Raw genomic sequence first — 115,343 nt, 5'->3', positions numbered from 1 at the left:
CTGGTGAGCTTGTTAGTTGTGGATTTGTATCGCTGAGAATCCAAAAAAGTACAGGTGCAGCATGGTGGCAAACAGGTGTTGGTTGAGTGGCATTACATGAGTCGAACCAGGCTCGATTTATTGTTTTTTTGACGATGATAAAAATCTCAGTCGTAACTGATTGATATTTAGCTGTTCAAAAAATTGACGCGCTCAGATAGAGTTCAGTGTCTGTAAGCAAACGGTCATCTGGCAATGGGTATGGTGACTTTCTTACGCGGGGTGATTAATCGGATGTGAATCCAAGGGATATCGATAGGCGAGTGGATTTTGGTATGTGGCAGATTGATGTTGGTCTAGTGTGATTGCTCTATTTAAGTTGGTTGTATGACCTCGTATGACTGAAATGGCTGACTTCATGTCACTGTGCTTGAAGTCATGTGGAAAGATGATGGATTGATCTGACCCTGAAAATGAGCCGTACAGGCTTCTGATATGGATGGATACTATGAATTATATTGCGCTTTCGTTGTTGACCGTATTGTTGGTTCCGGGACCGACGAATTCATTGTTGTTGCAAGCTGGTATCAGTAGAGGGTTCAACACGCGTTCGATGCGCTTCGTCGCAGCCGAGTGGTTGGCATACGTTATTCAGATGACGATGTGGGGGGTATTCATTGACTTGCTGATGACCGATCACTCGTGGGTGGTGATCGCTACCAAGATTTTTGCCGTGTGTTTTCTGTTTTATATTTCCTTGAAACTTTGGTTCTCGGTCAAAGAGCATGCGCCTGGTGCAACGACGGGTATTACCGTTCCGGATTTGTTTGTGGCAACGCTGACAAATCCCAAGGGGTTGTTTTTTGTTTCCTTCGTTGCGCCGGCGGGCACATTCCTGTCGCTGGAGAATTGGCTGTCATTCATTCTGCTATTTACAGCCATTATTTTTCCGGTAGGGCTTGTGTGGATCGCAGCTGGCGCTTTTTGTGGTCGAAAATTTCACGCGATTGTATCTGGACGATTTTTAAATCGAGCCATTTCTCTGGTGATTGGGTTGTTCGCCTGTGGCATGCTTTTCAATATCGCATCCCAGGTGAATTTCGTCTGATTGTGTTCTGATGGCGTCGAATGCGGGCGGTGCCAGGGCTGTGCAGTAAGTAGGCTTTAACGCAAAGCGTTATTTAGATGAGGTTCAACTGCGCCGCTTTGAACATGGCTTGCTTGACATTGGTGCACTCCATTTTTTCAGTCATTTGCTTGGCATGAAATTTCACTGTTCGTTCGGTGATATTCATGATCAAACCGATCTCCTTATAGTTTTTGCCAAGCGCAAGCCAACGCAGGAATTCAATTTCCCTGGGCGATAGCTTGAGTGTGCTCTCGACAACGGTCTCAGCCGGGCGGTGCTGGTTGGCGATGAAGCTGAGCGTTTGAATAATGAATATGTTTTCCCTGACTATGGTTGGGAAATCGGGATCATTTTCTTCCGAAGACAGGTGAACGGAGCCGAACGATCTGCCGGGCTCATGAATCGGAACAGTGAACCCTTGCTTGATGCCATAGGACGCGGATTGATCAAATATTTCCGGATTATTGTCGATTTCTTGTGGGATTTCATCCCAGAAAAAAGGCATGGCGGTAATGGCTGTGTTGGCCATCACAGGGTCTGATTTGTGCAGTGAGTTCTTGCGGTAGGTGTCCACCCATTCGGCGGGATAGTTGCTGTGGATGGAGACTTTTGAATTGTCGAAGGGCATGGGCTCCAAGTGAACATAAGCAAATTTTTCAAGCCCTAGTTTCGAGAATATCCAGCCGAGTATCTCGGTGTACTCTTCGTGGCTTTTTCCTGGAATATTATTCTCCACCTCTTGAATTAAATTGAGCAGTTGGCTTGAAATGGGCTTGAGCATAGTAGGCGCGCTCGAAAAATATTAATGTGAATACCTGTAGGTAGCAAAGGCTTCACCTTGATATTCGCCAAGCGGAGGAGGGAAGTTTTATAGCGTTGCCATCAACATCCGCACGCTGCTTTGTGACCGCTATCGGGGCTGTGAAAGGGGCTGGAGTATCGGGCGGGGTTTTCCTGTTCATCGGGGTTCGCTTCAGGGCGCGATGATTACCCCTCATGCCGCCGTGTAATGCCTGCTCTCTCAATTGAGATGATGTCATTTTGCGTCCTTGCCGGTGTAACCTCAGCCCTTTGCCCCTGAGGTTGTAGTTAATTACGACTACTGAAACGATTAACTGGAGGACAGTATAGACAGCTTTTTCGCAACAGCGAGAAACATTAAAAAACCTTTATTTTTCACCGTACATAGCCCTTTTCAGGAAGGCTGCCGTTCGACTCTCCTGGCATTTCGTCACCGTTTCCGGAGCCCCGCAAACCACCACGTTTCCGCCCTGGGTGCCAGCCCCCGGACCGATATCGATGACCCAGTCACTCTGCGCCACCACTCGCATGTCATGTTCCACCACAACCACCGTATGACCTTCCTCCACCAGGCGATTCAACTGCACCAGCAAGCGATCCACGTCCTGGGGATGCAGCCCATTGGTCGGCTCATCCAACACATACAAGGTTGCGCCCCGGGCCTTGCGCTGCAGTTCTGTCGCCAGCTTGATCCGCTGGGCTTCGCCGCCGGACAGCTCCGTGGCCGGTTGCCCCAGGCGCAGGTAGCCCAGTCCGATATCTTGCAGCACTTGCAACGAACGCCTGGCCGCTGCTTGTTCGGCAAACACCTCGAGTGCCTGGTTCACGGTCAGCTGCAACACCTGGGAAATGTCCAGGCCCTGCCAGCGAACTTCCAGGGTCTGTGGGTTGTAGCGGGCGCCGTGGCAGGTGGGGCAGGGGGCGTACACGCTGGGCATGAACAACAACTCCACGCTGACGAAGCCTTCACCTTCGCAGGTTTCGCAACGCCCCTTGGCGACGTTGAAGGAAAACCGCCCGGCATCGAATCCCAGTGCCTGCGCCTGTTCTGTGGCGGCAAACAGTTTGCGCACGTGGTCGAACAAGCCGGTGTAAGTGGCGAGGTTGGAGCGCGGGGTACGGCCAATGGGTTTCTGGTCCACCTGGACCAACCGCTTGACCGCATCGAGCCCGGCAACAACGCGCCCGGCACTGGTTTGCACGGGTTCGTCTTCCAGGCTTTGCTCGTCGGGTTCGGTGTTGGGGCTGGCCTGGCCCAGGTGCGCGCCGACCAGATCCAGCAGGGCCTGGCTGACGAGGCTGGATTTGCCTGAGCCAGAGATGCCGGTGACGGCGGTGAAGCAGCCCAACGGGAAGGCCGCGTTCAGGTTGTCGAGGTTGTTGCGGGTGATGCCTTCCAGGCGCAGCCAATCCTTGGGTGCTCGTGGACTGCGTATCGCAGTGTTTCCTTCGCCAAAAAGATAGGCACGGGTGCGTGATTCCGGCACCTGGCCAAGGCCTGCCGGCGGACCGCTGTAGAGGACTTTGCCGCCTTGTTCACCTGCGTCCGGGCCCACGTCGATGAGCCAGTCGGCGCGGCGCATGGTATCGAGGTCATGTTCGACCACAAACACAGAGTTGCCCGCTGCCTTGAGGCGTTGCAGGGCGCCAAACAATGCTTCGCTGTCGGCCGGGTGAAGGCCGGCGGAGGGTTCGTCCAGCACATAGATCACGCCGAACAACTGGGAATTGAGCTGGGTCGCCAGGCGCAGGCGTTGCAATTCGCCGGACGAAAGCGTCGGCGTGCTGCGTTCCAGGGCGAGGTAGCCGAGGCCCAGGTCGATCAGCGTGACGATCCGCTCCAGCAACTCGGCGGCGATGCGTTGGGCAGCCAGCCGTTTCTCCAGGGAGAGGTTGGGTGTGTGGCGGGCGTCGGGCCCGCCCGCATGGGGATTGTCGCCCCTGGCGGCGCGCTGCTCACGGGCCTCGCGGGTTTGCCGATGACTGAGGACCTCTCCCGTTTCTTCGGCCTGTGCAAGGTAGTCGGGCGCCAGGACCTGCTTGAGCACCTCGGCCAGTTCGAGCAGCGGCAGGTGCGACAGCTCGGCGATGTCCAGGCCGGCAAAGGTCACGGTCAGCGCCTGGCGCTTGAGGCGTTTGCCCTCGCACACCGGGCACGGGCTGGCGCGCATGTATTGCGCCACGCGTTTGCGCATCTGGGCACTTTGGGAGTGCATGAAGGTGTGCAGCAGGTAGCGTCGGGCGCCGCTGAACGTGCCTTGGTAACTGGGTTCGAGCTTGCGCTTGAGGGCGGTGCGGGTCTGGGCCGGCGTCAGTCCGGCGTAGACGGGAACGGTGGGAGTTTCTTCGGTGAAGAGAATCCAGTCCCTTTGCTTTTTCGGCAGGTCGCGCCACGGGATGTCGACGTCATACCCCAGGGTCACCAGGATGTCCCGCAAGTTCTGGCCTTGCCAAGCCATGGGCCAGGCAGCCACGGCGCGTTCGCGGATGGTCAGCGATGGGTCTGGCACCATGGAGGCTTCGGTCACTTCATAGACCCGGCCCAGGCCGTGGCATTCCTGGCAGGCGCCCTGGGGCGTGTTGGGCGAGAAGTCCTCGGCGTAGAGCATGGGTTGGTCGGCCGGGTAGCTGCCGGCGCGGGAGTAAAGCATGCGAATCAGGCTCGACAAGGTGGTGACGCTGCCCACGGATGAACGTGCGCTGGGGGTACCGCGTTGTTGCTGCAAGGCGACTGCCGGCGGCAGGCCCTCGATGCTGTCCACGTCCGGTACGCCCACCTGGTCGATCAGGCGCCGCGCATAAGGCGCGACGGATTCGAAGTAGCGACGCTGGGCTTCGGCATAGAGCGTGGAGAAGGCCAGCGACGACTTGCCGGAACCCGATACGCCAGTGAATACCACCAGGGCATCGCGAGGGATGTCCACGTCGACATTCTTGAGGTTGTGTTCGCGGGCGCCACGCACTCGGACGAAACCGGTGGCGTGCGGCAATGAAGAGACGGTGGCGGGGCCGGAGCTTGCGGGCATGGAGCGTTCCTTGTGGGCGTCTGCTTAACGCGTTGGGGCTTTCAGGTGAAGCGGCGTCACGCAGAGAATGGAAGCTGGGTCACAGCGTTGACAATTATGCGACCGGGTTCGTCCATTCTCGTGCGATAAAAATTTACTCCGGACAAAAGAGATGAGAAAAGCTTCGCAGTTTTCCCCCGGATACGGACCTCCCCATGCCTCGTTCAAAACTGCTCTCTAGATTGTTTGTCGCTCTGCTGGCCGGCGCGGCGCTGTGGTACATGTGGATGATCACCAGTGCCAAGCTGGAGTGGGGTGGCGATAGCCCCGATCAGCAGCAATTGGGCGCCGTGAAGGATACCCGCTTGCGGGCGATGACCCAGTATTGCACGGGCGTGACGGTGACACCGCAGGGGACTTGGCTGGTGGGACGCCTGGAGGAAGAGGCCCAGACGCTTGAACCGTCCGCTGATGTCGTGGACCTGGATGCGGTGGTCTATGGCAATCCTGCTGAGGCTGAAGAGCCGCAGGAGCCCGGGACCTTTGCCCGATTGTTCTCTCGTGCCGAAAAGGAAACTTCCTTCATTTCCCGTCTGGATGCCCAAGGGCAATTTCAGCTCGTGGCCCATGTCAGCGGAGCCGCTTGTCTTGTGACCAGCCCCGACGGGACCAGTGTATTCCTGCTCACGGGCCTGCGTCGGCCTGAAACGGCGAATACCCATGAGCCCGATCAAACCGTGATCCTTCGCAGTGATGATCAAGGCCGACGCTGGACTTGGTTGACCAAGGGTTGGTTTCCCGAGGCCGATTCGTTGGCCTGGAACCTGGTTCCCTATTTCCACGGCTCGAATGAAGTCTGGGCCGTGGGCACACCGGACGTGGCGGATGAAGACAGCGATGAGGAAAAACCGACAGCCGTTTCCACCGGCGTCTTTTACTCGGCCGATCGCGGTGCGAACAGCTCGCCGATAATGGCGCCCGAGTCGCTGCTGGTGTCCGCCGAATATGCCCGCGGCAAACGTCCTGACATCACTGATTGGGGCACGAACGCAGGCGAACAGGGGGAAACCCAGACCCATGTCCTGCAGCTCGATGCACAGACGGCCTTTATCTGGGTGTCCCAACGCTTCTGGGGTGGCCATCCCGATGGCGTCAGCCACAGTATCGCGGTCAATGTCACGACACGGGCCCGGTTGCAGGCCAAGGCAGGGCAGTGGCAGGTGGTGGATAGGCAGCGTGACGACAACCTGTTCGTGAGCAAGCTGCTACGAAACGATGCCGGGCGGGTGATTGGACTGATTGACCAGGGGGAGCGCGGGCAAGATGTGGTCGCCGAACTGGATACCGCCGCGTTGACCTGGACGCCGTTGAGCGACCTGCCCAGTGTGTTCGCGCCATTGGCGTCGGATAGCCAGGTGCGTGGCAGCAATTTCTGGATGGGGCAAAACACCCTGCTGATCAACACCACCAGCAATCACCATCCACCGCGCTGGCTCTATTGGTGGTCGGACGCGAACATCTCCGCTGATGCGGTGTTTTATTCCAAGGATTGGGGCCGCTCCTGGCAGCGCCTCGCCATCGGCGGTTACCTGGGCGTCCTCGGTTTTCAACCGGCGCAGGACCGGGTGTTCTGGGCCAATGGCAATTGGTACGACAATCATGACGGTCGCATCTATTCCCATGGGTTGCGCTGAGCACAGATAGCCCGGGACACACTGCTGAACTGCTTGTGTGGCGAGGGAGCTTGTCCCCTCGCCACACAAGATGTCTTCATCTGGCTGCTCACGGATTCAGGGTTAAGTCTTCCAAGTTGATTTCAATCAAGGGGCCAAGCCAGGGACAGCCCCCACAATGACCGCCAAGATCCTGTCTTCAAGCCCTGGCGCTCATGACCCGTCCCTCTGTGATGTTGTACTCATCCCGCTCCTGGCTCCCCGGGCTGTTCGTTCTCCTGCTGATGTTCGCCGGAATCGCCCAGGCCAAGGACTACGGTGACATCCCGCAACAGCGCATCCATCACGTCCTGAACCAGACCGACTCGATCTCCGAGCCCGAAGGCTCCTTCAAGGTTCGCAAACTGTCCGCTGCCGGCAAGGTCGTGGGCTATGTGTTCCAGAGCCTGGATGTGGTGGACATTCCCGCTTATTCCGGCAAACCGATCAATGTCCAGGTCATTCTCGATCCCGCTGGCGTGATCCTCGACGCCTATGTGCTGGAACACCACGAACCGATCCTGCTGATCGGCATCGCCGAAGAAAAACTCCACGCGTTCAGTGCGCGCTACAGCGGCATCAAGGTCAACCAGCGGGTGGTGGTGGGCCATTCCAGCGACCCGAATGCGGTGACTGTCGATGCGATCGCCGGCGCGACCGTGACGGCGATGGTGGTCAACGAAGTGATCATGCGCGCCGCCCACGATGTTGCGGTGTCCCTGGGCCTGGTCAAGAGTGACGCAGGCTTGGCCGTGGCGCCGGCGCGCGTGCGCGCGGATATCTACGAGCCCGCCGACTGGAAGACCCTGACCGGCAACGGCGCTGTCCGTCGCCTGCACCTGACCCGTGGCCAGGTCGATGCGTCCTTCAAGGGCACCGAAGCCGAGCAGGTCGAAACCGCCAGCGGCGACCAAGTCAACGACACCTTCATCGACCTCTACACCACCCACCTCAACCCGCCCACCATTGGCCGCAACCTGCTGGGCGAGGCGCAATACCGCACGCTGATGGCCGAGCTCAAGCCGGGCGAACAGGCCATCGCGGTGATGGGCAGCGGGCGTTATTCCTTCAAGGGCTCGGGATACGTGCGTGGCGGTATTTTCGACCGGGTGCAGCTGCGCCAATCGGGCGACACCATCAGCTTTCGCGACCTGGATTTCCAGCGCCTCGATGATGTGGCCCTCGACGACATGCCGGACTTCGATGAAATGGCGATTTTCATCATCCGCGCCTCCCACCGTTTCGACCCCGGCTCGCCCTGGAACCTGGAGCTGCTGGTGCGCCGCCAGACAGGCCCGGTCAGCGGTACCTTCAGCAGCTTCGAGTTGGCCTATCAACTGCCCGAACCGTACCTGGAACGGCCATTGCCCACCGCCGAGCAACTGGCAGCCGCCGAGGAGGCCAGCCGGCCGATGTGGCTGACGCTCTGGTACCAGAAAAGTGTCGAAATCAGCGTGCTTGGCACAGCCTTGCTGGTGCTGACGGCCATCCTGTTTTTCCAGGACTCACTGGCCCGGCGGCCCAAGCTGCTGCACTGGGTTCGCCGCGGTTACCTGCTCTTCACCGTGGTGTTCCTGGGGGGCTATGGGCTGGCGCAACTGTCGGTGGTCAATGTACTGACCTTCGTCCACGCACTGTTCGAAGGCTTTCGCTGGGAGCTGTTCCTCACCGATCCGCTGATCTTCATTCTCTGGGTGTTCACCGCCGGCAGCATCCTGTTGTGGGGACGTGGGGTGTTCTGCGGCTGGCTGTGTCCGTTCGGCGCGTTGCAGGAGTTGATCAACGAACTGGCGCGCAAGCTCAAGGTGCCGCAATACGAGCTGCCGTTCGCCGTTCACGAGCGACTGTGGGCGATCAAATACATCATTTTACTGGCGCTGTTCGGTGTCTCGCTGGAGTCGATGGCCACCGCCGAACGGCTGGCTGAAGTGGAGCCGTTCAAGACCGCTATCACCCTCAAGTTCGACCGCCAGTGGTGGTTCGTCGCGTACGCGGTGGGCCTGCTGCTGATCAACCTGTTTACCCGCAAAGTCTATTGCCGCTACGTCTGCCCGCTGGGCGCGGCCCTGGCGATGCCGACCCGGTTGCGGCTGTTCGACTGGCTCAAGCGCCGCAAGGAGTGTGGCAACCCTTGCCAACTGTGCGCCAAGGAATGCGAGATCCAGGCGATTCATCCCGATGGCCGGATCAATGCCAACGAATGCCATTACTGCCTCGACTGCCAGATGACCTGGCACAACGAAAACAAATGCCCGCCGCTGATCAACAAGCGCAAGAAGCGCGGCAAGGCGACCGTGACCGATGCGCAACTGATTCCCGTGGTGCAGGTAAACCCGGCGCCTTGAGGCACCCCAATGGCCTGTCCCTTGACCGTTTCATTCTTCATGGAGCACACAGCATGAGCGACAAAAAAGACCAAACCCCTGACGCGGTAGAAGAACCCCGGGGTGTTAGCCGGCGCAGTTTTCTCGGCACCGGAGCGGTAACGGGGGCGGTGCTGGCCGGCGCGACGGCGCTGGGGGCCGGAACGTTCACCCGTGAGTCCTGGGCTGCGGCGGCCAAGGAGGCCAAGTCCAAGATTCACGTTGGTCCTGGTGAACTCGATGAGTATTACGGTTTCTGGAGTGGCGGCCATCAGGGCGAGGTGCGGGTGTTGGGCATACCGTCGATGCGCGAGCTGATGCGCATCCCGGTGTTCAACGTCGATTCGGCCACCGGTTGGGGCCTGACCAACGAAAGCAAGCGCATCCTGGGGGACAGCGCCAAGTACCAGAATGGCGACTGCCACCACCCGCACATCTCCATGACCGACGGCAAATACGACGGCAAATACCTGTTCATCAACGACAAGGCCAACTCCCGGGTTGCGCGCATTCGCCTGGACATCATGAAGTGCGACAAGATCCTCACGGTGCCCAACGTGCAAGCCATCCATGGCCTGCGCCTGCAAAAGGTGCCGTACACCAAGTATGTGTTTGCCAATGGCGAGTTCGTGATCCCGCACCCTAACGACGGCCATACTTTCGACCTGCAAGACAAGAACAGCTTCACGATGTTCAACGCCATCGATGCCGAGAAGATGGAAATGGCCTTCCAGGTGATCGTCGACGGCAACCTGGACAACACCGACGCCGACTACACCGGCAAGTATGCCGCGAGCACCTGCTACAACTCCGAGAAGGCCTACGACCTGGGCGGCATGATGCGCAACGAGCGCGACTGGGTGGTGGTGTACAACATCCCGCGCATCGAAGCGGCGATCAAGGCCGGCAAATTCATCACCCTGGACGGCTCCAAGGTGCCGGTCGTCGATGGTCGTAAAACCGATGGCAAAGATTCAGAATTTACCCGCTACATCCCGGTACCGAAGAACCCCCATGGGCTCAATACCTCGTCCGACGGCAAATACTTCATCGCCAACGGCAAGCTGTCGCCTACCGTCTCGATGATCGCCATCGACCGCCTGGATGATCTGTTCGCCGACCGTTTCAAGGACCCGCGCGAAGTGATCGTCGCCGAACCGGAACTGGGCCTGGGACCGTTGCACACCACCTTCGACGGCCGCGGCAATGCCTACACCACCTTGTTCATCGACAGCCAGGTGGTGAAGTGGAACATGGACGAGGCCATCCGCGCCTACAAGGGCGAGAAGGTCAATTACATCAAGCAGAAACTCGACGTTCAGTACCAGCCCGGCCACAACCATGCGTCCCTCACCGAAACCAGCGAGGCCGACGGCAAATGGTTGGTGGTGCTGTGCAAATTCTCCAAGGACCGCTTCCTGCCCACCGGCCCGCTGCACCCGGAGAACGATCAGTTGATCGACATTTCCGGTGAAGAAATGAAGCTGGTGCACGACGGCCCGGCTTTCGCGGAACCCCATGACTGCATTCTCGCGCGGCGCGACCAGATCAAGACCCAGAAAATCTGGAACCGCAACGATCCGTTCTTTGCCGGCACCGTGGAATTGGCGAAGAAGGACGGCATCAACCTGGAAACCGACAACAAGGTCATCCGCGACGGCAACAAGGTCCGGGTGTACATGACCTCGATGGCGCCGGCCTATGGCCTGACGGAGTTCACCGTCAAGCAAGGTAACGAGGTGACGGTGACGATCACCAACATCGACCAGATCGAGGACGTCAGCCATGGCTTTGTCATGACCAACCACGGTGTGAGCATGGAGATCAGCCCGCAACAAACCTCATCCATCACCTTCACCGCCGATAAGGCTGGCTTGCATTGGTACTACTGCAGCTGGTTCTGCCACGCCCTGCACATGGAAATGGTCGGGCGCATGTTGGTTGAAAAGGCCTGAGTCGGCTCAACAAGGAGACAGGTGCGATGACCGGGAAAAAGCCGCAACACGCCCGCCAACCGGTCATTGCGCTGATGCTTTGTCTGTTACCGGGCGGCGCGTTCGGCGCGCCGCAGCCGATCACCGATTTACCTCTACAGGCCGAAGGCGACCAGCAATGGCGCCTGCCTGCGGGCCAGTACCGGGGCTCGTTCAGCATCGACCAACCCATGACCCTTACCTGTGCGCCGGATGCGGTATTCCAGGGGCAGGGCGAGGGCAATGGATTGATCATTCGCGCCCCGAACGTCCAGGTCCAGGGCTGTACCTTCCTGGACTGGGGCCACGACCTCACGGCCATGAATGCCGCCGTGTTCATCCAGCCTGGGGCAAAAGGCGCCGTGGTGCGCGGGAGCCGGATGCAGGGCCAAGGCTTCGGTATCTGGGTCGATGGCACGCGGGACGTCAACCTGATCGACAACCGCATCCAGGGCGACCCCAGCCTGCGCTCCCAGGACCGGGGCAACGGCATCCATCTCTATGCCGTGCACGGTGCCCGGGTCATCGGCAATCAGGTGCGCGAAACCCGCGATGGCATTTACATCGATACCTCCAGCGGCAACCTGCTCCAGGGCAATGTCCTGGAAGATTTGCGTTACGGCGTGCATTACATGTTCGCCAACGATAACCGCCTGCTGGACAACGTCACCCGGCGTACCCGAACCGGTTATGCCTTGATGCAAAGCCGCCAGCTGACGGTCATCGGCAATCGCTCCGAACAGGACCAGAACTACGGGTTCCTGATGAACTACATCACCTATTCCACCCTGCGTGACAACTTCGTCAGCGACGTGCGCGACGGGTCCACCGGCGACACCATGATCACCGGCGCCGAGGGCAAGGCCCTGTTCATTTACAACTCGTTGTTCAACCGTATCGAAGGCAATCATTTCGAGCGCAGCGCCGTGGGCATCCATCTGACGGCCGGCTCGGAGGACAACCGCATCGCCGGCAACGCCTTCGTCCACAACCAGCGCCAGGTCAAATACGTGGCCACGCGGTTGCAGGAGTGGTCGGCGGACGGGCGCGGCAATTACTGGAGCGACTACCTGGGTTGGGATCGCAACGGCGACGGCCTGGGCGATGTGGCCTATGAACCCAACGACAACGTGGATCGCCTGCTGTGGCTGTATCCCCAGGTGCGGCTGTTGATGAACAGTCCGGGAATCGAACTGCTGCGCTGGGTACAGCGGGCTTTCCCGGTGATGAAATCCCCCGGGGTGATGGACAGTCATCCGCTGATGGAAACCCCTGTCCAGCCCCCGCCACGCAACAGTGCCGAGGAGGACGCGTCTTGAACGTCGTCGAGATCGAAGGGGTCAGCCAGCGCTATGGTGATGTCGCCGTGCTGCGCGGGCTGGACTTGAACCTGGCCCAGGGCGAGGTGCTCGGGCTGTTCGGGCACAACGGCGCGGGCAAGACCACCACCATGAAGTTGATCCTAGGTTTGCTGCGGGCCAGCGAGGGCGAGGTTCGTGTCTTCGGTCGCGCGCCCAGCGACCCGAGCGTGCTGCAGATGCTCGGTTACCTGCCCGAGAACGTCATGTTCTACCCGCAATTGAGTGGGGTGGAAACCTTGCGCCATTTTGCCCGGCTCAAAGGCGCTGCCCCGGAGCAAGTGGCGCGTTTGCTGGAAGAGGTCGGGCTGGCCGGTGCCGCGACACGGCGCGTGAAAACGTATTCCAAGGGCATGCGCCAGCGTCTCGGCCTGGCCCAGGCGCTGCTCGGCCAACCGCGCCTGTTATTGCTGGACGAACCGACCGTGGGCCTGGACCCCATCGCCACCCAGGACCTCTATCAACTGCTCGACCGCCTGCGTTGGCAGGGCACCAGCATCATCCTCTGCTCCCACGTCTTGCCTGGCGTGGAAGCCCACATCAACCGCGCCGCGATTCTCACCCAGGGGCGTCTGTTGGCCTTGGGCAGCCTGGCCCGGCTGCGGGAGGACGCCGGGCTGCCGACGCTGATCCGTGCCTCGGGCCTGTCGCGGGCCGACTGGCTTCGCCAGCATTGGCGCAGTGAAGGGCACGCCACCCAAGGGTGGGGCGCCGAAGGGGTGCAAGTGTCCGCGCCGGACGGCAGCAAACTTAAATTGCTACGTCAGTTACTGGCCCAGGATGACCCGTCGGATGTCGAGATCAAGCCGCCGTCGCTGGAGGATCTGTACCGGCATTACATGCTCCGTGCCGCAGCCGAGGAGGCCAGCCTATGAACCCGGTCTGGAACATGGCCCGCAAGGAATTCAGCGATGGCCTGCGCAATCGCTGGTTGTTGGCGATCAGCCTGCTATTCGCGGTGCTGGCGATCGGTATCGCCTGGCTCGGCGCGGCGGCGTCCGGTCAACTGGGGTTTACCTCGGTGCCCGCCACGGTGGCGAGCCTGTCCAGCCTGGCGACGTTCCTGATGCCGCTGATTGCCTTGCTGCTGGCCTACGACGCGATTGTCGGTGAGGACGAGAACGGCACCTTGCTGCTGTTGCTGACCTACCCGTTGGGGCGCGGTCAATTGCTGCTGGGCAAGTTTGTCGGCCATGGCCTGATCTTGGCCCTGGCCACTTTCATCGGTTTTGGCTGCGCCATGCTGGCCATTGCCCTATTGGTGGACGACGTCCAGTTGAGCCTGCTGCTCTGGGCCTTCGGTCGGTTCATGCTGTCCAGCACATTGCTGGGCTGGGTTTTCCTCGGGCTGGCCTATGTGCTGAGCAGCCTGTCGGCAGAGAAATCCACCGCCGCCGGATTGGCGCTGGGGGTGTGGTTTTTCTTCGTGCTGGTGTTCGACCTGGCGTTGCTGGCGCTGCTGGTGCTGAGCGAGGGGCGGTTCAGCCCGGAGCTGCTGCCATGGCTGCTGCTGTTCAACCCTACCGACGTCTATCGGCTGATCAACCTGTCCGGGTTCGATGCGGCGTCCAGCGGTGCCGCGGTGCTGACCCTGGGCAGCGACCTGCCGGTGTCGGGGCCTTGGCTCTGGTTGTGCCTGGGCCTGTGGATGGCGGCTCCGCTGTGGCTGGCCTACCGGTTGTTCAATCGCCGGTGTCCATGATTTCTAAACTTGAACAAGGGAGCATGCAACGATGAACAAGGTGTCCTTCAAGGCAGGCCGTCTCTTGGCCGGGATATTGGTGTGTCTGGCGCTGGCAGCTTGCGACAAGGCCGAGCCACCTGCGGCCAGCGAGGCGGCGCTGGCGTTCCATCCCAGTGACGAGTGCCATGTGTGCGGCATGGTCATCACTGACTTTCCCGGGCCCAAGGGCGCGGCAGTCGGGGTAGGGGGTGTGAAGAAGTTCTGCTCGCCGGCGGAGATGCTGGGCTGGTGGCTGCAGCCGGAAAACCATCGGGCCGACGTCAAGCTGTATGTCCATGACATGGGCCGCAGCCATTGGGATACGCCGGATGACGCTCACCTGATCGACGCCCGCACCGCCTACTTCGTCATCGGCAGCGGGCTCAAAGGCGCCATGGGCGTGGTACTGGCCTCGTTCTCCGATCCCCAGGCGGCACACAAACTCGCCAGCGATAGCGGCGGTCGGGTGCTGCGCCTGGAAGACATCGACCAGAAACTGCTGGGGCAGGCGAGCGCGATGGCGCCGATGAGTCACTGATATCGGGCAATGTTGCTTGTATGCCGAACCGCCTTTGTGGCGAGGGAGCTTGCTCCCTCGCCACATTGCGCATCAACCTCATCCCATGGAAGCGTCCACCCACTACCCAAGTAGCATTCGTCGAGCCGGCGCGGCTTCGTACACTCAGGGCTCCTATCACGCACCCGCCGGAGGCGACGATGCAGCAGGCCCAGAGCGAAGGTGTGGTGAGTGCCATGTCCCAGGCGAGCGACGTCCAGCAGGTGGCCCAGGCGCTGGCGCGGCAGTTGTTGCACCCGCACCTGGGGTTCGTGCTGTTTTTCTGTTCCGCCGAATACGACTTGCCGGCCCTGGGCCAGGCGCTGTCCCAGAGCTTCGGCGGGATTCGCCTGGTGGGCTGCACCAGCGCCGGGGAAATCACCCCCCAGGGCTACGGCCGCAACTGTGTGACGGCGGTGGGTTTTGATCATCGGCACTTTTCCATTGCCGCCGAGCTGATCGGGGAAATGGAACACTTCAGTCTGATCGACGCCCAGCAAATGGTCGAGCGCCTGGCCAGCGGTTGTCGCAGCAACGCCTTGGCGCCGATCAAGGGCCATAGTTTCGCCTTGACCCTGCTCGATGGCCTGTCCAGCCGCGAGGAAATGGTGCTGGCGGCCTTGAGCGCCGCCCTGGGGGACATCCCGCATTTCGGCGGTTCGGCCGGCGATGACAACTACCTGACCCACACCCACGTCTACTTCGAAGGCCAATTCCACAGTGGCGCGGCCGTGGTGGTGCTGATCAACACCTGGCTGGAGTTCGAAGTCTTCACCACCCATCACATCCTGCCTCGACAAGAGAAGCTGGTGGTGACCGGTGCGGACAGCGCCTCGCGACGGGTCTATGAGCTCAACGCCGAACCCGCTGCCGAGGAATATGCCCGGCACATCGGCGTGCCGGTGAGTGCGCTCGACTACCGGGTCTTCGCCGCTCATCCCCTGGCGGTGCGCATCAATGACCAGTACTACGTACGGGCGATCCAGCAGGTGCACCCCGACTTGAGCCTGAGTTTCTACTGTGCGGTGGAGAACGGCATTGTCCTCACCGCGATGACTCCCGGCCCCTTGCTGCACAACCTGCAAACGCTGTTCGACGGTTTGCAGGCGCGCCTCGGCGACTTGCTGCTGACCATCGGCTGCGATTGCTTCCTCCGGCGGCTGGAGTTGGAAGATCGTGGCGGCCTGGAGCAGATTGGCCAGTTCCTGCGGGAACAACGGGTGATGGGGTTCAACACCTATGGAGAACAGTTCAATGGCATGCACATCAACCAGACGTTCACCGGAGTTGCCATTGCCCGACATCGCGTCCCCGGCCATCGCTGACCTACAGGCTCAGCTCGCCAGCCTGCAGCACGAGAACCGCAAGTTGCGGCGCATCAACGAGGCGCTGATCGAGCGGGTGGAGTCCGGCGTCACCCGGGGCAACGACCCCTATGCGGCATTCCAACACTCGGTGGTGCTGGCCGAGCAGGTGCGTGAGCGCACCGATGCCCTGAATCAGGCCATGGCCGAACTCAAGGCCGGCAATCACTTGCTGGGCGAGGCGCGGCTGCGGGCGGAAACCGCCCATCGGCACTTGATCGACGCCATCGAAAGCATCTCCGACGCGTTTGTGCTGTTCGACGAGCAGCAACGCATCGTCCTCTTCAACAGCCGCTTCAAGGCCTTCTGGGCGAACAGCCGGGTACGGATCATCGCCGGCATGCGTCTGTCCGAGGTCAAGCGCTTGATGACCGCCAACGGCTTGTTCAGCGAAGAACCCCGGGGCCAAGCCGACGAGCACGTGTTGTATCGCTTGCAGAACGGGCGTTGGTTGCAAGTCAGCGAGCGGCCGACCCAGGAAGGCGGGCGGGTGATCCTGTTTACCGATATCACCGACGTCAAGCTCAGCGAAACCGTGCGCCGCGAGCAGGCCATCGCGCAGAAATCCCATCTGTTGCAGCGGGCGGTGGACAACCTGTCCCAGGGCGTGGCGATGGTCAATGCCCAAGGCGTGCTGGAGCTGTGGAACCGGCGCTTCCTCGAACTCAGTGGCCTGGCGCCGGTGGCGGCCCATCGGTCGTTCAACGAAGTGATTGCCGACAGTGAGTTGCAACTGCTGACCCCGGCCAGCCGCGACAGCAACGGCCGGCTGATCCACGAATGCGAGCAGCGCCTGTCCGATGGCCGGGTGCTGGAGATTCGCACGCATCCGTTGCCCACTGGTGGCTACGTCAACACCTTCACCGACATCACCGAGCGCTACCAGCATGCCGAGGCACTGAGCGAAAGCGAGCGCTGGATCCGGCTGATCACCGACCATGTGCCGGCGCTGATCGCCTACCTCAACGCCGACCTGGTCTACGAGTTCACCAACAAGGTCTACGAGCAATGGTATTGCTGGCCCCGTGGCGTGATGCTCGGCCAGAGCCTGCGCGAAGCCCATAGCGAGCAGCATTACCAGCGCCTGGAAGCCTATGTGGCCCGGGCGCTGGCGGGTGAGAGCGTGACGTTCGAATTCGCCGAGACCAACATCAACAACCAGGAGCGCTACATGCTGCGCTCCTACGTGCCGAACCGCTTGGCCAATGGCGAAGTGGTCGGGATTTTCGTGCTGATCCGCGACATCACTGAACGCCGTCGCACCGCCGAAGCCTTGCACCAGGCTTACCAGAACCTGGAACAGCGGGTCCAGGAACGCACCGCCGAACTGACCACGCTCAATGACCAGTTGCTGCGCGAGATCGACGAGCGCAGCCGGGTGGAATTGCGCCTGCGGGAGGCCAAGCGCGAGGCCGAGCAGGCCAACCTGTCCAAGACCAAATTCCTCGCGGCGGTCAGCCATGACCTGCTGCAACCGCTCAACGCTGCCCGGTTGTTCACCAGCGCCTTGCTTGAGCGCCGCGAGCCGGTCGCCAACGCGCAACTGGTGCGCAACGTCAGCAATTCGCTGGAGGACGTGGAGAACCTGTTGGGCACCTTGGTGGACATCTCCAAGCTGGACGCTGGGGTGATCAAGGCCGATGTCGCGCCGTTCGGCCTCAGTGAGTTGCTGGACAACCTGGCCGCCGAATACGCCCAGATCGCCCGCAGCGAAGGGTTGGAACTGCACTTTGTCGGCTGTTCGGTGCTGGTGCGCAGCGACATGCAACTGCTCGCGCGGATCCTGCGTAATCTGCTGAGCAATGCCATTCGCTACACCCCCAGCGGGCGGGTGGTACTGGGCTGCCGCCGACATCGCCAGCGCGTGTCGATCCAGGTCTGGGACAGCGGCATCGGCATCGCCGAGAACCGCCTGGAGGAAATATTCCAGGAGTTCAAGCGCGGCGATGTGCAGCGCCCGAACCAGGACCGTGGGTTGGGCCTGGGCCTGGCGATTGTCGAGAAAATCGCCGGGATCCTCGGACACCGGATCCAGGTGCGCTCCTGGCCGGGCAAGGGCTCGATGTTCGCCATCGACGTGCCGCTGAGCGCCACCGCGCCCAAACCGGCGCCGTGCCTGGACATGAGCGAGCCAATGCTAGAACGACTGCGCGGGGCACGGGTCTGGGTGCTGGATAACGATGCGGCGATCTGCGCCGGCATGCGCACCTTGCTGGAAGGCTGGGGGTGTCGGGTGGTGACCGCGCTGTCGGAACAGGACCTGGCCCGCCAGGTGGACAACTACCACGCCGAGGCGGACCTGCTGATCGCCGACTATCACCTGGACCACGATCAGAACGGTGTCGATGCCGTGGCCCGGATCAACGCCCGCCGGGCCTCACCGATCCCGGCGATGATGATCACCGCCAACTACAGCAACGAACTCAAGCAGCAGATCCGAGAGCGTGGGCACACCCTGATGCACAAGCCGGTGCGGCCGATGAAGCTCAAGATTGCGATGAGTCATCTGCTGAATCCCCCCCGATCTTGAGCCAAACACTGTTGTGGCGAGGGAGCTTGCTCCCGCTGGGTTGCGAAGCAGCCCCAAAAGCCCGGCACCTCAGTGTGTCAGACTCATTGAGTCAGCCTGATCGGGGCTGCTGTGCAGCCCAGCGGGAGCAAGCTCCCTCGCCACAGGATTGTCATGCCCTGATGATCAACGCCGCAGATAAGCCCCGAAATCAATATCCCCGGCACTGAGGATCGCCTGCACCCGGTTGTGCACATTGAGCTTGCGCAGGATCGCCGAGACGTGGGCCTTGACCGTAGTTTCGGCGATATCCAGGGTGTAGGCGATCTGCTTGTTCGACTCGCCCTTGGTCATGCGTTCGAGCACCAGCAGTTGCTTGCGGGTCAAGGCCTGGAGCAGTTCCGGCGGGAAGGCCGGGTTTTCGTTCAGGCGCCGGCCCACCGGGCTCTTTTGCGTGCGGATGATGTCCGGCGGCAGGTACACGTTGCCGTTGAGGATCTGCTCGATGGCATCGGTCATCTGCGAGCGTGGCGAGGATTTGGTGATGAAGCCCACCGCGCCATAGGTAATGGCCTGCAACACCACTTGCTTGTCCTGCTCGGCGGAGACGATGACCACGGGAATGGTCGGTGCCTCGTTGCGCAGGTTGATCAGGCCATTGAGCCCGTGCATGCCGGGCATGTTCAGGTCCAGTAGGATCAGGTCCAGGTCGTCGTGCTCGGCGGTCAATGCCAGGGCACTGTCCAGGTCGGCGGTTTCCATGACCTCGCTGCCAGGAAAACCGTCGCTGATGACGTTGTGGATGGCTTCGCGAAACAGTGGGTGATCGTCGGCTATCAGGATTTTATACATGGCCATTCACCTCGTTATTGTCGTGTGGGGCAGGGCAGTTGCGCGCATTTCTTTGCAAAATCAGGGAAAGGGTTCGGGGCGGGCTGCCTGCAGGGGCAGGTTGGCCGCCTCCCAGGCATCGAGGCCATCGCGATACCAGTACACTTGCTTATAGCCCATGGCAGCGGCGCGTTTTACCGCGTTCCAACTCAACCAGCAATCGGCGCGGCAATAAAAGACCAGCGGTAGATCCAGCCGCCCACCGGTGGCCGTGCGCAGGTGATGATTGAAGTAGTCCTGCCAGGTCGGGTCGAGATCGCCATCACCGGTATTGGCCAGCCACAAGCTGCCGGGGAGGTTGGCGTGGGGCTCGTTGTCGATGAAACGCCCTTGGACCCACGGACGACGATAAACGTCGATCAGCAGCGGGGGCGAGGCTTGGCCGAGCAGGCGTTGCAGGGCCTGGGTGTCGAGGGTCTGGGCGCCGTCGACGGTGGCGGGCGTCGGGCTGCGGTATTGTGCGATGCGGTAGCCCTGCGCTGAAAACAGCGTGGTCTCGGCCTGCGCGACATTCAGCGCCAGGCCCAGCAAGAGGATCGCCAGCAAACGGGGCATAGGGTTTATCCTTTTTGTTATGCGCCCATTACATGCCAGGGTCGAGGTCTTGTGAATGCGACCATAGACAGGAAAACCGGTACTAAAGTAGTAATTTTGGATGCCTGCAAGGGTGAGGACAACAGTTAACCCTGTGGGAGCCGAACTTGCTCGCGATGGCTGCGGCACAGTCAGCATCGTGGCAAGCTGATCCACCGTCATCGCGAGCAAGCTCAGCTCCCACAAAAGCTTTCTTCCAAGAGGATCGTTATCGGCAAGATCAATTGGCCTTGCGCAACGCCGCATGCTGCGGATTGAAGGTCCACACCGCCAAGAACGTGAACACCAGGGTCAAGCCCAGGCACACCGCCATCGCCAGGAGGTTGAACTGCTCATACAAGGCAAACCGCACCAATTCCACGCCATGGGTGAACGGGCTCACTGCGCAGAGCCAGTACAGCCAGGGGCTGGCTTCCTGCATTTTCCACAGTGGGTACAGCGCCGAGGACAGGAAGAACATCGGGAAGATCACGAAATTCATCACCCCGGCAAAGTTCTCCAGTTGCCGGATGGCGTTGGACAGCAACAAGCCCAGGGCGCTGAGCATCAGGGCCACCAGTAGCAAGGCTGGCAAGGCCAGCAGCAGGCCCATGGTCGGTGGCTGGATGCCGTACAGCCAGGCGATGGCGAGAAAGGCATAGACCTGTAACAGCGAGATCAGCGAGGTCGCCAGCAACTTGCTCGCCAGCAGGAAAGCCCGGGGCAGGGGGCTGGTGAGCAGGACGCGCATGCTGCCCATTTCCCGGTCGTAGACCATCGACAGCGAGCCCTGCATGCCGTTGAACAACAGGATCATGCAGGCCAGCCCCGGTACGATGTACACCTCGTAGGGAATGTAGGTGTCATAGGGCGCGATGATGGCGATGCCCAGTGCCGCACGAAAGCCGGCGGCGAACACCAGCAGCCACAGCAGTGGCCGGACCAGGGCGCTGAGCAGCCGGGTGCGTTGCAGCACGAAGCGCAGCCATTCGCGCACCACGATGCCGCTGAAACAGTGCCAGTAGGCGTTCATGGCCGGACTCCCGAGGCGGTCAAATGGCTGAAGGCCGAGCCGAGGGTGCCACCGTGTTCCAGGCTCACCGCGTCGGCCTGGCCGCTGGCGACCAGGCGGCCCTGGTGCACGATCAACAGGTCGTCGCTGGGTTGCACTTCGTCCAGCAGGTGAGTGGTCCAGAGCACGCTGATGCCCTGTTCGCTGCACAGTTGCCGAACGTGCAGGCCGAGGGCAAGGCGGCTGGCCGGATCGAGACCGACGCTGGGTTCGTCCAGCAATAACAGGCGCGGCTCATGGAGCAGGGCGCGGGCGATTTCCACCCGGCGTCGATGGCCGCCATTGAGGTCGCGCACCCGCTCGTGGCGGCGCTCGGTCAGGTGCTGGCGGGTCAGTTCGGCATCGATGCGGGCGCTGCCTTGGCGCCGCGAAAAACCATGCAGTGCCAGGTGATAGCGCAGGTTCTGTTCGATGCTCAGGTCCAGGTCCAGGGTGCTTTGTTGGAACACCACGCCCAACTGGCGCAAGGCCGGTCGTGGCGACTTGTGCAAGGAGTGGCCGCCGACGCGGATATCGCCCCGTTGCAGGTCGTACAGGCGCGTGAGCAGGGCGATCAGCGTCGACTTGCCGGCGCCGTTGGGCCCCAGCAGCGCGGCGAAACGGCCGGCGGACAGGCTGAAATTCATCTGCTTGAGGGCTTCGCGCGCGCCATAGGCAAAGCTCAGGTCGCTGACTTCCAGGGCGTTCATGGCGTGACCACCACGCCCCAAGGGTAGCGCCCGACCTTCACCGACTTCAGGACTTTGCGGCTCGCTACATCGATCACCGAGACATCGCCGCTGACGCCGTTAGTCGCCAGCAGTTGCTTCTGGTCCGGGGTGAACGCCAGTTGCCAGACGCGCCGGCCCACCAGCAGGTAATCCAGCACTTCGAAGGTCTTGGCGTCGATCACCGCCACATGGTTGGCCGGGCCCAGGGCGACGAACGCCAGCTTGCCGTCGGCGCTGAGCTTGATGCCCACCGGCTGCACCTTGTCTGGGTGCACGCCCTTGATCTGGAACGTCAGGGTCTTGAGCACCTGGCGCGTGGCGACGTCGAGCACGGTCAACGTGCCGCCGATCTCCGCCGAGGCCCAGAGCTGCGATCCGTCGCGATTGAACTCGACGAAACGTGGCCGTTGGTCCACCAGGGTGTTGTCGGCCAGGGTCTGGGTGCTGGTGTCGATCCAGTGCAGCATGTTCGTGGTTTCACTGGTGTTGACCGCCCACTTGCCGTCGGGGCTGACGGCCATGCCTTCGGGCTCGACACCCACACCGATCTGGCCCAGCACTTCGGAGGTCTGGGTGTCGATCACTGTGACCAGGGCATCGTCTTCGTTGGAGACGTACAGCCAGCGGTCGTTGGGGTGCAGGGCGAACTGCTCCGGGTCCTTGCCGGAGGGTAGCTCCTTGATGATCTTGCGGGTGGCGACGTCCATCACCTGGACCCGGTCCGAGTCGCTGGCGCAGATGTAGAGCAGGCGATTGTCATGGGACAGCAGCAGCCCCCGGGGGCGCTGGCCCACGGGCAAGGTCTCGATGACTTCCAGGCTCTGCATGTCGATCAGGCTCAGGCTGTTGTCTTTTTCGTTGGAGACCCAGGCGATGCTGGCAGCGGCGGGACCGGCAGCCAGCAGAACAGCACCCAGGGCAAGGACTTGGCAGAGCAGGGCCGGTTTGAACAGCGGGCGGCGCATGGCGATTTTCCTTATTGTTGTTATCGATCAAGGGTAACGGCAGCTCACTTCGGGCCGGTCATAGCCCAGGCTGTCCATTTCATTGGAGGGGTGCAGAAAACCGTCCTGGGGCGAGGTGCTGACCAGCGCCCGGGGCTGGACCAGGGGAATCGGTTGGCGTAGTTGGCCATTCCACGGCCGGTAGCTGAGCTTGCGTCCCTTGAAACCGTCCAGGGGCAACTGGTCGCTGAGGGCCAGTTGGCGGATGGCGAACGGGTCGGTCTGACGCAGTTTGCTCACCGCGCTGGCGATGCTGCGCACGGCGATCCAGGCCGCGAAGTCGCGGTCGTTCATCCAGCGTCCGGCCAGGGCTTCGAAGCGTTTTTGCAACTGCGCCGCGCCGTAGGTTTCCACGGTCTTGTGCCAGCCGGTGGGCGTCAGCCCTTGGGTGCCGGCCACCGGGCGTGGGTACCAGGTCTGGTAGGGCAGGTATTCGCCGAAGTCGCCGCGCTCGTCGGCCACCAGCACCACGTCGTACTCGGCGGTCTGGGTGAACAGCGGCATGTCGGCCTGGGCGCTGCGGCGCTGGTCGTTGTCGAACTGCCAGGTCTTTTCGGCGACGATCTTCATGCCGAAGCGTTTCATGGCCCGGCGCAATGCGGCGGCATAGGCCTGGTCCTCGGGCGTCTGGCCGACGATCAGCAGGGCCCGCTGCCATTTGCGCACCACGCTGAACTGCACCAGGGCATCGGCGAGCGTGGCGCGGTCGGGCAGGCTGTGCAGCACGTTGCCCAGGCAATCGGTGGTGCGCAGGCTGTCGTCGGGGCTGCCGGCGTTGAACAGCAGGCTGTCGGGCAGGGCGGCGCTGAGATCGCGCAGGCTGGCGGCCGGTGCATTGACCACGAACAGCCGCAGGCCCTGGTCGTGTTGAGCGTGGGCGGCCTGGAGCAGGGCTTCGGGACTGTCGACGCTGGCACTTTCCAGGCGATAGTCGTGCTGGAGAAAACGCCCGGTGCTGTTGCTGTCGACGATGGCCAGCTCAGCGCCGCGCAACCCGGCATCGGCCGGTTCGGCAATGACGTTGGACAGCAGCGGGCCCGGGTCGGGGCGATAACCCAAGTAGCCGATGCGCACTTGCAGCGGCGTGGCATCGCCCGCGTGAGCGGTCGTCGCTGCCAGCAGAAAAACCAGGGCGTAACTGACGAGCCGGCGCATGACGTTCTCCATTGCGGGTAGCGCCAGCATAGGAAGGCTATGGCCCTGGGGAAATATGCAGAAAGTACCGCCGGGGCAGTACCAAGGTAGTAACTCGCCTTGGAAGCCGGGGTTTTAGGATGCAAGGCATCGTCATTGCCCAGGAAGGGACAGACCATGCGGATTCTCAAGACCCTGCTGCTGACGTTGCTGCTGATCCTGAGCTTGATCGGGGTGGATCGTCCCAAAGCCTGGAACTCTCCAACCCCTCCTGTGGGAGCGAGCTTGCTCGCGATAGCGGTGGTTCAGTCGGCCTCGGTACTGGCTGTGCCGCCGTCATCGCGAGCAAGCTCGCTCCCACAGGGTGGGGGTATCGATTCAGGGGTGGAGCACTAGCCATGTCGGCCCTCTGGCGCATCAACCTCTGGGTGTCAGCCTTCTTCGCCCTGGTCACCCTGGCCTGTGCCGTCCTGCTGTTGCACCAGGCCATGGCCGATGTGAAGCGAGAATTGCAATCGGCCGAGTCGGTGGTGCATTACCTGCGGGAAACCGCCGAGCGCGACCCGGCCAGTCTCCAGCCGCGGTTGACCGGCAGCCTGCGTCATGTGCGGGTCCGTTGGCTGGCCCCTGGGGAACGGTTCCCCGCGGATGAAGACGGGATGAAAGCCTGGCTCGGCCGCCAGCTACTGGACGATGGCCCTGCGGCCCAGGTGGTGGAGTTGCCTGACGGTCGGCGGGCCTGGATCGCCGTCGATCCGCGGGACGAGATCGACGAGATTCTCGATTCGTTGGTGCAACTGTTGTACGTCTGCGCCTTGGCGCTGTCGCTCAGCCTGTTGGTGATTCGCTGGGCGGTACGCCGGGGCATGCGTTTGCTCGATGAATTGCTGCAGGCACTGCGTCAGGTGTCTGCCGGGAACCTGCAGGTGCGCCTGGGCACTGAAGGTGTGCCGGAAGCGCAGCAACTGGCGGGGCATTTCAATCGCATGACCGCCGCTCTGGCAGAGGCCCAAGCCGATAACGCCCGGCTCACCCAGGCCTTGCTGGCCGTGCAGGAGCAGGAGCGCACCCGGCTGGCCCAGACCCTGCACGACGATCTGGGCCAATACGTGGCCGGCATTCGTGCCCGCGCCTGCCTGTTGCGCCTGGTGATGGATCAGCCGTCGGCGCTGGAGCAGACCGTCAGCCAGCTCGAAGACCATTGCGAGCATTTGCAACAGGGTTTCCGGGCGCTGGTGCATGACTTGTACCCGGTGGTGTTGCAGCACCTGCCGTTATGCGAGGCCATCGGGCTATTGGCCGGACAATGGCAGGCCAGCCAGGGCATCGCCTGTCAGCTGCGGATCGACGAAGCCTTGCCACCCATGTCCGGATCGGACAAAACCCACCTGTATCGCTTGTTGCAGGAAGCACTCACCAACGTTGCCCGGCATGCCGGTGCCACGCAGGTAAGGATTCGCCTGCAACATCGCGCCGGGCGCCTGCGCTTGCTGGTGCGCGACAACGGCCGCGGTGCGACGCAACCACCGCGCGCCGGTGTGGGCTTGCACTCGATGTCCGAACGGGCGCGCAGCCTGGGTGGGGAGTTGCGCATCATCAGCCAGCCTGGCGCCGGTTGGGCGCTGGCCTTGAATATTGCCCTGGAGGCGTGATGAACATTTTGTTGGTGGATGACCATGCGGTGGTTCGGCAGGGCTACGCCAGCCTGTTGCGGGTGCTGATGCCGGACCTGCAGGTCCGCGAAGCGGCCACTGGTGAAGAGGCGCTGAGCCAGGTGCAGGAGCAGGTGCCGCACCTGGTGATCATGGACTTTGGCCTGCCCGGTATCAGTGGTCTGGAAACCACCCGCCGGCTGCGTCAGCGCCTGCCGCAATTGCGGGTGTTGTTCTTCAGCATGCACGACGAATTGCCACTGGTGCGCCAGGCATTGGACGCCGGCGCCGCGGGCTATCTGACCAAGAATTCGGCGCCCCAGGTGTTGGTGGAAGCGGTACGCCGAGTGCTGGCCGGCCATGCCTACATCGAACAGTCCCTGGCCACGCAACTGGCCTGCGCCAGCTCCCGGCAGGATGTCGACCCACGCCTGCAATGCATGACCCAGCGGGAGTTGGAGATATTCGTCATGCTCGCCAAGGGCACACCGACGCGCACCATTGCCGAACAGCTGTGCATCAGTGCCAAGACCGTGTCCAACCACCTGACGTTGCTCAAGAGCAAGTTGCAGGTCAGCTCCCATGCCGAGCTGGTGCACTTGGGGATTGATATGGGGGTGGTGCGGGTGGCGGGGTGAATCCCAGGTTCATTGTGGCGAGGGAGCTTGCTCCCGCTGGGGCGTGCGGTAGGAGCTGTCGAGATCTTTCCCTAGCCACTTGAGTCCAAGCGAAAGATCGCAGGCTTCGCCAGCGCCTACAGAGCCCAGCGGGAGCAAGCTCCCTCGCCACAGGGGGTTGTGGAAATCCTTACTCATCCCAGGAAGTCGGGCAGCCGGTGCAGCCTTCCATATTCGCATCCTGGAAATTTCCATAGTGCTGGCGAGAACCGCTCAGGTTGGCCTGTTCCAGGTTGCTTTCGCCGAGCTTGGCTTCCTGCAGGTTGGCATCGCGCAGGTCGGCGCCCTTGAGGTCGGCCTTGCTCAGCCAGGCCATTTCCAGGTCAGCGGCCTGCAGGTTGGCACCCTGCAGCCGCGCGCCGGACAAGCGGGCGAACTGAAGGTAGGCGGCGGTCAGGTCGGCACGTTGGAACTGCGCGCCCTGGGCGAACAGCCCCCAGCCCTGGATCGCCTTGAGCGTGGCGCCGCTGAAGTCCGCCAGGCGCAGGTTGCTTTGTTGCAGGCTGGCGCGGGTCAGGTTGGCGCCCTGCAACTGGGCTTTCTCAAGGTTGGCCAGGTCCAGCCGCGCGTGCCGCAGGTCGGCGTCGCGCAGGTCGGCACCGCTGAGGTTCATTTTGCGCAGGTCCTGGTTCGCCAGTTTTGCGCCACGCAGGTTGGCGCCGGGGCATTGGCTGGCTTCGGCGATGACGCAGCCGTTGAGGGTGAGCGGGGTGTCGAGGTCGTCGGCGTTGGCAAAGGCACCAACGAACAGAAGCAGCAATGACAAGCATCTCATGACATGAACTCGGGTAATTGTGGGAGCGAGCTGGCTCGCGATAGCGCAATATCAGTCAACATGAATGCCGGCTGAACCACCGCCATCGCGAGCGAGCTCGCTCCCACAGGGGTTGTGGTGTGTGTCAGGACCCAGGTGGGATCGGGCTATTTCTGCGCCGTCGCCTTGTCCCAACTCGGAATCTTGAACACCCAGAACGACCCACCCTGGGCCACGGGCTTGGTCAGTTCGGCCATGTCGCCGCCCCACAACGGTACGGCGCCGCCGTAGCCGACGGTCACGCCGATGTACTGCTCGCCATCCTGTTCCCAGGTGATGGGCGGGGAGACGATGCCGCTGCCGGTCTGGAACTTCCACAGCTCCTTACCGGTTTTCGCATCAAAGGCCTTGAAGAATCCGTCGCCAGTGCCGGTGAACACCAGGTTGCCCTTGGTCGCCAGCACGCCGGCCCACAGCGGCAGCGCTTCCTTGTGCTCCCACACCACCTTGCCAGTGGTGGGGTTCATCGCCCGCAGGCTGCCGACGTGATCGTCATACATTCGCTTGATACGGAAGCCCATGCCGAGGTAGGCCGAGCCTTTCTTGTAGTTCACTTCCTCGGTCCAGTACTCCTCTTTCCACTGGTTGCCGGGAACGTAGAACAGGCCGGTGTCCTGGCTGTAGGCCATGGGGTTCCAGTTCTTGCCGCCGAGGAACGGAGGCGAGACTTCCACCGGCTTGCCCTTGGTTTCGCCGGGCAATGGCTTGGCCGGGCGCTGGCCGGGATTCTCCACCGGGCGGCCGGTCTTCAGGTCGATGTGGCTGGCCCAGGTGATGTTATCGACGAAGGGGAAGGCGTTCTGCAGCTTTCCGTTGTTGCGGTCCACCACGTAGAAGAAGCCGTTGCGGTCGGCGTGGGCGGTGGCCTTGACCACCTTGCCGTCCTTGTCCTTGTAGTCGAACAGCACCAGCTCGTTGTTGCCGGAGAAGTCCCAGGCGTCGTTGGGCGTGTGTTGGTAGAACCACTTCACCTCGCCCGTGCTGGGGTCGACACCGACCTGGCCCGAGGTGTAGAGGCTGTCGTAGTCGTGTGGGTTGCCGTCCTTGGCCGTGCGCGCCCAGGTATTCCAAGGGCCGGGGTTGCCTGCGCCGACGATGATGGTGTTGGTCTCGGCGTCGAAACTGGCGCTCTGCCAAGGTGCGCCTCCGCCATGACTCCAAGCTTCGACCTTACCGGTTTCAGTGGTCTTGTCGTCGGGCCAGGAGGGCGCCTTGACGTCGCCGGTCGGGGTGCTGTCCTTGCCGTTGAGGCGGCCCATATGGCCTTCGACGAACGGGCGCATCCAGACTTCTTCACCGGTTTCCGGGTCGCGGGCGAACAACTGCCCGACCACGCCGAACTCGTCGCCGGAGCTGCCGTGGATCAGCAGCACCTTGCCGCTGGTCTTGTCCTTGATCAGCACCGGTGCGCCGGTCATGGTGTAGCCGCCGGCGTGGTCGCCGAACTTCTTGTTCCACACCACCTTGCCGGTGTTTTTATCCAGGGCGACCACGCGCGCGTCCAGGGTGCCGAAGTAGATCTTGTCGCCATAGATCGCCGCGCCGCGGTTGACCACGTCGCAGCACGGGCGAATGTTGTCCGGCAGTCGGTGGTTGTAGGTCCACAGGCGCTTGCCGGTCCTGGCGTCGAGGGCGAATACCCGCGAGTAGGAACCGGTGACGTAGACCACGCCGTCGCTGACGATGGCCTGGGATTCCTGGCCGCGCTGCTTCTCGTCACCGAACGAGTAGGACCAGGCCGGGGTGAGCTTGAAGACGTTCTTGTCGTTGACCTGGGCCAGCGGGCTCCAGCGTTGGGCGTTGGTGCCCATGCCGTACTGCAGCACGTCCTGGGTGGTCAGGTGGTCGTTGGCAATGTCTTCCCAACTGACCCCTGGCGCTGCGGCGCTGGCCAAGGGGCTCAGCGACAGACTGCCGGCCAGCAGCAAGGCAACAGTCAGGGCGGAGAGGGCGGGTAGCGTTTTTATTCTCATGGTGGCAGTTCCCAGTGAAGGTTTTGGCCTGACTAGGTTGGGTCGCGCCGGTGCCTGGCCGATACGGAAAAAATCCCGCCCTTGCCGGGAAGACTTCCCGAACCGCCTGTCTTTGCGACTTGCGTCGGATGGCCTGCTACCAAGGGACTAGACCCCGACCACCAAAGCAGCATTCGGCTGGCGCCCCAGCGTTCCTAAGATGACGGCACGGCTTCTTCACAGAGGTCTTGCGTGCAATCCAGAGGGCATAACAATGACAACAAAACGCAACGCCATCATCGCTACCGCATTACTGATGGGGCTGACCGGCGCAGGCTCCGCGTGGGCCCATGGCAACGTAGTGCCCCAGGCAGTGGAAACCAAGGGGCTGACCCCGATCAAGGACAGCAACTTGCCGTTGGACGCCGATGGTTGGGCCGCCCAGAACCCCTATCGCAGTTCCCCCGAACGTGACAAAGCCATAGAAATCGGCGCCTCGGCCTACAACCAGAACTGCGCGGCCTGCCATGGCTTGGAGGCCAAGTCCGGCGGGATCGCCCCGGACCTGCGCATGTTGGACGCCGCCGAAGCCGGAGACGAATGGTTCGTCGAGCGCGTGCGCCATGGCGCGGTGCGCGACGGTCGGGTCTACATGCCGAAGATGGCGGATTACCTGAGCCAGGAAGCCTTGTGGGCGGTGCGCACTTATCTTGACAGCGTGCACGTCGAGGAGTGATCGCCATGCGCTGGTTCGCCTGGGTAATCTGCTGCGTGTTGCTGGGTGCCCAGGCGGTTCAGGCCCAGGTGCGCAGCTACGATCAGATGATCGCCGCGGGGGAACTGAAGGTGGCGGTCTACAAGGACTTCGCCCCCTACAGCTTCGAAGACCAGGGCCAGCCCAGGGGCGTCGACGTCGAACTGGCCCAGGCCTTGGCCAAGGCACTGGGTGTGCGCCTGCGACTGATCTGGGCGCCGCCCGGCGAGAAGCTCGATGACGATCTGCGTGATTACATCTGGCGCAGTAGCCCGCTGCATGACCGGCAACTGGCCGACTTGATGATGCGTGTGCCGTACGATCACGACTACGTGCAAAAGCGCAACGACATCGGCGAGCTGGAAAACGCCCAGGTGGTGATGTTCGGGCCTTATCAGCAGGAGTGCTGGCAGGTGGCGTATGACCGTCGCCGGCTGGATTCGGTGGGCAGCGTCGCGGTGTTTCAGCAACACCCTATCGGGGTGGAAGTCGACAGCGTGCCGTCGTTCTACCTGACCTCGGTGTTCAACGGCATGCTCAGCGCCAAGACCCGCCATTACCCCAGCGTCGCCAAAGCCTTCGGGGCCATGCAGGCCGGGGAGGTCGACGCCGTCATGGCCATGCGCGGGGAAATCGACTGGCAAGTGCATGAAGCGGCCGATTCGCAACTGGCACTGGCGGAAAATGCCTATCCGAACATGGGCAAGCAACGCTGGGAAATCGGCATGGCGGTGCATGAAAGCAACCGTCAGTTGGCCTATGCGGTGGAAGAGGCGCTGGAAGGTTTGATCCGCGATGGCAGCGTCAAGGCTGTCTACGCCCATTACGGCCTGCGTTACGAAGTGCCCGAGATGTACCAATAGGAGCGCAGGGATGAACTGGCGAGCGTATGGCCTGCTGTTGTGGTGCCTGCCGTGGCTGGCGATGGCGGTCGAGCCAGGAAAGGATCCGGTGCCGTCGGTGATGTGGGCTTTTTATCACAAGCAATTGTTGGGGGAGGCGCCGTTCGTGTTCGACGAGCGGGTACGGCTGCTGGCGCCACCCTTTGCCGAAGACGCGCGCCAGGTGCCGCTGGAAATCGATGCCCGGGCCTTCGCCGGCGACGTCGTACGGGTGCTGGCCTGGGCCGAGCTGAATCCGTTGCCGAAAATCGTCGACTTCCAACCGGGGGAGCGGGTGCTGCCCTGGTTGTCGATCCGTATTCGCATCGAACAAGCCACGCCGTTGCGGGCCGCCGTGCAGACCCGCGATGGGCTCTGGCACGTCGGTTCGACCCTGATCGACGCGGCGGGTGGTGGTTGTACCGCGCCCAGCGTGGTGCGCACCCAGCCGGGGTGGGAGGAGCATCTGGGCGAGGTGCTGGGTGGTCGCTATCCGCGAGGGGATTCGAGTCGCTTGCGCCTGCAAATTGTCCACCCCATGGACAACGGCCTGGTGAGCGGCATCCCGGAGTTCTTCATCAACCAGGCGCAACTGTTGGACGCCGACGGCAAGCTGCTGGCGCGCCTGGAGCTGTTCCCGGCGGTCAGCGAAAACCCCAACCTGGGCTTCGATATCCAAGGCCCGGGACAGACCCGCCTGGTGCTGCGCGACAACAGCGGCAACGCGTTCGAGGCGGCCATTCCCTGACCAGAAGGAACGTGCGATGCGCTGGCTGTTACTGATCTGTCTTGGCCTGTGCCTGCCGGCATGGTCCGCCACCGATTATTCACTCAAGCCCCGGCAGATCGCCGAAGGCACCTGGCTGCTGGAAGGCAGCACCGAGAACTTTGCCAAGACCAACGGCGGCAACATCGTCAATACCGGCTTCATCGTCACCGATGCCGGCGTGGTGGTGATCGACACCGGGCCGTCGAAGCGTTACGGCGAGGCGCTGCGCCAGGCCATTGCGGCGACCACCGATAAGCCGGTCATCCAGGTCTTGCTGACCCATCATCACCCCGACCACGTATTGGGCAACCAGGCGTTCAGCGACGTGCCCATCGGTGCCTTGGCCGGGACCACGGACTTGCTGCGGCAGCAGGGCGATGCCATGGCGGAAAACATGTACCGCCTGGTGGGCGACTGGATGCGCGGCACCGAGGTGGTGCTGCCCAGCCAAGTGTTGGCGCCCGGTGTGCTCAAGGTGGGCAATCACGCGTTGCGATTGCTGCAACTGGCCGGGCATACCGGGGCCGACCTGGCAATCCTCGACGAAACCACCGGCGTATTGTTCGCCGGCGACCTGGTGTTCTACGAACGGGCCCTGACCACCCCCAACAGCCCAGGGCTGGAGGTCTGGCTCAAAGACCTGGATACCCTGCAGGCCTTGCCCTGGAAACAGATCGTGCCCGGCCATGGCCCAGTCACGACCGACGCCCGGCCTTTTTTGCAGATGCGCGACTACCTGGGCTGGCTCGACCAACTGATGCGCGACGGCGCGGCCCGGGGCGACGACATGGCCGAGATGATCCGCAGCCCCATCCCCGAGCGCTTCGCCGGGATCAGCCTGAGTCGGTATGAGTTGATTCGTAGCGTCAGCCATCTCTATTCGCGCTATGAGCGAGCGGGGATGAAGCGGGTGGATGCCCAGTCGCAATAGCCTTGGTGGTATGAGGTCCCTCGCCACGGGTGTGTGCAAGACCCACATGTACCAAGGAACTAGAAAACTCAACACAGCGGGCAATTGTTGGCAGCGGCCCCGAGGCCAAGAATCTGTGGCAGACCGGGAAAATTTCCCGGGTATAACAATAACCGCAGAGGTAGCCGTCATGAGTCATCCCGCACGTCGCCAACCCTTCGCCGTGAGCCTGCTGTTCAGTGCCATGCTGCTGTCCGGTTCGGCCCTTGCAGCCGTGACCGATCAGGAAATTCTCCAGGATCCGAAGAACCCCGAGCAGATTGTGACCAATGGCCTGGGCGTCCAGGGCCAGCGCTACAGCCCGCTCGACACGCTCAACGACAGCAACGTCAAGGATCTGCGTCCGGTCTGGGCGTTCTCCTTCGGCGGTGAAAAGCAGCGCGGCCAGCAGGCTCAGCCGATGATCAAGGACGGGGTGATGTACCTCACCGGTTCCTATTCGCGGGTGTTTGCCGTGGATGCGCGCACCGGCAAGAAGCTGTGGCAATACGATGCGCGCCTGCCCGATGACATCCGCCCTTGCTGCGATGTGATCAACCGCGGCGTGGCCTTGTATGGGGACCTGGTGTTCTTCGGCACCCTCGACGCCAAGCTGGTGGCATTGAACAAGGACACCGGCAAAGTGGTGTGGAGCAAGAAGGTCGCCGACCACAAGGAAGGCTATTCCATCAGTGCCGCTCCGCTGATCGTCAACGGCAAGCTGATCACTGGCGTGGCCGGTGGCGAGTTCGGTGTGGTGGGCCAGATCAGCGCCTACGACCCGAAGAACGGCGAACTGCTGTGGACCCGCCCGACCGTGGAAGGCCACATGGGTTACGTCTACAAGGACGGCAAGGCGGTCGAGAATGGCATTTCCGGCGGCGAGGCGGGCAAGACCTGGCCGGGCGATCTGTGGAAAACCGGCGGTGCGGCGCCTTGGCTGGGTGGCTACTACGACCCGGAAACCAACCTGTTGCTGTTCGGCACCGGTAACCCGGCGCCCTGGAACTCCCACCTGCGTCCTGGCGACAACCTCTATTCCTCCTCGCGTCTGGCCCTGAACCCGGACGACGGCACCATCAAATGGCACTTCCAGAGCACGCCTCACGACGGCTGGGACTATGACGGCGTCAACGAACTGATCTCGTTCAACTACAAGGAAGGCGGCAAGGACATCAAGGCCGCGGCCACCGCCGACCGTAACGGCTTCTTCTACGTGCTCGACCGCACTAACGGCAAATTCATCCGTGGCTTCCCGTTTGTCGACAAGATCACCTGGGCCACCGGCCTGGACAAGGACGGCCGGCCGATCTACAACGAGGCCAGCCGTCCGGGTGCGCCGGGCAGCGAAGCCAAGGGCAGTTCGGTGTTCGTGGCGCCGGCCTTCCTCGGTGCGAAAAACTGGATGCCCATGGCCTACAACCAGGACACTGGCCTGTTCTATGTGCCGTCCAACGAATGGGGCATGGACATCTGGAACGAAGGCATCGCCTACAAGAAAGGCGCGGCGTTCCTCGGGGCCGGCTTCACCATCAAGCCGCTGAACGAGGATTACATCGGTGTGCTGCGGGCCATCGATCCGAAGACCGGCAAGGAAGTCTGGCGGCACAAGAACTATGCGCCACTGTGGGGCGGGGTCCTGACCACCAAGGGCAATCTGGTGTTCACCGGCACGCCTGAAGGGTTCCTGCAGGCGTTCAATGCCAAGACCGGGGAAAAGGTCTGGGAATTCCAGACCGGCTCCGGCGTGCTTGGTTCGCCCATCACCTGGGAAATGGACGGCGAGCAATATGTCTCCGTGGTGTCCGGTTGGGGCGGCGCGGTGCCGCTGTGGGGTGGCGAGGTGGCCAAGCGCGTGAAGGACTTCAACCAGGGCGGCATGCTCTGGACCTTCAAGTTGCCGAAAGCGCTTGTCGCCAAGCGCTGAGCCAACCTTGGCAATGTAGAACCTGTGGGAGCGAGCTTGCTCGCGATTGCGGTCGATCAGCCACCCTCCATGCTGGAGGTGCCGACCGCATCGCGAGCAAGCTCGCTCCCACAAAAAAGCTCCGGCTCATCCTCGGATCGCAGCAAAACCTACGACCAAATAACGAGAGTCCCCCCTGCCAACGACGCATTCGTCCGGCCGGCGGGGCTCTCTACCATCGGCCTATCGCTTGTCCCGTGACAGGCATCGACCAGGCAGAGGCCCCATCATGATCTACGCACAACCCGGAACCCCAGGCGCCGTCGTTTCCTTCAAGCCGCGCTATGGCAATTTCATCGGCGGCGAATTCGTCGCGCCGGTCAACGGCGAGTACTTCACCAACACGTCCCCGGTCAACGGCGAAGTCATTGCCGAATTCCCTCGCTCCAGCGCCGCCGATATCGACAAGGCCCTGGATGCCGCCCATGCCGCCGCCGACGCCTGGGGCAAGACCTCGGTGCAGGACCGCTCCCTGGTGCTGTTGAAAATCGCCGACCGCATCGAGCAGTACCTGGAAGTCCTCGCCGTTGCAGAAACCTGGGACAACGGCAAGGCTGTACGCGAAACCCTCAATGCCGACGTGCCGCTGTCGGCCGACCATTTCCGTTATTTCGCTGGCTGCATTCGCGCCCAAGAGGGCGGGGCCGCCGAGATCAACGAACTGACCACGGCCTATCATTTCCACGAGCCGCTGGGCGTGGTCGGGCAGATCATCCCGTGGAACTTCCCGCTGCTGATGGCCGCCTGGAAACTCGCCCCGGCCCTGGCCGCCGGTAACTGCATCGTGCTCAAGCCGGCGGAGCAGACGCCGCTGTCGATCACTGTGTTCATCGAACTGATCGCCGACCTGCTGCCACCTGGCGTGCTGAATATTGTCCATGGTTTTGGCCGCGAAGCCGGCGAAGCCCTGGCCACCAGCAAGCGCATCGCCAAGATCGCCTTCACCGGTTCCACCCCGGTGGGCTCGCACATCATGAAATGCGCCGCCGAGAACATCATCCCGTCCACCGTGGAGTTGGGCGGCAAGTCGCCGAATATTTTCTTCGAAGACATCATGCAGGCCGAGCCGGCCTTCATCGAAAAGGCCGCCGAAGGCCTGGTACTGGCGTTCTTCAACCAGGGCGAAGTCTGCACCTGCCCGTCCCGGGCGCTCGTGCAGGAGTCGATCTATGCGCCGTTCATGGCCGAGGTGATGAAGAAAATCGCCAAGATCAAGCGTGGCAACCCACTGGATACCGAGACCATGGTCGGTGCCCAGGCTTCGCAGCAGCAATACGACAAGATCCTTTCCTACCTGGAAATCGCCCGGGAAGAGGGGGCCGAGTTGCTGACCGGTGGTGCGGCCGAGCACCTGGAAGGTGACTTGTCGAGCGGCTATTACATCCAGCCGACCCTGCTCAAGGGCCACAACAAAATGCGTGTGTTCCAGGAAGAGATCTTCGGCCCGGTGGTGGGTGTGACCACCTTCAAGGACGAAGCCGAAGCCCTGGCGATCGCCAACGACACCGAGTTCGGCCTCGGCGCCGGCCTGTGGACCCGCGACATCAACCGCGCCTACCGCATGGGCCGGGCGATCAAGGCCGGTCGCGTGTGGACCAACTGCTACCACCTGTACCCGGCCCATGCCGCGTTCGGCGGCTACAAGAAGTCCGGCGTGGGGCGTGAAACCCACAAGATGATGCTCGACCATTACCAGCAGACCAAGAACCTGCTGGTGAGCTACGACATCAATCCGTTGGGGTTCTTCTAACCCGATAACACAGCTACACCCTGTGGGAGCGAGCTTGCTGTGGGAGCAAGGCTTGCCCGCGATACAGACGACTCGGTCAAGCGGTCAAGCCGAGGCGACTAATCGCGAGCAAGCTTTGCTCCCACAATGGGTTTTGCGGCTCTCCTGAAATTGCTACCAACGCACCCCATCCACCGCTTCGAAAGTAGCATTCGAGCCCCGGGCGTGGCGTGCATTAATGACCTTGCCGGAATGGCCCGGTACAAGAAGAGGAAAGACCCATGTGGACTAAACCCGCGTACACCGACCTGCGTATCGGCTTTGAAGTGACGATGTACTTCGCCAACCGATGAGTGCTGGCCCGGCCTGGAACATTCAGGCCGGGCTACCCATTGGTCTGATTGCATTCACAGCGGGATGCTTTAGGCTCAAGGTATCCCCTGACAATAACAACAGGCTTACCAATGAGCCACGTAACTGAAAAGATGAGCCTCAGCCCGCTGCGCAAGTTCGTTTCTCCTGAAATCATGTTCGGTGCCGGTTGTCGGCACAATGTTGGCAACTACGCCAAGACCTTCGGGGCACGCAAAGTGCTGATCGTCACCGATCCCGGGGTCATCGCCGCCGGATGGGTGGCAGACGTCGAAGCCAGTCTCCAGGCCCAAGGTATCGATTACTGCATCTACAGCGCGGTCTCGCCCAATCCACGGGTCGAGGAAGTGATGCTCGGGGCCGACCTGTACCGGGAAAACCATTGCGATGTCATCGTCGCGGTGGGCGGTGGTAGCCCGATGGATTGCGGCAAAGGCATCGGCATTGTCGTTGCCCACGGCCGCAGTATCCTCGAGTTCGAAGGCGTCGATACCCTGAACGTGCCCAGCCCGCCGCTGATCCTGATACCCACCACGGCGGGGACGTCGGCTGACGTGTCGCAATTCGTGATCATCTCCAACCAGCAAGAACGCATGAAGTTCTCCATCGTCAGCAAGGCGGCGGTGCCGGACGTGTCGCTGATCGACCCGGAAACCACCCTGAGCATGGACCCGTTCCTGTCCGCCTGTACCGGCATCGATGCGCTGGTGCATGCCATCGAGGCGTTCGTGTCCACCGGTCACGGCCCGTTGACCGACCCCCATGCCCTGGAAGCCATGCGCCTGATCAATGGCAACCTGGTGCAGATGATCGCCAACCCGGCGGACATCGCCCTGCGGGAAAAAATCATGCTGGGCAGTATGCAGGCCGGGCTGGCGTTCTCCAACGCGATCCTCGGGGCCGTGCACGCGATGTCCCACAGCCTGGGCGGGTTCCTCGATTTGCCCCATGGCCTGTGCAACGCGGTATTGGTGGAGCACGTGGTGGCGTTCAACTACAACTCGGCACCGGAGCGTTTCAAGGTGATTGCCGAGACCCTGGGCATCGATTGCCGGGGGCTCAATCACCGGGAGATCCGCACCCGGTTGGTGGAGCACCTGATTGCCCTCAAGCACACCATCGGTTTCCACGAGACCCTGGGCCTGCACGGCGTGAGCACCTCGGATATTCCGTTCCTGTCGCAACATGCGATGCACGACCCGTGCATCCTCACCAATCCTCGGGAGTCGAGCCAGCGGGATGTCGAGGTCGTCTATGGCGAAGCCCTCTGACGAGCTGCAAAAAGCCTTGGAGGGGCTGCTGGGGCTGGGCAATCACTCGACGCGCAAGAGTCATTATCCGGAACTGACGGCGCGCCTTGATGAGCTGGAACAGGCCCGGCGACACCTGCAACAGCTCAACGACCAACTGGAGCAGCGGGTGGCCGAGCGCACCGATGCGCTGTTGGAAGCCAACCACAACCTGCAGCAGCAGATTGCCCAACGCGAACGGGTAGAACAGCAATTGCGCGATGCCCGGGACGTCGCCCAGGCCGCCAACCGCAGCAAGGACAAATACCTGGCCGCCGCCAGCCATGATCTGTTGCAGCCACTCAACGCGGCTCGCTTGCTGATCTCTACGTTACGTGAACGCGAACTGCCTGCCGCCGAGCACGTGCTGGTCGAACGCACCCACCAGGCGCTCGAAGGCGCCGAAGACTTGCTCACCGACCTGCTGGACATTTCCCGGCTGGATCAGGCCGCCGTCAAGCCCGACCTGGCGCCGTATCGGCTGGATGAGTTGCTGGGGCCGCTGGTGTCGGAGTTTCAATCGGTGGCGGGTGCCGCCGGGTTGGAGCTGCGAGTTCGGTTTGGCGACGAAGCGGTGTTGACCGACCTGCGATTGATCAGCCGTATCCTGCGCAACCTGCTGAGCAACGCCTGCCGCTACACCGATCAAGGCGGCATTCTCCTGGCGGCCCGGCGCCGGGGAGGGCGCTTGAGCCTGGAAGTCTGGGACACGGGGCGGGGGATCGCCGCCGATTGCCTGGAGTCGATTTTCCTCGAATTCAACCAACTGGACGTCGGCCGGGCGGCGGATCGCAAAGGCGTGGGCCTGGGGTTGGCGATTGTCGAACGCATCGCCCATATCCTCGGCTACCGGGTTCAGGTGCGTTCGCGGCCGGGACGGGGCTCGGTATTCAGTATCGAGGTGCCGCTGTCCAGTGAAAAACCGCTGCCCGTGTCGCTGGCCCCGGTACAGGCGGTCGCCGGCAACCCGCTGCCGGGGCGGCGCTTGTTGGTGATCGACAATGAGCTGAGCATCCTGCAAAGCATGGCCGCGCTGTTGGGACAGTGGGGCTGCGAGGTGTTGACCGCCACCGACGAGGCGGGTGCCCTTGACGTGCTGCAGGGGCGTGCGCCGGAGCTGATCCTGGCGGATTTTCACCTGGATCATGGGGTCGTGGGCTGTGAGGTGGTCAAGCACCTGCGTGAGCATTTCCACCAGGCGATCCCGGCGGTGATCATCACCGCCGACCGCAGCGACCAGTGCCGCCGCGCCTTGCGCAAGCTGGATGCACCGCTGCTCAACAAACCGGTCAAGCCTGGCAAGTTGCGGGCGGTGTTGAGTCAGATGCTCGGGTAGCGCAAAACTCGGGTATTCCCCGAAATCGCATCAACCCTGTGGGAGGTCATGGAAATCGCATCCGCTGCCAGTTCTCGTGGGAGCGAGCCTGCCCGGGAAAGCGATTTTATGTTATGTTATCCGATTTCGTTTGGCAGGAATTCTCATTCCTGCCTTACAGGGACCAACAACCTTCCATCCGAGTAATGCCATGAGCCAATCCCCAAGCATGACGAGCCCGTCCGGCGTCATCGCGCCTGCACTTGCAGCCAGTACCGCCAAAAACCATGTGCGCATGCTCGCCATCGATGCCCTGCGGGGTTTCGTCATGCTGCTGATGCTGGTGGATCACGTTCGCGAGACGTTTCTGTTGCACCGTCAGGTCACCGATCCCATCGATGCGCTGAGCGTGACCCCGGATCTGTATTTCACTCGTCTGCTCAGTACGCTCTGTGCCCCGGTCTTTATCTTCCTCACCGGTTTGTCGGCCTGGCTCTACAGCCAGAAACACAGCGCCGGCCAGACCTCGTTGTTCCTGCTCAAGCGCGGCCTGTTCCTGGTGTTTCTGGAGCTCACCTTCGTGTGTTTCGCCTGGAACGCCGAATTCCCGCCCAAGACCTTGTGGTTGCAAGTGATCTGGTGCATCGGCATCTGCATGATCGTCCTGGCCGCGTTGCTGCACTTCAAGCGCCGCTGGCTGATCGTCCTTGGGGTGGTCATCGTCGCCGGGCACAACCTGCTGGACGGTGTGGTGCTGGGGCCCGATTCTCCGTTTTTCGTGCCGTGGTCGATTCTTCACCAGCGGGCGTTCATCGATATCACCGAGTTCACCCGCGCTCGCACCACGTATCCGGTGCTGCCGTGGATCGGCGTGATCCTGCTGGGATGGGCCATCGGGCCGTGGTTCGGCAAGGACGTCGAGCCCGCCGTGCGTTTGCGCCGGCTGTTCACGATGGGCTTGGGCTTGCTGCTGGCCTTCGTGTTCATCCGGTACCTGAATGTGTACGGCGACAAGCCCTGGGTCCAGACCGGCGACGCGCTGCGCACCTTCATGAGCTTCATGAGCGCGACGAAGTACCCGCCGTCGTTGATGTTCCTGATGCCGACCCTGGGAATAGGGCTGATGTTGCTGGCACTCTTTGAAAAAGCCCAGGAGCGGGGAGCCATTGCGCTGTTGGCGGTCTACGGCGGCGCACCGATGTTCTTTTATCTGCTGCACCTATACGTGCTCAAGGCGCTGTACCTGATTGCAGTTGCCGTCTGGGGTACCAACCAGGGGACCTATTTCGGGTTCGATGATTTGCCTATGGTGTGGTTATGGAGTGTGCTGCTGGGTGTGGCGCTGTTTTTCCCGACACGTTGGTTTGCCGGGTTCAAACAGCGTCGTCGTGATATCGCGATCCTCAAGTACTTCTGACCGGAAGGGCCCTGACCCCACGGAAGGCGCCGATCAGGGCCAGTAAAATGCCGTCATTTGGTCGACGTTTTTGCCAAGAATGTAAAAATGCGCTTCGGTCTGTTTATTTCCTTATGTAAACTCCCCCCGCTGCGACAATCGGGCACGGCCACGCCAGGCCCGATGAGCACCGTTTACAGCGTCCCTCACCCAGCTGAAGCCAAGACCTACAAGAAGTCAGCGCCGGAGAGACATAAACGAGAGGCCGACGAATCTGCTCGGCCCTGTAGGTCCATCCTCCAGTCCGTCTCGATCCCATCCCCCTGGCTTTGCTGGCTGTGGATGTGGTCTATCCTTGATCAGGACCGGTGGACGGAATGGCGTTCATCCTAGGGATACACACATGTTGAAGAAAACTCACACGGCGCTACTGGGCCTGGCGATGGCGATGGGTCTTGCGACCACGCACGCCGCCGAGCCAAAAAAAGTGGATGTCTTGCTCATCGGTGGTGGCATCATGAGCTCGACACTCGGCGTCTGGCTCAATGAGCTGGAGCCGGGCTGGACCATGGAAATGGTCGAGCGCCTGGACGGTGTTGCCGAAGAGAGCTCCAACGGCTGGAACAATGCCGGTACCGGTCACTCTGCGCTGGCTGAACTGAACTACACGCCGGAAGACAAGAACGGCAAGGTCGATATCTCCAAGGCCATCGAAATCAACGAAGCCTTCCAGATCTCCCGCCAGTTCTGGTCCTGGCAGGTCAAGAACGGTGTGCTGAAGAATCCGCGCTCGTTCATCAACTCCACGCCGCACATGAGCTTTTTGTGGGGCGACGAGAACATCGCGTTCCTGAAGAAGCGCTACGAAGCCCTCCAGGCCAGCCCGTTGTTCGCCGGCATGCAGTATTCCGAAGATCGCGAGCAGATCAGCAAGTGGGTTCCGCTGATGATGCAAGGGCGTGACCCGAGCCAGAAAGTCGCGGCCACCTGGAGTCCCCTGGGTACTGACGTGAACTTCGGCGAAATCACTCGTCAATTCGCGGCTTACCTGCAAACCAAGCCGAACTTCTCCCTCAAGCTGTCCAGCGAAGTGGAAGACATCACCCGCAACGAAGACGGCACCTGGCGCGTTTCGTACAAAAACCTGAAAGACGGTACCGAAACCGAGACCGACGCCAAGTTCGTGTTCATCGGCGCCGGTGGCGGTGCGTTGCACCTGCTGCAGAAGTCCGACATCCCGGAAGCGCGTGAATACGCAGGTTTCCCGGTGGGTGGTTCGTTCCTGGTCACCGAAAACCCGACCGTCGCCCAACTGCACCTGGCGAAGGCGTATGGCAAGGCCTCGGTGGGCGCACCGCCGATGTCGGTTCCACACCTGGACACCCGTGTGCTCGATGGCAAGCGCGTGATCCTGTTTGGCCCGTTCGCAACGTTCTCCACCAAGTTCCTGAAGAACGGTTCGTACTTCGACCTGCTGACTAGCACCACCACCCACAACATGTGGCCGATGACCAAGGTCGGTATCGAACAGTACCCACTGGTCGAATACCTGGCCGGCCAGCTGATGCTGTCGGATGAAGATCGCTTCAACGCCTTGAAAGAGTACTTCCCGGAGGCCAAGCAAGAAGATTGGCGCCTGTGGCAGGCCGGCCAGCGCGTGCAAATCATCAAGCGTGACGAAGAGAAGGGCGGCGTCCTGAAACTCGGCACCGAAGTGGTTGCCTCCCAGGACGGCAGCATCGCCGGCCTGCTGGGTGCTTCGCCTGGCGCCTCGACCGCTGCACCGATCATGCTGACCGTGCTTGAGAAGGTCTTCAAGGACAAGGTCGCCAGCCCGGCCTGGCAGGAAAAACTGCACCAGATCGTGCCGAGCTACGGCACCAAGCTCAACGATAGCCCTGAGCGCGTAGCCCAGGAATGGGCATACACCAGCGAGGTCCTGCAACTGGACCCGCCACCGGCCATCGGCAAGCCAAGCGCCCCTGCGGCACCGGCCAAGCCGGCGGAAGCCCGCGAAGCCAACCCAGCGGCTGACATGGCGCTGTAAGCCGGACACTGTCTGGTGAGGTACAAAAACGCCGCTCATTGAGCGGCGTTTTTTTTGATTCGGTTAACCCTGTGGGAGCGAGCTTGCTCGCGATGGCGGTACACCCACCAACATCAATGCCCCATCTGCGAAAGGTCAGCCCCGTCCTCTGCGCAAACCTGTCGAAACCGCAGATCAAAATCCTCCGCCAACTGCGCCAGGGTAATCGCCCCCAAACGCTTGAGCAGCAACGCCTGGGCCTCATCGAACGCATCCGTCAACGCCGCATTCACCGCTTGTTCCACCAGGCATTGTGGATGATCGGTGGACAGGCCGATGGCGAAGATCGACGTGCTGCCCAAGGCCTGGTGGATATCCAGCAACGTCATCTCCGACAGCGGCTTGCTCAAGGTCCAGCCGCCGCGATGGCCTTTTTCCGACGTGACATAGCCCTTTTCCTTGAGCAAGGCCATGGTCCGACGCACCACCACCGGGTTGGTGCCGAGCATCTGCGCAATGGTATCGGAGGTGGCGGATTGCTGGTGGCGGTCCATGTGGATCAGCACATGGAGCATGCGGGACAGGCGGGTGTCGGTTCTCATGATCGTTGTGGAACTCCGTGGCAGAGGCGGGTGTGAGTATCGCCTGTAATTACAAAAGTTACGAGATCGTTGACAGTGGCTTTTCAAGGAACTTACGATGTGTCGTGATATTGCCGCACCCGTCGAAACCTTTCTTGGAGAATGATCATGCGCTATGACGTCATCATCGCAGGCGGTAGCTACGCCGGTATGTCCGCAGCCCTGCAACTGGCCCGTGCCCGCCGCAAGGTATTGGTGATCGATGCCGGCCAGCGTCGCAATCGCTTCGCAGCCAGCTCCCATGGCTTTCTCGGTCAGGATGGCCGGGCTCCCGGGGACATCGCCGAGGAGGCGCGCCGCCAACTGATGGCCTATCCGACCGTTGAATGGGTATCGGGCACGGTGATCAATGCCAGCAAGGTGGCGGACGGCTTTACCCTGGCAACGAGCGACGGGCAGTGCTTCGATGCCCGCCGGCTGCTGTTGGCCACCGGTGTGATCGATGAGCTGCCCGACGTGGAAGGGTTGGCGCAGCGCTGGGGCAAGAGCGTGTTTCATTGTCCGTATTGCCATGGCTATGAGCTGGAGCAAGGGCCGATCGGCGTGCTGGCGACCTCGGAAATGTCCTTGCACCATGCGCTGATGCTTCCGGACTGGGGCCCGACCACGTTCTTCACACGCGGCGTGTTCGAGCCCGACCCTGAGCAGCGTGCCAGCCTGGAGCGACGCGCAGTCACGATGGTGCCCGAGCACGTCGAGCGCATCGAAGGCGACCGGGCCGACGTGGTGTTGGCCAATGGTCGAGTGGTGAGTATCGATGGCCTGTTTGTCCTGCCTCGCACCCGCGTCGCCAGTCCGTTGGCCGAGTCCCTGGGTTGTGAATTCGAGGACGGGCCGATGGGGGCCTTCATCCAGAGCGACATGACCCGGGAAACCAGCGTGCCAGGGGTGTTCGTCTGTGGCGACGCGGCCATGCCCTTCGGCTCGGTGGCGCTGTCGGTGGGGGACGGGGTGAGGGCGGGTTCAGGCGTGCATCGATCATTGATCTTCGGGGGGCATTGAATCGCGAGCAGGCTCGTTCCCCTATTGAGGCACTGAGCCCTGTGGGAACGAGCTTGCTCGCGATGGCGCCGGTGCTACTGGGTGCCAAACATTGCCGTCCAATAGATCCCGGCATCGCTTTTCGGATCGGTCGCATACCCGGCGCCCAATTCGCGGAACTGCGGGTTCATCAGGTTGGCGCAGTGCCCCGGGCTGGCCAGCCAGCCGTCCACGACCTTGAGCGCGGTGTCTTGTCCGGCGGCGATGTTCTCGCCGATCAATTGGCCCAGATAGCCGGCCAGTTCGGCGCGGTCGCCCGGCGTGCGGTTGTCGCGGTCCTTGTGATCGAAGAAATTGTTGTTGGCCATGGCCCGGGTATGAGTGACGGCGGCCAGGGCCAAGGTGGCGTTCCAGGCCAGCGGCGTGGTGGCGGCGAAGGCTTCGGTGCCGCAGCGACGTGGTTGGGCGCGGGCGCTGTTGATCAGCTTCAGCAGTTTCTGGCCTTCGGCCTGCCAATCACCCAGGCGTGCCGACAACAACGGGCGCGCCAGCACGATGCGCCATTCGCGATCCAGGCGGCTGACGCCGATGTCGACGAACTGCGGGTCGAGCACCACCTGGCAGAAGCTTTCCTGCACCGCTTTCATGGCCGATTGCGCATCGCGCGGCCCGGACAGGCTGATGGCTTGCACGTTGACCATGGGATAGGCCGCCCGCGCCAGCGCCTGTTGCAGGTCGCCGATGCCATTGGCCGACAGGATCAGCCGAGAGTCCATGGCCAGCGGCGGCAACTCCAGCGAGGCCTGGCCGGCACAGCTTTGGGATTGGCTGCGGTAAAGGTTGATGGACTCGACCAGTTGCGTCTCTTCGGTGGCCGTGGCGCTGGTGGCGAATACCAGGCCCAGCGACAGCACGACAAGACCCATGACGGATGAAATGGCACGCATGTAAATCTCCCTTGAGCGGACGGCGCCTATGATGCGCAATTTTTGCCCCGCTGGGGCAACGGTATTCACGCTCTCTTGAAATCCCTTGGAACGGCACCGTTGGGTACCGTTCGGGACAATCCTCAAGTAGTGGGATCAATTTTCAAGCGAATAAGTCCATTTCCGTCGTTTCAAGGCCATAAAAACCCGGATTATTAGCTCATCCAGTTACCTCCATCGACGTTATACGTCTGCGCCACCACGTATTCGCTCTCCGCCGAGGCCAGGAAAATCGCCATTCCGGTGAGGTCCTGCGCGGTGCCCATCCGGCCATAGGGCACCTGCTGCCCGACCTGGCGCTTCTTTTCCCCCAGCGGCAGGTTTTCGTGGCGGGCGAACAGCGCGTCCACGCTATCCCAATGCTCGCCATCCACCACGCCGGGGGCGATGGCGTTGACGTTGATCCGATGCTTGATCAGATCCAGCCCGGCGGACTGGGTCAGGCTGATCACCGCCGCCTTGGTGGCGCAATAGACCGCCACCAGGGCCTCGCCACGCCGGCCGGCCTGGCTGGCCATGTTGATGATCCGCCCGCCATGGCCCTGGCGGATCATCTGCCGTGCCGCCGCCTGCAGCGTGAACAGCGTGCCGGCGACGTTGATGGAAAACAGCCGCTCGTAGCTCTGGCGGGTGATGTCCACGATGGGCGCGAGGTCGAACAGCGCGGCGTTGTTGATCAGGATATCCAGCTTGCCCGCCCGGGCCACCACGGTCGCGATGGCCTGGTCGATGGAGGCTTGGTCGGTTACGTCCATTTTGACCGCGTAGGCGCTGTCGCCCAGTTCGGCGGCGGTGGCCTGGGCGCGCTCAAGGTCGATATCGGCAATCGCTACCGTGGCGCCTTCTTCGATGTAGGCCTGGGCAAACGCCCTGCCGATACCCCGGGCGGCGCCGGTCACCAGGGCACTTTTTCCTTCCAGTCGTTTCATGGGGCTTGGTCCTTGCTGCAATGGCATCAGAGGGTAATCAGCGTCGCACTCACCAAATGGCGATGGCAGGCCGATTACAGCAGTACCGTTGAAAACCGACAAACCCGCGCAGGATGGTGAGGTGGTACTTTTTTAACTTGTGCCGGTGCCGCCAGCCTAGGTTAAAAAAGTATCGGTGGGCGGGCGGGCCGAGGCTGGCGAAGCGTTGCGCACTCGGCGTAAGGTGCCCGCTATAACGATAAAAGAGGCGCGACATGCCTGATCACCGAACGCCCCTGTTCGAGCAGCGACCGGCCGAACTGGAAGTCATCCTGCCCGAGCCCGAACACAGTTTTCGCTGGTACGAGCATGACTACCCGTACCCGCTGGCGCGCTGGAACCATCATCCTGAATTTGAAATCCACTTGATCCGCCAGGGCAGCGGCAAACTGTTGGTGGGCGATTACATTGGCCCGTTTGGCCCAGGCCATGTGGCGATGATCGGTCCGGATTTGCCCCACGACTGGATGGGCGACCTGGCGCCGGAGGAGCACTTGGCCGGGCGCGACGTGGTGTTGCAATTCGACGGCGCCACGCTGCTGGCCTTGCGTCGCACCTTGCCTGAACTGGGGGACCTGCAAGGGCTGTTCGAACGCGCTCGCCGTGGCCTGGCCTTCGGTGGCAATACGGCACAGCAGGCCGCGCACCTGCTGGAAGCCATCGGCCCGGCCCAGGGACTGGCGCGATTGACGCTGTTCCTGGAGCTGCTCCACACCCTCAACCAAGCTCCCGGCGACGAGGCCCTGAGCCTGGCGAGCCCTTGCTATGCGCCGACTTTGGATGCGCGCAGTTCCGAGCGCATCCATAAAGCCTTCGAGTACCTGCAAGCCGAACTCACCGGCGACCTGCGCCTGTCGGTGATCGCCCGCCAATTGGACATGAGCGAGCCGGGCTTCTCGCGGTTCTTCAAGCGCATCACCGGGCACGGTTTCATCGATTTGATGCGCAAGCTGCGGGTCCAGCGCGCCTGCCGTTTGTTGTTGCAGAGTGAGATGCCGGTGACCGACATCTGTTTTGAAGTGGGCTATAACAACCTGTCCAACTTCAACCGGCATTTCCGCATCGAGATGAACCAGACCCCCAGCGAGTATCGACGGGGCGCTTTTGCCCTGCTTGACGGAGCCGCCACCCGGTAACCCATGTGGGAGCCGAGCTTGCTCGCGATGACGTCAACACAGCCAATATCAATGCCAACTGACCCACCGCCATCGCGAGCAAGCTCAGCTCCCACAGGGGGATTGGCGGTGGACGCGGGGCAAGAAACACCACCGATTCATTGTGGGAGCGAGCTTGCTCGCGATGACGACGGCACATTCAACTTCAATGCAGCCGACCCACCGCCATCGCGAGCAAGCTCAGATCCCACAGGGGGATTGGCGGTGGACGCGGGGCAAGAAACACCACCGATTCATTGTGGGAGCCGAGCTTGCTCGCGATGACGTCAATATAGCCAATATCAATGCCAACTGACCCACCGCCATCGCGAGCAAGCTCGCTCCCACAGGTAATGTTGTTTATTTAAGGCCAGCGACACACCCGTGGCGAGGGAGCTTGCTCCCGCTGGGTCGCGAAGCGGCCCCAAGACCTGCCTTTGCAGCATCTCCCCGGTTTGGTGTTCAGCCCGGGACACCTTTTTGATGCTTCTTCAAGCGATACGCGAACTGCGCCCGGCTCAGCCCCAGCGAGCGTGCGGCCGCCGCGAGGTTGCCGCTGCTCAGTTGCAGGGCTTCGTTGATCAGACGTGATTCCAGGCCGTCAATGGAGAAGTCCGCGTCCAGTTGGCTGAGGGACTGGAGCAGCGCCGGTTTTTCCGCGGCATCGTTGGCGGCCAGGCCCATCGGCGAGAGGCCGCCGAGGTGGTCCACCGAGTAGGCGTCCACCGGCAGTTGCTCATTGCGAAACAGGTGGACCAGGTCAATGGCCTGGCCTTCTTCGCTGGCGATCAGGCCACGTTCGATGAGGTTCTGCAATTCCCGCACGTTGCCCGGAAAGTCATAGCGCAACAGTACCTTCAAGGCGCGCATGGTCAGGCCCATCGGCGTGCGGCCGTATTCCTGGCAAAAACGCGTGAGAAAGGCGTTGATCAGCAGCGGTATGTCATCGCGGCGCTCGCGCAAGGGCGGCAGGGCGATGGGGTAGACGTTGAGCCGGTAGAACAGGTCTTCACGGAACGCGCCGTCCGCCACGGCCTTGCGCAGGTCGATGTTGGTGGCCGCCACGACGCGCACGTCGACCTTGATGCCGTGGCCGCCGCCGACCCGTTCGATTTCCCGCTCCTGCAAGGCACGCAGCAACTTGCTTTGCCCGGCCAGGCTCAGGCAGGTGATCTCATCCAGGAACAACGTGCCAGCGTGGGCGCGCTCGAAACGGCCGGGACGTGAATGGGTGGCGCCGGTGTAGGCTCCGCGCTCGACGCCGAACAGTTCAGCCTCGATCAGATTGTCGGGGATGGCCGCGCAGTTGAGAGCAATGAACGGTCCATCACGGCGACGGCTCAGTTGGTGCAACTGGCGGGCGAACATCTCCTTGCCCACACCGGATTCGCCGCTGACCAGCACGGTGGCCGGGGTCAAGGCCACCCGTTGCAAGGCCTGGGTCGCGGCGTTGAAAGCGGCGCTGGCACCGATCAGTGGCTGCTCGCTGTCCGGCAACGGGACGGTTCCGGCCACGCTGTCGGACTGAGTGTCGGCGCGGGCGACGACGCTCGGCGGCGAGGCGTTGAGGTAATTCAGGTCCTGCTCGATGTCACCCCATTGTTCAGCGGTCTTGCCGACGACTCGGCAGCGTTCGTGGCCCATGCCCCGGCATTCCACTTCGCGAAACACCACCAGTTGCCCGAACAGCCCGCTGACGAAACCGATGGCGTAGCCCAGTTCGGTCCAGCACACCGGATCCTGCCCGGTGCCATAGGCGGCGACATGCTCGTCGGCCTCGCAGGAGTGATGCCAGAGAAATTCCCCCTCATAGAATCCCGAGTCGGCGTCGAACTTGAAATGCAGCGGCTCGACCTTGGTCATGCCTTCGAGGGTGTGCAGATGCGTGCCGGCGCGAAACACCGCCGCGGCATCGGCGTGGGGCCAGCGTTCACGAATCAGCCGGGCGTCGCGGGCGCCGGAGGAATAACCGGTGCGGGTGAGCATGCCTCGGGCCTGCTCCAGCCCCTGGCGTTCGATGATTTCCCGGCGCAACGCACCGAAGGAGGAACTGTGCAGCAGCAACATGCGCTGGTCGTTGAGCCAGATACGGCCATCGTCGGGGGAGAAAAACAGGCAGGCGGTGAGTTCTGCCGGCGTGGGCGAACTGCTGTCGCTCAACTCGTTGCTATCACCCCGTGGATGGAAATGCTCGGTGGCGATCCGATGATCCGGCAACTGGCAGTGGGGATTATTCATTGTTATGCCCCTGATGACGGGGTGATCGAAATGATCACCTGGCGAGATAGTTATTAAGCATAACTTTATCAAATGAACAAGTGGCAGATGGCCAACGGCCAGATCGACGGCGGCGCCCTGTGCGTCATGCCTGGCGAAGAACCTTGAGCCAGAGCCTTGCGCCAGGTTTATCAAGATCCGCGGGCAAAACCGGCACAGCGCTTGCTCAAGCACTTGCACGGCGTTTGCGTCGATACCTTCCAGGTGCGGCAAACGATGACAACAACAAAGAGCCGGGAGTGTTAAATGTCTGCACCCAAAAGCCACCTGCTGTCCCAGGTGATCGAATCGGAATGCGTCTTCAACGGTGACTGGGTGCCTGCCTCGGGCCCGCTGCAATCGATCATCGAGCCGGCCACCGGTGAACGGCTGATGCGCTGTGCCATGGCCGACACCGCCGACATTGCCAAGGCCAGTCGCGAGGCTGCCCTGGCGCAGCCGGCGTGGGCGGCGCTGGGCCCGCGGCAACGGGCGGCGATCTTCCGCAAGGCCGCCGACGTGGCCGAGCAGTCCTTCGACGAGCTGGCGCTGTACGTGGCCCGGGAGACCGGTGCCGCGCTGTTCAAGGGCCAGCACGAAATGCGTGAAGCCATCGTGCTGTTGCATCAGGCCGCCGGTCTGCTGTCCCAGGCCCATGGGGTGGTCCTGCCCAGCGAGGCGGGGCGCCTGTCCTATGCGCGGCGCCAGCCCCATGGCGTGGTCGGGGTGATTTCGCCCTTCAACTTTCCCCTGGTGCTGTCCATGCGCTCCGTCGCGCCGGCCTTGGCGGCGGGCAACGCGGTGGTGCTCAAGCCGGATCCACAGACCCCGGTGAGTGGTGGTTTCCTCATCGCCCGGTTGTTCGAAGTGGCAGGCCTGCCCAAGGGCTTGCTGCAAGTGCTGCCCGGCGCGGCGGATGCCGGGGAAGCGCTGTGCCGCGACCCTAATGTGCGCATGATCGCCTTCACCGGTTCCACCGGCGCCGGCCGCAAGGTCGCTGAAGTGGCCGGGCGCAACCTGAAGAAGGTCGCCCTGGAGCTGGGCGGCAAGAACCCACTGATCATTCTCGAAGACGCCGACCTCGACCTCGCGGCCCGGAACGCGGCCTGGGGCGCCTGGCTGCACCAAGGGCAGATTTGCATGGCCACCGGATTGATTCTCGCCCATGAATCCATCGCCGCCGAGCTGACCCGCAAACTGGTGGAAAAGGCCCAGGCCATGACCCTCGGCAACGCGGCTCGGGAAGAAGCCGCCATGGGGCCACTGATCAATCAGCGGCAGCTGCAACGGGTGCACGACATCGTCAGCGACACCGTGCTCGCCGGGGCCCGACTGGAGGCCGGCGGCGATCACGATCGGCTGTTCTACCAGGCCACGGTGCTCAGCGGTGTGAAGCCGGGCATGCGCGCTTTCGACGAGGAGGTCTTCGGGCCGGTGGCAACGGTGGTCAGCTTCGCCACCGATGACGAAGCCATCGAATTGGCCAATCGCACCGAATACGGTTTGGCGGCGGCGATCATTTCTCCGTCCGTGGGCCGGGCCATGGCCATCGGTGAGCGGTTGCAGTGCGGCATGTTGCACATCAATGATCAGACCGTCGCCGATGAATGCGTCAACCCGTTCGGCGGGCGCGGCGCCTCGGGCAATGGCGGCAGCGTCGGCGGCCCGGCGGACTGGGACGAATACACCCAATGGCAGTGGGTGACGGTCAAGGATACGGCGCCGATCTACCCGTTCTGAGAGGCCGGTCTTTACCGGGCCCGATGAGCTGAGGGCCCTGCGGGTACACAAAAATAATAAGAGGACTCAACATGAAACTCGACAACAAGATTGTGCTGGTAACCGGTGTCTCGTCGGGTATCGGTGCTGCCACAGCGAGCCTGCTGCGTGCTCACGGCGCCCAGGTGATTGGCGTGGACCTCAAGGCGCCGCACATGACCCTGGACGGTTTTGTACAGGGCGACTTGAGCAGCGCCGAGAACATCGAACGCTTGCTGCCACAACTGCCCGCACGGCTCGACAGCCTGTGCAACATCGCCGGCGTGCCGGGCACTGCCAACCCGCGACTGCTGGCGCGGGTCAACTACCTTGGGCTGCGCCACTTGAGCCGTGCGCTGCTGCCGCGCATTAACGCTGGCGGCAGCATCGTCAATATCGCCTCGATCCTCGGTGCCGAGTGGCCGTTACGCCTGGAACAGCACAAGGCGCTGGCGCGCATCGACGACTTTGCCGACGCACAAGCCTGGCTGGCCGACCACCCGGTGCCGGACCAGACCTGCTACCAGTACTTCAAGGAAGCCTTGATCGTCTGGAACTACCTGCAGGCCCAACCCTGGTTCCTCGAGCATTCGGTGCGCATGAACAGCGTCGCGCCAGGCCCGGTTTTCACGCCCATCCTCGACGACTTCGTGAGCATGCTCGGCGAGGCCCGGACCCAGGCCGATGCCCATCGCATGAAACGTCCCGCTTATGCCGATGAGGTGGCGGCGGTGATCGCTTTCCTGTGTGCCGACGAGTCGCGCTGGATCAACGGCGTCAACCTGCCGGTCGATGGTGGATTGGCCTCCACCTACATCTGAATGTGCACCCGCGCAAAGCGGCGTGAGCCGCGACCTGAGCGTGTTGGCTGGCAAAGCCATGCCCAAAAATAACAATAATGAGAAGCGTCCATGGATAACTTCAAAGATAGCTTTCGTTTCAAACACTGCGCCTTGTTCCTGGCGTTGTGCAGCACCGGCGTGATGGTCGATCGGGTCGAGGCCATGCAAATGGACCTGGGTGATTCCGATTGGAAGCTGCGCTGGGACAACACCATCAAGTACAGCCAGGCTTGGCGCCTGCAGGGGCAGGACAGCCGCCTGACCAACGCCTCGACCGCCAACGGTCTGTACCCTTCGATCCAGAGCCAGGGCGATAAGAATTTCAGTCGCGGCCTGGTCTCCAATCGCCTGGACCTGTTCTCCGAAATGGACCTCAGCCGGAAGAATTACGGGCTGCGCGTGAGCGGCGCGGCCTGGTACGACGACATCTACAACAAGGACACCGACAGCAGCGAGCAGCCCCACTTCCTCAGCGAAACCCGCAAGCTCCACGGCCGTGACGCGGAAATTCTCGACGCCTTTGTGTTTCTGCGCGGCGACCTTGGCGAAGACTCCCAGGGCGTGGTGCGCGTAGGCCGGCACAGCCTCATCTACGGTGAAAGCCTGTTCTACGGCGGCAACGGCATCGCCAATGCTCAGGGACCGAGCGATGTGGTCAAGTTGCTCAGCGTGCCGGGGACCCAGTTCAAGGAGATCCTGCGTCCGGTCAATCAGATTTCCGGGCAGTTGCAGATCAATCCGCAGTTGTCGGTGGGGGCTTACTATCAGTTCGAGTGGGAGCGCTCCAACGTCCCCGGTGCCGGCAGCTACCTGAGTGATGTCGATGCCATTGGCTACGGTAGTGGTCCGTTGCGCGAAGTGTTTGGCAACGACACCGTCAATGCCGGTGACTTGAAGCCGCGCAATTCGGGGCAGGGCGGTATGCAGATCCGCTACAAGCCTGATGGGACCGAACTGGAGCTGGGTTTCTACGCCGCGCAGTACCACGACAAAGCCCCGAGTGGCCTGTACGCCTACCTCGACGGCGCTGCCTCGGCGGCCACTGGCTTGCCGATCCTGGGCTCCTATCGCCAGGTCTACGCCGAAGACATCAAGACCGCCGGCGTCAGTTTCTCCACTGCCCACGGGCCGTTCAACTTCGCCGGTGAAACCTCCGTGCGCTGGAACGCACCGCTGGTCAGCAATCTGCAAGTGGTCGCGCCAGGCCTGGACGTCGATGGCGGTGACAATGAGCTGTTTGCCCGAGGCAAGACCGCCCACGCCAACCTGTCGGCGATTTACCTGTTGTCGCCCACCTCATTCTGGGACGGCGGTTCCGCGCTGGCCGAACTGGCCTGGAACCGTACCTTGAGCGTCACCAAGAACGCGGCGGCCCTGGATTCCAATACCACCCGCGATGCCACGGCGTTGCGGGTACTGCTGGAGCCGGCGTACTTCCAGGTGATCGACGGCATCGACCTGACCGTGCCGATTGGCATGGGCGTGGTACTCGATGGGCGCTCCTCGGCCGTCAGCAAGGCAGGTTTTGGCAACACCCACTCCGGTGACTGGAGTGTTGGGCTCAAGGCGACCTACTTGCAGCGTTGGGACGTCGGCCTGAACTACGTGAACTTCTTCGGCGCGCCGAAAGCCGGGCTGCGCGAGGACGGCAATTTCAGTTACGGACAGTCGCTGGCCGACCGCGACTTCGTCTCGCTCTACGTGAAAACCTCATTCTAATAAGGTGGATTCGCCATGCAGAACAACACATTGCTCAACACCTGCCTCCTGACACTGGCCTTGGCCGGCGTGAGCCTGGCCCAGGCGGCGGTGTCGCCTGAACAGGTGGCACGCTTGAAGTCTGAACTCACGCCCCTCGGCGCCGAGCGCGCCGGTAACGCCGATGGCAGTATCCCGGTCTGGGACGGTGGCTACACCAAGGTCGTGGCCGGCTACAAACCGGGCGATAAACGTTCCGATCCGTTTGCCGGCGACAAGCCGCTGTACTCGATCAAGGCTTCCAACATGGAGCAGTACGCCGGCCAACTGGCGGAAGGCACCAAGCTTCTGTTGAAGAAATACCCCGACTACCGGCTGGATGTGTACCCCACTCATCGCTCGGCGGCGGCGCCGCAATGGGTGTATGACAACACCGCCAAGAATGCCGGCCGCGCCACGCTGGATGTCGAGACCGAGAAAGTCAGCGGTGCCTTCGGCGGTATTCCGTTCCCGATCCCGGACAACGGCGCGCAAGTGTTGTGGAACTATCGCTTGTCCTGGCAGGGGGCCGAGACCATCAGTGCCCCGTTCGATACGTGGCTGATGACCGCCGGTGGCAAGAAAGTCCAGGCCACCCGTGCCCTGTTCACTTACCAATTTCCCTACTATTCCGAGAACGGCAGCCCGGAACACTTCGCTGGCAAGTACCAGGTCGGCAAGTTGCTGACCGAGCTGCCATCCTCCAAGGCCGGTGAAGGCCTGATGACTCATTGGGACCTGGACCCGGGCAACCGTGCGGCCTGGCAGTACCTGGTGGGCCAGCGCCGAGTGCGTCGGGCGCCGAACATCGCCTATGACACGCCGGACTTCGTCACCTCTGGTGTCGGTCTGTTCGACGAAGCGTTCATGCTGTTCGGCCCCACCGACCGCTACGACCTGAAGCTGACGGGCAAGAAAGAACTGATCGTTCCCTACAACAATAATCGCGCCGGCCTGGTCAAGAGCGACGAGTTGGTCAAACCGAACTTCCTCAACCCTGACCTGGTGCGCTGGGAGAAGCATCGGGTCTGGGTGGTCGAGGCCACGCTCAAATCCGGTAAGCGTCATGTGGTGCCGCGTCGGACCTATTACATTGACGAGGATTCCTGGCAGATCCTGTTGGTCGACGGCTATGACGCCCAGGGCAAACTGGGACGGCAGATGTATTCGCTGACGCTGTTGGCACCGGACATGCCGGTCCTCACCTCACAGGTCATGTGGGGCAGCTACAACCTCGATACCGGTGCCTATTTCCTCAACTCGTCGAGCAACGACCTGACGGTCCAGTACCAGAAGATCGCCACGCCTTCGGCGTCCTTCTACACCCCGGATGCCATGGCGAACGAAAACATGCGTTGAACCCTGGAGCACCGCGGCGAGTGAGAGGCTCGTCGCGGATGCTGGCGATTTTCGAAGTGGGATAAGACATGAACGTTGAACAATGCTTTGCGAGTTTTGCCCGGCGCTGGGGAGCCTGTGTCCTGGCGTCGTGCCTGTTGGCCAATAGCGCCATCGCGGCACCGGCCACGACGTTCGCCGCGCTCCAGCAATCGGCGTTACCGACGGCCAAGGCACCGCGTGCGGTGTTGCTTGGCTTGACCCGGGCCGGGGAGCGTCTGGTGGCGGTCGGTGAGCGCGGCATTGTGTTGCTCTCGGACGATTCCGGAACGACCTGGCGCCAGGCCCGCGTGCCGGTCAGTGTCAGCCTGACGGCGGTGCAATTCGTCGATGCCGAGCAGGGTTGGGCGGTGGGCCACCTGGGGGTGGTGTTGCACAGCGAGGACGGCGGGGAAACCTGGCACAAACAACTCGACGGGCAAATGGCCGCCGCGCTGGCGGTCCGCGCCGCGCAGCGGGACGCCGGGCAACCCGACGGCGCCGACCACCTGCGCAAGGCGCAGCTTTTACTGAGCGATGGACCGGACAAGCCATTTCTCGACCTGTACTTCAGTGATCGGCTGCACGGCTACATTGTCGGCGCCTACAACCAGATCTATCGCACCGAGGACGGTGGCAAGAGCTGGCAACCGTGGATGCAGCACGTGGACAACCCACAGGGCCTGAATCTGTATGGCATCCGCGCCTTGGGCCAGGACTTGCTGATCGTGGGGGAACGGGGCCTGTTGTTACGCTCCCGCGATGCGGGGCAATCCTTCCAGGCCTTGAAATCACCTTATGAAGGCAGCTTCTTCGGTCTGCTCGGCACCCGTGGCGGCGCCTGGGTGACCTATGGTTTGCGCGGCAACGCCTGGTGGTCCGATGACCGTGGCGACAGTTGGCGGCGTCTCGACACCGGCATCGAATCGACACTGGCGAGCGCCGTCGAACTGCGCGACGGCAGCCTGCTGATGGCCAGCCAGAACGGTGAGCTTCTGTTCAGCCATGACCAGGGCCGCAGCTTCGACAAACGCCAGAGCCGCGCTGGCGGGACGATTGCCGCCGTGCAACAGACTGTTGAGGGCAGCCTGGCAAGCGTCGGCTTGAGCGGCGTGGCCGCTGATCAGGATCCACGGATATCCGGCAAACCTTGAAATTTCACGGTGTAGCACTATCGGGCCACGGCCTGTGCAGCAGGAGTCAGACTTGAAAGACGATAAAACTCAAACCGTGATCGGCCGCCTGGCAGACTTCGACCAGGCTTCAGGCAATGTCGCCGAGCGGGCGATCTTCAACCATCGACCGCTGGTGATCCTGCTGTGTCTGCTGGTGACCTTGGTGCTTGGTTGGCAAGCCACGCGCATCGGCATCAACGCCAGTTATGAGAAGACCATTCCCACCGGGCATCCCTACGTCGCCAATTTCCTCGAGAATCGCAGTGAGTTGAGCGGCCTGGGCAACTCGTTGCGCATCGCCGTGGAGGTCAAGCAGGGGAGCATTTTCACCAAGGATTACCTCGACACCCTGGTCAAGCTCAACGACGAGCTCTACCTACTGCCGGGGGTTGACCGACCCTACATGAAATCGTTATGGACCCCGACCACGCGCTGGACCGCCGTGACCGAAGAAGGGCTCGACGGCGGCACGGTGATCCCCGACGACTACGACGGTTCCGCGGCCAGCCTCGAGCAGGTGCGCACCAACGTTGCCCGCTCCGGTGAAGTCGGTCAGTTGGTGGCGGGCAACTTCATGTCCAGCGTGATTTTCGTGCCCTTGCTGGAAATCAATCCGCAGACCGGCAAGGCCTTGGACTACGGTGATTTTTCCCGGCAACTCGAAGCCTTGCGCGACAAGTACCAGACCGATGACCTGCGGATTCACATCACCGGTTTCACCAAGATCGTCGGTGACCTCATCGAGGGGCTGACCCAGGTACTGCTGTTCTTCGTGGTGGCGGTATTGGTGACCGTGGTGGTGCTCTACGGTTACACCCGCTGCGTGCGCAGTACCCTGGTGGTGGTCACCTGTTCGCTGGTGGCGGTGCTGTGGCAGTTGGGGCTGCTCGCCATCCTCGGTTACGAACTGGACCCTTATTCGGCGCTGGTACCGTTTCTGGTGTTCGCCATCGGCATGAGCCATGGCGCGCAAAAGATGAACGGCATCATGCAGGACGTCGGTCGTGGCACCCACCGGGTGGTGGCTGCACGGTATACCTTCCGCCGCTTGTTCGCCGCGGGCATGACCGCATTGCTTTGCGATGCGGTGGGGTTCGCCGTGCTGCTGCTGATCAATATCCGCGTCATCCAGGACTTGGCGGTCACCGCCAGCCTCGGCGTGGCGGTGCTGATCTTCACCAACCTGATCCTGCTGCCGATCCTGCTCAGCTACATCGGTGTCAGCCCGGCGGCGGCACAACGCAGCCTGCGTGCGGAAACCGCCGAGTTGCAGGCCCGCACCAAGCATCCCTTGTGGCGTTTTCTCGATCTGTTCACCCAACGGCGCTGGGCTATCGGTGCCATGCTCGGTGGGCTGTTGCTGGCCGCGTTCGGTTTTGCCGTGAGCCTGCATCTGAAGATCGGCGATCTGGATCCCGGCGCTCCGGAGTTGCGGTCTGATTCGCGCTACAACCGCGATGCATTGTTCATGACGCGCAACTATGCGGCCAGTTCGGACATCTTCGTGGTGATGATCAAGACCCCGGAAGACCAATGCACCCGCTACGCCAGCCTGTCGGCGGTGGACGCGCTGGCCTGGCGCCTGGAGCAACTGCCGGGGGTGGAGTCGACCACTTCCATGGCGGCGCTGAGCAAGATGGCCACGGTCGGTTACAACGAAGGCAACTTCAAATGGTTCGAGCTGATCCCCAATGATGGTGCGTTGGGCGCGGTCCAAACCCGCGCGCCGCGGGAGCTGTTCAATCAGGGTTGCTCGATGTTGTCGCTGTACGTCTATCTGGCCGACCACAAGGCCGATACCCTGAACCGGGTGGTGGAGGCCAGTGAGCAGTTCATCGCCGAACACCAGGTTCCGGGAGTCAAGTTCATGCTGGCCGCCGGCAGCGCCGGGATCGAGGCCGCGACGAACATCGTGGTGAAGAAATCCATGCGTGAAATGCTGTTCTGGGTGTATGGCGCGGTCAGCCTGTTGTGCCTGGTGACCTTCCGCAGCTGGCGCGCCACCCTCTGTGCGGTGCTGCCGCTGATGCTCACCTCGATTCTTTGCGAGGCGCTGATGGTCGCACTGGGCATGGGGGTAAAAGTCGCGACCCTGCCGGTGATTGCCCTCGGGGTGGGCATCGGCATCGACTACGCCCTGTATGTCTTGAGCGTGATCCTGGCGCGCATGCGTGCCGGCGATACCTTGGCCCAGGCCTATTATCAATCGCTGTTGTTCACCGGCAAGGTGGTCTTGCTGACGGGCATGACGCTGGCGGTGGCAGTCTCGACCTGGGCCTTTTCGCCGATCAAGTTCCAGGCTGACATGGGGATTCTGCTGGCCTTCATGTTCCTGGTGAACATGCTTGGGGCCTTGATCTTGTTGCCCGCCCTGGCCTGGTGGCTGCTGCCGCAGAAGGTCTTCGTAAAAAAGCCTGAGTCGAGTCGGCAGGCGGGGTGGGTGAGGGGCTGAGGGCGCTCTGGGATGGGGGCGCATATCCGTTACCTGATAACGGATATGCGCAGTTACTCAGGAATGCTCCACAACCGGATTCGTAGCCCTCAATCGTGGACCCGCCGAATGGCGAATCACACTAAGAACAGCCAACGTCGCAACCACTAAGCCAGGAGAAGTCGCCAGCAATACAGCAGTGGTCCCACCCCCGGCCGCCAGGATCTGCCCGGCGGCCAGAGGTCCGGCCACCGAGCCCAGGCGCCCGATGGCCACCGCAGCACCAACCCCCGTCGCACGCACGGCCGTAGGGTAGGAGGGCGGTGCCAAGGCATAGAGAACCAATTGCGCGGCCATGACAAACAACCCGGCGGCGAACCCGGCAATGGCCATGGGCACGATACCAACGGACAACCCGACCCCGGCCAGGGCGCTCAGCAGCCCGGCATAGACGAACAGCACCACCTTGATGCCATTGCAACGGTCCAGTAACAGGCCGCCCAGCAACGAGCCAAGGGCGCCACCGATGTTGAACAGCATCTGCACCAGGCCCGCCTGGGGTTTGCTGAAGCCCTGTTCCAGCAGCAACGATGGCAGCCAGTTGAGCAACATGTACATCACCGTCAGGGTGAAGAAATAGCTCAACCACAGGGCCAAGGTGGTGCGGCCGCGACCTTCACCGAACAACGCCTGGGCGGTGGAGCCGCGTGATGAGCCGTCATCCTGCACCTGGCGAAAGGCGCTGGATTCGGGAAGCCACAGGAGCATCAGCGGCACCACCAGCAACGGCGCCAACCCACCGATGAAAAACGTCATCTGCCAGTGTTCGCCAAACAGCATGGCGACCACGGCGGCCAATGCGCCGCCCAACGGCACCCCCGCATACATCACGCTGATGGCCGTGCCCCGGCGCTGCTCACCCACGGCTTCGGCACACAGGGCAATGAGGTTGGGCAGGGCGGCGCCCAGGCCCAGGCCGGTCATGAAGCGCACCAGCAACAGGCTGGAGAAGTGTTCGACATAAGCGGTGCTGAGGGAAAACACGCCGAAGAGCAAGACAGCGGCGATGAGGATTTTCTTGCGACCGATGCGATCAGCAATCCAACCACCGAAGAAGGCTCCCGGTAGCAACCCGATGATCCCGGCGCTGAACACCCAGCCCATCATTTTCGGGTCAAGGGCAAACGTCTGCCGTAGCCCTGCGGCGGCGGTACCGGCTGACTGCAGGTCGAAACCCTCGATCAACGCAACGATGAAACACAAGGCAATGGTCAGCGTCGCACGACGCGCCGGACGGTCCATGGCAAATCCTCTTATTGTTTTTGTGAGGGGACACCGCTCGAAGGAAAACCAGCGGATACGTTTAAGATTAACAAAGCTAACTAAAAAATGAAGGGTGCCGGAAGGGCGTCCATAAGTGGCCAGTTCAGTATGAAAATCAGTGGTTTGGAAAGCATTCCCGGATGAATTGGTAAATTAGTTAGTTATATTAATGTTCGATTATCGGACATTGGCGATTGACGAAGCGCCCGTGCCGTTTCCATTCTTTGTCCGCACGGCCCCCGTCGCCAAGCTCGGGCCGATCAAAACAACAACAATAAATGGACACCGAATATGCCAAACCTTGCTCGGGACACGCTGACGGCGCGCCCTGTTTCATCCCTCGTCCCTCTGCTGGCCTGTCTCGGGCTGAGCCTCGGTTCTCCCGTATCGTGGGCGGAAGGCTTCATCGACGACAGCCACGGTACGCTGACCCTGCGTAACTACTACATGGACCGCGACTACAAGGACGATGGCGCCAAGACCGCAGCGCGGGAATGGGCTCAGGGTGTGTTCATGAACATGGAGTCGGGGTTCACCCCGGGCACGGTCGGGTTCGGCCTGGATGTCAGGGGGTTGCTGGGCATCAAGCTTGATTCGTCGCCGGATCGCAGCGGCACTGAACTGTTGCCGGTGTCCAGCAGCGACAAGCGCGCGGCGGATGAGTATTCGCGCCTGGGCGTGACCGGCAAGCTGCGTTTCGCTCAAACCACGGTGAAGACCGGCGATGTATCGATCTTCCTGCCGTTTGCCTTTGCCAGCCCGTCGCGGCTGCTGCCGCAGACCTTTCGCGGGACGACGCTCAGCTCCAAGGATTTCGACGGCCTGACGTTGAACACCGGTTATATCGATCGCATCGCCCGCCGCGATTCCACCGATTACCAGCCGATGAGCATCGCCTCGCCCAACCGTCGATTCAACGGCGCGGCGACCTCTTCCCATATGGCGTATGTGGGCGGTGACTACCAGGTCAACAAAGACCTAAGCCTGCGGGCCTACCACGCCGAAGTGGCGGATCTGTACCAGCAGAACACCCTGGCGTTGTTGCATAACCTGCCCCTGGGCGATGGCGTCCTGACCACCGACCTGCGCAGCTTTTTCAGTGACGACGACGGTGCGGCCAAAGCCGGAAAGGTGGATAACCGCAATGTCTCGGCGCTGGTCGGCTATCGCCTGGGCGGGCATCGCGTGAGCCTGGGCTACATGCACGCCAGTGGCGATACGGCCACGCCTTATGTGTCCGGCACCGAGTTGATGGGCTTGAGTGAAATGACCATGAGCTCGGACTTCCTCAATGCCAAGGAACGCACATGGCAGGCGATCCATGACTACGATTTCGCCGCCGTGGGCGTGCCGGGCCTGAGGACTCGACTGCGTTATGTGCGTGGCGATCACATCGAGCTGGCGGCCCTCAATGCCGAGGATCGCAAGGAGCGCGAGTTCCAGATGGAGTTGGGGTACGTGATCCAGGGCGGCCCACTGAAGAACGTCGGGTTTCTGGCGCGCAAATCGATCTATCGCAACAACTTCCCGGGTACGGCGGCGTTTCGCGACGAGAACCAGACCCGGTTCCTGGTGACGTACAGCGTGCCGATCTGGTGAGTTTCGAGTCGGTTGGCCAGCGCTTGTGGGAGCAAGCCTTGCTCCCACATAGCGGTGCCGCAGGGACCCGCGCCAGGCTTGCTACTGGTAAACCTTCTTCAACAACCGCAGCAACTCCTCGCGCTCAGCCCCTGAGAGGGCAGCAGTGGAGTCAAGGTCGCTCTGGGCGGCGATTTGCTTGAGCTCCTTGAGCAGGGTTTCGCCGGTCTTGCTCAGGAAGATCCCATAGGAGCGTTTGTCCGGCTTGCAGCGCACGCGCACCGCCAGGGCCCGGCTTTCCAGCTTATTGAGCAGCGGCACCACTTGCGGCGGTTCGATCGCCAGGGCCTTGGCCAGGTCGGCCTGCATCAGGCCGGGATTCTGGTCGATGATTGCCAGGGCCGAGAACTGGGCGGGCCGCAGATCGTGGACGGCGAGCCGGCCAATCAGGTTCTGGAACAATTTCAGTTGGGCGCGGCGCAGGGCGTAACCGATCAGGTCGTCCAACGCGGAGTCCAGCGGCACCTGTGCGTCGGTACCGGCGACCAGGGGCTCGGCGGGTTCGGCAAGCTTGGAAGACTTGGCCATCGAAGTGAGTGTCCTCAAGGTAAGTGGTTAACAAGGCTATCCAGTTTGCCGGGGTTGCGGCGCCCTGGCTACGGGCTTTTGCAGATTCGAATTTTTTAACCTTCCATCCAGCCTCTGAAAATACAGATAAACCGATTAATAGTTAATTGACATAACTAAATTTCCGGTTTAGTTTTTGATCATCTTCAGCCAAGAACAAGAGAGCACGCATCATGAGCAATTACGAAGGTCGCTGGAAAACCGTCAAGGTCGATATCGAGGAGGGCATCGCCTGGGTCACCCTCAATCGCCCGGAAAAACGCAACGCCATGAGCCCGACCCTCAACCGCGAGATGATCGACGTGCTCGAGACCCTGGAGCAGGATCCGGCCGCAGGGGTATTGGTGCTGACCGGGGCCGGTGACGCCTGGACCGCTGGCATGGACCTCAAGGAATACTTCCGTGAAGTGGATGCCGGTCCGGAAATCCTCCAGGAAAAAATCCGTCGCGAAGCGTCGCAATGGCAGTGGAAATTACTGCGCATGTACGCCAAGCCGACCATCGCCATGGTCAATGGCTGGTGTTTCGGTGGCGGTTTCAGCCCGCTGGTGGCGTGCGACCTGGCGATCTGCGCCGACGAAGCGACTTTCGGTCTCTCGGAAATCAACTGGGGCATCCCGCCGGGCAACCTCGTCAGCAAGGCCATGGCCGACACCGTGGGCCATCGCCAATCGCTGTACTACATCATGACCGGCAAGACCTTCGGTGGGCAGAAAGCCGCCGAAATGGGGCTGGTCAATGAGAGCGTGCCCTTGGCGCAGTTGCGTGAAGTCACCGTGGAACTGGCCCGCAATCTGTTGGAAAAGAACCCGGTGGTACTGCGCGCGGCCAAGCATGGCTTCAAGCGTTGCCGCGAACTGACCTGGGAGCAGAACGAAGATTACCTGTACGCCAAGCTCGACCAGTCGCGCCTGCTCGACACCGAGGGTGGCCGCGAGCAGGGGATGAAGCAATTCCTTGACGACAAGAGCATCAAGCCGGGCCTGCAGACCTACAAGCGCTGAGACAACCGCGCGGCGGGCGCCATCGTGCGCCCGCGGGCTGTTCGTCCAAAGCCCTCGGCGCTACTGTGAACGTGTTCCCGATAAAGACAATAAAGAGGAATCACCATGCTGGACGTGCCCCTGTTGATTGGCGGCCAGTCGTGCCCGGCCCGCGACGGCCGGACCTTCGAGCGCTGCAACCCGGTGACCGGTGAAGTGGTGTCTCGCGTGGCCGCCGCCACCCTGGAAGATGCCGATGCCGCCGTGGCCGCCGCCCAAGTGGCGTTTCCCGCCTGGGCTGCGCTGGCACCCAATGAACGCCGCACGCGTCTGCTGCGGGCTGCCGAGCAGTTGCAGGCCCGCAGTGGCGAGTTTATCGCCGCGGCCGGCGAGACTGGCGCCATGGCCAACTGGTACGGTTTCAACGTGCACCTGGCGGCGAACATGCTGCGCGAAGCGGCGTCCATGACCACCCAGATCAATGGCGAAATCATTCCTTCCGACGTGCCAGGCAGTTTCGCCATGGCCCTGCGTCAGCCCTGTGGCGTGGTGTTGGGCATCGCGCCCTGGAACGCCCCGGTGATTCTCGCCACCCGCGCCATCGCCATGCCCCTGGCCTGCGGTAACACCGTGGTGCTCAAGGCTTCCGAGATAAGCCCGGCGGTGCACCGGCTGATCGGCCAGGTGTTGCAGGACGCCGGGCTGGGTGACGGTGTGGTCAACGTGATCTGTAACGCACCGGCGGATGCGCCGGCCATTGTCGAACGGTTGATCGCCAACCCGGCGGTGCGCCGGGTCAATTTCACCGGTTCGACCCACGTCGGCCGCATCGTCGGCGAACTCTCGGCGCGCCATCTCAAACCAGCGTTGCTGGAGCTGGGCGGCAAGGCGCCGCTGCTGGTGCTGGATGACGCCGACCTGGACGCCGCCGTGCAAGCGGCGGCCTTCGGGGCCTACTTCAATCAGGGCCAGATCTGCATGTCCACCGAGCGATTGATCGTCGATGCCCGCGTGGCGGATGAGTTCATCGCCAAACTGACCGCCAAGATCGCCACCTTGCGTGCCGGTGATCCGGCGGCTGGCGATTCGGTGCTGGGCTCGTTGGTCGATGCCAGTGCCGGCCAGCGCATCAAGGGACTGATCGACGATGCCTTGGCCAAAGGCGCAACGCTGGTCACCGGCGGCCAGTTGGACGGCAGCATCCTGCAGCCGACCTTGCTCGACGGTGTCACTGCGCAGATGCGCCTGTACCGCGAAGAGTCCTTCGGGCCAGTGGCGGTGCTGTTGCGCGGTGAGGGCGATGAAGCGCTGTTGCGCCTGGCCAACGATTCCGAGTTCGGCCTGTCGGCTGCCATCTTCAGCCGCGATACCACCCGCGCGTTGGCCTTGGCCCAGCGGGTCGAGTCGGGCATTTGCCACATCAACGGGCCGACCGTGCACGACGAGGCGCAGATGCCCTTCGGCGGGGTCAAGTCCAGTGGTTATGGCAGCTTCGGCGGCAAGGCGTCCATCGAGCATTTCACCCAGTTGCGTTGGGTGACCTTGCAGAACGGTCCCCGGCATTACCCGATCTGAAACCCATCGCGTCACGGGCGGTCGAGCCTCGAAAGCCGCCGCCCGGATGCAGGCCAGAATAACAATGACAAGGCCGCAGCCCCGCGCTGCCACGCTCCGCTCGCATCGCGACCCGAGCGTGCCTTGGTGGAGGAAATGTACGTGAGTTCCGAGTCCAGATCGTCCTCCCGACCCGAGGCCGGGCGTTATCGCCAGGTGTCGATTGGTCATCCTGCCGTCGAAGTCCGGGAAGAGCGCGGCATTTTGCACATGCGCTCCCTGGAACCCCTGGCCCCGTTGCCGGCGCGTTTGCTCGAGCGCCTGGTGCACTGGGCCGAGGTGCGCCCGCAGCAGACGTTTATCGCGGCCCGTGAAGCGGGCGGTGACTGGCGTCGGGTCAGCTATGCGCAGATGCTCGACAGTGTCCGGGCCATCGCCCAAAGCCTGCTCAGTTACGGTTTGTCAGCGGAAAAACCCTTGGCGCTGCTCTCCGGCAACGACATCGAACACCTGCAAATGGCCCTCGGCGCGATGTACGCCGGCATTCCCTATTGCCCGGTGTCGCCGGCTTATTCATTGCTGTCCCAGGATTTCGCCAAGCTGCGCCATGTCTGCGATCTGTTGCAGCCGGGGTTAGTGTTTGTCAGCGAAGCCGCCCCGTTCGAACGAGCGATCAATACCGTATTGCCGGCGAACGTTCCCTTGGTCACGGTGCGTGGCGAGATGGCGGGCCGCTCCAGGACAAGCTTCGCCAGCCTGTTGGCCCAACCCGGCGGCGCGGAGGCCGAGCAGGCGTTCGCCGCCACCGGCCCGGACAGCATCGCCAAGTTCCTGTTCACCTCGGGCTCCACCAAGCTGCCCAAGGCCGTGATCACCACCCAGCGTATGTTGTGCGCCAATCAGCAGATGCTGCTGCAAACCTTTCCGGTGTTCGGTGAGGCGCCGCCGGTGCTGGTGGACTGGCTGCCGTGGAACCACACGTTCGGCGGCAGCCACAACGTCGGCATCGTGCTGTACAACGGCGGCACGTTCTACCTGGACGACGGCAAACCCACCGCCCAGGGCTTCGCCGAGACCCTGCGCAACCTCAAGGAAATTTCGCCCACTGCCTACCTGACCGTGCCCAAGGGTTGGGAAGAATTGGTCAGTGCCTTGGAACAGGACGGTGAATTGCGCGAGCGTTTCTTCAAGCGCATCAGCCTGTTCTTCTTTGCCGCGGCGGGCTTGTCCCAAAGTACCTGGGACCGGCTGGACAAGGTTGCCGAGCAGCATTGCGGAGAACGTATCCGCATGATGGCGGGCCTGGGCATGACCGAAGCGTCGCCGTCCTGCACCTTCACCACCGGGCCCTTGTCCATGGCCGGCTACATCGGTCTTCCGGCGCCGGGCTGCGAGGTCCGGTTGGTGCCGGTGGATGGCAAGTTCGAAGGGCGTTTTCGCGGGCCGCACATCATGCCTGGCTACTGGCGTTCGCCGCAGCAGACTGCCGAAGTGTTCGACGAGGACGGTTTCTATTGCTCGGGGGATGCGATCAAACTGGCCGATGCCAGCAATCCGCAACTGGGGCTGATGTTCGACGGGCGGATCGCCGAGGACTTCAAATTGTCTTCCGGTGTCTTCGTCAGCGTCGGGCCGTTGCGTAACCGGGCGGTGCTGGAAGGCACACCCTACGTCCAGGACCTGGTGATCACCGCCCCGGATCGCGAGTGCCTGGGTGCGTTGGTGTTTCCACGACTTGCTGAGTGCCGGCGCCTGTCAGGCCTGGGCGCGAACGCCAGCGACGCCCAGGTCCTCGCCAGCCCGCCGGTACGCCAATGGTTCGCCGACTGGCTGCAACGCCTGAACCGCGAAGCCAGCGGCAACGCCAGTCGCGTGGAGTGGATAGCCTTGCTCGATGAACCGGCGTCCATCGACCGTGGTGAAATCACCGACAAGGGTTCGATCAACCAACGGGCGGTGTTGCAGTGGCGGGCGGGGAAGGTGGAGGCGTTGTACCGCGGGGAGGATACGTCGATCCTGCGGGCGGGATCCGCCGCTTAAGGCAATCACAAGTCCCTGTGGGAGCGAGCTCGCTCGCGATGGCGGTGGTTCAGCAGCAGAGATGTTGCCTTATACACCGTCATCGCGAGCAGGTTCGCTCCCACATCAGGTCCGGGGGCTGGTTGCTATTGTTTAACGCCGTCCCAGCAGCAAACCCACCACCAGCCCGAACCCCGCGGAAATCGCCACGGTCTGCCAGGGGTGGCCGCCAATATAGACCTCAGTGGCATCGACCATGGGACGGGTACGCTCCCGGGCGCTGGTGACCGAGTCGAGCGCCTGTTGCAGTTTCTGGGCTATCTGGCCTCGCAGGTCTTCGGCCTCTTCGCCCACCAGCGAGGCACTGCTTTTGAGCAGCTTTTCCGATTCTTCAATCAGCGCCGTCAATTCGCTGAAGGCTTGATCCTTGATTTGCTCTCCGTTCGCTTGCACGGTGCCTTTACGGGCCATGGAAGTACTCCTTGTGTGGATGATGGCATTGAACAATGGAGTGCCGCGCCGGTTAAAAAGTTGCAGCGCTCGGCCTTGGCAGGGCAATCCATCGCAAATCGTGGTTAAGACGTTTCCCAGCAAGGTGTAAGATGGCGCCTATTTACGCAACAGGTAATTCCCATGAGCTTCAATCTGGCTGACAAGCCCCTGGCCGAGCGCGCCGCGCTGGAAGACGAAAAATCCCGACTCTTTGAACTGTGGCAAAACAACCTGGGCAAGGCCAAGGGCGATGCCGCCCGCCTGTTCGGCGAGCGCTCCAAGCGCAAGGGCAAGTGGGCCGAGTGGGTGCGTGCCGAACTGGACGGCATGTCGCCGCCGGAATACGCCAACATGGTGCGCAGTGAAGTCAATCGACTGATGGCCGCCAACAAGTAAACCTCAAGTAAACGTCGCGCTAATGGCCTCGCGCACCTTGAGCATTGCCGGATCCATTTGCGTGTGGGTCCGCCAGCCCAGTTCGATGGGGTAGCGGGGCAAGGCCAGGGGGCAGGGCAGCAAGGCCAGGCCGCTGAGGTCGGCGATGGCCCGGGCGGCATGGGCCGGAATCGTCGCTACGGCCTGGCTGCCCTTGAGCAGGAATGGCAGTGCTGCAAAGTGGGTGGTCGAGGCACAGACTCGCCGACTCAGGCCAAGCCCGGCCAATCCTTCGTCGGTGATGCCGATGAAGCCCCCCGAAGACACCAGCAGATGCTCGCGGGCCACGAACGCCTCCAGGCTGAGGGATTGTTGGCCGTGCGTCAGGCTCGCCGCGTCCAACAGGCAGGCGTAATCGCCTTCACCCAGTACCTGGCGGCTGAGCAACCGCTGCGCGAAGCCACCCGCCGTGATCGCCAGGTCGAGATCGCGCTCCATCAAGGCCCGGCCGACGATCTGGCTGTGGGTCTGACGGAAAATCAAGCGCAGGCCCGGCGCACGTCGGGCCACTTCGTCGATCAGGCGCCGCCCATGGGCAATCTCGAAATCATCCGACAGGCCGACGATGACCGAGCGGCCGTCATAGTGGCTGGCATCAGGGTCGACCATCGCCAGGCTCTGGCGACATTTGTCCAGGGCTTCGCTGATCACCGGTTTCAGCTGGTTGGCCCGCAGCGTCGGCGCCAGACCCCGGCCCGTGCGCACGAATAATTGATCGTCATACAACCCGCGGAGCCTGCGCAATGCGGCGCTGATGGCCGACTGGGTCACGCCCAGGCGCACGGCGGCGCGGCTGGCGCTGGATTCGTCATGCAGGGCTTCGAAAGTCTTGAGCAGATTGAGGTCGATGTCGGCGATATTCATGAGGCTCATATCATTTAGCAGCATTCAGGGCTTTATTCATGATCGGCCGCTCCTTGAGAATCAGCAACACCTGATGACCAAGGAGTTGAAAACCATGCCCAAATCCATTGTGGCTGCCCTGCAGATCGGTTCGTTGCCTGGTGGCAAGGGCGAGACCCTGGCGCAGATCCTTTCCTACGAAGACGCCATTCGCCAGGCCGGCGCACGCCTGGTGGTGATGCCTGAAGCGTTGCTCGGTGGCTATCCCAAGGGTGAGGGGTTCGGGACGCAACTGGGTTACCGGCTGCCGGAGGGGCGTGAAGCGTTCGCCCGCTATTTTGCCAATGCCATTGATGTGCCCGGCGTGGAAACCGAAGCGCTGGCCGGGCTGTCGGCGCGTACGGGGGCGAGCCTGGTGCTGGGCGTCATCGAGCGTGTCGGCAGCACCCTCTACTGCACTGCGCTGTATTTCGAGCCCGATGCGGGCCTGGTGGCCCGGCACCGCAAGTTGATGCCCACCGGTACCGAACGGCTGATCTGGGGCAAAGGCGATGGTTCGACCTTGCCGGTGATCGACAGCCAGGTTGGCCGGGTCGGCGCGGCGGTGTGCTGGGAAAACATGATGCCGCTGTTGCGCACTGCGATGTACGCCAAGGGGGTGGAGGTCTGGTGTGCGCCCACGGTGGATGAGCGGGAGATGTGGCAGGTGACCATGCGGCATATCGCCCACGAAGGGCGTTGTTTTGTGGTCAGTGCCTGTCAGGTCCAGGCCTCGCCGCAGGCGCTGGGTATCGACGTCGCGCACTGGCCGGCCGAGCGGCCGCTGATTGCCGGTGGCAGCGTGATTGTCGGGCCCATGGGCGATGTGCTCGCCGGGCCACTGAAAGACACTGCCGGGCTACTGACCGCCGAAATCGACACCGATGACCTGGTGCGGGCGCGCTACGACTATGACGTGGTCGGGCACTACGCCAGGCCGGACGTGTTCGAACTGGTGGTGGACGAGCGCGCCAAGCCTGGCGTGCGCTTCACGGCGTGATTCACCACGTCGCCGCGGAGCCCGGCAATTCGAGGGTCCCGCGGTCGACGAAGCGCATGGTGCCGAACACGCCGCCGGCGAGTTTGCCCTTGAGCACGTAGGGCAGGTTGTCCAGGCTTTGGGTCTGGCTCAGGCCCAGGGTCTGGCGCAGCACGGAAAACGCCGAAATGCTCACCGGGACGCTCAGGATCGCTTCGGAAAAGCGCGGGATCGAGCCGGTCTGGTCACTGACCCCTGTCGCCAGCGTACGGCCATTGACCTCCAGGTCCAGCGCCACGCCGTTGTAGTCGATGGCGGTTTCGTTGGGGTTCTGCACCCGCAGTTTCACGGCGAAGCGTACCTCCAGGCCCTGGTTGGGCAACGGTTCGATACCGACCACATTGATGTTCAGCGGGTCACGGTTCGGGAAGAGGGCGCAGGCGCTGAGGCTGAGCAGGATCAGGAATACGGAAAGGCCGAGGATTCTGCGCATGGATTGACTCTCAAAGAATGAAAAAACCGGAAGCGATTGAGCACGATACCCCACAGGTGCCCCACGGCAACCAACGAACCCTTGGATAGGGCGATTTTGTGGCGAGGGAGCTTGCTCCCGCTCGGTTGCACAGCAACCGCAGAAGCTTGGGGCCGCTACGCAGCCCAGCGGGAGCAAGCTCCCTCGCCACAAAAGCCCATGCCACAGCGATTGGATAGTAAGGGGGCTCCTGACAGTTTCTGACACCAGCCTCTGCTAATCTGCGTCATCTTTTTCTTTGCGGACAGTCCATCGTGTCGCGTACCACTCGGCTGCTCACTTTGCTGCAAGTCTTGCGGGGCAAGCGTTGCCCGGTCACCGCTGCGACGTTGGCGGGTGAATTGAATGTATCCGAGCGCACCTTGTACCGCGACATTGCCGAACTCACGGCCCTCGGTGCGCCGATCCAGGGCGAGGCGGGCATTGGCTATGTATTGCGCAGCGGCCTGTTCCTGCCGCCACTGATGTTCACCGCCGATGAAATCGAAGCCATTGTGCTGGGCTTGCGCTACGTGGATCAGCGCGCCGACGAGGTGCTGGGCAAGGCGGCCGCCGACGCCCTGGCGAAGGTCGCCGCAGTGCTGGCCCCGGATGTGCGGGATGCGTTGCGCAACCCTACGGTACTGCCTGGCCCGCCGGGTTATGGCTATCCGCAGAACACCGTGGAGCTGAATGTCTACCGCCAGGCCATCCGTGCCCAGGCCAAGCTGCACATCGACTACGCCGACGTGAACAAGACCCCGAGCCAACGCCTGATCTGGCCGCTGGCCCTGGGCTTTTTCAACGAGGCGCGGGTGGTGGTGGCCTGGTGCGAATTGCGCGGCGCCTATCGGACCTTTCGCACCGACCGGATTGCCTCGGCCACCGAGCAGGGCGAGCGGTATCCGGGCCGGCGCAGCGATTTGTTACGGGATTGGTTTGCGTTGATGAAGTTGGACGAAACCGGGCGTTTCACTCCTGACAAAAACTGACACAACGCTGTTCTAGCATGGTGCCAGATCGATAAAACAAGGAGCCGTACCATGTCCAATCCCGTCTCTTCCCTGGCCCCGGCCATCGCCGGCTACATCGCGGCTGCCAATGCCCGTGACAGTTCGGCGGTGACGCGTTTCTTCGCCGAGGATGCCAACGTGTTCGATGAAGGCCAACACCGCGCTGGCACCCAGGCCATCGCCCAATGGATGGAAGACACCGCCCAGCGATTCCAGCCGCGGGTGGAAGTCCTCAATGTGCAGCAACGCACTGGCAAGGTGCTGGTGCAGAACCTGATCTCCGGAACATTCCCCGGCAGCCCGCTGGAGTTGCGTTATACCTTTCGGCTCGATGAGCAGGGCAAGATCAGTCGGTTGGATATCTCAATCTAAGTTCTGCAGTCGAGCTGTTTTGGCCCCGCTCGATTCGTAGGAGCTGCCGAAGGCTGCGATCTTTTGATCTTTCGCTTTCTTTCGCTTGAGATTCAAGTGTCTGGGGAAAGATCGCAGCCTCGTTGCACTCGACAGCTCCTACAACGCGCCCCGGCGGGAGCAAGCTCCCTCGCTGTCATGGCATACTCCCCACCTTCGTTTTCCGGACCCGGGCCGTATGACTTTCGACTCCCCCCTGACTGCCTGGCAGCATGCCATCGAACACCACGGCTTCGTCCAGGACGAGGCCCAGGAATTGGCCATCATGGCGCTGGAGCAATGCCACCAGGCGTTGCACGAAGGGCGCAAGTCGATCAAGGGCGTTTATCTCTGGGGCCCGGTGGGGCGTGGCAAGACCTGGCTGATGGACCGTTTTTATGAAAGCCTCAAGGTGCCGGCCCGCCGTCAGCACTTCCATCATTTCATGGCGTGGGTGCACCAGCGTTCGTTCCAGCTCACCGGCACGCCGGATCCTTTGCAAGCCCTGGCCCGGGAGTTGAGCGCAGAAGTACGGGTGCTGTGTTTCGACGAGCTGTTCGTCAACGACATTGGTGACGCGATCATCCTCGGGCGCTTGTTCCAGGTGATGTTCGAGCTGGGCATGGTGATGGTGAGCACCTCCAACCTGCCACCGGAAGAACTCTATGCCAACGGCCACAACCGTGAGCGTTTCCTGCCGACCATCACCGCGATCAAGCAGCACATGCAGATCGTGCCGGTGAACGGCTGGCAAGACCATCGCCAGCACCCAGGCCAATTGCAGCAGCGTTATTGGCTGCGCGATCCCGGGCAGCCCGATCCGCTGGGCGATGTCTTCAACCTGTTGACCGCTGGGCAGGTGTCGAGCCGCACGCCGATTGATGTGGGCCATCGCCTGCTTGAACCGGTCCAGGCCAGCGATACGGTGCTTTGGAGCCGTTACGCCGACCTGTGCGAACAACCGTTCTCGGCGCTGGATTTCATGGCGTTGTGCGACCGCTTCAGCGTCATCCTGCTCAGCGATGTGCCCTGCCTGAGCGCCGAACAGCGCGAGGGGCGCATTGCCCGTGGCACCGAGGACGGCGTTGAGCGGGTGGTGGCCGGTGACCGTGAGTTGCCGCAGTTGTCGGTCCACGACGACGGCGTGCGACGGTTCATCGCCCTGGTCGATGAATGCTACGACCGCAAGGTTCCGTTGTGCCTTTCGGCTGCGGTGCCGATGGATGAGTTGTACACCGAGGGCTATCTGCAATTCCCGTTTCGCCGTACGCTCAGTCGCCTCCAGGAAATGCAAATGCAACGTTTTGGTCAGCCAGCCTGACCTGTATCCCGCCGACGGCGTCGAGCCGCCGGTACTACCGAAGTGAGATGGAAGGTCATGGAAGAAGCCAAGGACATCCTTGTTCTGCAAGCCAGCTACACCAACCCGATCCACGCCGAAGCGATCTGTCATGTGCTCAACGGCTATGCGCAGGACCCGATGGGCGGAGGGCATCCGTTGCCGGCCGAGGTGCTGCTGCACCTGCCCGAGGAACTGGCCAAGCGGCCTCATGCCTTCAGCGTGCTGGCTTTCGTCAACGGCGAGCCGGCGGGGCTGGTCAATTGTTTCGAAGGTTTTTCAACCTTTGCCTGCCGGCCGTTGGTGAACATCCACGACGTGGCGGTCATGCCGGAGTTTCGCGGCCTCGGGTTGAGCCAGAAGATGCTGCAGAAGGTCGAGGATATTTCCCGCCAGCGCGGTTGCTGCAAGATTACCCTGGAAGTGCTCCAGGAAAATGCCGTGGCACAGGGCAGCTACGCCAAGTTCGGCTTTGCCCCCGGCATGTTCGACCCAGCCCACGGCCCTATGCAGTTCTGGATCAAGCCCCTGTAAAAGCGGGCATCCGCTCGGTTTTAGTTATTTCTGCACGACTTCGGCCAGTGGCGCCTTGGGCTGCATCAGGCTGAAGTCGATCAGGGCCTTGCGTGGAGTTTGATACGGGTTGCCGATCAGCAACGGACGGGCCTTGAAGTCGTCGCTGACCAGGCTCTTGCTGCGGTCCAGTTCGTCAAAACTCAAGCCGGCCAGGTCCGCCCAGGTGTGGATCAGGTGTGAACTGCTGTAGGGCCGTGACAGGTCGCCGGCAAAGTTCCAGTCATGGTTTTCGCGCCACTTGGGCGAAGCCCAGGCCATGAAAGGAATGGTGTACATCGGTGCGGTCGGTTTGCCTTCGTTACGGCCCAACGTACCGTGACCCGGCGAGTCGAACACGTCTTCGCCGTGGTCCGAGAGGTACAGCAGGAAGCCGTTGGGATCGGTCTTGGCGTAATCCTTGATCAGGCTGGACACGACAAAGTCGTTGTACAGCACTGCGTTATCGTAGCTGTTGTAGGTCGGGACCTGATCATCACGCAGGCCCGCTGGTACGCCCTGGCGGTCAGTGAATTTGTTGAACGTCGGCGGATACCGGTACTGATAGCTCATGTGGGTGCCGAGCAGGTGCACCACGATCAGCTTGCGCGGGGCGCTGTCGCCCAGGGCCTTGTTGAACGGCTCGATCACATCGCCGTCGTATTGCGCGGCATTCTGGTTGCGGTTGTTGTTCAGGTATACCTGTTCGTCGGCCTGTTGGGAGAAGGTCGTGAGCATGGTGTTGCGCTTGGTCATGGTCTGCTGGTTGGTGATCCAGAAGGTCTTGTAGCCGGCCTGCTTCATCATGCTGACCAACGATGGCGTACTCAGGTACAGGTCTGGATTCTCCTCGTCGGCGAACGTCAGCACCTGTTGCAGCGCTTCGATGGTGTAGGGGCGCGGGGTGATGACATTGTCGAACACCGAAAGCTGGTCCTTGAGCTTGTCCAGCTCCGGCGTGGTTTCCCGCGGGTAACCGTACAGGCTCATGCGCTGGCGGTTGGTGGATTCGCCGATCACCAGCACCAGGGTGGCCGGCTGTTCTGCGGTGGCATCCTTGAGATTGCTCAGAGGCGCAATCTTGCTGGCGCTGTGGAGCATGCCTTGCATGTTTTCCAGCTGTTCACCGTAGCGACGATAGGCCACCAGCATCTGCCACGGCACGGCCGGCTCGATGCGATCTTCGAACTTCTCCAGGCCACCGGCGAAACTGCCGGTGCGCAGGGTCTGCTTGACCAGCGGGTAACCGACCACCGCGAGCACGATGACCGCGGCTGCCGCCAAGGCTTGTCCCCGGGGCAGATACACCGGACGCAGGCGGGTCCAGAGCCAATAGCCAACAGCGGTGTGGGCCAGGAACGCCGCCACCATCCACCAGGCAAAATATTGGGTCAGGTACTCGCCGGCTTCAGACACGTTCGATTCGAACATGATGAAAATGACGCTCTGGGAAAATTCCTGCTGATAAATGAAGAAGTAGCCCAGGCTGGCCATGGAGCAAGCCCACAACACCACGCCGATCAATGCCGCGAACAAGCGTGTACGGGCGGGGAAGAGCAGCAGGGGTGCCAGCCACACCGCACTCATCACGAACGCTTGGCGAAAGCCGGTGAAACCGGAGGTGTCGCTCAGCAGGATGAGCAGTTGGGTGATACCCGAGAAATACCAGAAGAACAGAAACAGCCAGCCGAGTCCGGCCCAGTCGAAACCTTTCGCAGTCGTTTTGCTGCGTTTGAACAAGCTCATCAAGCGCTCCAGCCTTATATCGACGAAGCTGCCGGCACCGGATTGGTGACCGCAGGCCTGCGCCGAGCAACCCTAAAGGCGGGGAGTATTACGAGGCGGTTGTGAAAACTTTGTGAGTTTTTCGGATACAAAATGCACGTGAGGTGCGAATGCACCTGTGGCAAGGGGATTTGTCTCTAGGGGCGGGACCTGTGGGAGCAAGGCTTGCCCGCGATAGCCGCGCCGCGGTCGAACAGCTGAACGCGTTATCGTTCATCGCGGGCAAGCCTTGCTCCCACAGATAGAATTCTCGCCTCAAGTGGGCACGGCAGGACTTGCATGGAAGTGACACTGTTTGACCAGCGTCACTTCTTCGACTGTGCCTCTGGAGCGGTTACCGAGCCAAGGACTGGCTCTGGTGGGACAGCTGTGCGTGTTGCAGCTGCATGCGCAACTGCGTCACTTCATCGAGCAGTAGATCGCGTTCTTCCTTGAGTAGGCGCAATTCATCGCGACGAATGGTCACATAAAGGGTTTGGGGAGGACGTGTGGTAACGACAGGGCCCATTGCTCACCTCGCAAATGGCGTACATCAACTATAGAGATGTCGCCATGATTTGGTCGACACCTCTACTATCGGCGCCGATTCTGATTTCTTTTGCTTGTGATTGGAACTTTTTTATTTTTCATGGTCGTTGTGTCTTCGGCCGGATCTTGAACGTTATCCCTTGTGGTCGCTCGAATTACCCGGAAACTATGCAGCAATGCTCTGGACTAACCTCCATTAGTCGATAGTGTTAAATCTTTGACACACCTTTATTTGTAGTAGGGAGCATCAGCACATGCAACTCGGGATCATTGGACTGGGCCGCATGGGCGGCAATATTGCGCGGCGCCTGATGCTCAATGGGCACGCCACCGTCGTCTATGACCGCAATGCCGCTTTTGTCGAAAACCTGCGCCAGGAAGGCGCCACGGGCGTCGCAGACCTGCCGGCGCTGGTCGCCGGCCTGGAAAAGCCACGGGCGGTCTGGGTCATGCTGCCGGCCGGAGCACCCACCGAAGACACCATCAACGTCCTCAGCGAACTGCTCGAGCCGGGCGACGTGATCATTGATGGCGGTAACACGTATTACAAGGACGACATCCGTCGCGCCCAGGCCCTGTCGGAAAAAGGCCTGAGCTACATCGATGTCGGCACCTCCGGTGGTGTTTGGGGCCTGGAGCGCGGTTACTGCATGATGATTGGCGGCGAGGCCGAGGTGGTGAAGCGCCTGGACCCGCTGTTCGACAGCCTGGCGCCGGGCATGGGCGATATCCCGCGCACCCGTGACCGCAAATCCGACGATGACCGTGCCGAGCGTGGCTACATTCACGCGGGCCCGGCGGGTTCGGGGCACTTCGTGAAGATGATCCACAACGGCATTGAATACGGCATGATGCAGGCCTTCGCCGAGGGCTTCGACATCCTCAAGACCAAATCCAGCGAAAGCCTGCCACCGGAGCAGCGTTTCGACCTGAACGTGGCCGATATCGCCGAAGTCTGGCGTCGCGGCAGCGTGGTGTCGTCCTGGTTGCTGGACTTGACCGCCGACGCGTTGGCCAGCGATCCGAAACTGGACGGCTTTTCCGGTGAAGTCGCCGACAGTGGGGAAGGGCGCTGGACCATCGAGGCCGCCATCGAGCAAGCAGTGCCGGTTCCGGTCCTGTCCAGCTCGCTGTTCGCCCGTTTCCGCTCGCGCCAGCAAAGTACCTACGGCGACAAAATGCTCTCGGCCATGCGCTTCGGCTTTGGCGGCCACGTGGAGACGCCGAAGAAATGACCTCGATCGCCAGCAAATCCAAGGCAGAACCCGCGCCGCCGACCACGTTGTTCCTGTTCGGCGCCCATGGCGATCTGGTCAAGCGCCTGCTCATGCCGGCGCTTTACCACCTCAGTCGCGACGGTCTGCTGGACGATGGGCTGCGCATCGTCGGGGTTGACCACAACGCCATCAGCGATGTGGATTTTGCCAAGAAACTCGAAGATTTCATCCGTAACGAAGCGGCGAGCAAGGGCGGTGATGCCGACCGCGCGCTCGACCCGGCGCTGTGGGCCAAGCTGGCCCAGGGCATCAGCTACGTCCAGGGTGACTTCCTCGATGACGACACCTACCAGGCGCTGGCGGCGAAAATCGCCGCCAGCGGCACCGGCAACGCGGTCTTCTACCTGGCGACCGCGCCGCGCTTTTTCAGTGAAGTGGTCGCCCGCCTCGGTGCGGCCGGGCTGCTTCAGGAGCAGGAGGGGGCTTTCCGGCGCGTGGTGATCGAAAAACCGTTCGGTTCCGACCTGCAAACCGCCGAAGCGCTGAACGCCTGCCTGCTCAAGGTCATGAGCGAGAAACAGATCTATCGCATCGACCATTACCTGGGCAAGGAGACGGTGCAGAACATTCTGGTCAGCCGTTTTTCCAACAGCCTGTTCGAGGCGTTCTGGAACAACCACTACATCGACCACGTACAAATCACCGCCGCCGAAACCGTCGGCGTGGAAACCCGTGGCAGTTTTTATGAACACACCGGCGCCCTGCGGGACATGGTGCCCAACCATCTGTTCCAACTGCTGGCGATGGTGGCCATGGAGCCGCCAGCGGCGTTTGGGGCCGACGCCGTACGTGGGGAAAAGGCCAAGGTCGTCGGGGCGATCCGGCCCTGGTCGGTGGAACAGGCCCGCGCCAACTCGATCCGCGGCCAGTACACCGCCGGTGAAGTCGCTGGCAAGGCGGTGACCGGTTATCGCCAGGAAGCCAACGTCGCCGCCGACAGCAACACCGAGACGTACGTGGCCCTCAAGGTCATGATCGATAACTGGCGTTGGGTGGGCGTGCCGTTCTACCTGCGCACCGGCAAGCGCATGAGCGTGCGGGACACGGAGATCGTCATCTGCTTCAAGCCGGCGCCTTACGCGCAGTTTCGCGACACTGAAGTCGACGAACTGCAACCCACGTACCTGAGAATCCAGATTCAGCCCAATGAAGGCATGTGGTTCGACCTGCTGGCCAAGCGGCCGGGGCCGGCGCTGGACATGGCCAATATCGAATTGGGCTTTGCCTATAAGGACTTCTTCGAAATGCAGCCGTCCACGGGTTACGAAACCCTGATCTACGATTGCCTGACCGGTGACCAGACCCTGTTCCAGCGCGCCGACAACATCGAAAACGGCTGGCGTGCCGTGCAGCCGTTCCTCGATGCCTGGCAGCAGGACGCAACGGTCCAGCCCTACAAGGCCGGTGAAGATGGCCCGGCGGCCGCCGACGACTTGCTGACCCGCGACAATCGCGTCTGGCATGGCCTGGGATGAGTGATCTGGTGAAGCGCCCCATCCGGTTTTTACTCAGCGACATGGACGGCACACTGCTGCTGCCTGATCACAGTCTCAACCAGCGCACCATCGCCGCGGTTCGCGCATTGCGTGAGGCCGGTGTGCTGTTCAGCCTCGCCACCGGGCGGCCGCCGCGGGCCATGCTGCAGCAGATCGAGGCCCTGGGCGTCGACCTGCCCACGGCGGCGTTCAATGGCGGCACGCTGGTTCATCCCGACGGCAGTTTCCTCGCTGTCCATTACCTGCCGCCGGAGGCTGCACTGGCCACACTGGCGCTGTACGCCGATCAACCGGGCATCGAAGTCTGGGTATTCGCCGATGGCGACTGGCTGGTGCGCGACGCCCACGGGCCGATGGTGCCGGTGGAGACGCGGGGCCTGGGCTACCCGCCGGTCGAAGTCGAGAGTTTCGAACCCTACCTGGAGCGGATCGACAAAATCGTCGCCACCAGCGCCAACACCGACCTGCTGGTGGAGCTGGAGGCTCGGCTGCATCCGCTGCTCAAGGGCCAGGCCCAGGTGTCGCGTTCGCAACCGATCTACCTGGATGTGACGGCGATGAAGGCGAACAAAGGGGAAGCGCTGTCGACCCTGGCCGCCTTCCTCGACGTGCCGCTGGAGCAGACCGCGGCCATGGGCGACGGTGGCAACGACCCGGCGATGTTTCACCGGGCGGGATTGTCGATTGCCATGGGCCAGGCGGAGGAGGCGATCAGGCGCCAGGCGGATGTGGTGACCGCCGCCGTGACCGAAGACGGCGCAGCCCTGGCGATCGAGCGGTACATCCTGCCGCGATAGACCGCCCAAGTCTCTGTGGGAGCGAGCTTGCTCGCGATAGCGGTCTGTCATTCAACATGAATGCTGGCTGAAACCTCATCGCGAGCAAGCTCGCTCCCACAAGGGTTACAGCCAGTAGGTCACCGCATACCAGCCCAAACCGCCCATCACCACTGTGTAGGGCAGGGCCATCCAGACCATCCGGCCATAAGACAGGCGAATCAGCGGTGCAATCGCCGAGGTCAGCAGGAACAGGAAGGCAGCCTGGCCGTTCGGTGTCGCGACGCTCGGCAGGTTGGTGCCGGTGTTGATGGCCACCGCCAGGGTCTCGAACTGTTCGCGGCTGATGTGGCCGGAGATGAAGGCCTGCTTGACCTCGGTGATGTAGATGGTCGCCACGAACACGTTGTCGCTGATGGCCGAGAGCAGGCCGTTGGCAATGAACAGCATGCCGGGCTGCTGGTCGGCGGGCAGGGCCAGGACCCACTGGATCAGCGGCGTGAACAACTGCTGGTCGTGAATGACCGCCACCACTGCAAAGAACACCACCAGCAGCGACGTGAACGGCATGGCGTCCTTGAACGCATTGCCCAGCCGATGCTCGTCGGTGATGCCGGTGAAGGCGGTAATCAAGACGATGACCATCAAGCCGATCAGGCCGACTTCGGCAATGTGCAAGGCCAGGCAGACGATCAGGATAAGCGCGGCAAGACCCTGGACGATCAGGGCTGCGCGCTGGCGTGCGGTGCGTTCGCGATTGTCCTGCTCAGCGTAATCGGCCAGCACGGCACGGACATTGTCCGGCAGCAGCGTGCCATAACCGAACCAGCGCAGCTTTTCCAGCGCCACGCAGGTCAGCAGCCCGGCAACCAGCACTGGCAGCGACACTGGAGCGACTTTCACGAAGAAATCAGCGAAATGCCAGCCCATCTCATGGCCGATCAGCAGGTTCTGCGGTTCGCCCACCAGGGTGCAGACGCCGCCCAGCGCCGTGCCGACGGCACCATGCATGAGCAGGCTGCGCAGAAATGCCCGGAACTGTTCCAGGTCGCCATGGTGCAGCGACGGCAAGTCGTGGTCTTCATCAACGCTGCTGTCCTGGCGCGGATCGTTGCCCGATGCCACGCGGTGGTACACCGAATAAAAGCCCACTGCAGCGCTGATGATCACCGCCGTGACGGTCAAGGCATCGAGGAACGCCGACAGAAATGCCGAGAGAAAGCAGAACATCAAGGCCAACAGCGCCTTGGAGCGCACACCCAGGAGCAGGCGCGAGAACAGGAACAGCAGCAGGTCCTTCATGAAGTAGATTCCGGCCACCATGAACATCAGCAGCAGGATGACCGGGAAGTTGTGCAGCAGTTCGTCGTAGAGCGCCTTGGGGGTGGTCATGCCCAACAGCAGGGCTTCGACCAGTAGCAGCCCGCCGGGCATCAGCGGGTAGCATTTGAGGGCCATGGCCAGGGTGAAGATGAACTCCACGACCAGCATCCAGCCGGCGACCACCGGGCCGAGGGTCCACAACACCACGGCATTGAGAATCAGAAAGGTGATGATGCACGCCTTGTACCAGCGCGGGGAATGCCCAAGAAAGTTGTGCGCGAAAGCTTGAGCCATCGAACCGGACATTGGCTGCTCCTTTTAATTAGAAGCGCGCAACTTGCCGTAACAAATGGGGAATATCAAGCGTAGGCATGAATACCGTTCGCCCACGACGACCTGACTCAGGCCCAATACCGCGCAACCACCGCCCGATAATGCCCCTGGAGCGAGTAGCCGCCCACCAGGATTCTGCCATCAGCCTGCAGCGCCAGGGCGGTGGCGGTGTCCAGGCTGTAGCCGAGTCGCGTGCGAACCCAGCCTTTGCCTTCACCGAAATCCGGATCGAGGCTGGCACCCGGCAAATGCCGGGCGAGCACGAAGTCGGCTTCGATACCGCCGATGGTCGCGCCGGCGGTCACCAGCTTGCCGTCCGGTTGAAGCTGGGCCGCAGTCCACTGGCTGGCGTTGCGCCCGATCGCCATGAGCTGGCACTGGCCCTGGTTGCAATGACGGTCCGGCGTGCCGTCCAGGCGCACTTTCAGGGACAGGCTATGCATCGGATCGCGGCTGCTGCCGAAGGCTTGTAGATCGCCGTTCGCATCCTGAACGATCTGGCTGACCATCACGCTATGACCCTGCGCCAGGATGGACAGGAAGCCCTCTTCGCCGAAGCTGTCATCGAGCTTGCCGCTGCTGTCATAACGGGCGATCAAACCATGCTGGGGCAAGTCGATGGCGCCGCCGACGACAATATGGCCGTCAGCCTGGAGCATCAGGCAGCCGAGCCAGGTATTTTTCAACGCGCGTCGGACCATCACGAAACCGCGACCGTTGAACGAGGTATCCAGGGCCCCGTCCGGCAGGAGGCGGATCAGTACGCCGACATGGTCGGACAATTGGTAGTGATGGTTGGCGAGCAAGAGGATCCGGCCATCGGCCTGCACTTGCATGTCGCAGGCCTCGAGCCCCGGCACACCGGGCGGCAGCCAGGGATCGCGCAGGCCTTGGGAGAGGTGGCCGCAGAGCCGGATGATGTGTCGGCCAGCATCGCCGAAGTTCTGGACGGCTTGGCCCTGTTGATCGAACAGCGCCAGTGCGGGAAGGGTGTGCTCGTTGTTTTCGTAGTGCAGGCCGGACAGCAGGATATGCCCGTCGGGTAGCTCGATCACTTTGCCCGCCGTCGCTTCGAAGCCCTGTTCGAACGCGCCGATCACGCAGCCGTGGCAGCCGAAACCCGGATCGGTCGAACCGTCATGGTTGAGTCGCGCCAGCCCGAACCGGCTGCCATGGGCGGTCTCGATCCTGGCCGCGACCAGGATTCGGTCGGCACGGTCGAGGGTCAGTCCGGTGATCAGGCTCGAGGTGCTGCCTTCGAAATGAACCCAGGCTTTGCCGTTGGCGGCAAAGCCTGGGTCAAGTTTCCCGGCGTGGGTCACGGCCGGGGGGAGTTCAAACGCGAACTGATCGAGCATGCCTGCCTCTCCTTGCGTGTCGACCGGCCCGAACGGGCGATGACTGCATGAGGGCAACATTCAATCCCTGAATGTGACAATGCACAACTGTCAGGTACTGCAGTTACACGGGCGATGCGTGCCATAACAATGGCTTTGCAACCCAATGCCAAGCCTGCAATCGATAACAGGCTCTAGCGGCGTTTATTCAGGCATCGACCAGGATTGCAAGGTGTAGCCTTCCTGGCTCAACTCGGCACGGGCCTGTTTCAACAGATCGGCCAGTTGGACCGGGTCGGTATAGGCGCTGCTTGGAATCTGAGTGCGGCCAATATGGGTATTGGTGCGGTCGATGACGGTCAGGCTAAGTTCGCCGTTACCGTCTTGTGGAGCCCAGGCCACGCATTGGAAAGGACGGAATGCGCGGTCGGCAATCAAAAGAGCTTCGTTGATACGGAGCGGGGCGTTCATGGCATTTTCTCTTAAGTGTGCCCAAACAAATGATGTGCCGTCGGTTGGGCGTACCGTGCGGCTGGTTACTTGTACTGATGTCCCGAACCCGTAGGCGGGTCACACATTATTTAAATAAATTTCGATTTTCTTTCAGACCAGGCTTTTGCTCTTTTGTTTGAAAGCTTCCTGAAAGAAAACCGCCCGCAACAACTAACGAAACGCTCGCTTATAACCACTTTAACGTGTTCTCGATAATCAATTGATACAAGGGCGCGTCAACTTCTTGCTACTGTTACATGCAGGTTTGCCAAACGACTGTTTCTAATCATATTTCTTTATTTTGGCGCCAAGGATCAGTCATGATCGAAGCCAGTACGTCACGTCGTCTGCTCGTGGTTGATCCCTGCGACGATTGTCATCGCTTGTTGCCAGGTCTGCGCGCCATTGGTTGGGACGTGGACAGTTGCGCCCTCGAACACGCCGGCGATCGAACCTGTGACGTCGGCCTGTTGCGTTTGCAGCCTTTTCACCTGGAGCGTCCGGAAGCGGTCAAGGAGTTGATCAGCCGTAGCGGCACCGAATGGATCGCCGTGCTCAGCCAGGAAGTGTTGCGCCTGCAAAACGTCGGTGATTTTGTCTGCGAATGGTTTTTTGACTTCCATACCTTGCCGTTCGACGTGTCCAGGGTCCAAGTTACACTGGGCCGGGCGTTTGGCATGGCGCGCTTGCGGGGGCAGGGCTCGATTCACATCGATCGGCCCGAACATGAACTGCTGGGTGACAGCAAGCCGATCCGCGAACTGCGCAAGTTATTGAGCAAGTTGGCGCCTGCCGAGTCGCCGGTGTTGATTCGCGGCGAAAGCGGCACTGGCAAGGAATTGGTGGCGCGCACCCTGCATTGCCAGTCTCATCGGCGCAACAAGCCGTTCATCGCCATCAACTGCGGCGCCATTCCGGAACACCTGATCCAATCCGAACTGTTCGGGCATGAAAAGGGCGCGTTTACCGGCGCTCACCAACGCAAGATCGGACGGATCGAGGCGGCCCACGGGGGCACGCTGTTTCTCGATGAAATTGGCGACCTGCCGTTGGAATTGCAGGCCAACCTGTTGCGTTTCCTGCAGGAAAAACACATTGAACGGGTCGGTGGCAGCCAGCCGATTGCGGTCGATGTGCGGGTCTTGGCGGCCACCCATGTGGACCTTGAGGCGGCCATTGAGCAGAAGCGTTTTCGCGAAGATCTCTACTACCGCCTGAACGTGCTGCAAGTGGCGATGGCGCCCTTGCGCGAACGCCATGGCGACCTGGCGATGCTCGCCAGCCACTTTTCCCATTTCTACAGCCAGGAAACCGGCCGCCGCCCCCGCAGCTTCAGCGAGGATGCATTGGTGGCGATGGGCATGCACGACTGGCCCGGGAATGTGCGGGAGCTGGCCAACCGCGTCCGTCGCGGGCTGGTGCTGGCCGAAGGGCGGCAAATCGAAGCCCGGGACCTCGGCCTGGCCAGCCACCAGGGCGTCGCGGCGCCGATGGGCACGCTGGAGGACTACAAGACCCGCGCCGAGCGCCAGGCCCTGAGCGATGTGCTCAACCGGCACAGCGACAACCTGAGCGTGGCTGCCCGGGTGCTGGGCGTATCCCGGCCGACGTTCTATCGTCTGCTGCACAAGCACCAGATTCGCTAGAACAGCCTACACACAACCCATTGTGGGAGCGGGCTTGCTCGCGAAGGCGGTGTGTCAGGTTGATCCATGTCACTGACAGACCGCCTTCGCGAGCAAGCCCGCTCCCACAGTAGTTGTGCAGTGCCCTCGGGATAGGTGTCCATCACATATCCCTGAGGGCATCAGAAGTAATACGGGAATTTCAGGCTAAAGGTGAAGTCCGGCGCATCGTCGGTCAGCCCGATGGACAGGTTGGGCACGATGGTCAGGTTGTCGGATGCGGCGACAGTCATGCCAATGTTGAAGTAACCGGCGTTGGCGTCGCTGGAGGTCACCGACTCCCAGTCGCCACCGTCTTGTTTGAGCTTGCTTTTCTTTTGGATCAGGTCAGAGACCGAGAATGACATGCTCATCTTCTCGTTCAAGGCGAAGGCAATGCCCGCACCGAGCTGGAAGCTGTCGCCGATCCGCACTTTGCCCGGTACCTTCTGGTTGACGGTGGAACTGATGTCGTCGAACGATTCTTCGAAGTTATGGGTGTAGGACAGGGTACCGAACAGGACCGCCGGGTCGAAGGTCTTGACCAGCGAGAGCCCTGGCGTGATCGACCACACGCCATTGCCGGTGGGCAGGTCGTCAGGTACGAACAGGTTGGTGTTGGCCTGGGATTGGCGCAGCTTGATGCCAAACGGGTCCTTGCCGGTGGGCGCCTTGACTCGCAGGGTGACCACCGCGTCCGGAGAGTTGATCGACTCATCCATGAACTTGTAGGCGATGCCGAAGTTGACGTCGCCGATGGTCGGGTCGCGGGTCACGGTTTCTTCGCTGGTGACTCCGGCCGCGCCGTTGTTCGCGCCGCCTGACTGATACGTGGATTCGCGGTAGATCACCGGCACGTTGAGGTCGAACTGCCAGCGATTATCGAAGTTATAGCGGCCGGTAAGGTCCAGCGTCCAGGTGTCGGCCTTGATCCGGTCGAGGTTGATGTTGCCCAGGAAAATCGAATCCAGGGCCAGGAAGCCGTTGAGGATCAGTTGCCGCGTGTCGTAGCGCGAATAGGTCACGCCGGTCTCGAAACTGAACTTGCCGCCGCCGAAGAAGCCGCTGGCCTCGTCATAGAGATTGGAGACGCTCTGGGCCGGCTGGGAGTCATCGGCCAGGGATTGCCCATAGCCGCTGCCGCCGGCCGTTGTCGCGCCACCGCCGGCCACGGTCTGGTTGCCTTTCATGTCGGCCGGGGATTTGGCCAGGCGCTTGGGTGGTGGCGCGGCGGGTTGATCTTCCACCTGGCGAACCCGCTGTTCGAGCACCGCCAGGGCTTTCTGCTGGACCTCGTATCGCTGCTTGAGCTCAAGAAGTTCCTGTTTCAGGGCCTCGATGTCGGCGTCCGGGGCCGCCTGCAACACGGCCGCCGGGAACAACGTGCTTAAACACATCACAGCGCGCAACGATACGGATCGATACATGAAATATGCCGTCCCTATTTGCCCAATGGTCGGAAAACAGCGTAGTTCAATAACCGAGGTTACGGAGGCCGCGCAGTTGGGTCAGGTTGCAGTCCAATGCCCCGGCACTGGGGCCGTTGTTGTTCAGCACCACGTTGAGCTGCGTCATGTTGTTGACCAGGTTGCTATTGCCCAGCAGGCGAGTGTTTTGCAACAAGCCACCCTGGGCCACCTGTTGCAGGGTGCCGCCCTGGTTGTGGCTGGCCTGGATCGCCATTTGCACGCCGTTGCCGGTGGCGGTGACCGCGACGCTGCCGGCGGCGTTGCTGCCGCTGATGGTCTGGCCCTTGGTCAGCAGTTGGCCCTGGGAAGGCACGAGCGCCGGCGCCTGGTTGCTCTCTTTCACATTGATGTTGACGTTGTTGTAGGCCGTGTTGCCGTCGCCGGCGGCACGCACGCTCTGGGTCACGCCCTGGCTCGTGCCAAGGCCGACGCCACCGGTAATGTTGCCGCTGCCCTGTTCCGGGGCGCTGCCATTGCCGGTCTGCTTGATGGTGGAGACATAAAACTCGGGTTTGACGGTGGCGGCCTGGATCTGCATGGTGCTGGTGGCGCCGATCAAGTCGCCGCTGGCGTTGCGCCAGGTACTGCTCATGACGATGCCGAAGCTGATGACTCGGCCGGGCATGACATAACGACCGCGCAGCTCGGCAAGCTCCTGGTCCTTGACTTCGATGGGTTTGAAGCCGGCATGGGCATAGCCCGAGGCAGTCGCGAGCAGGCAGGCCAGCGACAGCCAGTGTGACGTTTTCATGTGCTGCTCCCGGAGCGTCCTGCTCCTTTTTGTACTTATTGTTGGCAGTGGTCGGCGATTAGAAAAAGTCGCTCTGTATGAAGCCGAAGTCCATCAGTTCCGCATCCCTGACCGGGTTGAAACCATCCAGCTTGTTACGGGCTGTCAGGGGTTGAGGAGGGCTGCGTAGTGCGTTGGTCTTGTCGTAGCCCGGGCCGACGATCGCAAAGACGATGCCGTTCCAGCCTTTGACGAACTCATCGTGGGTGTAACGCTTGTGCCCCAGCACCGGGTCGCCGATGTAGACCCATTGCTTGTCGGCCCGCTGCAACACCACGAAGTGCTTGTAGCCGCGTATTTCCATCAGGACTACCACCGGAATCGTCACCGCTTCGAGTTTCTCTGGCGGTATGCGATAGCCTCGGGCACGCATGCCGATGGTCTCCACGTAGCGCTTCATGTCCAGCATGGAAAACCCCTGGGTACGAACCAGGTTCTGGTCGGCATTGACCAGCATGCCTTTGATGACGTGCTCTTCATCGACGTCAAGCCAATAGGCCTGGCGCAGCACCGTGGCCAGCGCGGCGGCGCCGCAACTGAAATCGGTTTTCTGCTCGACGATGTCGCTGAATTTACGCTCGCGTACGCTTTGCACCGGTTTGTAGACCAGCATGCCGCCAGGCAGGGCGGCGACCGGCATCTGCGCCGCTTCAGCCATACACGTCAGGCAGAGCAGCAGGGAAACGGCAGTGACACGCATGATCAATACGCCTAGTGGACGTCCAGGAAAAAGCCCCCTGTGGGGGCGAGCCTGTGGGACCAAAGCTTGCTTGCGATAGCGGTTTTAAAGCCAGCAGAGGGGCCGTACGTGACGACCTCGATCGCGAGCAAGCTGTGCTCCCACAGAGCTACTACCCCCACAGTGGTACTTTTTTTACATGCAAGCCTTGCAGCCAGCCGCGATGGACAGCGAGTTGCTTTGCTGGTTGCCCACGCCTGCCGACACGTTGGCGCCGCCGTTGCCGGAGAAGCCGTTCATGGAGTTGGTCATGGTGGCGTTGTTGATCACAGGGTTTTTCCAACCGTCGCGGGTCAGCACCTGCTGGGTGTTGCTGCCGGCCAGTTCGAAAGTCCCCACGGCGGAGAACTTGAACTTGTCGTCATCATGACCGCCGCCGTAGCCGCCTTTGTTGCCCCAGCCGCCATGATCGTTGTCTTCGGCGGTACCGGTACCTTTGGCCTTGAACGTGCCTGAGGCGCTGTAGGTGCTGGTGAGGGTGTCGGTCTTGTAGGTCCGCACGCCTTTGTTGTCGACCACAAGGCCGGTGGAGGACTGGTCAGCCGAGGCTGAGGCCTGTGCGACACGGCCCCCGGATACGGCAATGGCCAGGTTGTTTTTCTGCTGGTTGAAGTTCCCGGCGGTCACGTTGATACCGATGTTGCCGGAGCCGTTGTTGCCCGCATTGGTGAGCGAGGCGTTGTTTTGCGTGGAGTTGTTCTTGACGTAGTTATTGTTATTGACCTGCGTGGCGCTGGAGGCGGCGACAGCCGAGCCGAAGATGAAGCTTTCGTCGGCGGTGGCCAGGGCGGCGGCGTTGTCCTGCTGGTTGCCGTCGCCGCCGGCAATGTTGGCGCCCATGTTGCCGTTGCTGCCATTGAGCGAGTCTTTGGCTTCGGCGGTGTTTTTGGTGGCCTGGTTGGTCACCACGTTGCCGTCGCTGTTCTGCTCATCCAGCACCGCGGCCCCAGCCCCGGCACTGATGGAGAGCAACTGGTCCAGCGTCGGCCCTTGCTGATGTCCGTTGCCGTGACCATTGCCATGGCCATTATGGTTACCGTTTCCTCCAGCCTGTGCAGCCATTGCCATGACAGCGGCGAGAGCGAAAACCAATGGTTTGAGTGCCATTGTAGGTTTCATGGTGTTTCTCCTTGCGTGTCGTTGGTTAAGTGTCGGTACTTTCTTATGTAGCCCCCGGGTCAATCAGCGACCCGGATGCTCAGGGTGTTAGCCATTCGGTTCCCCACCCCGGCGCTCTGGTTCACCTGGATTACCCCTCGGCTGCCGGTGAAGGCCTGGTCGCTGGTAACGACCTGGCGACTGCCGGTTGGGGCGCCAGTTGCTCCTGAGTTCGGTAACAACGCCACGTTCTGTTGGGACAGGGCGCTGTCGTCCATGCTCTGCGGATGAGCACTGATGCCCACCCGCATGACATTGGCCATCTGATTGTTGGCCCCGGCGGACTGGTTGACGCCCAGCACGCCGTTGCCGTTGCTGAAGGAGTGGCCACCGATGCGGGCAGTGGCGTTCATGGAAGGGTTGGCCTGGGTGTCGACACGTTGCCGCACGTGGGTGCTTGCCTGGGCGTGGCCGCCAATGGCGATGGCCCGGGTATTGGTTTGCTGGATCTGGTCGCCGGCCGCCTGGTTGACGTTGAAGTTGCCGGTGTAATGGCTGCCGGAATCCTGCAGGTTGGCGCTGCTGACCACCGCAACACCCGAATCGGCAAATACGGTGAAGGAGCTGAGCAGGGAAAGCATGATCAGGGCGAGTAGAAACAGCACGGGTTTCATGTCACTGACCTCCCGCCAGCCGACCCAGCGGGGCCAGGCCGGAACTCAACGAGCGGTTGATGGTGCCTGAGATTGCGCCACCACTACCGCCACCGTGACCGGCATTCATGCCAGGCATGCCGTTGGGGTTGGTGACCACGTTCAAACCCTGCACACCGGTATTGGGGGTGACAATGTTGCGGATCGACGAGCCGCTGGCCACGCTGGCGAACTCGCCATCGCTCAGTTCGGTGCTGGCGGTCGCTTGGTTGATTCGTTCGGAGGGGTTGGCATTGACGGTGGTCGGGTAGGGGTCTTTGCCGCCGTTGCGACCGATTGCGATGGGTTGTACGTCACGGCTGAGCACGATGACGCCGTTGCCCTCGGCCTGTACTGGCAGGCTGAGCGTGGCGCAGCCGATCACTAGCAGACAGGTCAAACTTCTTTCGAAAGTCCCCACGGCATCGATTCCTTCTTCGGTGGGCTGGCCCTGGTCCAGCGTTGCGAAGTGAGGAAGAGCAGGTGTTGTGCCGTGTTTTGAAATGCCTCCCAATTCAATGGGTTGGATTAAGGCAGGGAGCCTCGGGAAGGGATACTGTTTCAGCGTTGAGACAGGCGCCTGACGGCCAAATGGCCATCAGCCGTTCCAGGGCTCTGGATCCAGGCTTTCAGGCGAGTGTTTCAGCAGCTTGACAGTCTTGATGACAAGGACAAGAAACGGGGTTGAATCAGGGTTTGGTACGCGTGCACTGTTTCAGAAGTGAAACAAATCCAGCGGCGCTCAGGCTTCAAGCAGTCGGGTAACGGCTGCAAACACCTGCTGGCGGCGTTGCACCCAGTTGCCCTGAATGACCTGGAAAGGTTGTCGATGTCGCCTCAGCCAAGTCTCGATCGCCTGGAAAAACGTCAGCCGTTCCGTCAACTCGGGCTGGCAACGCAAACCGTCGCCTGTCCATTCGACCTGCTCAGGGCTCAACAACAGGTGCAGGTCGTAATGACGGGCCAGCAGCGCCGGTTCGAGCCACTCTGGGCAATCGCCGAACAGGGTCTGGCTCCAGAGGATGTTACTCAACAGGTGAGTGTCGAGGATCAGCAGCGCCGGCCGATGGGCACGCGCCTGGTCTTCCCAGGCCAGTTGGCCGGAGGCGATGTCGGTGATGTCGGCCAGGCAGGTATCGCGTTGGGTCTGCTCCATGAAATGGCGCACGTACTCATCCACCCGCATTCCACCGAAGTGTTCCTGCAATTGCGCCGCCAGCCAGCTCTTGCCGCTGGATTCCGGGCCGGTCAGGACCACCACCTTCATGCGCGCAGGGCCGGGTCGGCGCGCCATTCGCGCCAGCCTTGCACGGCCAGCAGGGTGAACAGGGCATAGAGTGCGGCGGTCAGGTGCAAGCCCTTGTAGATGAACAAGCCAACGAAAATCACGTCCAGGGCGATCCACAGCGGCCAGCATTGCACGCGTTTTTGCGCCATCCACCACTGGGCCACGAGGCTGAACCCCGTGAGCGCGGCGTCGAGCCAGGGCTGGGCGGCGTCCGTCCAGTGGGCCATGGCGGCCCCCAACAGCAAGCTGCCCGCCGCGCCGATGGCCAGGCCGAGCAACACCGATGGCCCACCGAGGCGGCTGACCTGGCGCCCATCATGATTGCGCCCGGCACGGGTCCATTGCCACCAGCCGTAGAGTTGCAGCACCGCGTAGACAACCTGCAGCAGCATGTCCGAGTACAACTTCACCTCGAAAAAAATCCAGCTGTACAGCAGCACCATGACCAGGCCGATCGGCCAGCACCAGGGGTTCTGCTTGACGGTCAACCAGACGGCGATCACGCCGAGGGCTGCGGCAAACAGTTCAAGCCCGGACATGGCGGTTCCTTGGGAAAGAGGAGAGGGCGGCGATTGTAAACGCTATGGCGTGGAGAGCTCCAATACCAATGTCGAATGGGCTGCCGCCATCGCGAGCAAGCCCGCTCCCACAAGGGATTCGGGGTTGACACCCAACCTGAGACCCATGCAAAACCAATGTGGGAGCTGTGGATACCAAGCTTGGAACCAACACCAAACCAATGTGGGAGCGAGCTTGCTCGCGATAGCGGTGGGTCAGCTTGTATCAATGCTGAATGTGCGACCGCCATCGCGAGCAAGCCCGCTCCCACACAGGGATCATCTACCGATCGTTAGACCCGGAATTGCTTGAGCAACCCGTTCAACTGTTCACTCAGTGCCTTGAGGCGGCTGCTTGCCTGGCTGGATTGTTCGGCGGCCATGGCGGTGCTGTGGGACAGTCCGGCGGCCTGGGTGACGTTTTGGTTGATGTCTTCCACCACATGGGCCTGTTGCAGGGTGGCGCTGGCGATGGAGGCGTTCAGGCTGTTGAGGTTGCGCAGGGCCTGGCCGATGGCGTTGAGGCTGGCACCGGCGAGGCCGGCCTGTTCGATGGTCAGTTGCGAGGCGCGGCTGCTGTCGCCGATGACTTTCACGGCGGCTTCGGAATGGGTTTGCAGGCGCTCGATCATCGCCTGGATCTCGGCGGTGGATTTCTGTGTACGCTGGGCCAGCAGCCGCACTTCATCGGCGACCACCGCAAAGCCTCGGCCTTGCTCGCCGGCGCGGGCGGCCTCGATCGCGGCGTTGAGGGCCAACAGGTTGGTTTGTTCGGCGATGGAGCGAATCACCTCCAGCACACTGCCGATCTGGGTGCTTTCGCTCGCCAGGGTACGAATCACCTCCACGGCTTGATCGATGGTCTGGGACAGCCGATCGATCTGCTGCAAGCTGCCATCGATGTTGACCTGGCCTTGCTGGGCCTGGGATTCGGCGTCGCGCATCTCACTGGCCGCGTGCTCGGCATTCTTGGCCACATCCTGCACGCCATAGGTCACTTCATTGATCGCGGTGGCCACCAGTTCCATTTGTTGCGACTGCTGTTGGCTGCGTTCCTGGGCTTGAGCTGCGTCGTTGCCCAATTCGCTGGAAGATTGCCCCAGTGCACTGGCCGACTCCTGCAACTGGCTCACCACCTGGCGCAATTTGGCGGTAAAGGCGTTGAAGTGCCGGGCCAGTTGGGTGACTTCGTCCTGGCCGTGGGTGTCGAGGGTGCGGGTCAGGTCGCTCTCGCCGCTGGCGATGTTGGCCATGGCGTTCACCGTTTCCTGCAACGGACCGACGATGCTGCGTACGATCAGGGTCAACAGCAGGCCCATGAGCAGGGTGATGACCAGGCCGACCACCGAGGCCTTGATCAGTTGGGATTGGAACTCGGCCTGGACGTCATCGATGTACACGCCCGACCCGATGACCCAGCCCCAGGGTTCGAACAATTGGACGTAGGAGGTCTTGCCCACCGGGGCCTCGGCACCCGGTTTCGGCCAGAGATAGTTGATCATGCCGGCGCCCTTGGACTTGGCGATGGCAACCATCTCGTTGAACAGCGCATAACCGTTCGGGTCACGGATGGCCGAGAGGTTCTGGCCTTCAAGCTTCGGATTGGTCGGGTGCATGACCATGACCGGTGTCAGGTCGTTGATCCAGAAATAGTCGCTCTGGTTATAGCGCAGGCCACGCACGGCGCTGAGGGCCTGTTTTTGCGCGGCGTCGCGGGTCAGGGTGCCAGCGGTTTCCAAACCATGGTAGTAGGTCAGCACACCGCTGGCGGTCTGCACCACGTGCTGGGTTTTTTGCACTTTTGCCTGATAGAGGTCGGTGTGGATCTGTTTAAGCATCAACGCGCCGAGCGTGAACAACATCACGATGGCCACGATCAGGATGAGCCACAAGCGTCGGCTGATCGACACACTGCGCAAGCTATTCATACGCTGTCACTCCGGGTTCTTATTCTTGTCATTAACGACGGCCGGCACTTTAGCGCCCGGCGGCTATCCATGATTGATCTGGGTCATAACGCGGCAGCGTTATCAGGGCTTGTCTGATAGGATTTCGGCCCCGCAGCGCAAAACCTGAGCCTGTTCTGATTTTTCATTGGTTTTTTTTGAAAGGTCGCGGTTATCGTGCAGCCGCTGCGTGTACCTGCATGACACTTGAATATTGATAAGACCTGCATGAACAGCGTCTTTTTTGGGGGATGAATGGATTTGTGGACCGCCTTTTCGGCACTGATTCTTGGCGTAGTGGAAGGTTTGACGGAATTTCTGCCGATTTCCAGCACGGGACACCAGATCATTGTCGCCGACTTGCTCGAGTTCGGTGGCGAACGAGCGATGGCATTCAACATCATCATCCAGCTTGGCGCGATCCTCGCGGTGGTCTGGGAGTTTCGGCGCAAGATCTTCGACGTGGTGCTGGGCCTGCCGACGCAACCCGGCGCCCGCCGGTTTACCGCCAACCTGTTGATCGCCTTCCTGCCCGCCGTGGTCTTGGGCGTGCTGCTTGCCGACTGGATCCACCACTATCTGTTCAACCCGATCACCGTAGCCGCCGCGCTGGTAGTGGGCGGTGTGGTGATGCTCTGGGCCGAGAAGCGCCAGCACCAGGTGCACGCCGAAACGGTGGACGAGATCTCCTGGAAGGATGCGTTGAAGGTCGGCCTGGCCCAGTGCATTGCGATGATCCCGGGCACCTCCCGTTCCGGTGCGACCATCATTGGCGGCTTGCTGTTTGGCCTGTCGCGTAAAACCGCTACCGAGTTCTCGTTCTTCCTGGCGATGCCCACCATGGTCGGCGCAGCCGTCTACTCGGGCTACAAGTACCGCGAACTGTTCGTCCCGGCGGATTTCCCGGTGTTCGCCATTGGTTTCGTCACGGCGTTCATTTTCGCCATGATCGCGGTCAAGGGCCTGCTGCGGTTCATCGCCAGTCACAGCTACGCCGTGTTCGCCTGGTATCGCATCGCCTTTGGCCTGTTGATCCTGGCCACCTGGCAGTTCGGCTGGGTGGACTGGACCGCCGTCAAGCCATGAACGATTCCGGCGCCCGTAAACACGCAGGGGGCAATGCCGGCGGCGTGCAGCACCTGCGGCTCAAACTGATGATCTTTGCGCTGCTCTGCGCCTTGCCGCTGTTCGGCTCGCTGCTGTTCGGGCTGCGGGCGGTGTCGTGGGTGCCGATGGCAGCCTACGGCGTCGTCAGTGTGGTGGCGTTCCTGTTGTACTGGAGCGACAAGCGCAAGGCGCGCGCCGAGGCCTGGCGCACCCCGGAGAACGTGCTGCATGCACTGGAGCTGGCCGGCGGTTGGCCTGGAGCCTTGCTGGCCCAGCAGCTGTTTCGCCACAAGACCCGCAAAGTCTCGTTTCAAGTGGTGTTCTGGTTCATCGTGCTGTTGCACCAGGTATTCTGGATCGATCAGTTGTTCCTGGGCGGTTATCTGTTGGCGTTGTCCTAGACAGCCAGCTCGACTTCAAACCTGTGGGAACGAGCTGGCTCGCGATGGCGGTGGTTCAGTCGCGCCGCCACTACAGCAACAACCCAACTTGGGTACGCTTCGGTAACTTGCCGACCACCAATTGGTGCGAGCGTTGCAGCAGGCCACGCAGTTCTTCGGCCCCCAGCGGGTAGGGCACCTGCATGATGACCCACTGGGCCCGTGCCAGGTAAGGCGCGGGGTGAATGCCTGGCCGGTCGCAGTGACCCAGGAACAGATCCTTGTCGACCTTGAACGCCAACGAGTCGCCCCGCAGGCCCTGGAGGGCGAACATCTTGTTCCCGGCAATGGAAAACACCCGCACGCCGCCCCATTTGTAGTCTTCCCTGGCACCGGGCAAGCCCAGGCAGAACTGCGCGACATCCTCTTCGCTCAAACTCATAGCGTTCTATCTCCACAGCCCTCGAAGGCTTCCACCAAATGATCGATCCAGGCGCGCACCGCTGGCAACATGCCGCGCCTATGTGGGTAGACCGCCTGTAGCCAGCCGTCGGGCAACGACCATCCCGGCAGCAGTTCCACCAGTGTGCCGTCCCGCAATTCCTGCTCGCAATACATGCTCGGCAATAAAGTGAAGCCGAGGCCGGCGAGGGTACAGGCTCGACGCACAATGAAGTCATCGATGCCCAGGCGGGCCTCCAGGCTCAGTTCCACACGCTGTCCATCGCTCTTGACCAGACGCAGATGCACCAGGCGATCGGCTTCCAAGGCCCCCAGCACTGGCAACTGCTCCAGATCGTCCGGCGTTTCTATCCGCCGCCCTTCAACGAAGGCCGGGCTGGCCACCAGCATCAGTCGTGCCCGGCGCAAACGCCGGGTCATCAACAGCGGGTCTTCGTCCCCCAGGTCACGCACGCGCAACGCCACGTCGATGCCTTCGCCGATCAGGTCCACCCGCCGGTTGAGCAGGGTCATGTCCAGTTGCACCAAGGGGTATTTCACCAGGAAGGTTTCGATCACCACTGGCAGGAACTGGTGGGCCAGGCCCACCGGGCTGGACACCCGCAATCGGCCGCGGGGCTCGCTGGACATGCTCGCCACCGCTTCGTCGGCCATCTCGGCCTCCAGCAACATGGCCTGGCAATGGCGCAGGTAACGTTCGCCGACCGCCGTCAATTTCAACTGGCGGGTGGTGCGCTGGAGCAACCGGGCGCCCAGGCGTTCTTCCAGCTCGGCGATACGCCGCGACAGTCGCGACTTGGGAATGCCCAGCAAGCGCCCGGCCGCCGCGAAACCACCGGCTTCGACGACTTTGGCGAAATAGTACAAGTCATTGAGGTCTTGCATGGTGAACTCGATTGTCCTGTCAGTGGGACAAACTATCGCATTTATGCTGACTTATCGATCATTGTCTTCATCTATAGGATGGTCGCCAATTGATCGCCTGGTTGCGGTCCTCATTTGGAGAGCATTGATATGAAACTGCTGCACATCGATTCGAGCATCCTCGGCGACAACTCCGCTTCCCGCCAATTGAGCCGTGAAGTGGTTGAAGCCTGGAAAGCTGCCGAGCCAGGCATCACCGTCACCTACCGTGACCTGGCCGCCGATGCCATCAGCCATTTTTCCGCCCAGACCCTGATCGCCGCCGGTACCAGCGCTGAACTGCGTGACGCGGCCCTGAAGCACGAAGCGGATCTCAGCGCGTCGACGATGGCCGAGTTCTTGGCCGCTGATGCGGTGGTCATCGCCGCTCCAATGTATAACTTCAGCATTCCGACCCAACTCAAGGCCTGGATTGACCGCATTGCCGTCGCCGGCCAGACGTTCCGCTACACCGAAGCCGGTCCAGAAGGCTTGTGTGGCGGCAAGAAACTGGTGATCGTCTCCACTGCGGGCGGCTTGCATGCCGGCCAACCGAGCGGCGTGGGTCACGAGGAGTATCTCAAGCTGATGTTCGGTTTCCTTGGCATCACCGATATCGAATTCGTCCGCGCCGAAGGTCTGGCCTACGGTGACGACATGCGGACCAAAGCCATGAGCGAAGCCACGTTGCAGATCGGCCAGCAGTTCGCCGCTGCGTAAAACCTGCGTAAAGGCAGCAAGCGCTTCGGGCAACCTTCGCAAAACCCTGTATTCTCGTCGTCATTGGATGGCCGGGATGCAGGGTTTTGCTGCATTCGGCGCCGGGGATTCTGGCGCAGGTTATGCACGGCCAAGCGCGCGAGCGACGGGGCCTTCCCGGGCGCTGGTGAAGGTGGAAGATTCGATGACACGTTTTGGTGCAGCGCTGCTGCTTTGCTGGTTAGCCAGTCTCGGTTCCGTGCAGGCCGCTCCAGGGCCGCATCCGCATTGGAGCGCGGGTTTCCATGAACTGAGTTTTCTCGATCCGCTGGATCGGCAGCCGATGCATGCCATCGCCTTCTATCCGTCCACCGATCGGGAACAATCCAGCCTGCTGGGCGGCTACCAGATCGATGCCGCGCCGGATGCCAAAATCGCCATCGGCCGTTTTCCGCTATTGATGTTGTCCCATGGCAATACCGGTACGCCGCTGGCCTTGCATGACTTGGCCACCTCGCTGGCGCGCAAGGGGTTTGTCGTGGTGGCGGTGATTCATCCCGGCGACAACGCCCAGGATCACAGCCGCCTTGGCACCCTGAGCAACCTGTACGGGCGGCCGATCCAGATTTCCGAAGCCATCACCGCAACGCTCAATGACCCGATGCTGTCGCCGTTCGTCAACGCCGGGCAGGTCGGGGTGATCGGCTATTCGGCCGGTGGCGAAACCGCGCTGATCCTGTCCGGTGCGACGCCGGACCTCAATCGCCTGCGCCGCTACTGCGCGGAGCGGCCGGACGACCATGACGCCTGTAACACCCAGGGCGAACTGATCGCCGACCGCGATGACCTGCAACCCGTGGCCGACCCCAGGGTCCGGGCGCTGCTGCTGATGGCGCCGTTGAGCCTGAAATTCGGTCGTCATACATTGGCCGATGTCCATGTGCCGGTGCTGCTGTACAGCGGCGATGGCGACAAACTCGTGGCTTTCGACAAAAATGCCGCCGCCTTGGCCCGTAAGCTGCCCACCGCACCGGATTTCAAGACCTTGGCCGGCGCGGGCCATTTTGTCTTCCTGGCGCCGTGCACCGACGAGCAGATCGCCGCGATGCCAGCGCTCTGCACGGATGCCGACGGTGTCGATCGCAAGGACATCCACCGCACCATGATTTCCGAGGCCGGCCGCTTCTTCGGCGAGGCGCTGGGCAAGCCGACCCGGGCAGGGCTGAAGACGGCCGATCAATAAAGGGCGTTTGTCGCTCGACGACGCAGCAGCAGGGTCAGGCCCAGGCCGGTGACTGACAGCAAGGCGGCACAGAAGAAGATCGACGAATAGCCCAGGTTCAATGCCACCGCGCCCATCAACGGGCCGGCAATCGCTAGCGCCAGGTCAAAGAACACCGCGTAGGCGCTCAAGCCTGCGCCTCGACTGGTGTTGGGCACTTGCTTGATGGCCTCCACCCCGAGCGCCGGATACACCAGCGACAACCCGAAGCCGGCCAGCCCGGCACCGACCAGGGCGAACGGGGTGGACGGCGCCAGCCACAGCAATGCCAGCCCGAGGGTTTCGATGCTCATGCAGGCGATGGCCGAGTTGAAACCACCGAAGCGGGCGATGCTGGAAATGAACAGTAACCGCGCCAGGATGAAGCAGATGCCGAATACCGTCAGGCACCACGCCGCGCCGGTCCAACCGCGGCTGATGTAAAACAGTGTGATGAACGTGGTGAGCGTGCCGTAGCCGATCGACGCCAGGCTCAGGCCCGCTCCATACGGCGCGATGCGCGCAAACACCGCCCAGAAAGGCAAGCGCTCGCCGCGAATGACCGGCACCGACGGCTTGTTGCGAATCATCAGCAGCGCGGCGCCCGCCAGTAACGACAACGCAATACCCAGGCTGGCGAAACCCAATTCACCGACCATCACCACCCCCAACGGCGCGCCAATAGCGATGGCCCCGTACGAAGCGATGCCGTTCCAGGAAATCGAGCGGGCGGTGTGCTCCACCCCCACTTGGCCCATGCACCAACTGATGGTGCCCACGCCAATCAGCCCCTGGGCCACGCCGAGCAGCAAGCGACCGGCGATCAGAATCAACAGGCTGGGTAGCGCAAAGCTTTGCAGCAAGGTCGAGATCAGCGTCAGCACGCCGCTGAGCACAATCCCCGACAACCCATAGACAATCGCCCGCTTGGTGCCGACGCTGTCCGACAACCGCCCGGCCATGGGGCGGCTGAGCAGGGTCGCCAGATACTGTGAACCGATGGTCAGCCCGGCCACCACCGCGCTGAAGCCCAATTGTTCATGGACATACCCGGGCAGCACGGCAATCGGCAGACCGATGCAGAGGAAAGCGATGAAGGTGTAGAACACGATGGAGACGATCTGCAGGGTGATCGACAGAGAACTGGGGGCAGAGGAGGGCGTGGGCATGGGGCTCGTTCGCGGGCGGCGGTAAGAGAGCCTCATCATGGCGCGAGGTGGGAATAAAAGAAAGCAGGCTAACTAAATGTGTTTGGGAGGCTGGCTGTTCAGGCTGGATTGGTGGCGCATGTGCAGCCGCCATCGCGAGCAAGCTCGCTCCCACAGGTTTTTACCCCGCTGAAATACAAAAAAGCCCTGTCGCAGTGGACAGGGCTTTTTACTTGCCGCTTGAAGCTTACAACTCGGAGCGGGGCTTAGAACACCACACCCTGGCTGCGCAGGTAGTCGTCATAGGTGCCGCTGAAGTCGACCACGCCGTCGGCGCTCAGTTCGATGATGCGGGTGGCCAGGGACGATACGAACTCCCGGTCATGGCTGACGAAGATCAAGGTGCCCGGGTAGTTTTCCAGCGCCAGGTTCAGCGCTTCGATGGATTCCATGTCCAAGTGGTTGGTCGGTTCGTCCATCACCAGTACGTTTGGCTTCTGCAGGATCAGCTTGCCGAACAGCATGCGGCCCTGTTCACCACCGGAAATGACCTTGACCGACTTGAGGATCTCGTCGTTGGAGAACAGCATGCGGCCCAAGGTGCCACGCACCAGTTGTTCGCCGCCCTGGGTCCATTGGCCCATCCAGTCGAACAGGTTGACGTCGTCTTCGAAGTCATGGGCATGGTCCTGGGCGTAGTAGCCCAGTTCCGCGGCGTCGGTCCACTTCACGGTACCGGCATCCGGTTCCAGTTCATTGACCAGGGTGCGCAGCAAGGTGGTCTTGCCGATACCGTTCGGGCCAATGATCGCCACGCGCTCACCGGCTTCGACGGTGAAGCTGAAGTCCTTGAACAGCGGCTTGCCGTCGAAGCCCTTGGCCATGCGTTCGACAATGACCGCCTGGCGGTGCAGTTTCTTGGTCTGCTCGAAACGGATGAACGGGCTGACGCGGCTCGATGGCTTGACCTCGGCCAGCTGGATCTTGTCGATCTGCTTGGCACGGGAGGTGGCCTGCTTGGCTTTCGAGGCGTTGGCCGAGAAACGGCTGACGAACGACTGCAGTTCGGAAATCTGCGCTTTCTTCTTGGCGTTGTCCGACAGCAGTTGCTCGCGGGACTGGGTCGCCACGGTCATGTACTCGTCATAGTTGCCCGGGAACAGGCGCAGCTCGCCGTAGTCCAGGTCCGCCATGTGGGTGCAGACACTGTTCAGGAAGTGACGGTCGTGAGAGATGATGATCATCAGGCTCGAACGCTGGGTCAGCACGTTTTCCAGCCAGCGGATGGTGTTGATATCCAGGTGGTTGGTCGGCTCGTCGAGCAGCAGCACTTCCGGGTCGGAGAACAGCGCCTGGGCCAGCAGCACACGCAGTTTCCAGCCTGGCGACACTTCGCTCATCGGGCCGAAATGCTGCTCGATGCCAATCCCCAGGCCCAACAGCAGTTCACCGGCGCGGGATTCGGCGGTGTAGCCGTCCATCTCGGCAAACTCGGTTTCCAGCTCGGCCACGGCCATGCCGTCTTCTTCGGTCATTTCCGGCAGCGAATAGATGCGGTCGCGCTCGGCCTTGACCTTCCACAGCTCTTCGTGACCCATGATCACGGTGTCGATCACGGTGAATTCTTCGTAGGCGAACTGATCCTGGCGAAGTTTACCCAGGCGCACGTTCGGTTCGAGCATGACCTGGCCGCCGGACGGCTCGAGGTCGCCGCCGAGGATTTTCATGAAGGTCGACTTGCCGCAACCGTTGGCACCGATCAGGCCGTAGCGGTTACCCGCGCCGAACTTGACAGAGACGTTTTCGAACAGTGGCTTGGCGCCGAACTGCATCGTGATGTTAGCTGTAGAGATCAAAGGTTTATCCTGCGGAACATTCAGAGTAGCTAAGGGTGCGGCAGTACCTGTTCAGTACCTGTTTGCGCACGTTCCGACCGCGCAAAGGCGTTGTGGTCGCAAGCGCAAGGGTCCATCCGGCATAAGAGGACAGCAGCATACGGAGCGCCTGGCCCGGGTAGACGTACGCCGAAGCCGCGGTTTGCGGTATCGGCCAAAGGGGGCGCGTGATAATTGGCGGCGATTGTACTGATCTGGCCGCATAAACGATAGGGGATTGCCCGGGCAAGACAGTTTTTCACAACTTCGGGATAACTTTTGCTTACAAACTGTGGCTAAAATGCCATCTCACCCGATGCCATCTCCCTTGCCGCTTGGCTGGCCCGGAGACGCAGCCTGTTCACTCCTGCATGTGACGGACTTTCGTGAAACTCATCATTGTCGCGATTTACCTCCTCTCCATTGGCTACGTTCACCTGCGCGGACGCGTGCGGCATAAGATCGGGCGCCAGTTGAGCGATCATTCGTCTTTTCTTGCGCCGATCAATTGCCTGCTTTACCTGTGCTCGAAACTGCCGAACAAGCCTTTCCTGAGCCCGGCGCAATTCCCAGACCTGAGCCCGTTGCAGGCCCATTGGGAAGAGATCCGGGCCGAAGGCCAGAGCCTGCTGCGTGCCGGGGAGATCAAGCGTTCCAATCAGTATGACGACGTGGGCTTCAATTCATTCTTCAAGACCGGCTGGAAGCGTTTCTACCTGAAGTGGTACGGCGACAGCCATCCCTCGGCCATGAAGCTGTGCCCACGCACCACGGAACTGGTGCAAAGCATCGGTTCGATCAAGGCGGCGATGTTTGCCGAGTTGCCGCCGGGGTCGAAGCTGGTCCGCCACCGCGACCCTTACGCCGGATCGTATCGGTATCACCTGGGCCTGGAAACGCCCAACGATGCCGGCTGCTACATCAATGTCGATGGCGAGCCTTATCATTGGCGTGATGGCGAAGCGGTGATTTTCGACGAAACGTTCATCCATTACGCCGAGAACACCACCGCCCATAACCGCATCATCCTGTTCTGCGACGTGGAACGGCCGATGAGGTTTCGCTGGGCCACCGCCTTTAACCGCTGGTTCAGCCGTACCGTGATGTCGGCGGCCGGTGCGCCCAACGACGCGGGCGACAGGACGGGCGGCCTGAACCGGGCGTTCTCCAGGCTCTACAAGATCCGGTTGCAAGGCAAGGCCCTGAAGAAGCGCAATCGCACGCTGTATTACCTGCAGAAGTGGGCTTTTTTCGGCGGTTTGCTGGCGATCTTCGTCTGGATTTGAACCCTGGATTGTCCTTATGCCTCGGGTTTTTGCGCATCCAGTTGCTCCCACATCCTGGCGGTAATCCGCTGGCGGTGGTTGTAGCCCTCCCAAGGATCGGCGCCCAGGCTTCTGGCCCGTTCCAGCGCGGTATACATGTCCCATTGCTGGGCGTTGCGCAGGGTCGACAGCTCGGCCCGGGCAATCGGCACCGAGACCGGCAGGCCTGGCCTGGCACGTACCGAATAGGCGGCTACGGTGCTGGCTCCACGGGCGTTGCGCAGGTAATCGACGAATATTTTCCCGACGCGGTTCTTCGGTCCCATGGTGGCGGTGATGCGCTCGGGCATTTGCCGGGTCAGGAACTGAGAGATGGCTTTGGCGAACGCCTTGGTGGTGTCCCAGCCTTCGTTTCTCGCCAATGGCACGATCACATGCATGCCTTTGCCACCGCTGGTCTTGAGGAAGGCCTGCAAGCCCAGCTCGTCGAGCACCGCCAAGGTCAGGCGGGTCGCCTCGATCATGGCGCTCCAGGGCAGTGACGGGTCCGGGTCCAAGTCCAGGACAAACAGGTCAGGCGTCTCGATCCGGTCGTGGGTCGCGGCCCAAGTGTGCAGTTCCACCGTGCCCATCTGCGCCGCGCCGACCAGCGCGTGGATATCATCGATCTCCATCAGGGCTGCATGGCCCGGGTCCAGTTGCGGATCCAGCTGCTTGATGTGGGGGATCTCCAGGTGATTGGCGTGTTTTTGAAAGAACAGTTCTTCGCCGATACCGTCCGGTGCCCGCAGCAGCGCGACCGGGCGCAACTTGAGGTGCGGCAGGATCCAAGGGGCGATATCCAGGTAATACTGCGCCAGCTCGGCCTTTTGCACGCCGCTGACACCGTCGATGACCCGCTCGGGGTGGGTGATCGTCACCCCGTCGACTTTGGCGGTACTGGCTTTTTTGCGACGTTGGGTTTTTGGTGTGGAGGGCTTTATCGGCAGGGGCTGCTCCCGAACCACTTTGTTGGCGGGCGTATGGGGCGGCAAGCCGAGGAAAATAGCCTGCCGCACCTGGCTATCGCGAGTCCACTCAGTGAACTCGACCTCACAGGTCAGGGTCGGCTCGACCCATTGCACGCCGCGTCCCTGCGTACCGTTGAGCGGCTCAGCCAGTGGCGAGGTCTCGCGCTGCTGGGTACACAGTTGCTCATGCAATTGCTTGATTTGTACCTGGCGGAACCCTGTGCCGACACGGCCGGCATACACCAGCCCCGTTGCTCCGTTGACGGCCAGCAGCAGCGCACCGAAACCGCTGCGCTTGCCTTGGGGGCGGGTGAATCCGACGATGACGAAGGCTTGGCGCAACCGGCACTTGAGCTTTACCCAGTCGGCGCTTCGGCGGGACATATAAGGGCTGCCCAGGCGCTTGCCGACCACGCTGTCCAGTGAGAGGGCGATGGCGCTTTCGAACATGTCGTGCTGGCTGGCGGAAAACCACTCGGAAAAGCGCAGGCGCTTGCTGGCGTTGTTGCCGAGAGCTTTTTTCAGTGCCGCACGGCGTTCTTCCACTGGCGCCTGGCGCAGGTCGACGCCATTGAGAAAGGGGGCGTCGAACAGGAAATACACCATGTCAACGGTGCGGCTGATTTCGAAGGCCTCGCGCAGGGCGGCGAAATCGCTGTGGCCGGTTTCATCGAGCAGGACCAGTTCGCCGTCCAGCCAACTGTCCCCCAGGTCCAACCCGGCCAGGGCGTCGGCATGCAGCTTCAGCCGATCGGTCCAGTCCTGGTGATTGCGGTTGTACAGCTGTACTTCACCGTGTTCGATGCGGGTCAGCAGGCGATAACCGTGGAACTGGACTTCGTAGCGCCATTCACCGGTGGGCGGCTCCTCCACGGGCGTGGCCAATTGCGGCGACAGGCGCTCGGGCAGACGGGTGCCCGGGGCTGTCTTGCCCCCTCGGCCAGGGTTGCGGGGCGTCGTTGCGTCCGACTCGGCATTGGACAAACGAGCAGATTCACTCTCGGCGTTGGCCATGACAGATTCCCTTGTATTGCACACGCCAGGGTTTTAGCCCCGGGAGGCCTTGGTGGCTTTTTTGGCAGGAGCGGATTTGCCGGTTTTCGCAGATTTTGCCGGGGGCTTCCCGGCGGATTTGTCGCTGGCCTTGCCCTTGCCGCCCAGGCTGCGCTTGAGCAACTCGGTCAAGTCGATGACATCGGCGGTCTTGCGTTGTTCTTCGCCTGGATCGGTCTCCACGGCTTCGAGGCGGCCTTCGTTGGCCTTTTTCTCCACCAGTTCCATGATCTTGTCTGCAAAACTGTCACGGTATTCTTGCGGCTCCCAGTCAGCGCTCATGTCCTCCACAAGGCGCTTGGCCATTTCCAGCTCGCCCTTGGCCAGGGTCGGGTTCGAGACCTCGTCGCCCAGTTCCAGGACATCCAGCTCGCGCACCTCAGCGGGCCAGCGCAGCATCACCAGCACCAGGGCCGATTCAAGGGGCATGAGGGCGGCCAGGTGCTGGCGGGTATGCAGCACGACGTAGGCCAGGGCCACCTTGTTGGTCTTGACCAGGGTTTCGCGCAACAGGGCATAGACTTTGCCGCCACGTTTGTCGGGGGCGAGAAAGTAGGGCGTGTCGATGTTTTGCAGGGGGATCTTCTCGCTGCCGACAAAAGAAAAGATATCGATGGTCTGGGTGGACTTGGGGTGGGCGGAGCGGATTTCCTCTTCGCTGAGCAGCACGTACTGGCCTTTCTGGTACTGCACGCCCTTGACAATGTTTTCCTTGGTCACTTCCTTGCCCGTCGCCTTGTTGACCCGCTTGTAGCCCACAGGGTCCATGCTGCGTTTGTCCAGCCAGTCAAAATCCACACCCTGTGAAGAGGTGGCCGACACCAGCGCGACGGGGATATGGACCAGCCCGAAACTGATTGCGCCTTTCCAGATTGCCCGAGCCATGGTGGTGTTTTCCTTGCCGGTGGATGTCTCTCTGGTGACCTTCGCGCCTCGGGAAAAGTTTCCACTGTGGGGGCGAGCCTGCTCCCATCTGCGTTCTGAGACGCTTCGTTACATCTTCACCGGGATATTTCGCTTAACAAGGGCGAACCTGCGGCGTAGCGTGCTTTCGATATGCCTGAACTCAAGAGGTGTCCCAATGAACAGGCTGTTGCTCGTCATCATGACGCTATTACTGACTGCCGCTGCCCAGGCCGCCACGCCCAGCGCAGGCCCAACGGTCCTGGCCCAGAACCTGCCGGGCAACAACAATCCCTATAACAGCCCGACGCGCCGGGCCAATCCCAACAGCATGCAGGGCACCCGGCCCAATGTGCCGACGATTCATAACAATCCGACAGTGCCGGTGCCACGGCCACCGACCCTGGAAAATGGCGGCATCGGCAATGGCTACCCCCGTTCCGGCCAGCCGTCGGGTTCGCCGCGACCGACCATCGAGTCTCCTGCGCCACCGCGCAACAGCCAGAATGGCAACCGCTAGGCGCTGGCGCCCGTTGTTCTCTTTCAACACCGCAGAAGGAAATGTGCATGTTGCGTAAAACACTCCTGGCCGCATTCTGCGCCAGCGCTGTCCTGACTCTCGCCACCCCGGCCAGTGCCGCGCCAACCCAGTCATTCAAGAGCGAGGAGGGCACGCTGGAAGTGACCACCGTGGTCAAGGGGCTGGAGCACCCTTGGTCCGTTGCGTTCCTGCCGGGCCAACAGGGCATGCTGGTGACGGAGCGAGGGGGCAACCTGCGCGTGGTCAGCCCCGACGGCCAATTGTCCGCCCCCTTGAACGGCGTGCCCGAAGTGTGGGCCAAGGGCCAGGGCGGCCTGCTGGACGTGGTGCTGTCGCCGGACTTCAAGCAGGACCGCACCGTCTACCTGTCCTATGCCGAGGCGGGCGCAGACGGCAAGGCTGGCACCGCCGTGGGACGCGGGCAACTGGCTGAAGACCTCAAGAGCCTGAAGAACTTCGATGTGGTCTTCCGCCAGCAACCCAAGCTGTCCACGGGCAACCACTTCGGCTCGCGACTGGTTTTCGACCGCGACGGCTATCTGTTCATTACCCTGGGGGAAAACAACGACCGGCCCACCGCCCAGGACCTGGATAAACTGCAAGGCAAGGTCGTGCGCATCTACCCCGACGGCAAGGTGCCCGACGATAACCCTTTCGTCGGCCAGAAAGGCGTCCGTCCCGAGATCTGGTCCTACGGCATGCGTAACCCCCAGGGCGCTGCCCTCAATCCTTGGAGTGGCACCCTCTGGGAGAACGAACACGGGCCCCGGGGCGGCGATGAATTGAACATCATCGAGCGCGGCAAGAACTACGGCTGGCCACTGGCGACCCACGGTATCAACTACTCCGGCGCCCCGATTCCCGAGGCCCAGGGCAAGACTGTCGAAGGCGCCCTTGACCCTTACCACGTCTGGCAGGTCTCACCGGGACTCAGCGGCATGGCGTTCTACGACCAGGGGCGCTTCAAGGCCTGGCAACATAATGTGTTCATCGGCGCCTTGGTGCCGGGGGAACTGATCCGCCTGCAATTGCAAGGCGACAAGGTCGTCCATGAAGAGCGCCTGTTGGGCGAGCTCAAGGCGCGAATCCGGGATGTCCGCCAGGGCCCGGATGGGTATCTCTATGTGTTGACGGATGAGGACGACGGAGCGCTGTACAAAGTCGGCCTCAAATAATTGAAGAAAACTGTGGGAGCGAGCTTGCTCGCGATAGCGGTGCGGCAGTCAACGCTAATGTTGGCTGACCCATAGCAATCGCGAGCAAGCTCGCTCCCACAGGTAATGATGTTGTTCACTTAAGGTCATTGCGGCGAATATCGGCTGGCACTTGATATTACCCATTGACTTGCCGCCAACGCACCGCTAATTTCCAGGCATGAACTCAACCGTATTGCGCAGCCAGCCAAGCATTATTACCGCCATTCCTTATTTGGCGGGCTAGCTGACGGCTGCACCGAACCCGCCCTCGAGGCGGGTTTTTTCTTTCTGTCTCCTGGGCTCCGAGCGAACCAGGAGATCGCCATGACCATGACCGCTGCCCACACCGAGCAAACCCTGCTTGAGCACTATGTAAAGAAAATCCTCGCCGCGCCGGTCTACGAATTGGCCGTGCGCACGCCACTGCAAGCGGCGCCAGCGCTGTCCGAGGCTTTGGGTAACCGGATCTTGCTCAAGCGCGAAGACTTGCAACCGACTTTTTCCTTCAAGATCCGTGGTGCCTACAACAAGCTCGTGCACCTGACCCCGGAGCAGCGGGCCCGGGGCGTCATCACCGCGTCAGCTGGCAATCACGCCCAGGGCGTCGCGCTGGCGGCACAGGAGCTGGGTATTTCGGCCCGCATCGTCATGCCCGTGACCACCCCGCAACTGAAAGTGCTGGGTGTGCGCAACCGCGGCGCCGAGGCGCTGCTGTATGGCGACAGTTTTCCGTTTGCCTTGGCCCATGCGCTGGAATTGGCCGAGCAGAGCGGGCGGGAGTTCGTCTCGCCATTCGACGACCCGGACGTGATTGCCGGGCAAGGCACCGTCGCCATGGAAATCCTGCGCCAGCATCCCGGCCGGCTGGACGCGATTTTCGTTCCGGTCGGAGGTGGGGGGCTGATCGCCGGGATCGCGGCCTACGTCAAGTACCTGCGCCCGGAAGTTCGCATCATTGGCGTCGAGTCCCAGCATTCTGCCTGTCTCCAGGCTGCGCTGGCCGCCGGGGAGCGGGTGACCTTGCCCGAGGTGGGAACCTTCGCCGACGGCGTGGCCGTGGCGCAGATCGGCGCCCATGGCCTGGAGATCTGCCGTTTCTGTGTCGATGAGGTGGTGACCGTGACCAACGATCAACTGTGTGCCGCGATCAAGGACATCTATGACGACACCCGTTCCATCACCGAGCCGTCAGGGGCCTTGGCGGTGGCGGGCATCAAGCAATACGTGGCGCGCACGGGCGCGCGAGGCGAGACCTTGGTAGCGATCGATTCGGGTGCCAACATCAATTTCGACAGTTTGGGGCATGTGGCGGAGCGGGCGGCGGTGGGAGCTCTTTGAGTTTTTTACGCTACGTCACACTTTTTTTATACCAGGCGACGGATGCCCATTTTCTCCTTCGCAATAGGGGCTAATCTAGGTTGCGAACAGGATAAAAGTGATTGCAGTTTGCATGGAAAAAACCACCTTTCCTTGCACTTTGCACGAGCTCTCTGGCGCGGGACGAAGCTAAGCGCTTGATTCATATCAATCCGGAAGGTCGTCAATACAGGCATATTTTTTGCGGGATGGTTCAGGAGTTCGTTTGAGCGAACTTGTTAACTGAAAACGCCAAGAAAGAACGAACGGCACGGTATCCAGAGTCCCAGTCCGCAGGGAAGAAAACGGACGAAAGTACCGCCGTCGTGAACATAAATTGGCCGCCTCAACAGGAGAGAGTCGCCATGTTTTTATCTGCCCTCGAAATGCGAAACATCATTGAAAGCAGCTTGCTGCCCAAGCGCTCGCAATGCACGTTGTCACCTGAGCTGACGATGACGATCAAGATCTTCGATGACCACAGGACCGACCATGTGGCGTTGCTCAAAACGAACATCGATGCCAGGAAACTCACCGGGTGCCGAGCCATCAACGACCTGATTGCCGAGTTGCGTTCGGAGCTTGACCACAACCCCGCCGCTGGCAATCACTTTCATCAGCAACACCATCGAATGACCGGTCGCTGATTACGGCCTTGTCATTTTTCCTCTGACGCTCGGGTCCGGTGATGTCCGAACCCGGCGTCCAGCTTTTCAGTTGTAACGCGCAAAATCAGGCCAGTTGCTGCCGATAGGGCAGGTCCGGCCCGGTTTTGCCGCACGTCAGTGCTGCGGCGCGAATGGCGAACTCAAGCATGGCGCTGATCTGCTCGCGGGTCAGTGTCTGCAGGCCCTCGATCGAATCCAATTGTTGTTCAGTCACCCAGGCAATCAGCGCGGCCTGGAAGGTGTCGCCTGCACCCACGGTGTCGGCGATCTTCACCGGGCATGCTGGCAGCGACCATGTGCCGTGCTGGCGACTGAAGACCGTCGCCCCCTGGCCGCCACGGGTCAGGAAGACCAATTGGCAGCGGTGCTTCAGCCAACCTTCGATGACCGCCTGGGGCTCGGTCCCTGGGTAGAGCAGGCCCAGGTCCTCGTCACTGACCTTGATCAGGTCGGCGTATTGCACCAGTGTCGCGATCCGCGAACGCCACAGCTCGATGTCCGGCTGCGGGTTGAGCCGTACGTTCGGGTCGAGACTGATCAGGCGCCGGCCACTTTCCCGTTGCACCAAGGTCTGGAGCGTGTCGGCAATGGGCTGGACCACCAGTGAGAACGAGCCGACATGCAAACCACGCACTTCAGGGCCCAGCTCTGGTAGATGGGCCAGGCTCGGTTGCCGGTCGGCGCACCCTTCGCCGCGAAAGCTGTAGTGGGGCGAACCATTGGCGCCTACGGCAACCATCGCCAGGGTGGTCGGCGCGTCGAAGTCCAGCAGGTATCGGGTGCTGACACCTTCGTTGAGCAGCACCTGCTGCAAGCGACGACCCAGGTAGTCGGTGGACAATCCGCTAAACAGCGCCGATTCGATACCCAAGCGGCGCAATCCCACCGCCACGTTGAATGGCGAGCCACCGGCAATCGCCTTGTAGTTCACCTGCGAGGCCGGGCCATCCGCCTCGGTTTCACTGAAAAAATCAAACAGCGCTTCACCACACACCAGATACATAGTTGCCCGCTCTCAAAGGGTTGCGACGTGTTGTCGATAACGTTCATAGGCCTGCTGGGACGCCGTGACATGGGCGGCGACTGGCCGGGTTTCGCTGGCCGGGTCGAGCTTGACGCAGCGCTCGCACAGTTCGGCGAGGCTGTCTTGCGCGCCTGAATGGCACCACGCCGCCTGGATCGCCGCACCCAACGCCGCCGCTTCGCTTTGTTCAGTGCAAATGACCGTGGTGTCCATGATGTCGGCGACGATCTGCCGCCACACCGGGCTCTTCGAGCCGCCGCCGATCAGGCGAATGCTCTGGGCCTTGAGCCCGTTGGCCCGCAACAGGTCCAAGCCATAGCGCAAACCGAAGGTCGTGCCTTCGACCACGGCGCGGCACAGGTTGGCCCGGGTCAGGTTGGTGGTGGTCAGGCCCAGCAGGCTACCGGTGGCATGGGGCAGGGCAGGCACCCGCTCGCCATTGAGGAACGGCAGCATGCAGACCCCCTCGGCGCCAATCGGGGCCTGGACGACCAGGGCGTTGAAGGCGTCGATGTCCAGGTCCAGCAGCTCGCGAATCGCCCCGGTGGCGTTGGTCAGGTTCATGGTGCAAATCAATGGCAGCCAGCCACCGCTGGAGGAGCAGAACGTCGCCACTGACGGTTGTGGGCTGACCGCGGGTTCGGCGGCATAGGCATAGACCGTGCCGGAGGAGCCGAGACTCATGGTGATCACGCCGGGCTGGATATTACCGGTGCCGATGGCGCCCATCATGTTGTCGCCGCCACCGCTGGCCACCACCGCGTCGGGGTTGATGCCCAGGTGCGCGGCAATGGCCGGCAGGATGCGTCCGACGGGCTGGTGGGCCTCAATCAACTCCGGCAGCGCCGCTTGCAAGCGTGCGTTGGGGTCGATGTGTTGCAGCAGCTGCACGTCCCATTGGCGGGTGCGCACGTTGAAATAGCCGGTCCCCGAGGCATCGCCATATTCGCTGCAATGGCGGCCGGTGAGCCAGTAGTTGAGGAAGTCGTGGGGCAGCAGGACGCTGGCGATGCGTTCGAACACCTGGGGATGCTGCTCCCGCGTCCAGAGCAGTTTGGAGACCGTGTAGCCGGGCGCAATCACCACGCCGAGGCGTTCGAGGCTACCGTCTTCACCGCCCAGGTACGCCAGGAGCCGATCGTTTTCCGGCGTCGTCTCGGTGTCGCACCATAGCTTGGCCGGGCGCAGGACCTGGCCCTGGTCGTCAAGCAGCACCAAGCCGTGTTGCTGGCCGGACACGCCGATGCCGAGGATCGCCTGGCCATCGACCCCGGCGGCGGCCAAGGCCTGATGAGTCGCCTGGGTGAATGCATCGAGCCATTGTTGGGTGTCTTGCTCACGACGCCCGTTGGCCCCGCTGATCATGCTGTGGGCAGCCGCGCCCTGGCCGAGTACCTGGCCGCTGATTGCATCCAGGATCAACGCCTTGGTGCCTTGGGTGCCGCAGTCGATGCCCAGGAACAGTTGTTGGTTTGCCATAGAAATCCTTGGTCGTCAGATCAATACCCGCAGGGAATAACCGCTCGGTCAGCAAGCTCCCTCGCCACAAAAGCGGACCGTTAGTCTGCGTCAGCCAATACCCGCTCAAGTGTTCGTGTTACCCCGTGCTCGCGCAAGCTGTTGCAGCACCATTCGAATGCTGCCACGAACTCCGGCGAGCGGGGGATCGCCGTGCCAAAGATTTCTTCGACTTCCAACATCCGCTGGGTCACCAGCGCATCGTCAGCCACCAATGCCTGGCAGAACGCTGCCCGCGGGTCCGGGATCGAATACGTCACGCCGTTCTCGTCCACGCCCTTCAGGTACACGGCCCAGGCCGCCACGACGAGTGCCGCACGGCGGGTTTCGCCGCCGTCGGCAATCAAGCGGTTGATGGTCGGGACGGTGAATTTTGGAAACTTCGACGAGCCGTCCGAACAGACCCGCTCCAACTGGTCGGCAATCGCCTGGTTGGAAAAGCGTTCCACCAGGGTGTTCTTGTAGTCGGTCAGGTCGATGCCCGGTACAGGTGCCAGTTGCGGTGTCACGTCCAGGTCCATGTAGGCGCGCATGTAACGCACGAACAGCGGGTCGTTCATGGTTTCATGGACGAAGCGATAACCCTTGAGAAAGCCCAGGTAGGTCAACGCCAGGTGGCTGCCGTTGAGCAACTTGATTTTCATCTCTTCATAGGGAGAAACATCATCGGTAAATTGCACGCCGACCTTTTCCCAGGCCGGGCGACCGTTGACGAATTTGTCTTCCAACACCCATTGCACGAACGGTTCGCAGACCACCGGCCAAGCGTCGTCGATGCCATGTTCGTCATGCAGTTGCAGGCGATGGGTCACGCTGGTCATGGGCGTGATGCGATCGACCATGGCGTTGGGGAAGCTGACGTTGCGGTCGATCCACTGCTCCAGCTCCGCGTCGCGCAACGCGGCGAAGGTCAGCAACGCCTTGCGGGTCACGGCGCCGTTGTGGGGCAGGTTATCGCAAGACATCAACGTGAACGCCGGGATACCGGCCGCGCGACGCTTGGCCAGGGCGGCGCAGAGGAAGCCGAAGACGGTTTTCGGTGCCTCGGGATGGCTCAGGTCGTGTTGGATCTGCGGCAGGTGGGCCATGAACTCGCCATTGCTGTCGTCGATGCAATAGCCACCTTCGGTAATGGTCAGCGAAACGATGCGGATCTGCGGATCGGCCAGCTTGTCGATCAGCGCCTGGGCGCCGTCTTCGGCCAGCAACATGTCATTGATCGCGCCAATCACCCGGACTTCGGTGTCATCGGTGTCGCCCAGTTCGTACAGGGTGAACAGGTAATCCTGGCTGGCCAAGTCATCCCGGGCACGGCGATCCTCGGCCCGCAGGCCCACGCCGCAGATGGCCCAGTCCAGGTCGGCGCCGGTGTTCATCAGCGCATCGGTGTAGTAGGCCTGGTGAGCCCTATGGAAACCGCCGACGCCGATATGGGCGATGCCCTGGCGGATGTCGCCCAACGGGTAGGCGGGCAGGGCTACGTCAGGGTTGAGGTTGTGCAGGTTTTGTCGGTTGAGTTTCATCGCAAGTCTCGGTAATCAGGCGGCGGCGCGCAGCGCGCGGCTCACCGCTACGCCCTCGGCATCGAATAAGTGGCAGTGTTCGGCGTCCAGGTGCAGGTTCAGTTGCTCGCCGAAACGGCTCGCCAGGTCGCCGCGAACCCGCATGGTCAAGGCTTCGCCGGACGTCGTGACGACATGGCAGAAGGTGTCGCTGCCCAGCCGCTCGCTGACGTCGGCGGTGACTTGCAACGTGCAATCGCCCGGTTGCGCCAGGTTCAGGTGTTCCGGACGAATCCCCAGGGTCACCGCGCCGCCGACGCTCAGGTTGGCACCGCTGCGCGGCAGGTTGATACGCGTGCCGGCGTCCAGCAGCACCTCGCAGCCCTGGCTGTCCAGGGCGGTGACCTTGCCTTTGAGGAAGCCCATTTTCGGTGTGCCGAGGAACCCGGCGACAAACAGGTTGGCCGGCTGGTGATACAGCTCCAGCGGCGAGCCGACCTGTTCGATGCGCCCGCCATTGAGCACCACCACCTTGTCGGCCAGGGTCATGGCTTCGACCTGGTCGTGAGTCACGTAGATCATGGTCGCCTGCAGTTCCTTGTGCAGGCGTGCCAGTTCCAGGCGCATCTGCACCCGCAGGGCGGCGTCGAGGTTGGACAGCGGTTCGTCGAACAGGAAGATTTTCGGGTTGCGCACGATGGCCCGACCGATCGCCACGCGCTGGCGCTGGCCGCCGGACAGTTGCTTGGGCTTGCGCTCGAGCATCGGGCCCAGCTCAAGGATGCGCGCCGCTTCGTTGACCTTCTTCTCGACTTCGGCCTTGGGTACACCGGCCAGGTCGAGGGCGAAGGACATGTTCTTGCGTACGCTCATGTGCGGATACAAGGCGTAGGTCTGGAACACCATGGCCAGGTCGCGCTTGGCCGGGCTGACTTCGGTAATGTCCCGGCCATCCAGTTCGATGGTGCCGTCGCTGACCTCTTCCAGACCGGCGATCAGCCGCAGCAGTGTGGATTTGCCACAGCCAGATGGGCCGACGAAGACCACGAACTCGCGGTCGTTCACCTCAAGGTCGATGCCCTTGATGATGGAGAAGCCTTCGAAACCCTTTTGCAAATTCTTGATTTTCAGGTTGGCCATGATGATGGGCCTCCACTTCTGATAATGGTGTAGGGCGCGTTACTTCACCGCGCCGAAGGACAAACCGCGCACCAGCTGTTTCTGGCTGATCCAGCCAAAGATCAGGATCGGCGCGCAGGCCAGGGTCGAGACGGCCGACAATTTGGCCCAGAACAAACCTTCCGGGCTGGAGTAGGAAGCGATCAACGCCGTCAGGGGCGCGGCCTTGGAGGAGGTGAGGTTCAGCGACCAGAACGCCTCGTTCCAGCACAGGATCAGCGACAGCAGCACGGTGGACGCCAGGCCGCCCTTGGCAATCGGCAGCAGCACGCGGACCATTTCCTGCCAGAGCGTGGCGCCATCCAGGCGCGCGGCCTCGAGGATGTCGCGAGGAATGTCCTTGAAGTAGGTGTAAATCATCCAGACCACGATAGGCAGGTTGATCAATGTGTAGATGATGATCAGCGCGATACGCGTGTCCAGCAGGCCGAATTGCTTGGCCAGCAGGTAGATCGGCATCAGCACGCCCACCGGTGGCAGCATTTTGGTGGAGAGCATCCACAACAACGTGCCTTTGGTGCGCTGGGTTTCATAGAACGCCATGGAGTAGGCCGCCGGTACCGCGATCAGCAGGCAAAGGGCGGTGGCGCTGAAGGAAATCACCACCGAGTTCCAGGCGAAGCTGAAGTAATTGCTGCGCTCGTTGATGTGCAGGTAGTTCTCCAGGGTCGGTGTGAAGATGAACTGCGGCGGCGTGGCGAATGCATCGATTTCGGTCTTGAAGCTGGTCAGCACCATCCAGAAGATCGGAAAGAAGATCAGGATCGCGATGGCCCAGGCCAGCGTGCCCAGCAGCAGGCTTTGCAGGCGACGGGATTGTTGAAGAGTCATGGCGACGGCCTCAATGCTTGTCGGTGAGGTTTTTGCCGATCATCCGGACGAGGATGATGGCGGCGATGTTGGCAATGACTACGGCAATCAAGCCACCGGCCGAAGCCATGCCGACGTCGAACTGCACCAGCGCCTGGTTGTAGATCAGATAGGCAAGGTTGGTGGAGGCATAGCCGGGGCCACCGTTGGTGGTGGTGAAGATCTCGGCGAACACCGACAGCAGGAAGATGGTTTCGATCATCAGTACCACGGCAATCGGGCGGGCCAGGTGCGGCAGGGTCAGGTGCCAGAAGATCGCAATGGGGCCGGCACCGTCCAGGCGGGCGGCTTCTTTCTGTTCCTGGTCCAGCGACTGCATGGCGGTCATCAGGATCAGAATCGCAAAGGGCAGCCATTGCCAGCTCACGATGATGATGATCGACAGCAGCGGGTAATGGGCCAGCCAGTCCACCGGTTGGGCGCCGAACAGCTTCCACACCGAGGCGAGGATCCC

98 protein-coding genes and 1 pseudogene (1 of these 99 running past the window's edge) are annotated in these 115,343 nt (G+C 61.8%); 54 read left to right on the top strand and 45 right to left on the bottom strand.

Annotated elements, in window-relative coordinates:
• Positions 1-487: 487 nt before the first annotated feature.
• Positions 488-1,087: a LysE family translocator gene (locus IB266_RS05640; RefSeq protein ID WP_192260496.1), complete on the top strand. Its 600-nt coding sequence runs from the start codon at positions 488-490 to the stop codon at positions 1,085-1,087.
• A 73-nt stretch (positions 1,088-1,160) separates the two neighbouring features.
• Here IB266_RS05640 and IB266_RS05635 read toward each other — a convergent pair whose 3' ends face one another.
• Together IB266_RS05635 and IB266_RS05630 are read right to left on the bottom strand one after the other, a co-directional pair.
• The gene (locus IB266_RS05635) at positions 1,161-1,889 is read right to left on the bottom strand and encodes a helix-turn-helix transcriptional regulator (RefSeq protein WP_192260495.1); all 729 of its coding nucleotides are present in this window, start codon (positions 1,887-1,889) and stop codon (positions 1,161-1,163) included.
• Positions 1,890-2,277: 388 nt separating this feature from the next.
• Positions 2,278-4,935: an excinuclease ABC subunit UvrA gene (locus IB266_RS05630; protein ID WP_192260494.1), complete on the bottom strand. Its 2,658-nt coding sequence runs from the start codon at positions 4,933-4,935 to the stop codon at positions 2,278-2,280.
• Between the two features lie 194 nt (positions 4,936-5,129).
• Between IB266_RS05630 and IB266_RS05625 the strand changes: the two genes are divergently transcribed.
• The 9 genes from IB266_RS05625 (at position 5,130) to nahK (ending at position 18,493) form a co-directional block, all read left to right on the top strand.
• Complete coding sequence (locus IB266_RS05625; RefSeq protein WP_192260493.1) at positions 5,130-6,608, top strand: hypothetical protein; 1,479 nt, start codon at positions 5,130-5,132, stop codon at positions 6,606-6,608.
• A 212-nt stretch (positions 6,609-6,820) separates the two neighbouring features.
• Positions 6,821-8,971, top strand: coding sequence for a transcriptional regulator NosR (gene nosR / locus IB266_RS05620; protein ID WP_192260529.1), 2,151 nt, complete (start codon positions 6,821-6,823; stop codon positions 8,969-8,971).
• A gap of 53 nt (positions 8,972-9,024) precedes the next feature.
• Positions 9,025-10,944 (top strand): TAT-dependent nitrous-oxide reductase, encoded by a 1,920-nt coding sequence (gene nosZ / locus IB266_RS05615; protein WP_192260492.1) that lies wholly within the window; start codon positions 9,025-9,027, stop codon positions 10,942-10,944.
• Between the two features lie 26 nt (positions 10,945-10,970).
• Entirely contained in the window at positions 10,971-12,281 is a 1,311-nt protein-coding gene (locus tag IB266_RS05610) for a nitrous oxide reductase family maturation protein NosD (RefSeq protein WP_192260491.1), read from the top strand.
• Positions 12,278-13,195, top strand: coding sequence for an ABC transporter ATP-binding protein (locus IB266_RS05605; RefSeq protein WP_192260490.1), 918 nt, complete (start codon positions 12,278-12,280; stop codon positions 13,193-13,195). The genes IB266_RS05610 and IB266_RS05605 overlap by 4 nt, the downstream gene beginning before the upstream one ends.
• A complete protein-coding gene (locus tag IB266_RS05600; protein ID WP_192260489.1) occupies positions 13,192-14,022 on the top strand; it encodes an ABC transporter permease in 831 nt (276 codons plus the stop codon). The genes IB266_RS05605 and IB266_RS05600 overlap by 4 nt, the downstream gene beginning before the upstream one ends.
• A 31-nt stretch (positions 14,023-14,053) precedes the next feature.
• Positions 14,054-14,581, top strand: coding sequence for a nitrous oxide reductase accessory protein NosL (locus IB266_RS05595; protein WP_192260488.1), 528 nt, complete (start codon positions 14,054-14,056; stop codon positions 14,579-14,581).
• A gap of 179 nt (positions 14,582-14,760) precedes the next feature.
• Entirely contained in the window at positions 14,761-15,924 is a 1,164-nt protein-coding gene (gene nosP, locus IB266_RS05590) for a nitric oxide-sensing protein NosP (protein WP_060742609.1), read from the top strand.
• Positions 15,854-18,493, top strand: a complete 2,640-nt coding sequence (nahK, locus tag IB266_RS05585; RefSeq protein ID WP_225613416.1) for a hybrid sensor histidine kinase/response regulator NahK/ErcS' — start codon at positions 15,854-15,856, stop codon at positions 18,491-18,493. The genes nosP and nahK overlap by 71 nt, the downstream gene beginning before the upstream one ends.
• Positions 18,494-18,658: 165 nt before the next feature.
• On the opposite strand, the gene IB266_RS05580 is transcribed toward nahK, so the two are convergent.
• From IB266_RS05580 to IB266_RS05555, 6 genes are all read right to left on the bottom strand, one after another.
• Complete coding sequence (locus IB266_RS05580; RefSeq protein WP_060742607.1) at positions 18,659-19,324, bottom strand: response regulator transcription factor; 666 nt, start codon at positions 19,322-19,324, stop codon at positions 18,659-18,661.
• A gap of 60 nt (positions 19,325-19,384) precedes the next feature.
• Positions 19,385-19,918 (bottom strand): PQQ-dependent catabolism-associated CXXCW motif protein, encoded by a 534-nt coding sequence (locus tag IB266_RS05575; RefSeq protein WP_192260486.1) that lies wholly within the window; start codon positions 19,916-19,918, stop codon positions 19,385-19,387.
• A gap of 259 nt (positions 19,919-20,177) precedes the next feature.
• Entirely contained in the window at positions 20,178-20,969 is a 792-nt protein-coding gene (locus tag IB266_RS05570) for an ABC transporter permease (RefSeq protein WP_192260485.1), read from the bottom strand.
• Complete coding sequence (locus tag IB266_RS05565) at positions 20,966-21,697, bottom strand: ABC transporter ATP-binding protein (RefSeq protein WP_192260484.1); 732 nt, start codon at positions 21,695-21,697, stop codon at positions 20,966-20,968. Before IB266_RS05565 ends, IB266_RS05570 begins: the two co-directional genes overlap by 4 nt.
• Complete coding sequence (locus IB266_RS05560; protein WP_192260483.1) at positions 21,694-22,683, bottom strand: YVTN family beta-propeller repeat protein; 990 nt, start codon at positions 22,681-22,683, stop codon at positions 21,694-21,696. The genes IB266_RS05565 and IB266_RS05560 overlap by 4 nt, the downstream gene beginning before the upstream one ends.
• A gap of 27 nt (positions 22,684-22,710) precedes the next feature.
• Positions 22,711-23,877 carry an ABC transporter substrate-binding protein gene (locus tag IB266_RS05555; protein WP_192260482.1) on the bottom strand — a complete coding sequence of 389 codons (1,167 nt, stop codon included), beginning with the start codon at positions 23,875-23,877 and terminating at the stop codon, positions 22,711-22,713.
• 377 nt (positions 23,878-24,254) lie between these two features.
• Here IB266_RS05555 and IB266_RS05550 point away from each other — a divergent pair, with 377 nt between their 5' ends.
• Entirely contained in the window at positions 24,255-25,508 is a 1,254-nt protein-coding gene (locus tag IB266_RS05550; protein WP_192260481.1) for a histidine kinase, read from the top strand.
• Positions 25,508-26,146: a response regulator transcription factor gene (locus IB266_RS05545; RefSeq protein WP_192260480.1), complete on the top strand. Its 639-nt coding sequence runs from the start codon at positions 25,508-25,510 to the stop codon at positions 26,144-26,146. Before IB266_RS05550 ends, IB266_RS05545 begins: the two co-directional genes overlap by 1 nt.
• A 169-nt stretch (positions 26,147-26,315) precedes the next feature.
• On the opposite strand, the gene IB266_RS05540 is transcribed toward IB266_RS05545, so the two are convergent.
• Entirely contained in the window at positions 26,316-26,960 is a 645-nt protein-coding gene (locus IB266_RS05540; RefSeq protein ID WP_060742598.1) for a pentapeptide repeat-containing protein, read from the bottom strand.
• A 146-nt stretch (positions 26,961-27,106) separates the two neighbouring features.
• The gene (gene exaA / locus IB266_RS05535; RefSeq protein WP_192260479.1) at positions 27,107-28,972 is read right to left on the bottom strand and encodes a quinoprotein ethanol dehydrogenase; all 1,866 of its coding nucleotides are present in this window, start codon (positions 28,970-28,972) and stop codon (positions 27,107-27,109) included.
• A 253-nt stretch (positions 28,973-29,225) separates the two neighbouring features.
• Between exaA and pedF the strand changes: the two genes are divergently transcribed.
• The 11 genes from pedF to mqo all read left to right on the top strand — a co-directional run bounded on the left by pedF (position 29,226) and on the right by mqo (position 42,418).
• A complete protein-coding gene (pedF, locus tag IB266_RS05530; protein ID WP_192260478.1) occupies positions 29,226-29,687 on the top strand; it encodes a cytochrome c-550 PedF in 462 nt (153 codons plus the stop codon).
• A gap of 5 nt (positions 29,688-29,692) precedes the next feature.
• Positions 29,693-30,568, top strand: a complete 876-nt coding sequence (locus IB266_RS05525) for a substrate-binding periplasmic protein (RefSeq protein ID WP_192260477.1) — start codon at positions 29,693-29,695, stop codon at positions 30,566-30,568.
• 10 nt (positions 30,569-30,578) lie between these two features.
• Positions 30,579-31,334: a quinoprotein dehydrogenase-associated SoxYZ-like carrier gene (locus tag IB266_RS05520; protein WP_192260476.1), complete on the top strand. Its 756-nt coding sequence runs from the start codon at positions 30,579-30,581 to the stop codon at positions 31,332-31,334.
• 16 nt (positions 31,335-31,350) lie between these two features.
• Positions 31,351-32,286, top strand: a complete 936-nt coding sequence (locus IB266_RS05515; protein ID WP_192260475.1) for a quinoprotein relay system zinc metallohydrolase 1 — start codon at positions 31,351-31,353, stop codon at positions 32,284-32,286.
• Between the two features lie 169 nt (positions 32,287-32,455).
• Entirely contained in the window at positions 32,456-34,231 is a 1,776-nt protein-coding gene (locus tag IB266_RS05510) for a PQQ-dependent methanol/ethanol family dehydrogenase (protein ID WP_192260474.1), read from the top strand.
• Positions 34,232-34,499: 268 nt separating this feature from the next.
• Positions 34,500-36,020: an aldehyde dehydrogenase family protein gene (locus IB266_RS05505; protein WP_092475329.1), complete on the top strand. Its 1,521-nt coding sequence runs from the start codon at positions 34,500-34,502 to the stop codon at positions 36,018-36,020.
• Positions 36,021-36,280: 260 nt separating this feature from the next.
• A complete protein-coding gene (gene pqqA, locus IB266_RS05500) occupies positions 36,281-36,352 on the top strand; it encodes a pyrroloquinoline quinone precursor peptide PqqA (protein ID WP_003243383.1) in 72 nt (23 codons plus the stop codon).
• 132 nt (positions 36,353-36,484) lie between these two features.
• Entirely contained in the window at positions 36,485-37,642 is a 1,158-nt protein-coding gene (gene ercA, locus IB266_RS05495) for an alcohol dehydrogenase-like regulatory protein ErcA (protein ID WP_103311405.1), read from the top strand.
• Positions 37,626-38,996: a hybrid sensor histidine kinase/response regulator gene (locus tag IB266_RS05490; RefSeq protein ID WP_192260473.1), complete on the top strand. Its 1,371-nt coding sequence runs from the start codon at positions 37,626-37,628 to the stop codon at positions 38,994-38,996. The genes ercA and IB266_RS05490 overlap by 17 nt, the downstream gene beginning before the upstream one ends.
• A 190-nt stretch (positions 38,997-39,186) precedes the next feature.
• The gene (locus IB266_RS05485) at positions 39,187-40,392 is read left to right on the top strand and encodes a DUF1624 domain-containing protein (RefSeq protein ID WP_225613415.1); all 1,206 of its coding nucleotides are present in this window, start codon (positions 39,187-39,189) and stop codon (positions 40,390-40,392) included.
• A 382-nt stretch (positions 40,393-40,774) separates the two neighbouring features.
• Positions 40,775-42,418, top strand: a complete 1,644-nt coding sequence (gene mqo / locus IB266_RS05480) for a malate dehydrogenase (quinone) (protein WP_192260472.1) — start codon at positions 40,775-40,777, stop codon at positions 42,416-42,418.
• 113 nt (positions 42,419-42,531) lie between these two features.
• Here the strand turns inward: mqo and IB266_RS05475 are convergent, their stop codons facing one another.
• A complete protein-coding gene (locus IB266_RS05475; RefSeq protein ID WP_192260471.1) occupies positions 42,532-42,999 on the bottom strand; it encodes an Rrf2 family transcriptional regulator in 468 nt (155 codons plus the stop codon).
• Between the two features lie 147 nt (positions 43,000-43,146).
• On the opposite strand from IB266_RS05475, the gene IB266_RS05470 reads away from it, so the two are divergent.
• Entirely contained in the window at positions 43,147-44,040 is an 894-nt protein-coding gene (locus IB266_RS05470) for an NAD(P)/FAD-dependent oxidoreductase (RefSeq protein ID WP_192260470.1), read from the top strand.
• A gap of 74 nt (positions 44,041-44,114) precedes the next feature.
• Here the strand turns inward: IB266_RS05470 and IB266_RS05465 are convergent, their stop codons facing one another.
• Complete coding sequence (locus IB266_RS05465; RefSeq protein WP_060742584.1) at positions 44,115-44,966, bottom strand: CAP domain-containing protein; 852 nt, start codon at positions 44,964-44,966, stop codon at positions 44,115-44,117.
• Between the two features lie 194 nt (positions 44,967-45,160).
• Complete coding sequence (locus IB266_RS05460; RefSeq protein WP_192260469.1) at positions 45,161-45,934, bottom strand: L-iditol 2-dehydrogenase; 774 nt, start codon at positions 45,932-45,934, stop codon at positions 45,161-45,163.
• A gap of 254 nt (positions 45,935-46,188) precedes the next feature.
• On the opposite strand from IB266_RS05460, the gene IB266_RS05455 reads away from it, so the two are divergent.
• Complete coding sequence (locus tag IB266_RS05455) at positions 46,189-47,109, top strand: AraC family transcriptional regulator (protein WP_192260468.1); 921 nt, start codon at positions 46,189-46,191, stop codon at positions 47,107-47,109.
• A gap of 480 nt (positions 47,110-47,589) precedes the next feature.
• Here the strand turns inward: IB266_RS05455 and IB266_RS05450 are convergent, their stop codons facing one another.
• Complete coding sequence (locus IB266_RS05450) at positions 47,590-49,365, bottom strand: sigma-54-dependent Fis family transcriptional regulator (RefSeq protein ID WP_192260467.1); 1,776 nt, start codon at positions 49,363-49,365, stop codon at positions 47,590-47,592.
• Between the two features lie 285 nt (positions 49,366-49,650).
• Here IB266_RS05450 and IB266_RS05445 point away from each other — a divergent pair, with 285 nt between their 5' ends.
• From IB266_RS05445 to IB266_RS05420, 6 genes are all read left to right on the top strand, one after another.
• Complete coding sequence (locus tag IB266_RS05445; RefSeq protein ID WP_092164840.1) at positions 49,651-51,123, top strand: benzaldehyde dehydrogenase; 1,473 nt, start codon at positions 49,651-49,653, stop codon at positions 51,121-51,123.
• A gap of 71 nt (positions 51,124-51,194) precedes the next feature.
• Positions 51,195-51,962 (top strand): coniferyl-alcohol dehydrogenase, encoded by a 768-nt coding sequence (locus IB266_RS05440; protein ID WP_192260466.1) that lies wholly within the window; start codon positions 51,195-51,197, stop codon positions 51,960-51,962.
• A 90-nt stretch (positions 51,963-52,052) separates the two neighbouring features.
• Positions 52,053-53,702 carry a DUF1302 domain-containing protein gene (locus IB266_RS05435; protein WP_192260465.1) on the top strand — a complete coding sequence of 550 codons (1,650 nt, stop codon included), beginning with the start codon at positions 52,053-52,055 and terminating at the stop codon, positions 53,700-53,702.
• A 15-nt stretch (positions 53,703-53,717) separates the two neighbouring features.
• On the top strand, positions 53,718-55,079 hold the full coding sequence (locus tag IB266_RS05430) for a DUF1329 domain-containing protein (protein ID WP_192260464.1): 1,362 nt from the start codon (positions 53,718-53,720) through the stop codon (positions 55,077-55,079).
• Positions 55,080-55,147: 68 nt separating this feature from the next.
• On the top strand, positions 55,148-56,251 hold the full coding sequence (locus IB266_RS05425; protein ID WP_192260463.1) for a WD40/YVTN/BNR-like repeat-containing protein: 1,104 nt from the start codon (positions 55,148-55,150) through the stop codon (positions 56,249-56,251).
• Between the two features lie 52 nt (positions 56,252-56,303).
• Entirely contained in the window at positions 56,304-58,724 is a 2,421-nt protein-coding gene (locus IB266_RS05420; RefSeq protein WP_192260462.1) for an efflux RND transporter permease subunit, read from the top strand.
• 57 nt (positions 58,725-58,781) lie between these two features.
• On the opposite strand, the gene mhpT is transcribed toward IB266_RS05420, so the two are convergent.
• Positions 58,782-60,005, bottom strand: coding sequence for a 3-(3-hydroxy-phenyl)propionate transporter MhpT (mhpT, locus tag IB266_RS05415; RefSeq protein ID WP_192260461.1), 1,224 nt, complete (start codon positions 60,003-60,005; stop codon positions 58,782-58,784).
• A gap of 312 nt (positions 60,006-60,317) precedes the next feature.
• Here mhpT and IB266_RS05410 point away from each other — a divergent pair, with 312 nt between their 5' ends.
• Entirely contained in the window at positions 60,318-61,625 is a 1,308-nt protein-coding gene (locus tag IB266_RS05410; protein WP_192260460.1) for an OprD family porin, read from the top strand.
• Between the two features lie 81 nt (positions 61,626-61,706).
• On the opposite strand, the gene IB266_RS05405 is transcribed toward IB266_RS05410, so the two are convergent.
• On the bottom strand, positions 61,707-62,192 hold the full coding sequence (locus tag IB266_RS05405; protein WP_060742571.1) for a MarR family winged helix-turn-helix transcriptional regulator: 486 nt from the start codon (positions 62,190-62,192) through the stop codon (positions 61,707-61,709).
• 212 nt (positions 62,193-62,404) lie between these two features.
• On the opposite strand from IB266_RS05405, the gene IB266_RS05400 reads away from it, so the two are divergent.
• The 3 genes from IB266_RS05400 (at position 62,405) to IB266_RS05390 (ending at position 66,808) form a co-directional block, all read left to right on the top strand.
• On the top strand, positions 62,405-63,235 hold the full coding sequence (locus IB266_RS05400; RefSeq protein WP_003202420.1) for a p-hydroxycinnamoyl CoA hydratase/lyase: 831 nt from the start codon (positions 62,405-62,407) through the stop codon (positions 63,233-63,235).
• Between the two features lie 105 nt (positions 63,236-63,340).
• Positions 63,341-64,789 carry an aldehyde dehydrogenase gene (locus tag IB266_RS05395; protein WP_192260459.1) on the top strand — a complete coding sequence of 483 codons (1,449 nt, stop codon included), beginning with the start codon at positions 63,341-63,343 and terminating at the stop codon, positions 64,787-64,789.
• Positions 64,790-64,930: 141 nt separating this feature from the next.
• A complete protein-coding gene (locus IB266_RS05390; protein WP_192260458.1) occupies positions 64,931-66,808 on the top strand; it encodes a feruloyl-CoA synthase in 1,878 nt (625 codons plus the stop codon).
• Positions 66,809-66,940: 132 nt separating this feature from the next.
• Here the strand turns inward: IB266_RS05390 and IB266_RS05385 are convergent, their stop codons facing one another.
• Complete coding sequence (locus IB266_RS05385; RefSeq protein WP_192260457.1) at positions 66,941-67,258, bottom strand: DUF883 family protein; 318 nt, start codon at positions 67,256-67,258, stop codon at positions 66,941-66,943.
• A 162-nt stretch (positions 67,259-67,420) separates the two neighbouring features.
• On the opposite strand from IB266_RS05385, the gene IB266_RS05380 reads away from it, so the two are divergent.
• Positions 67,421-67,675 (top strand): hypothetical protein, encoded by a 255-nt coding sequence (locus IB266_RS05380; protein WP_003181187.1) that lies wholly within the window; start codon positions 67,421-67,423, stop codon positions 67,673-67,675.
• A gap of 3 nt (positions 67,676-67,678) precedes the next feature.
• Here the strand turns inward: IB266_RS05380 and IB266_RS05375 are convergent, their stop codons facing one another.
• A complete protein-coding gene (locus IB266_RS05375) occupies positions 67,679-68,587 on the bottom strand; it encodes a LysR family transcriptional regulator (protein ID WP_192260527.1) in 909 nt (302 codons plus the stop codon).
• 85 nt (positions 68,588-68,672) lie between these two features.
• Here IB266_RS05375 and IB266_RS05370 point away from each other — a divergent pair, with 85 nt between their 5' ends.
• On the top strand, positions 68,673-69,596 hold the full coding sequence (locus tag IB266_RS05370; protein ID WP_192260456.1) for a carbon-nitrogen hydrolase family protein: 924 nt from the start codon (positions 68,673-68,675) through the stop codon (positions 69,594-69,596).
• A gap of 1 nt (position 69,597) precedes the next feature.
• Here IB266_RS05370 and IB266_RS05365 read toward each other — a convergent pair whose 3' ends face one another.
• On the bottom strand, positions 69,598-70,068 hold the full coding sequence (locus IB266_RS05365) for an LEA type 2 family protein (protein WP_092326336.1): 471 nt from the start codon (positions 70,066-70,068) through the stop codon (positions 69,598-69,600).
• A 293-nt stretch (positions 70,069-70,361) separates the two neighbouring features.
• On the opposite strand from IB266_RS05365, the gene IB266_RS05360 reads away from it, so the two are divergent.
• The 4 genes from IB266_RS05360 (at position 70,362) to IB266_RS05345 (ending at position 73,362) form a co-directional block, all read left to right on the top strand.
• Positions 70,362-71,078 carry a helix-turn-helix transcriptional regulator gene (locus tag IB266_RS05360; RefSeq protein WP_060742566.1) on the top strand — a complete coding sequence of 239 codons (717 nt, stop codon included), beginning with the start codon at positions 70,362-70,364 and terminating at the stop codon, positions 71,076-71,078.
• 51 nt (positions 71,079-71,129) lie between these two features.
• Positions 71,130-71,471: a nuclear transport factor 2 family protein gene (locus tag IB266_RS05355; RefSeq protein WP_192260455.1), complete on the top strand. Its 342-nt coding sequence runs from the start codon at positions 71,130-71,132 to the stop codon at positions 71,469-71,471.
• Between the two features lie 217 nt (positions 71,472-71,688).
• Positions 71,689-72,810 carry a cell division protein ZapE gene (gene zapE / locus IB266_RS05350; RefSeq protein WP_192260454.1) on the top strand — a complete coding sequence of 374 codons (1,122 nt, stop codon included), beginning with the start codon at positions 71,689-71,691 and terminating at the stop codon, positions 72,808-72,810.
• A gap of 57 nt (positions 72,811-72,867) precedes the next feature.
• Positions 72,868-73,362, top strand: a complete 495-nt coding sequence (locus IB266_RS05345) for a GNAT family N-acetyltransferase (RefSeq protein WP_192260453.1) — start codon at positions 72,868-72,870, stop codon at positions 73,360-73,362.
• Between the two features lie 24 nt (positions 73,363-73,386).
• Here the strand turns inward: IB266_RS05345 and IB266_RS05340 are convergent, their stop codons facing one another.
• Positions 73,387-75,126: a phosphoethanolamine transferase CptA gene (locus IB266_RS05340; RefSeq protein WP_192260452.1), complete on the bottom strand. Its 1,740-nt coding sequence runs from the start codon at positions 75,124-75,126 to the stop codon at positions 73,387-73,389.
• A gap of 373 nt (positions 75,127-75,499) precedes the next feature.
• The gene (locus IB266_RS05335; protein ID WP_192260451.1) at positions 75,500-75,673 is read right to left on the bottom strand and encodes a DUF6026 family protein; all 174 of its coding nucleotides are present in this window, start codon (positions 75,671-75,673) and stop codon (positions 75,500-75,502) included.
• A gap of 250 nt (positions 75,674-75,923) precedes the next feature.
• Between IB266_RS05335 and gnd the strand changes: the two genes are divergently transcribed.
• The 3 genes from gnd to IB266_RS05320 are packed head-to-tail and all read left to right on the top strand — an operon-like array spanning position 75,924 to position 79,263.
• On the top strand, positions 75,924-76,928 hold the full coding sequence (gene gnd, locus IB266_RS05330; protein ID WP_310650711.1) for a phosphogluconate dehydrogenase (NAD(+)-dependent, decarboxylating): 1,005 nt from the start codon (positions 75,924-75,926) through the stop codon (positions 76,926-76,928).
• Positions 76,925-78,445: a glucose-6-phosphate dehydrogenase gene (zwf, locus tag IB266_RS05325; RefSeq protein ID WP_192260449.1), complete on the top strand. Its 1,521-nt coding sequence runs from the start codon at positions 76,925-76,927 to the stop codon at positions 78,443-78,445. The genes gnd and zwf overlap by 4 nt, the downstream gene beginning before the upstream one ends.
• Complete coding sequence (locus IB266_RS05320; RefSeq protein ID WP_192260448.1) at positions 78,442-79,263, top strand: HAD family hydrolase; 822 nt, start codon at positions 78,442-78,444, stop codon at positions 79,261-79,263. The genes zwf and IB266_RS05320 overlap by 4 nt, the downstream gene beginning before the upstream one ends.
• A gap of 105 nt (positions 79,264-79,368) precedes the next feature.
• Here IB266_RS05320 and nhaB read toward each other — a convergent pair whose 3' ends face one another.
• The 3 genes from nhaB to IB266_RS05305 form a co-directional block, all read right to left on the bottom strand.
• Entirely contained in the window at positions 79,369-80,871 is a 1,503-nt protein-coding gene (gene nhaB / locus IB266_RS05315; protein WP_192260447.1) for a sodium/proton antiporter NhaB, read from the bottom strand.
• 95 nt (positions 80,872-80,966) lie between these two features.
• Positions 80,967-82,256, bottom strand: coding sequence for a hypothetical protein (locus IB266_RS05310; protein ID WP_192260446.1), 1,290 nt, complete (start codon positions 82,254-82,256; stop codon positions 80,967-80,969).
• 183 nt (positions 82,257-82,439) lie between these two features.
• Positions 82,440-82,706 carry a hypothetical protein gene (locus IB266_RS05305; RefSeq protein WP_013693488.1) on the bottom strand — a complete coding sequence of 89 codons (267 nt, stop codon included), beginning with the start codon at positions 82,704-82,706 and terminating at the stop codon, positions 82,440-82,442.
• Between the two features lie 341 nt (positions 82,707-83,047).
• On the opposite strand from IB266_RS05305, the gene IB266_RS05300 reads away from it, so the two are divergent.
• Positions 83,048-84,373 carry a sigma-54 dependent transcriptional regulator gene (locus tag IB266_RS05300; protein WP_192260445.1) on the top strand — a complete coding sequence of 442 codons (1,326 nt, stop codon included), beginning with the start codon at positions 83,048-83,050 and terminating at the stop codon, positions 84,371-84,373.
• A gap of 161 nt (positions 84,374-84,534) precedes the next feature.
• On the opposite strand, the gene IB266_RS05295 is transcribed toward IB266_RS05300, so the two are convergent.
• The 9 genes from IB266_RS05295 to IB266_RS05255 form a co-directional block, all read right to left on the bottom strand.
• On the bottom strand, positions 84,535-85,818 hold the full coding sequence (locus IB266_RS05295; protein WP_192260444.1) for a hypothetical protein: 1,284 nt from the start codon (positions 85,816-85,818) through the stop codon (positions 84,535-84,537).
• A 46-nt stretch (positions 85,819-85,864) separates the two neighbouring features.
• Positions 85,865-86,611 carry a hypothetical protein gene (locus IB266_RS05290; RefSeq protein WP_192260443.1) on the bottom strand — a complete coding sequence of 249 codons (747 nt, stop codon included), beginning with the start codon at positions 86,609-86,611 and terminating at the stop codon, positions 85,865-85,867.
• Between the two features lie 58 nt (positions 86,612-86,669).
• Positions 86,670-87,350 (bottom strand): C39 family peptidase, encoded by a 681-nt coding sequence (locus IB266_RS05285; RefSeq protein ID WP_060742554.1) that lies wholly within the window; start codon positions 87,348-87,350, stop codon positions 86,670-86,672.
• A gap of 174 nt (positions 87,351-87,524) precedes the next feature.
• Positions 87,525-88,508: a heme utilization protein gene (locus IB266_RS05280; protein ID WP_192260442.1), complete on the bottom strand. Its 984-nt coding sequence runs from the start codon at positions 88,506-88,508 to the stop codon at positions 87,525-87,527.
• Between the two features lie 59 nt (positions 88,509-88,567).
• Positions 88,568-89,161, bottom strand: coding sequence for an adhesin (locus tag IB266_RS05275; protein WP_192260441.1), 594 nt, complete (start codon positions 89,159-89,161; stop codon positions 88,568-88,570).
• Between the two features lies 1 nt (position 89,162).
• Positions 89,163-89,600, bottom strand: coding sequence for a hypothetical protein (locus IB266_RS05270; RefSeq protein WP_192260440.1), 438 nt, complete (start codon positions 89,598-89,600; stop codon positions 89,163-89,165).
• A 321-nt stretch (positions 89,601-89,921) separates the two neighbouring features.
• Positions 89,922-90,446 (bottom strand): AAA family ATPase, encoded by a 525-nt coding sequence (locus tag IB266_RS05265; protein WP_192260526.1) that lies wholly within the window; start codon positions 90,444-90,446, stop codon positions 89,922-89,924.
• Positions 90,443-91,006: a nicotinamide riboside transporter PnuC gene (gene pnuC, locus IB266_RS05260; protein ID WP_060742550.1), complete on the bottom strand. Its 564-nt coding sequence runs from the start codon at positions 91,004-91,006 to the stop codon at positions 90,443-90,445. The genes IB266_RS05265 and pnuC overlap by 4 nt, the downstream gene beginning before the upstream one ends.
• A 311-nt stretch (positions 91,007-91,317) precedes the next feature.
• On the bottom strand, positions 91,318-92,952 hold the full coding sequence (locus IB266_RS05255; protein ID WP_192260439.1) for a methyl-accepting chemotaxis protein: 1,635 nt from the start codon (positions 92,950-92,952) through the stop codon (positions 91,318-91,320).
• Positions 92,953-93,225: 273 nt separating this feature from the next.
• On the opposite strand from IB266_RS05255, the gene IB266_RS05250 reads away from it, so the two are divergent.
• Positions 93,226-94,056: an undecaprenyl-diphosphate phosphatase gene (locus tag IB266_RS05250; RefSeq protein ID WP_192260438.1), complete on the top strand. Its 831-nt coding sequence runs from the start codon at positions 93,226-93,228 to the stop codon at positions 94,054-94,056.
• Positions 94,053-94,478, top strand: a complete 426-nt coding sequence (locus IB266_RS05245) for a DUF1294 domain-containing protein (protein ID WP_192260437.1) — start codon at positions 94,053-94,055, stop codon at positions 94,476-94,478. Before IB266_RS05250 ends, IB266_RS05245 begins: the two co-directional genes overlap by 4 nt.
• A gap of 70 nt (positions 94,479-94,548) precedes the next feature.
• On the opposite strand, the gene IB266_RS05240 is transcribed toward IB266_RS05245, so the two are convergent.
• On the bottom strand, positions 94,549-94,899 hold the full coding sequence (locus IB266_RS05240) for an MmcQ/YjbR family DNA-binding protein (protein WP_060742546.1): 351 nt from the start codon (positions 94,897-94,899) through the stop codon (positions 94,549-94,551).
• Positions 94,896-95,804 carry a LysR substrate-binding domain-containing protein gene (locus IB266_RS05235; RefSeq protein WP_192260436.1) on the bottom strand — a complete coding sequence of 303 codons (909 nt, stop codon included), beginning with the start codon at positions 95,802-95,804 and terminating at the stop codon, positions 94,896-94,898. Before IB266_RS05235 ends, IB266_RS05240 begins: the two co-directional genes overlap by 4 nt.
• A 129-nt stretch (positions 95,805-95,933) precedes the next feature.
• Between IB266_RS05235 and IB266_RS05230 the strand changes: the two genes are divergently transcribed.
• Both IB266_RS05230 and IB266_RS05225 read left to right on the top strand, forming a co-directional pair.
• A complete protein-coding gene (locus tag IB266_RS05230) occupies positions 95,934-96,542 on the top strand; it encodes an FMN-dependent NADH-azoreductase (RefSeq protein ID WP_192260435.1) in 609 nt (202 codons plus the stop codon).
• Positions 96,543-96,726: 184 nt separating this feature from the next.
• Complete coding sequence (locus tag IB266_RS05225; RefSeq protein WP_192260434.1) at positions 96,727-97,764, top strand: alpha/beta hydrolase family protein; 1,038 nt, start codon at positions 96,727-96,729, stop codon at positions 97,762-97,764.
• Here IB266_RS05225 and IB266_RS05220 read toward each other — a convergent pair.
• Together IB266_RS05220 and IB266_RS05215 are read right to left on the bottom strand one after the other, a co-directional pair.
• The gene (locus IB266_RS05220) at positions 97,758-98,951 is read right to left on the bottom strand and encodes an MFS transporter (protein WP_060742542.1); all 1,194 of its coding nucleotides are present in this window, start codon (positions 98,949-98,951) and stop codon (positions 97,758-97,760) included. The two genes, IB266_RS05225 and IB266_RS05220, sit on opposite strands and share 7 nt — an antisense overlap.
• 245 nt (positions 98,952-99,196) lie before the next feature.
• A complete protein-coding gene (locus IB266_RS05215) occupies positions 99,197-100,786 on the bottom strand; it encodes an ABC-F family ATPase (protein WP_003181279.1) in 1,590 nt (529 codons plus the stop codon).
• 404 nt (positions 100,787-101,190) lie between these two features.
• Between IB266_RS05215 and lpxO the strand changes: the two genes are divergently transcribed.
• On the top strand, positions 101,191-102,090 hold the full coding sequence (gene lpxO, locus IB266_RS05210; protein WP_192260433.1) for a lipid A hydroxylase LpxO: 900 nt from the start codon (positions 101,191-101,193) through the stop codon (positions 102,088-102,090).
• A gap of 14 nt (positions 102,091-102,104) precedes the next feature.
• Here the strand turns inward: lpxO and ligD are convergent, their stop codons facing one another.
• A complete protein-coding gene (gene ligD / locus IB266_RS05205) occupies positions 102,105-104,093 on the bottom strand; it encodes a DNA ligase D (protein ID WP_192260432.1) in 1,989 nt (662 codons plus the stop codon).
• A gap of 33 nt (positions 104,094-104,126) precedes the next feature.
• Entirely contained in the window at positions 104,127-105,017 is an 891-nt protein-coding gene (locus tag IB266_RS05200; protein ID WP_192260431.1) for a Ku protein, read from the bottom strand.
• Between the two features lie 196 nt (positions 105,018-105,213).
• Between IB266_RS05200 and IB266_RS05195 the strand changes: the two genes are divergently transcribed.
• The 4 genes and pseudogenes from IB266_RS05195 (at position 105,214) to IB266_RS05180 (ending at position 108,775) form a co-directional block, all read left to right on the top strand.
• The gene (locus IB266_RS05195; protein WP_192260430.1) at positions 105,214-105,555 is read left to right on the top strand and encodes a hypothetical protein; all 342 of its coding nucleotides are present in this window, start codon (positions 105,214-105,216) and stop codon (positions 105,553-105,555) included.
• Positions 105,556-105,602: 47 nt separating this feature from the next.
• Entirely contained in the window at positions 105,603-106,751 is a 1,149-nt protein-coding gene (locus IB266_RS05190; protein ID WP_192260429.1) for a PQQ-dependent sugar dehydrogenase, read from the top strand.
• 345 nt (positions 106,752-107,096) lie between these two features.
• Positions 107,097-108,101 (top strand): annotated as a pseudogene (gene ilvA / locus IB266_RS05185) (threonine ammonia-lyase, biosynthetic); the annotation flags it as partial.
• A gap of 392 nt (positions 108,102-108,493) precedes the next feature.
• Positions 108,494-108,775 (top strand): DUF1652 domain-containing protein, encoded by a 282-nt coding sequence (locus tag IB266_RS05180; RefSeq protein WP_192260524.1) that lies wholly within the window; start codon positions 108,494-108,496, stop codon positions 108,773-108,775.
• An 85-nt stretch (positions 108,776-108,860) separates the two neighbouring features.
• Here the strand turns inward: IB266_RS05180 and IB266_RS05175 are convergent, their stop codons facing one another.
• The 6 genes from IB266_RS05175 to IB266_RS05150 form a co-directional block, all read right to left on the bottom strand.
• Positions 108,861-109,799 (bottom strand): carbohydrate kinase family protein, encoded by a 939-nt coding sequence (locus IB266_RS05175; protein ID WP_192260428.1) that lies wholly within the window; start codon positions 109,797-109,799, stop codon positions 108,861-108,863.
• Positions 109,800-109,811: 12 nt separating this feature from the next.
• Positions 109,812-111,299, bottom strand: a complete 1,488-nt coding sequence (gene xylB, locus IB266_RS05170; protein WP_192260427.1) for a xylulokinase — start codon at positions 111,297-111,299, stop codon at positions 109,812-109,814.
• 80 nt (positions 111,300-111,379) lie between these two features.
• A complete protein-coding gene (locus IB266_RS05165) occupies positions 111,380-112,861 on the bottom strand; it encodes a mannitol dehydrogenase family protein (protein ID WP_192260426.1) in 1,482 nt (493 codons plus the stop codon).
• 15 nt (positions 112,862-112,876) lie between these two features.
• Positions 112,877-113,980 carry an ABC transporter ATP-binding protein gene (locus IB266_RS05160; RefSeq protein WP_060742532.1) on the bottom strand — a complete coding sequence of 368 codons (1,104 nt, stop codon included), beginning with the start codon at positions 113,978-113,980 and terminating at the stop codon, positions 112,877-112,879.
• A gap of 39 nt (positions 113,981-114,019) precedes the next feature.
• Positions 114,020-114,850, bottom strand: a complete 831-nt coding sequence (locus IB266_RS05155) for a carbohydrate ABC transporter permease (RefSeq protein ID WP_060742531.1) — start codon at positions 114,848-114,850, stop codon at positions 114,020-114,022.
• A 10-nt stretch (positions 114,851-114,860) separates the two neighbouring features.
• Positions 114,861-115,343: the 3' portion of a carbohydrate ABC transporter permease gene (locus tag IB266_RS05150; protein ID WP_053184628.1), read on the bottom strand. The gene runs 453 nt beyond the window's last position; only the last 483 of its 936 coding nucleotides appear in the window; its start codon lies off the right edge, out of view; its stop codon occupies positions 114,861-114,863.

It is taken from the genome of Pseudomonas sp. Pdm06, from assembly GCF_014851795.1.
Classification (GTDB): Bacteria; Pseudomonadota; Gammaproteobacteria; order Pseudomonadales; family Pseudomonadaceae; genus Aquipseudomonas; species Aquipseudomonas fluorescens_AA.
This window is presented reverse-complemented; position numbering and strand designations above follow the sequence as displayed.

Excerpts from the sequence above, each read along its gene's own strand:
- IB266_RS05280 (WP_192260442.1), bottom strand. The coding sequence starts at position 88,508 with ATGAAACCTACAATGGCACTCAAACCATTGGTTTTCGCTCTCGCCGCT.
- IB266_RS05450 (WP_192260467.1), bottom strand. The coding sequence starts at position 49,365 with ATGAATAATCCCCACTGCCAGTTGCCGGATCATCGGATCGCCACCGAG.
- IB266_RS05525 (WP_192260477.1), top strand. The coding sequence starts at position 29,693 with ATGCGCTGGTTCGCCTGGGTAATCTGCTGCGTGTTGCTGGGTGCCCAG.
- IB266_RS05610 (WP_192260491.1), top strand. The coding sequence starts at position 10,971 with ATGACCGGGAAAAAGCCGCAACACGCCCGCCAACCGGTCATTGCGCTG.
- IB266_RS05635 (WP_192260495.1), bottom strand. The coding sequence starts at position 1,889 with ATGCTCAAGCCCATTTCAAGCCAACTGCTCAATTTAATTCAAGAGGTG.
- IB266_RS05300 (WP_192260445.1), top strand. The coding sequence starts at position 83,048 with ATGATCGAAGCCAGTACGTCACGTCGTCTGCTCGTGGTTGATCCCTGC.
- IB266_RS05475 (WP_192260471.1), bottom strand. The coding sequence starts at position 42,999 with ATGAGAACCGACACCCGCCTGTCCCGCATGCTCCATGTGCTGATCCAC.
- IB266_RS05165 (WP_192260426.1), bottom strand. The coding sequence starts at position 112,861 with ATGAAACTCAACCGACAAAACCTGCACAACCTCAACCCTGACGTAGCC.
- IB266_RS05600 (WP_192260489.1), top strand. The coding sequence starts at position 13,192 with ATGAACCCGGTCTGGAACATGGCCCGCAAGGAATTCAGCGATGGCCTG.
- IB266_RS05365 (WP_092326336.1), bottom strand. The coding sequence starts at position 70,068 with ATGCGCAGAATCCTCGGCCTTTCCGTATTCCTGATCCTGCTCAGCCTC.
- IB266_RS05490 (WP_192260473.1), top strand. The coding sequence starts at position 37,626 with ATGGCGAAGCCCTCTGACGAGCTGCAAAAAGCCTTGGAGGGGCTGCTG.
- IB266_RS05220 (WP_060742542.1), bottom strand. The coding sequence starts at position 98,951 with ATGCCCACGCCCTCCTCTGCCCCCAGTTCTCTGTCGATCACCCTGCAG.
- IB266_RS05370 (WP_192260456.1), top strand. The coding sequence starts at position 68,673 with ATGCCCAAATCCATTGTGGCTGCCCTGCAGATCGGTTCGTTGCCTGGT.
- IB266_RS05235 (WP_192260436.1), bottom strand. The coding sequence starts at position 95,804 with ATGCAAGACCTCAATGACTTGTACTATTTCGCCAAAGTCGTCGAAGCC.
- IB266_RS05395 (WP_192260459.1), top strand. The coding sequence starts at position 63,341 with ATGCTGGACGTGCCCCTGTTGATTGGCGGCCAGTCGTGCCCGGCCCGC.
- IB266_RS05255 (WP_192260439.1), bottom strand. The coding sequence starts at position 92,952 with ATGAATAGCTTGCGCAGTGTGTCGATCAGCCGACGCTTGTGGCTCATC.
- IB266_RS05230 (WP_192260435.1), top strand. The coding sequence starts at position 95,934 with ATGAAACTGCTGCACATCGATTCGAGCATCCTCGGCGACAACTCCGCT.
- IB266_RS05240 (WP_060742546.1), bottom strand. The coding sequence starts at position 94,899 with ATGAGTTTGAGCGAAGAGGATGTCGCGCAGTTCTGCCTGGGCTTGCCC.
- IB266_RS05445 (WP_092164840.1), top strand. The coding sequence starts at position 49,651 with ATGTCTGCACCCAAAAGCCACCTGCTGTCCCAGGTGATCGAATCGGAA.
- nhaB (WP_192260447.1), bottom strand. The coding sequence starts at position 80,871 with ATGTCCGGTTCGATGGCTCAAGCTTTCGCGCACAACTTTCTTGGGCAT.
- xylB (WP_192260427.1), bottom strand. The coding sequence starts at position 111,299 with ATGGCAAACCAACAACTGTTCCTGGGCATCGACTGCGGCACCCAAGGC.
- IB266_RS05455 (WP_192260468.1), top strand. The coding sequence starts at position 46,189 with ATGCCTGATCACCGAACGCCCCTGTTCGAGCAGCGACCGGCCGAACTG.
- mqo (WP_192260472.1), top strand. The coding sequence starts at position 40,775 with ATGTTGAAGAAAACTCACACGGCGCTACTGGGCCTGGCGATGGCGATG.
- IB266_RS05510 (WP_192260474.1), top strand. The coding sequence starts at position 32,456 with ATGAGTCATCCCGCACGTCGCCAACCCTTCGCCGTGAGCCTGCTGTTC.
- IB266_RS05380 (WP_003181187.1), top strand. The coding sequence starts at position 67,421 with ATGAGCTTCAATCTGGCTGACAAGCCCCTGGCCGAGCGCGCCGCGCTG.
- IB266_RS05225 (WP_192260434.1), top strand. The coding sequence starts at position 96,727 with ATGACACGTTTTGGTGCAGCGCTGCTGCTTTGCTGGTTAGCCAGTCTC.
- IB266_RS05470 (WP_192260470.1), top strand. The coding sequence starts at position 43,147 with ATGCGCTATGACGTCATCATCGCAGGCGGTAGCTACGCCGGTATGTCC.
- IB266_RS05520 (WP_192260476.1), top strand. The coding sequence starts at position 30,579 with ATGAACTGGCGAGCGTATGGCCTGCTGTTGTGGTGCCTGCCGTGGCTG.
- IB266_RS05565 (WP_192260484.1), bottom strand. The coding sequence starts at position 21,697 with ATGAACGCCCTGGAAGTCAGCGACCTGAGCTTTGCCTATGGCGCGCGC.
- IB266_RS05200 (WP_192260431.1), bottom strand. The coding sequence starts at position 105,017 with ATGGCTCGGGCAATCTGGAAAGGCGCAATCAGTTTCGGGCTGGTCCAT.
- pnuC (WP_060742550.1), bottom strand. The coding sequence starts at position 91,006 with ATGTCCGGGCTTGAACTGTTTGCCGCAGCCCTCGGCGTGATCGCCGTC.
- IB266_RS05550 (WP_192260481.1), top strand. The coding sequence starts at position 24,255 with ATGTCGGCCCTCTGGCGCATCAACCTCTGGGTGTCAGCCTTCTTCGCC.
- nosZ (WP_192260492.1), top strand. The coding sequence starts at position 9,025 with ATGAGCGACAAAAAAGACCAAACCCCTGACGCGGTAGAAGAACCCCGG.
- ercA (WP_103311405.1), top strand. The coding sequence starts at position 36,485 with ATGAGCCTCAGCCCGCTGCGCAAGTTCGTTTCTCCTGAAATCATGTTC.
- IB266_RS05570 (WP_192260485.1), bottom strand. The coding sequence starts at position 20,969 with ATGAACGCCTACTGGCACTGTTTCAGCGGCATCGTGGTGCGCGAATGG.
- ligD (WP_192260432.1), bottom strand. The coding sequence starts at position 104,093 with ATGGCCAACGCCGAGAGTGAATCTGCTCGTTTGTCCAATGCCGAGTCG.
- IB266_RS05160 (WP_060742532.1), bottom strand. The coding sequence starts at position 113,980 with ATGGCCAACCTGAAAATCAAGAATTTGCAAAAGGGTTTCGAAGGCTTC.
- IB266_RS05430 (WP_192260464.1), top strand. The coding sequence starts at position 53,718 with ATGCAGAACAACACATTGCTCAACACCTGCCTCCTGACACTGGCCTTG.
- IB266_RS05630 (WP_192260494.1), bottom strand. The coding sequence starts at position 4,935 with ATGCCCGCAAGCTCCGGCCCCGCCACCGTCTCTTCATTGCCGCACGCC.
- IB266_RS05335 (WP_192260451.1), bottom strand. The coding sequence starts at position 75,673 with ATGGGCCCTGTCGTTACCACACGTCCTCCCCAAACCCTTTATGTGACC.
- IB266_RS05595 (WP_192260488.1), top strand. The coding sequence starts at position 14,054 with ATGAACAAGGTGTCCTTCAAGGCAGGCCGTCTCTTGGCCGGGATATTG.
- nosR (WP_192260529.1), top strand. The coding sequence starts at position 6,821 with ATGTTGTACTCATCCCGCTCCTGGCTCCCCGGGCTGTTCGTTCTCCTG.
- IB266_RS05540 (WP_060742598.1), bottom strand. The coding sequence starts at position 26,960 with ATGAGATGCTTGTCATTGCTGCTTCTGTTCGTTGGTGCCTTTGCCAAC.
- IB266_RS05560 (WP_192260483.1), bottom strand. The coding sequence starts at position 22,683 with ATGCGCCGCCCGCTGTTCAAACCGGCCCTGCTCTGCCAAGTCCTTGCC.
- IB266_RS05545 (WP_192260480.1), top strand. The coding sequence starts at position 25,508 with ATGAACATTTTGTTGGTGGATGACCATGCGGTGGTTCGGCAGGGCTAC.
- IB266_RS05155 (WP_060742531.1), bottom strand. The coding sequence starts at position 114,850 with ATGACTCTTCAACAATCCCGTCGCCTGCAAAGCCTGCTGCTGGGCACG.
- IB266_RS05640 (WP_192260496.1), top strand. The coding sequence starts at position 488 with ATGAATTATATTGCGCTTTCGTTGTTGACCGTATTGTTGGTTCCGGGA.
- IB266_RS05410 (WP_192260460.1), top strand. The coding sequence starts at position 60,318 with ATGCCAAACCTTGCTCGGGACACGCTGACGGCGCGCCCTGTTTCATCC.
- IB266_RS05250 (WP_192260438.1), top strand. The coding sequence starts at position 93,226 with ATGGATTTGTGGACCGCCTTTTCGGCACTGATTCTTGGCGTAGTGGAA.
- nahK (WP_225613416.1), top strand. The coding sequence starts at position 15,854 with ATGGCATGCACATCAACCAGACGTTCACCGGAGTTGCCATTGCCCGAC.
- IB266_RS05515 (WP_192260475.1), top strand. The coding sequence starts at position 31,351 with ATGCGCTGGCTGTTACTGATCTGTCTTGGCCTGTGCCTGCCGGCATGG.
- IB266_RS05580 (WP_060742607.1), bottom strand. The coding sequence starts at position 19,324 with ATGTATAAAATCCTGATAGCCGACGATCACCCACTGTTTCGCGAAGCC.
- IB266_RS05385 (WP_192260457.1), bottom strand. The coding sequence starts at position 67,258 with ATGGCCCGTAAAGGCACCGTGCAAGCGAACGGAGAGCAAATCAAGGAT.
- IB266_RS05310 (WP_192260446.1), bottom strand. The coding sequence starts at position 82,256 with ATGCTCGATCAGTTCGCGTTTGAACTCCCCCCGGCCGTGACCCACGCC.
- IB266_RS05400 (WP_003202420.1), top strand. The coding sequence starts at position 62,405 with ATGAGCAATTACGAAGGTCGCTGGAAAACCGTCAAGGTCGATATCGAG.
- IB266_RS05440 (WP_192260466.1), top strand. The coding sequence starts at position 51,195 with ATGAAACTCGACAACAAGATTGTGCTGGTAACCGGTGTCTCGTCGGGT.
- IB266_RS05555 (WP_192260482.1), bottom strand. The coding sequence starts at position 23,877 with ATGCGCCGGCTCGTCAGTTACGCCCTGGTTTTTCTGCTGGCAGCGACG.
- IB266_RS05305 (WP_013693488.1), bottom strand. The coding sequence starts at position 82,706 with ATGAACGCCCCGCTCCGTATCAACGAAGCTCTTTTGATTGCCGACCGC.
- IB266_RS05460 (WP_192260469.1), bottom strand. The coding sequence starts at position 45,934 with ATGAAACGACTGGAAGGAAAAAGTGCCCTGGTGACCGGCGCCGCCCGG.
- IB266_RS05320 (WP_192260448.1), top strand. The coding sequence starts at position 78,442 with ATGAGTGATCTGGTGAAGCGCCCCATCCGGTTTTTACTCAGCGACATG.
- IB266_RS05295 (WP_192260444.1), bottom strand. The coding sequence starts at position 85,818 with ATGTATCGATCCGTATCGTTGCGCGCTGTGATGTGTTTAAGCACGTTG.
- zapE (WP_192260454.1), top strand. The coding sequence starts at position 71,689 with ATGACTTTCGACTCCCCCCTGACTGCCTGGCAGCATGCCATCGAACAC.
- IB266_RS05435 (WP_192260465.1), top strand. The coding sequence starts at position 52,053 with ATGGATAACTTCAAAGATAGCTTTCGTTTCAAACACTGCGCCTTGTTC.
- IB266_RS05575 (WP_192260486.1), bottom strand. The coding sequence starts at position 19,918 with ATGCCCCGTTTGCTGGCGATCCTCTTGCTGGGCCTGGCGCTGAATGTC.
- IB266_RS05345 (WP_192260453.1), top strand. The coding sequence starts at position 72,868 with ATGGAAGAAGCCAAGGACATCCTTGTTCTGCAAGCCAGCTACACCAAC.
- zwf (WP_192260449.1), top strand. The coding sequence starts at position 76,925 with ATGACCTCGATCGCCAGCAAATCCAAGGCAGAACCCGCGCCGCCGACC.
- IB266_RS05340 (WP_192260452.1), bottom strand. The coding sequence starts at position 75,126 with ATGAGCTTGTTCAAACGCAGCAAAACGACTGCGAAAGGTTTCGACTGG.
- IB266_RS05465 (WP_060742584.1), bottom strand. The coding sequence starts at position 44,966 with ATGCGTGCCATTTCATCCGTCATGGGTCTTGTCGTGCTGTCGCTGGGC.
- exaA (WP_192260479.1), bottom strand. The coding sequence starts at position 28,972 with ATGAGAATAAAAACGCTACCCGCCCTCTCCGCCCTGACTGTTGCCTTG.
- IB266_RS05245 (WP_192260437.1), top strand. The coding sequence starts at position 94,053 with ATGAACGATTCCGGCGCCCGTAAACACGCAGGGGGCAATGCCGGCGGC.
- IB266_RS05625 (WP_192260493.1), top strand. The coding sequence starts at position 5,130 with ATGCCTCGTTCAAAACTGCTCTCTAGATTGTTTGTCGCTCTGCTGGCC.
- pedF (WP_192260478.1), top strand. The coding sequence starts at position 29,226 with ATGACAACAAAACGCAACGCCATCATCGCTACCGCATTACTGATGGGG.
- IB266_RS05375 (WP_192260527.1), bottom strand. The coding sequence starts at position 68,587 with ATGAGCCTCATGAATATCGCCGACATCGACCTCAATCTGCTCAAGACT.
- mhpT (WP_192260461.1), bottom strand. The coding sequence starts at position 60,005 with ATGGACCGTCCGGCGCGTCGTGCGACGCTGACCATTGCCTTGTGTTTC.
- IB266_RS05290 (WP_192260443.1), bottom strand. The coding sequence starts at position 86,611 with ATGAAAACGTCACACTGGCTGTCGCTGGCCTGCCTGCTCGCGACTGCC.
- IB266_RS05190 (WP_192260429.1), top strand. The coding sequence starts at position 105,603 with ATGTTGCGTAAAACACTCCTGGCCGCATTCTGCGCCAGCGCTGTCCTG.
- IB266_RS05485 (WP_225613415.1), top strand. The coding sequence starts at position 39,187 with ATGAGCCAATCCCCAAGCATGACGAGCCCGTCCGGCGTCATCGCGCCT.
- IB266_RS05265 (WP_192260526.1), bottom strand. The coding sequence starts at position 90,446 with ATGAAGGTGGTGGTCCTGACCGGCCCGGAATCCAGCGGCAAGAGCTGG.
- IB266_RS05275 (WP_192260441.1), bottom strand. The coding sequence starts at position 89,161 with ATGAAACCCGTGCTGTTTCTACTCGCCCTGATCATGCTTTCCCTGCTC.
- IB266_RS05355 (WP_192260455.1), top strand. The coding sequence starts at position 71,130 with ATGTCCAATCCCGTCTCTTCCCTGGCCCCGGCCATCGCCGGCTACATC.
- IB266_RS05285 (WP_060742554.1), bottom strand. The coding sequence starts at position 87,350 with ATGCGTGTCACTGCCGTTTCCCTGCTGCTCTGCCTGACGTGTATGGCT.
- nosP (WP_060742609.1), top strand. The coding sequence starts at position 14,761 with ATGCAGCAGGCCCAGAGCGAAGGTGTGGTGAGTGCCATGTCCCAGGCG.
- IB266_RS05175 (WP_192260428.1), bottom strand. The coding sequence starts at position 109,799 with ATGTATCTGGTGTGTGGTGAAGCGCTGTTTGATTTTTTCAGTGAAACC.
- IB266_RS05195 (WP_192260430.1), top strand. The coding sequence starts at position 105,214 with ATGAACAGGCTGTTGCTCGTCATCATGACGCTATTACTGACTGCCGCT.
- IB266_RS05505 (WP_092475329.1), top strand. The coding sequence starts at position 34,500 with ATGATCTACGCACAACCCGGAACCCCAGGCGCCGTCGTTTCCTTCAAG.
- IB266_RS05425 (WP_192260463.1), top strand. The coding sequence starts at position 55,148 with ATGAACGTTGAACAATGCTTTGCGAGTTTTGCCCGGCGCTGGGGAGCC.
- IB266_RS05180 (WP_192260524.1), top strand. The coding sequence starts at position 108,494 with ATGTTTTTATCTGCCCTCGAAATGCGAAACATCATTGAAAGCAGCTTG.
- IB266_RS05405 (WP_060742571.1), bottom strand. The coding sequence starts at position 62,192 with ATGGCCAAGTCTTCCAAGCTTGCCGAACCCGCCGAGCCCCTGGTCGCC.